We start from the raw sequence: 98,305 nt of genomic DNA, 5'->3' as shown, positions 1-98,305 counted from the left end.
GCCTGAAGCCCGCCGCCCAGTCGACCAAGATCGACTACCCCAAGCCGGACGGCAAGCTGAGCTTCGACAAGCTGTCCTCGGTGTTCCTCTCCAACACCAACCACGAGGAAGACCAGCCCTGCCACCTGAAGCTGGCCGATGCCTCGATCCCGCTGGCGAAGAACCTGCCGCTCTTTGATGAGCCGGCGCAGCGCTACTGCCCGGCCGGGGTGTACGAGATCGTCACCCAGGAAAGCGGCGAGAAGAAGTTCCAGATCAACGCGCAGAACTGCGTGCACTGCAAGACCTGCGACATCAAGGATCCGGCGCAGAACATCACCTGGGTGGCCCCGGAAGGCACCGGCGGGCCGAACTACCCCAACATGTAAGCGCTCACAGAAAAGGCCCTGCGGGGCCTTTTTTGTTGTCCTTATTCGGGCTGCGGCGCGATGGGGAACAGCACGCCGTCGCTCCATACCCCCAGCCAGGCCTCGCCGTTGCGTTCGCAGGGTACCGCCAGCTCCACCAGGCGATAGAACACGTTGCGGTGGATCAGCGCCTCGAGGTTGGCGCGCACGTGCACGTAGGGCGACGGCTCGCCACTTTCCACATCGAGGACGAAGCGCAGCGGATGCTCGGCGCCGGCCGCCACCTCGTCGTCGACGTTGGTGCGAAAGCGCAGGCGCTGCGCCTCACCCTCGCCTTCCACGTCCATCGCCACCGCCACGAAAGGCGCATCGTCGACGCGGATGCCGACCTTCTCCACCGGGGTCACCAGGAAGTAGTCTTCGCCGTCGCGGCGCAGGATGGTGGAGAACAGCCGCACCATCGCCGGCCGGCCGATCGGCGTGCCCAGGTAATGCCAGCTGCCGTCGCGGGCGATGCGCATGTCGATGTCGCCGCAGAACGGCGGATTCCACAGATGCACCGGCGGCAGCCCGCCCTTGCTCGCCGGGATCTGCTGCAGCAGATCCCCCGCCTTGCTTCCCTCCGTCATCGCCATCTCCCCGTGCCTGCTGATGAACCGCCGGGACGACCTGCCGCCCGGACCGCCATGTATCATGCCGCAAACCGCCCATCAGCAGGAGCAGCGACGATGAATCCGTGGCACGACGAATTTCCCCAGGAAGCCGGCCTGCGTTACCTCAACCATGCCGCCGTGGCGCCCTGGCCGCACCGGGCCAGCGCCGCGGTATGCGCCTTCGCCGAGCAGAACCTGCGCGTCGGCGCCCGCGACTACCCGCAGTGGCTGCAACTGGAGCAGCGCCTGCGCCAGCGCCTGGCGCGCCTGCTCAACGCGCCGTCGACGGCGGACGTGGCGCTGGTGAAGAACACCTCGGAGGCGCTGTCGTTCGTCGCCTTCGGCCTCGACTGGCGCCCCGGCGACCAGGTGGTGATCAGCGACCAGGAGTTCCCCTCCAACCGCGTGGTCTGGGAGGCGCTGCGCCCGCAGGGCGTCGAGGTGATCGAGGTGGACATCGCCGGCAGCGACCCGGAAGCCGCCCTGATCGAAGCCTGCACCCCGCGCACCCGCCTGCTGGCGATCAGCGCGGTGCAGTACGCCAGCGGCCTGCGCCTGGACATGCCGCGACTCGGCGCCGGCTGCACCGAGCGCGGCGTACTGCTGTGCATCGACGCCATCCAGCAGCTCGGCGCCCAGCCGTTCGATGTGCAGGCCAGCGGCTGCGCCTTCGCCATGGCCGACGGCCACAAGTGGCTGCTCGGCCCGGAGGGGCTCGGGGTGTTCTACTGCCGCCGCGACCTGCGCGAGCAGCTCAGGCTGCACGAGTACGGCTGGCACATGCTCGAGGACGCCGGCAACTACGACAGGCGCGACTGGCAGCCGGCGAAGACCGCGCGGCGCTTCGAGTGCGGCAGCCCGAACATGCTCGGCGCGGTGGCGCTGGAGGCCAGCCTGGCGCTGCTCGAGGAAGTGGGAATGGCGCAGGTGGCGACGCTGATCGAGCAGCGCATCGCCCGCCTGCACGCGGGGATCGCCGCTCTGCCCGGCGCCCGCCTGCTGAGCCCACAGGAGCCCGGGCGGCGCGCCGGCATCCTCACCTTCGCCCTGGCCGGTCGGGACAATGGCGAGCTGTTCGAGGCACTGAAGAAGGAACAGGTGGTGTGTGCCCAGCGCGGCGGCGGCATCCGTCTGTCGCCGCACTTCTACACGACGGAGACGGTGATCGAGGATACCCTGGCCCTGCTGCATCGGCTGGCCTGAACGGCGCAGCGGCTGCCGCATGGAGCCGCAGGGTCATCATCTGGCCAGCCTGATTCGGCGACGCACTCAGCAAGCGGGGAACTATTTCAAATCCGTTTTAAAACTGGGGGATTCCTGCCGGTAAAGTATCGAAGACTGGTCAATACTCACATTACTGATGTGCGGCACCTCCCCCCAAGTGCCCGTCAGGCGGAACGGCGTGGGAACGCCTGTTCCGGTTTCACTCCTAATGGTCTTGACCCGGATTCCCCCAGAACCCGGGTTTTTTTTGTCCGCCGTTTCAGCAGGACCGCGCCAGCGGGAACAGCCGCTCGAAGTTGGCGGTGGTCTGCGCGGCCAGAACCTCGCAGGAAACCCCGCGCAGGGTGGCGAGGAACTCGGCGACGTCGCGCACGTATTCCGGGAGGTTCGGCTTGCCGCGATGGGGAACCGGCGCCAGGTAGGGTGCGTCGGTTTCCACCAGCAGGCGATCGGCCGGCACCTGGCGGGCCACCTCGCGCAGCGCCTCGGCGTTGCGGAAGGTGACGATGCCGGACAGCGAGATGTAGTAGCCCATGTCCAGCGCTGCCCGGGCCATCGCCCAGTCCTCGGTGAAACAGTGCAGTACGCCGGCCTGCGCCAGGTCGGCCTCGCGCAGCATGGCCAGAGTGTCGGCGCGCGCCTCGCGGGTATGCACAATCACCGGCTTGCCGGTCTGCCGCGCCGCCTCCAGGTGCAGGGCGAAACCCTCGCGCTGCAGCGCCGCAGCCTCCGGCTGGTAGTGGTAGTCGAGGCCGGTCTCGCCGATGGCCACCACTCGCGGATGGGCCAGCTCGTGCAGCAGCCAGTCCAGCGCCGGCTGGCTGCCGGGCTCGAGATCCAGCGGATGCACGCCGATCGAGCAGTACACGTCCGGGTAGGTTTCCGCCAGCTGGCGCACGGCGCTGGCGTTGTCGGCGCTGACGCCGATGCACAGGAAGCGGCCGACGCCACGCGAACGGGCGGCCGCCAGCGCGGCGTCGAGCGAGCCGCCGTGGGCCTTGAGGTCCAGGCGGTCGAGATGACAGTGGGAGTCTACGAGCATGGTCACATGGTCAGGGTCGGGCGCTCGGACTTGAGCGCACCAGCGAGGTAGGTTTCGATCTTGTTGCGGGTGCTGCGGTCGCCGTCGTTGAACTGCACACCGATGCCGGCGGTGCGGTTGCCCTGGGCCCCCTTGGGAGTGATCCAGACCACCTTGCCGGCGACCGGGATCTTCTCCGGCTCGTCCATCAGGGTCAGCAGCACGAACACCTCGTCGCCCAGGCGATAGGTCTTGCTGGTGGAGATGAACAGGCCGCCGTTGCGCACGAAGGGCATGTAGGCCGCGTACAGCTGGGCCTTGTCCTTGAGAGTCAGGGTGAGGATGGCGTTGCGACCGCCGAGGGGTGGCATGCTCATGGGCAGGCTCCGTGGCCGATGCGGACTGCGATTCTAGCCTGCCGACGGCAGGCTTGCCCACCGTACCAGCAGGGCTTCGAGAAGCAGTGCGCGATTGAGATTGGCCTTGCCGAGCACCTTCTGCCGCTCGGCGAGCAGCCAGTCCTGCAGCGCCAGCACGGCGTTCGGCGGCGTGCGCCCGGCCAGCCAGCGCACCACCTTGTCCATCGGCTCCTCGGCCTCGCCCTCGGCGCCGGCCAGCTGGCAGCGCAGCACCTGCAGCAGCCAGGCGCAGAACCAGTCGAGCAGCAGCGCCAGCGGAATGTGCTTCCACGCCTCGGCCAGCTCGGAAGGCGCGGCCTGCTGCTTGAGCAGCTTCCTGATGCCCTCCTCGACCAGCGCACGCTGATCCAGCACCCCATCGCGGTGCAGCTGCAGGGCACGCAGTGGCGAACCGGTCGCCAGCGCGAGCAGGCGCCGATGCAGCGCCGGCTCCAGCTCCGGCAGCTGCGCAGCCAGCCAGGCACCGGCCAGCACCGGCGTCGGCAACGGGCAGGCCTGCTGCAGACAGCGGCTCCGGATGGTCGGCAGCAGGCGACTGGGCTGGTGGCTGACCAGCAGCAGCACGGTGTCGCCGGAGGGCTCCTCCAGGCTTTTCAGCAGGGCGTTGGCGGCGTTGAGGTTCATCGCCTCGGCCGGCTCGAGCAGGACCAGCTTGCGCCCGCCGAGCTGGGCCGTCTGGGCGACGAAATCCACCAGCTCGCGCACCTGGTCGACCTTGATCGGCTTGTCCGGCTCCTCCGGCTGCAGGTCGAAGAAGTCCGGATGGGTGCCGGCGCGCAGCAGCAGGCAGGCCTTGCAGCCACCGCAGGCGCCCTCCGCTGTCGGCGCCGCACACAGCAGCAGCGCCGCCAGGCGCTCGGCCAGGGCGCGCTTGCCGATGCCGGCGGGGCCGTGCAGCAGGTAGGCGTGGGCATGCTGCTGGCGGCGCGCCAGCTGCTGCCACAGCGCCTGCTGCCAGGGATAGGCCTCAGCCACGCGCGCGCTCCAGCAGCTCGGGCAGCAGGGCGTCGAGCTGGGCCTGCACCGCAGCGAGCGGCTGCGCGGCATCCAGCAGGCGGTAGCGCGCCGGCGCCAGGCGCGCACGCGCCAGGTAGGTCTGGCGCACCGCCTCGAAGAAGTCCTGCGCCTCCTGCTCGAAACGATCCAGGCGACCACGGGCGGCGGCGCGGGCCAGGCCGACTTCCACCGGCAGGTCGAACACCAGGGTCAGGTCCGGGCGCAGCTCGCCCTGCACGAAGCTCTCCAGCTGGGCGATGCGCTCCAGCGACAGGCCGCGCCCGCCGCCCTGGTAGGCGTAGGTGGCGTCGGTGAAGCGGTCGCACAGCACGACCTTGCCGGCCGCCAGCGCCGGGCGGATGACCCGGGCCAGGTGCTGGGCGCGCGCGGCGAACACCAGCAGCAGCTCGGTGTCGGCCGCCATCGGCTCGTCGCTGGGCGCCAGCAGCAGCTCGCGGATGCGCTCGGCCAAGGGCGTGCCGCCCGGCTCGCGGGTCAGCAGCACATCGCAGCCTTGGCTGCGCAGGCGCTCGGCCAGGTAGTCGCGATTGGTGCTCTTGCCCGCGCCTTCGGGGCCTTCGAGGGTGATGAACAGACCGCTCACTGACTGTTTCCTTGTGGCGTGGCGGCCGGACTGGAACGGTAGTCCTCGCGCCGCTTGAGCTGGAATTCGCGCACCGCCCGGTTGTGCTCGTCGAGCGAGCGCGAGAAGACATGGGTGCCGTCGCCGCGAGCGACGAAGTACAGACTGTCGCCGCCGGCCGGATTGAGCGCGGCGCGGATCGCCTCGCGGCCGACCATGGCGATCGGTGTCGGCGGCAGCCCGGGATTGGTGTAGGTGTTGTAGGGCGTCGCCTCGCGCAGGTGCGCGCGAGTCAGGTTGCCGGCATAGCGCTCGCCGAGACCGTAGATCACCGTCGGATCGGTCTGCAGCAGCATGCCCTGACGCAGTCGACGGACGAACACCCCGGCGATCTCGGGCCGCTCGTGGGCAGCCCCGGTTTCCTTCTCCACCAGGGACGCCATGATCAGCGCCTGGTAGGCATCCTTGTAGGGCAGGCCCTCGGCGCGCTGGCGCCACTCCTCGTCGAGCACCTGATCCAGCCGCTCGTGAGCCTGGCGCAGCAGATCGATGTCGCGCATGCCGCGCACGTAGCGGTAGGTATCGGGAAAGAAACGCCCCTCGGGATGCTGGCCGGCGAAGCCGAGGCGCTGCATCACGGCGGCATCGTCGAGGCCGGCCAGGCTCTGCTCCAGACGCTCCTGGCTCGCCAGCGCCGCGCGCAACTGGCGGAAGCTCCAGCCCTCGACCAGGGTCAGGCTGTAACTGACCACCTCGCCACGCTGCCACTGGGCCAGCAGGTCGCGCGCGGTCTGTCCGGGGGCGAGGCGATACTCGCCACTGTGCAGGCCCTTGCCGTCGAGATTGAAGCGCCAGTACAGGCGCAGCCACAGCGCGCCGTCGAGCACGCCCTCGTCCTCGAGCCTGGCGAGCAGGCCGCCGGGGGTTGCGCCGGCCGGTACCTCGAGCAGGCGCTCCTCGCTCAGCGCCAGCGGCTGCTCGAGGGCCACATGCTGCTGCCAGCCGGCGAAAACCAGCAGCAGGCCTGCCAGCATCAGCCCGCCTTCCAGCAGGTACAGCAGAAAACGTTTCACGATCAGGCATCCACCAGGTCGGACAGCAGACCCTGCAGTTTACGGGTCAGCCCGCCCAGCGGCCAGCCGTGCCCCTCCAAGCCGTGCCCCTCCAGCGCCACCACCGGCCAGATGCCGTACTGGCTGTTGCAGAGGAACACCTCGTCGGCAGCCAGCAGGGCCGGATAGTCGATATCCTCGATGCGCGTGGCGATGCCCGCCTGCGCGGCACGGGAGAGGATCTCCGCACGCATCACGCCGGCCACGCCGCAGCGTGTCAGCGCGGGCGTCAGCAGCTCGCCGTCGCGCACCATGAGCAGGTTGCTGAACACGCCCTCGACCACCCGGCCGCTGGCGTCGCGCATCAGCCCCTCGGCACAGGCCGGGTCCTGCCATTCGGCGCGGGCGAGGACCTGCTCGAGGCGATTGAGGTGCTTGAGCCCCGCCAGCAGCGGCTGCTCGGCCAGGCGGGTGGCACAGGGAAACAGGCGGATGCCCTGTTCGCGGTGGCGCGCCGGATAGGCGGGCGGCGGACCACCGGAGAGGATGCGCCGGCAGCGGGCGTCGGCCGGCGGCGCGTAGCCGCGCAGACCGTCGCCGCGGGTGACGATCAGCTTGGCCACACCACTGCCGAGCTCGCCGGCGAAGGCCAGCAACTCGGCGCGCACCAGCGCCAGGTCCAGCGGCAGAGCGAGGCGCCGGGCGCCCTCGCCGAGGCGCTGCAGATGGCGCTCGAGCAGGAGCAGGCGGCCGCGGCGCACGGCGATGGTCTCGAACAGGCCATCGCCGTAGGCCAGACCGCGGTCGCTCAGCGGCAGGGCGTCCGCCGGGCGACCGTCGATCCAGGTCAGCCCCATCAGCCGGCGAAGCGGCGGAACACCAGGGTGCCGTTGGTGCCGCCGAAGCCGAAGGAGTTGGACACCGCCACGTCGATCGGCATCGCCTGCGCCTGGTGGGCGACGAAGTTGAGGTCGCAGCCCTCGTCCGGCTCGTCGAGGTTGATGGTCGGCGGCGCCACCTGGTCGCGCAGGGCGAGGATGCTGAAGATCGCTTCCACCGCACCGGCGGCGCCCAGCAGGTGGCCGGTCATCGACTTGGTCGAGCTGACCGCCAGGCGGTGGGCGTGCTCGCCGAACACACGCTTGACCGCCGCGCACTCGGCCAGGTCGCCGGCCGGGGTCGAGGTGCCGTGGGCGTTGATGTACTGCACCTGCTCCGGGTTCAGGCCGGCGTCGCGCAGGGCATTCTGCATGCAGCGCGCGGCGCCGTCGCCGGTCTCCGGCGGCGCGGTCATGTGGTAGGCGTCACCGCTCATGCCGAAGCCGACCAGCTCGGCATAGATGCGCGCGCCGCGGGCCTTGGCGTGCTCCAGCTCTTCCAGCACCAGGGCGCCGGCGCCGTCGGCCAGCACGAAGCCGTCACGGCCGCGGTCCCAGGGGCGGCTGGCACGGGTCGGCTCGTCGTTGCGGGTGGACAGGGCCCGGGCTGCGCCGAAGCCGCCGAGGCCCAGGCCGCAGGTGGCCATCTCGGAGCCGCCGGCGATCATCACGTCGGCCTCGCCGTAGGCGATGTTGCGCGCCGCCATGCCGATGCTGTGGGTGCCGGTGGTGCACGCGGTGGTGATCGCGTAGTTGGGACCCTGTGCGCCCAGATGGATCGACAGGAACCCGGAAATCATGTTGATGATCGAGCCCGGCACGAAGAACGGCGAGATGCGCCGCGGCCCCTGCTCGTGCAGCGACCTGGCGTTGTTCTCGATGTTGGTCAGGCCGCCGATGCCCGAGCCCATGGCCACGCCCACGCGCTCGCGGTTGGCGTCGGTGACCTCCAGGCCGGCGTCGCGCACCGCCTGCAGGCTGGCGGCCATGCCGTACTGGATGAAGAGGTCCATCTTGCGAGCTTCCTTGGCCGGCAGGTAGTCCTCGACATTGAAGCCCTTGACCGAACCACCGAAGCGGGTGGCGAAAGCCGAGACATCCATATGCCCGATCGGACCGATGCCACTCTGCCCGGCCAGCACGCCCTGCCAACTGCTGGCCACATCCGGGCCGAGGGGTGACAGCATGCCAAGACCGGTGACCACGACGCGTCTACGCGACACAGCGCTCTCCTCTTGTTGATCCACTACAGCGACGAAGCGTGGCCAGACCAGCGCCACCACTTCCTTTTACCCAAAGAAAAACCGCACGTCTTTTCAGGGACGTGCGGCTTTTTCCGGTCGGAACCGACGATTACTTACTGCTGGCCGTGAGCATTGATGTAATCGATGGCTTCCTGAACGGTGGTGATCTTCTCAGCCTGCTCGTCCGGGATTTCGGTCTCGAATTCTTCCTCGAGAGCCATGACCAGCTCCACGGTGTCCAGGGAATCAGCGCCCAGGTCTTCCACGAAGGAAGCGCTGTTGGTCACTTCTTCTTCTTTAACGCCAAGCTGCTCGGCAACGATTTTCTTGACGCGTTCTTCGATGGTGCTCATATCTCGTTCTCACTCCTATGGAGAGTTCCATGTAGCTGGTGGCGGCTAGTGTATAGAAAGGGTTTTCAGCTTTTCAAGCAAAACCCTTGCCGGCCTGCCGAAGCGCATTTTTTCGCCCGCCAGGAAAACTGCCTTGCAAAACAACCACATGGCGCTTTTTCGGGGATGCCGCCATTGCCGCCGGCACGGGGCCGGCGGCACTTTTTTACATGTACATGCCACCGTTGACCGGGATGGTCGCGCCGGTGACGTAGGCGCCACCCTCGCCGGCGAGGAAGCCTACCACGCTGGCGATCTCCTCCGCCTGCCCCAGACGCCCCAGCGGAATCTGGGTCAGCAGGTTCTGGCGATGCGCTTCCGGCAGGTCGCGGGTCATGTCGGTATCGATGAAGCCCGGCGCAACCGCATTGACGGTGATGTTGCGCGAGCCGACCTCACGAGCCAGGGCGCGGCTGAAGCCTTCCACGCCGGCCTTGGCCGCCGCGTAGTTGGCCTGACCGGCATTGCCCATCGAGCCGACCACCGAACTGATGTTGATGATCCGGCCCCAGCGCGCCTTGGTCATGCCCTTGAGCACGGCCTTGGACAGGCGGTAGATGCTGGTCAGGTTGGTGTTGATGACGTCGCTCCACTCCTCGTCCTTCATCCGCAGCATCAGGTTGTCGCGGGTGATGCCGGCGTTGTTCACCAGGATGGCCGGCTGGCCGAGGTGCTGCTGGATGTGCTCGAGGGTCTGGGCCACCGACTCGTCACTGGCGACGTCGAGGACCAGGCCGGCACCTTCGATGCCAGCCGCCTTGAGGTACTCGGCGATGCGCTCGGCGCCGGCGGCGCTGGTGGCGGTGCCGATGACGATGGCGCCCTGGTGGCCCAGCTCCAGGGCGATGGCCTGGCCGATGCCGCGGGTAGCGCCGGTGACCAGGGCCACCTTACCTTGCAGACTCATGGGGTGTTTCTCCTGATGTTCAGGCCAGGGCCGCACGGGCGGCGGCGAAGGCCTCGGGGGTATCCAGATTGTGGGTGTTGACGCCCTTGGCGCAGCGCTTGTTGAGGCCGGACAGGACCTTGCCCGGGCCGCACTCGACCAGCTCGGTCACACCGCATTCGGCCAGGGTCACGATGCTCTCCACCCAGCGCACCGGGCTGTACAGCTGCTCGAGCAGGTCGCGCTTGAGCGCGGTGAGATCCGCCGGCACCTGAGCACTGGTGTTCTGCACGATGGCGATCTGCGGGGCCTGCCAGTCGATGGCATCCACTGCTGCCGCGAACTTCTCGGCCGCCGGACGCATCAGCGCGCAGTGCGACGGCACGCTCACCGGCAGGGCCATGGCGCGCTTGGCGCCCCGGGCCTTGCACGCCTCGATGGCGCGCTCGACCGCTGCCGCGGCGCCGGCGATCACCACCTGGCCCGGCGCGTTGAAGTTGACCGCACTGACCACCTCGCCCTGCGCCGCCTCGGCACACGCGGCGCGCACGGCGTCGTCGTCCAGGCCGAGAATCGCCGCCATGCCGCCCTGACCGGCCGGCACCGCCTGCTGCATCAGCTGGCCACGCAGCTCGACCAGCTTGACCGCATCGGCGAAGGGCAGGCAGCCTGCAGCCACCAGCGCCGAGTACTCGCCCAGGCTGTGACCGGCGACGAAGGCCGGCTGCGCGCCGCCCTCGGCCTGCCACAGGCGCCACAGGGCGACGGAGGCGGCGAGAATGGCCGGCTGGGTCTTGTCGGTCTGGTTGAGCTGCTCGGCAGGGCCTTCCTGGATCAGCGCCCAGAGGTCGTAGCCCAGGGCTGCCGAGGCTTCGGCGAAGGTCTCGCCGATCACGGCGTGCTGCGCACCCAGCTCGGCGAGCATGCCGACAGTCTGGGAACCCTGACCGGGGAAAACGAAAGCGAGGGAAGAAGACATGGAGCAAGTCCCTTGTGTACTTGTTCGTCAGGAGGACTGCGCCACCCGAGGCAGCGCAGCGGACTGACAGTTGGATGACAGGCGTTGACCTGCGGTCACACCCGGGCAATTAAAGCAGCAGATGCTCGAGGCGCCCATGCAGGCGCTGCGGCAGGTTCTCGTCGACTTCCGCCAGCGCCCGCCGGATGGCGGCGCGGAAACCTTCCGGCCCGGCGCCGCCGTGGCTTTTTACCACAATGCCCTGCAATCCGAGAAAGCTCGCGCCGTTATGCCGCGCCGGACGCAGCTCGCCCTGCAGCTCGCGCAGCAGCGGCAGCGCCAGCAGGCCGGCCAGGCGGGCGAACGGCCCAGCGCGAAAGCGCGCGGCGATACGCGCAGCGATCATCGCCGCAAGCCCCTCGCTGGCCTTGAGCACGACATTGCCGACGAAGCCATCGCAGACCACCACGTCGGCGTCGCCGCGATACAGGCCGTCGCCCTCGACGAAACCGACATAGTTGAGCGCGCGCGCCTGCTGCAGCAGGCTGGCCGCCAGCTTGACCGTCTGACTGCCCTTGATCTCCTCGGTGCCGACATTGAGCAGCGCCACCCGCGGATTCGCCACACCCTGCGCCTCGGCGGCGACCGCCCCCATGACGGCGAACTGGTAGAGGTTCTCCGCACTGCAGTCGACGTTGGCGCCGAGATCCAGCAGCAGGCAGCTGCCGCGCAGGGTGGGAATGGCGCTGACCATCGCCGGCCGGTCGATACCCGGCAGGGTCTTCAGCACATGCCGCGACAGCGCCATCAGCGCACCGGTATTGCCGGCACTGACGCACGCCTGGGCCGCGCCACTGCGCACCAGTTCGAGGGTCTGACGCATCGAGGAGTCGAGCTTGCCACGCAGCACCTGCGCCGGACGTTCGTCCATCGCAATCACTTGGCTGGCGGGATGCACGAGCAGGCGGGAGCGATCGACAGAGGCGTGCTCTGCAATCAACTGCTCTATGAGGGCGGGTTGGCCGACGAGGATCAACCGCAGGGAGGAGTGCTCGGCCAGGCTGGAAATGCAGGCCGGAACAATGCAGTGGGGACCGAAGTCCCCACCCATTGCATCGATCGCGAGGACCGGAGCGACCAAGATTACTCGGTGGCGCCCTTGTCGATCACCTTGCGACCACGGTAGACACCTTCCGGGCTGACGTGGTGGCGCAGGTGAACTTCACCGGTGCTCTTCTCGACGGACAGTGCGTTGGCCTCGAGCGCATCGTGGGAACGACGCATGTCGCGAGCGGAACGAGACTTTTTGTTCTGTTGAACAGCCATTTGAGTTAACTCCTAAACGTTTGGGTCACGTTTCAACTGCGCCAGTACATCGAACGGGTTGGACCGCGAAACCTCGTTGACGCTCGGTTCTGGTGCTGCTGCAAAGCCTGCTGGATGCTGGCATGCATCGGGTTCGTGGGCCGGGACGATGGGGAGCGCGAGCAGCAGCTCGTCCTCGACCAGTTCGATCAGGTCGAGCGGTTCCTCGCCCACTTCCAGCGCGTCGTAGCTTTTCGGCAGGGAGTCCGCCGAAGCACCTTCCCGCAGCACGGCATAGACGAACTCGCTGTGCACCGGAAGTGTCGCCGGCTCCAGACAACGCTGGCACACCATCTGCACCTCGACCTCCAGTTCGCCGCGCATGACGATCAGCCCCTGCTCGTCACGACCGAACTCGAGACGAACATGGACGCTGCCGGCATCGCTGACCAACTGCTCGCACAACCGCGAAAACTGCTTGATCGGCAACTCACCCTCGAGGGTGGTGCCACGATCGGCCAGCTTTCGCGGATCGACGTGAGGTGGAATCGGCCCTTTCAACATAAGCGCGCCATTCTAGGGATACCCCTTTTAACTGTCAAAGAAATTTCCTTGCGTGCAGCAGGCCACCCGGACGCCTAGAATCGCCGACAAATCCCGTGGAGATCGCCATGCTGCCCCTGGTACTCGCATCCAGCTCGCCCTACCGCCGCACCCTGCTCGAGCGCCTGCACCTGCCGTTCGACTGCCAGTCGCCGGACATCGACGAAAGCGCCCTGCCCGGCGAACATCCCGAGCAACTGGTCCGCCGCCTGGCCGAATGCAAGGCCCGCGCCCTGGTCGACCGATACCCCCGACACCTGATCATCGGCTCCGACCAGGTCGCCGCCTTGCCCGACGGCCGCATCCTCGGCAAGCCGCACGACTTCGCCCGCGCCCGCGAGCAGCTGCACGCCGCCAGCGGTAGCAGCGTGACCTTCCATACCGGCCTGTGCCTGCTCAACTCGCAGAACGGACAGGCCCAGGTCGACTGCATTCCATTCACCGTGCACTTCCGCGAGCTGGACGAGGCGCGCATCGAGCGCTATCTGCACCTCGAGCAGCCCTACGACTGCGCCGACAGCTTCAAGTCCGAGAGCCTCGGCATCAGCCTGTTCCGCGAAACCTGCGGCAGCGATGCCACCAGCCTGGTCGGACTGCCACTGATCCGCCTGGTCGACATGCTGCTCGCCGAAGGCGTGCAGATCCCCTAGCAGATCGACCCCGGCCGCTCAGTGCAGCGCCGGGGCACGCCAGCCCATCCACAGCGAGACCTGCTCGGCGACGCCGGCGCCGAGCTTCTTGGCGAAGCGGTCGATCGGCGACTCCTTCTCGGTGAAGTCGACCAGATTCTTCTCGCCGACCACCTCGCGCGCCACGTAGCCGGCACTGCCCAGACCGTCGATCAGCCCCAGCTCGAGAGCCTGCTCGCCGGACCAGACCAGGCCGGAGAACAGCTCCGGATGCTCCCGATCCTTCAGACGCTCGCCACGCCCCTGCTTGACGCTGGCGATGAACTGCTTGTGGGTGGTATCCAGCACCGTACCCCAGAAACGGGTTTCCTCCTCCTTCTGCGGCACGAACGGATCGAGGAAGGTCTTGTGCTCCCCGGAGGTATAGGTGCGCCGCTCCACGCCCAGCTTCTGCATCGCCTCGACGAAGCCGAAGCCCGAGGCGGTCACCCCGATGGAGCCGACCAGACTGGCCTTGTCGGCATAGATGGCATCGGCCGCACTGGCGATGTAGTAGGCGCCGGAGGCACCGAGATCGGTGATCACCGCATACAGCTTGATGTCCGGATGCTCGCCGCGCAGGCGACGGATCTCGTCGTAGATGTAGCCCGACTGCACCGGGCTGCCGCCCGGACTGTTGATGCGCAGGACCACGGCCCGGGTGTTCTTGTCCTTGAAGGCCGCACGCAGGCTGCCGACGATATTGTCGGCACTGGCCCGCTCCTCGTCGGCGATCACCCCACGCACATCGATCAGCGCCGTGTGCGACTTGAGCGCCGCCGCCCTGTCCAGACTCGCCCAGGGCGAGAACAGGAACAGCGCCCCGAACACGTAGAGAAAGCCGAGACTCTTGAAGAAGATGCCCCAGCGCCGTGCCCGGCGCTGCTCGACCACTCCGGCCAGCACCGCCTTCTCCAGCAGCTTCCAGGTCTTTTCGTCACCCGAAGCCGCCACCGCTTTCCATTCATCCGACTGCATGCTCGCCAACCTCCCTTCTCTCGCGATTGCACTCCTGCCCCAGCCACTGCCCGAGGCCGGCAAAACGCTCGATGGCCAGGTGCGGACGATACTCCTGCAGCACCGTCAACGGCTGCGCACCGTATCCCACCGCCACCGCGGTCATGCCGGCATTGTGCGCCATCAGCAGATCGAAGGGCGAATCGCCGACCATCAGCGCCTGCGCCGGCGCCACCCCGCAGTGCGCGAGGATCTCGTGCAGCATGCGCGGATCGGGCTTGCTCGCCGTCTCGTCGGCGCAGCGGGTGATATCGAAGAAGTCCAGCCAGCCATGCCCGGCCAGCACCCGGTCCAGACCGCGCCGGCTCTTGCCGGTGGCCACCGCCAGGCGATAGCCCTGCGCGCGGAACGCCAGCAACGACTCCAGCACGCCGTCGAACAGCGGCGACGGCGTGCTTTCCAGGCACAGATAATGGTCGCTGTAGACCTGACGGAATACGGCGATGTCCGCCTCGCTCTCCAGCGCGGGATACAAGGCACGGATCGCCTCCGGCAGACCGAGACCGATGATGCCGCGAATGGCCACCTCGTCCAGCTGCGGCAGGCCGCAGGCATCGGCCGCTGCGCGCATCGACTCGACGATCCGCGCCACGGAGTCGACCAGCGTACCGTCCCAGTCGAACACCAGCAGCTGGTAGTCAGGCATCCAGGCGCTCCAGGGTCTGCGCCCACACCTCGTCCACCGGCGCCTCCAGCGCCAGCACCTCGCCGTCGGGCAGGGTCACACGCAGCGCATGGGCATGCAGGAACAGGCGCTTGCCGCCCAGCTCGCGGATCTCGCGGGTGAAGTCGTCGTCGCCGTACTTGCTGTCGCCGGCGATCGAATGACCGGCATGCTTGGCGTGCACGCGGATCTGATGCGTGCGCCCGGTGATCGGGCTGGCCTCGACCAGGGTGGCGAAGTCGCCGAAGCGGCGCATCACGCGGAACTCGGTCAGCGCGTCCTTGCCCTCGGGATCGACCTCGACCATCCGCTCGCCCGAGCGCAGGTTGTTCTTCAGCAGCGGCGCGCTGACCTTTTTCTTCGAGGTCGGCCAACTGCCGCGCACCAGCGCCAGATAGCGCTTGTCGACGCCATCGCCGCGCAGCGCCTCGTGCAGGTGGCGCAGCATGCTGCGCTTCTTGGCGATCATCAAAAGCCCCGAGGTATCGCGATCCAGACGATGCACCAGCTCGATGTCCTTGGCCTCCGGGCGCAGCTGGCGGAACGCCTCGATCACCCCGTAGTTCAGCCCGCTGCCGCCGTGCACGGCGATGCCGGCCGGCTTGTTCAGCACGATCAGCGCCTTGTCCTCGTAGACGATGGCCGCCTCGAGGCGCTGCAGCAGCCCCTGGGCCAGCGGCTCGGGCTCGTCGCGCTCGGCCACGCGCAGCGGCGGCACGCGCACCACATCGCCAGCCTGCAGCTTGTACTCGGGCTTGATCCGCCCCTTGTTCACCCGCACCTCGCCCTTGCGCAGGATGCGGTAGATCAGGGTCTTGGGAACACCTTTCAACTGGGCCCGGAGGAAGTTGTCGATGCGTTGTCCGGCGAGTTCCGGCTGCACTTCGAGCAGCTGGACGCCGGTGGAGATTTGCGAGGGAGTTGTCATGCGCGAATCATAGCAATTTTTCCCTGAATTGAAGCATTTAATGATTGCTGCTATATTCCGGCAGCCGTCAAAAGCGGCACTCCGCGCGAACGCAAGGCAGACTGCCTGCCGCCGGACACACAATCACTGGACGCCAGGCCGTCCGACGGGTCGCCCGCGCAAGCATTCATGGCGACTCGGAAAACCAGGCCTTGAGACACATGAGGTGCGAAACGCCCGGCGTTTCGCGCAAATGCTAACCCGCTACGGATTCAGCGAGCGGCACCCCGATTCTCAGGGAATACGTGCAGGGCGGAGATGCACAAACGACGGACTGCGTAGCACTCGACTTTCCAGACGCCTTGATCGTCCGCAGCGTTGTTTGATTCCTCCTCCTGAATGAGTGCTTCTGTACCCACAGTTAGCAGGAGCCGCCAGTCGCGCGCAGGCCCAATCGCCTGCGAGGCTTGACAAGGGCAACGGCCAGACCGTTCCCGGCGCACCTGACACCGACCACGAGAGTCGTGCGTGCCAACCGCCGTTTCCGGCAGCCCGGAAACCATTGGTACTACATGAAAAGAATGCTGATCAACGCAACTCAGCCCGAAGAGTTGCGTGTTGCCCTGGTCGACGGCCAACGCCTGTTCGACCTCGACATCGAGTCGGGCGCTCGCCAGCAGAAGAAGGCCAACATCTACAAGGGCCGCATTACCCGCGTCGAACCCAGCCTCGAGGCCGCCTTCGTCGATTTCGGCGCCGAGCGCCACGGCTTCCTGCCGCTCAAGGAAATCTCCCGCGAATACTTCATCAAGGCCCCCGAGGGTCGCGTCAACATCAAGGACGTGCTCAAGGAAGGCCAGGAAGTCATCGTCCAGGTCGAGAAGGAAGAGCGCGGCAACAAGGGCGCGGCACTGACCACCTTCATCAGCCTGGCCGGCCGCTACCTGGTGCTGATGCCCAACAACCCGCGCGCCGGCGGCATTTCCCGCCGCATCGAGGGCGAGGAGCGCAACGAACTGCGCGAGGCGCTCAACGGCCTCAACGCCCCGGGCGACATGGGCCTGATCGTGCGCACCGCAGGCCTCGGCCGTTCCAGCGAGGAACTGCAGTGGGACCTCGACTACCTGGTGCAGCTGTGGACCGCGATCAAGGAAGCCTCGCAGGGTCGTGCCGCGCCCTTCCTGATCTATCAGGAAAGCAACGTCATCATCCGCGCCATCCGCGACTACCTGCGCCAGGACATCGGCGAAGTGCTGGTCGACAGCATCGAGGCCCAGGAAGAGGCGCTGAACTTCATCCAGCAGGTGATGCCGCAGTACGCCAGCAAGATCAAGCTGTACCAGGACAGCGTGCCGCTGTTCAACCGCTTCCAGATCGAGAGCCAGATCGAGACCGCCTTCCAGCGTGAAGTGAAGCTGCCGTCGGGCGGCTCCATCGTCATCGACCCGACCGAGGCGCTGGTGTCCATCGACATCAACTCGGCGCGCGCCACCAAGGGCAGCGACATCGAGGAAACCGCGCTGCAGACCAACCTGGAAGCGGCCGAGGAAATCGCCCGCCAGCTGCGCCTGCGCGACATCGGCGGCCTGATCGTCATCGACTTCATCGACATGACCCCGGCGAAGAACCAGCGCGCCGTCGAGGACCGCGTGCGCGAATGCCTCGAGGCCGACCGCGCCCGCGTCCAGGTCGGCCGCATCTCGCGCTTCGGCCTGCTGGAGATGTCCCGTCAGCGCCTGCGCCCGTCGCTCGGCGAGACCAGCGGCGTGGTCTGCCCGCGCTGCAACGGCCAGGGCATCATCCGTGACGTCGAGTCGCTGTCGCTGGCCATCCTGCGCCTGATCGAGGAAGAAGCGCTCAAGGACCGCACCGCCGAGGTCCGCGCCCAGGTGCCGATCCCGGTGGCCGCCTTCCTGCTCAACGAGAAGCGCAACGCCATCACCAAGATCGAGCTGCGCACCCGTGCACGCATCGTCATCCTGCCCAACGACCATCTGGAAACCCCGCATTTCGAAGTGCAGCGCCTGCGCGACGACAGCCCGGAAGCGCTGGTCGGCCAGTCCAGCTACGAGATGACCCCGACCGAGGTCGAGGAAGTCCAGCCGGTCGCCGCCACCCGCACCCTGGTGCGCCAGGAGGCAGCGGTGAAGACCGTCACCCACGAGCGTCCGGCACCGCAGGCGGTGGAAGCGCCTGCCGCCCCGGCACCGACCCCGGCACCGCAGGCGGCCCACCCCACTCCCGAGCCGAGCCTGTTCAAGGGCCTGATCCGCTCGCTGGTCGGTCTGTTCGCCGGCAAGGAAGAGCCCAAGCCGGCGGCCGAAGCTCCTGCCCAGCCGAGCGCCGGCGAGCGCCCGGCGCGTAGCGAGGAGCGCCGTGGCGGCCGCCAGCAGAGCCGTCGCCGCGATGGCGAGCGCGCCGAGCGCCAGCCGCGCGAGGAGCGCAAGCCGCGTGAAGAGCGCCAGCCCCGCGAGGAGCGTCAGCCGCGTGAAGAGCGCAAGCCGCGTGAGGAACGCCAGCCCCGCGAGGAACGTCAGCCGCGTGAAGAGCGCCAGCCCCGCGAGGAGCGTCAGCCGCGTGAAGAGCGCCAGCCCCGCGAGGAGCGTCAGCCGCGTGAGGAGCGCCAGCCCCGCGAGGAACGTCAGCCGCGTGAAGAACGCCAGCCCCGCGAGGAGCGTCAGCCGCGCGAAGAACGCCAGCCGCGTGAAGAGCGTCAGCCGCGTGAGGAGCGCAAACCTCGCGAGGAGCGCGAAGAACGCCCGGTAAGCGAGGAGACCGTTGCCCGCGAGGAGACCGGCGTCGTCGAGGCAGAAACCGCGGAAGCCGGTGCTACCCGCCGCGAGGAGCGCAGGGCGCGTGGCGAGCGTCCGCCGCGTCCGGCCCCCGAAGAGGAAAGCGCCGAGCAGGCGGCCGAGGAACTGGAGGGGCTCGAGGAGGAGCCGGGCCAGGACGAGCAGGAAGGTGAAGGCGAACGCCCGCGCCGCCGCTCGCGTGGCCAGCGTCGCCGCAGCAACCGCCGCGAACGCCAGCGTGAAGCCGGCATCGAGGAACTGACCGTCGAGGAAGTCAGCCCGGCTGCTGCCGCAGGCGAAGCCGTCGCACCGACCGTCGCTACCGCCATCGCCGCGGCGGTGGCCGTGGAGGCCGCTGCCGAGGAAGCCGTCAGCGCAACACCCGCCGCGATGGAGGACGACCAGGCCGCCGTAGCGGTCAGCGAACCCCTGCCGGTCGTCGAGACTGCACAGGCCATCGAGACCGTCGCAGCCGCCCAGCCGCAAGAGGCCGCCGCCGAGGCGATCGACAGCGAAGCACCGGCGACCGAAACTCGCGAGGAAGCTGCTGCGGCGGGCGGGCGTGCACCCAACGATCCGCGCGAGCGTCGCCGCCGCCGCGAGGCCGAGCGTCAGGCCCGCGAGGCCGCCGCCACCCAGGAGGCTGCTGCCCCGGCTCAGGTAGAGCCTGCCCCGCAGGCGGCGATCGAGGCCGAACCGGCCGTGACCGCGCCTGAGGCCGCGACCGAAACTCCGGTCGAGGCTCCGCTGGCCACTGGCAGCGAAGCCGGGAATGCTCCTGTCGAGGCCGAGGCCCAGCCGGGCGAAGCGCAGGCCGCCCCGGCAGCCGACGCGGAAGCCGCCCAACCGGCAGCCGAAGCGGTGAGCGTCGAGACCGCTCCGGTCAGCCAGCCCGAGGAGGAGCGCAAGCCCCAGGCCTGACGGCCCGGGCAGCGCCCAGCAAAAAGGGGGAATGCCTTGGCATTCCCCCTTTTTGTTTGTCTGGCGACTGGAAGACAAGGCCGGCGACAGGCCCCGCAGCCACGCCTCAGCGGACGACCGGCTCGATCTCCAGCTCGACACCGAAACGGCTGCGGATATCCGCCTGGATGCGCTGCGCCAGCGCCAGCAGCTCGCACCCGCTGGCCCGGCCGTAATTGACCAGCACCAGCGCCTGCAGGGCATGCACCCCGGCATCGCCGTCGCGATGCCCCTTCCAGCCGGCCTGCTCGATCAGCCAGCCGGCCGCCAGCTTCACCAGTCCTTCGCCAGCGGGATAGCTGACCAGCCCCGGCCACTGCGCACGCAGCTGCGCCGCCTGGGCCTCGCCCACCAGCGGGTTCTTGAAGAAGCTGCCGGCATTGCCCAGCACTTGCGGATCAGGCAGCTTTTCCGCGCGGATGGCGCAGACTGCCCGACTGACGTCCAGCGCCATCGGCTGGGCAATTCCCTGCACCTGCAGGCGCTGGCGCAGCGGGCCGTAATCCAGATGCAGGGCCGCCGCACGGCTCAGGGCGAAGCGCACGCGCAGGATCAGCCAGCGGCCGCTCTCGCGCTTGAAGCGGCTGTCGCGGTAGGCGAATTCGCACTCCCCGGCCTGGAACTCGCGCAGCTCGCCGCTCAGGCGATCCAGGGCGACCAGGCTGTGCAGCACGTCCTTGAGTTCGACACCGTAGGCGCCAATGTTCTGCATCGGCGCAGCGCCCACGGTGCCGGGAATCAGACTGAGGTTCTCCAGCCCGGCCAGGCCCTGCTCCAGGGTCCAGAGCACGAAGGGATGCCAGGGCTCGCCGGCCTCGGCCTCGACCAGCACCTGACCGCCCGCCTCGCCCAGCAGGCGCCGGCCGCGACTGGCCATGCGCAGCACGAAGGCGTCCAGATCGGCGGTCAGCAGCAGGTTGCTGCCGCCGCCGATCACCAGCAGCTCGGCGTCCTGCGCGGTGGCGGCCGCCAGCGCCTGGCGCACCTCGGCCTCGTCATGCGCCTCGGCGAACCAGCGCGCCGCGACGTCGACGCCGAAGGTGTTGCAGGCCTTCAGCGAGTAATGCTCATGGATGATCAGGCTCACAGGCGCTCCCGGATCTGTTCGATCAGTCGGTCGCAGGCCAGCTCGACCAGGTCAAGCACCTGCTCGAAGCCGTCGGCACCGCCGTAGTAGGGGTCGGGCACCTCGTGCTCGGCCAGGCCGCCGCGGCGCAGGAACAGGTCCAGCTCGGCATCGCCCTGGGGCGGGCGCAGGCGGCACAGCTCGCGCAGGTTGTCGTGATCCATGGCGAGAACCCAGTCGAAACGGGCGAAGTCCTCGGCCTGCACCTGGCGGGCACGCAGCTCGTGCAGGCGGTAGCCGCGCTGCTCGGCGGCGGCGCAGGTGCGCGGGTCGGGCGCCTTGCCGACGTGCCAGGCGCCGGTGCCGGCGGAATCCACCTGCACCCGGTCGGCGAGGCCGGCCAGCTGCAGCTTGTGGCGCATCACCCCCTCGGCGGTCGGCGAGCGGCAGATGTTGCCAAGACAGACGAACAGCAGGCGCACGTCAGGCTCCCAGCAGCTGGCGGACACGCTGCAGGTCTTCCGGGGTGTCGACGCCGGCCGGCGGCGCCTCGAGGGCGTCGGCGACATGGATGCGTACGCCGTGCCAGAGGGCACGCAGCTGCTCCAGGCACTCGGTGTCCTCCAGCCAGCACGGGCCCCAGGCGACGAAGTCGTGGAGGAAGCCGGCGCGGTAGGCGTAGATGCCGATGTGACGACGGAACGGCACGCCCTCAGGCAACTGCCCGCGCTCCGCGGCGAAGGCATCGCGCGCCCAGGGCAGCGGTGCACGGCTGAAGGTCAGCGCCAGGCCGCTGGCGTCGGTGACCAGCTTGACCACGTTGGGATTGAACAGCAGCGCTGCATCATGGATCGGCTCGGCCAGGGTGGCGATGCCGGCCTCGGCATGGGCGGCCAGGTTGGCGGCCACCTGGTCGATGATCGCCGGCGGAATCAGCGGCTCGTCGCCCTGCACGTTGACCACGATGGCCTGGTCGGCCAAACCGAGCTGGCCGGCCACCTCGGCCAGGCGGTCGGTGCCGGAGTTGTGGTCGGCACGCGTCAGCAGCACCTCGGCGCCGAACGCCTGGCAGGCCTCGACGATGCGCGCATCGTCGGTAGCCACCACCACGCGGGTCGCGGCGCTCTTCTTCGCCTGCTCCCAGACGTGCTGGATCATCGGCTTGCCGGCGATGTCCTGCAGCGGCTTGCCAGGCAGGCGGGTGGAGGCGTAGCGGGCAGGAATGACGACGACGAAGTCCACGCTCATTTGTCCAGGCGCTCGTCGACGGTCAGGGTGCGCGCCTCGCTCTCCAGCATCACCGGGATGCCGTCGCGCACCGGGAAGGCCAGGGCGTCGGCCCTGCAGATCAGCTCGGACTTGTCGTCACTGAGCTTGAGGGGGGCCTTGCACAGCGGGCAGGCGAGAATGTCGAGCAGTTTGGGGTCCATGGTCCGCTCCAGGCAGAGGAATCTGGGGGGACCCGCGCGCATCAACGCGGCAACAGGCGCTCGAGCTGACCGTCGAACCAGGCCACGAAGGCCGGCGATGGCTGGCCATCGACCGCCAGATACCACCAGTCTGCGGCGGCGAATCCCCGGCATTTCACCGCATCCTTTTCGGTCATCAGCAGCGGCAGGGCCGGGGCGAAGCGCAGATCCTCGGGGCAGTAGGCCGCGTGGTCGGCGAAGGGATGCGGAACCGGGCGCCAGTGTAGCGCCTCGAGGGTCGCGAAGAAACGCTGCGGGTTGCCGATGCCGGCCACCGCGTGGACCGCCTGCCCTGCCGGCAGATGATCCAGCGGGCGACGCTCGCCGCTGGCCAGGTTGACCAGCGCACTCGGGCGCAGGTTGAAGGCGAAGCCTGCCGCGCCGTCACCGGCAGCACCGTTGACCAGGCAGGCATCCACCGCGGCCAGGCGCTCCAGCGGCTCGCGCAGCGGCCCGGCCGGCAGGCAGCGGCGGTTGCCGAGACCGCGGGCCGCGTCGATCAGCACCAGCTCGAGATCGCGGGCCAGACGGTAGTGCTGCAGGCCGTCGTCGCTGAGGATCAGGTCCAGCGGCTCCTGCTCGAGCAGGGCCCGCACCGCGCGGGGACGGTCGGGGTCGATCACCAGCGGCACGCCGCTGCGCTCGACGATCATCAGCGGCTCGTCACCGGCCTCGGCGGGACTCTGCCCGGCGCGCACCCGCCACGGCAGGCTCGGCGGCGTGGCGCCGTAGCCGCGACTGACCACGCCGACGCGCAGGCCGCGGGCACGGCAGTGCTCGATCAGCCAGAGGATCAGCGGCGTCTTGCCGGTGCCGCCGACGGTGATGTTGCCGACCACGATCACCGGCAGCGGCGCCCGCCAGGCCGGCCTGCGCCCGCTGAGGAAGTCGGCGCGGCGGCGCTCGACCACCCGCCGGTAGAGGACCTCCAGCGGACGCAGCAGGACCAGGGCCGGATGGCCCTGGTACCAGGCGGCAGTGAGGCGCTCGGCCAGGCGCATCAGGGCTTGGCCGGCTGCGCTTCGACGGTGGTGATGCGCAGGTGCGCGAAGCCCAGCTTGCCGGCCGCGTCCATGGCGGTGATCACCGCCTGGTGCGGGGTGCGCGCGTCGGCGCTGATCACCAGCGGCAGGCTGCTGTCGCCGCCGGACTCCTTCTGCAGCGCGCTGCTCAGGGTCGCCAGGTCGCTCTTCACCAGCTGCTGGCCGTTGAGCGCATAGCTGCCGTCGGCGGCGATGGTGATCTCCAGCTGCTTGAGCTGGGTCTCCTGCACCGGCGTGGCGCTGTCGGCCTCGGGCAGGTCGATCTTCAGCTGGGTCTCACGGGTGAAGGTGGTGGTCACCACGAAGAACAGCAGCAGGATGAACACCACGTCGATCAGCGGCGCCAGGCCGATCTCGACGTTCTCCCGCGGTTTGCGTCGGAATTTCACCGCTTGCCGCCCTCGCCCAGATCGACGTCACGGTCGCCCTGCACCACTTCCACCAGACGGATTGCTTCCTGCTCCATGCCGACCACCAGCTCGTCGACGCGACGCTGCAGGTAGCGGTGGAAGAACAGCGCGGGGATGCCGACGAACAGACCGGCGGCGGTGGTGATCAGCGCCTTGGAGATGCCGCCAGCGAGCACCGGCGCGTTGGCCATGCCGCTGCCCATGAAGCCGCTGAAGATCTCGATCATGCCCAGTACGGTGCCGAGCAGACCGAGCAGCGGGGCGATGGCGGCGATGGTGCCGAGCGCGTTGAGGTAGCGCTCCAGGTCATGGATGACCCGCGCAGCGGCTTCCTCGATGCACTCCTTCATGATGTCGCGACCATGCTTGGAGTTGGCGAGACCGGCGGCCAGCACCTCCCCCAGCGGCGAGGAGGCCCGCAGCTCCTTGAGCTTCTGGCTGTCCAGCTGCTTGTCCTGGATCCAGCGCCATACCTGGCCCAGCAGGTTCGGCGGGGTGATCCGCGCCGGACGCAGGGTCCACAGGCGTTCGGCACTGATGCCGATGGCCGCGATCGAACAGAGAATGATCGGCAGCATCATCCAGCCGCCGGCTTTGACCAATTCCCACACAGTAACAACCCCCTGAAAAAAGTGGCGCAACTCTAGCACAGCGCGCTCGCCATGCCGCCCGTCTGGGTTCTCATTTTTCCCGCCAGAAACGCGCCTGCGCGCGCTCGCCGGCGACCGTCCCATGGCGGCCGAGCCACAACTGCAGCGCCCCCTCGGCGGCACTGTCGTGGATGCGCACGCCGGCGGCCCGAAAACGCGCCACCACCTGCGGATGCGGGTGGCCGAAGGCATTGTTCCAGCCCCGCGAGAACAACACGCCGCGCGGCGCCACCGCGGCGATGAACTCCGCCGACGACGAACTGCGACTGCCGTGGTGGGGCGCCAGCAGCCAGTCGGCGCGCAGATCGCGGCCACTGCCCAGCAACGCGCGCTCGCCGCTCGCGGAGATGTCTCCGGTGAGCAGCAGCCGCTCGCCGCGCGCCTCTACCAGCAGCAGGCAGGACGCATCATTGCCGTCGCCGCTCATCTGCCAGGTGGTGAAACGCACGGCGTCCCATTGCCACTGCTCGCCATCGCGACAGGGCTCGACGGCGTATGGCAGACGCTGTCGCGCCGCCTCGCCGGCGAGCAGGCGGGACGCCGGAAGACCGGCCAGCACGCTGCCTGCCCCGCCGGCATGATCCTGGTCGGCATGGCTTAGCAGCAGCGTGTCGAGCCTGCCGACGCCCTGCCTGAGCAGGAGCGGCAGCACCACCTTCTCTCCCGAATCGAACCCGCGCGCGGCCGGGCCGGCGTCGTACAGCAGAGCGTGAGCGCTGGTGCGTACCAGCACCGCCAGCCCCTGCCCGACATCCAGCACGCGCACCTCGGCCTCGCCGCTCGGAATGCCGGCCGCGGCGGGAAACAGCAACGGCAGCGGCATCAGGGCGCCGAACAAGCGCAGCGGCAACCCGGCCGGCAGCAGCGCCAGCAGGACGCCGCCCAGCCCGAGCAGCACCGCCCAGCCAGGCGCAGCGGCGAACTGCCGGGCCGGCGCCAGCTCGGCGAGCCAGGCGAGCAGGTCGAACAGCAGGTCGAGCTGCAGCCCGGCCAGCCACAGCAGGCTGCTGCCCACCCCGGGTAGCGGCAGCAGCAGGGTCCCGAGCAGGGCCAGCGGCACCACGCCGACACCGACCCAGGGCACCGCCAGCAGGTTGGCCAGCGCGCCGGTGAGACTGACCGGCAGGCCGAGCGCCAGCAGCAGCGGCAACAGGCCGAGAGTCATCGCCCACTGCGCGCGCGGCAGCACCCGCCAACCGGCGGCCGGCGCCAGGCGGCCGCTGAAGCACCAGGCCAGCAGCGCCACCGCGCCGAACGACAGCCAGAAACCCGGTTGCAGGCTGGCCAGCGGCTCGACCACCAGCACCAGGGTCAACGCCGCCAGCAGCGGCAGCCAGACGCCCAGGCTGCGGAAGCGCCAGCGCCACAGCAGCACCACCGCCAGCATGACGCAGGCCCGCTGCACTGGCACCTCGAAGCCGGCCAGCAGGCCGTAGGCGAGCGCACCGGCCATCGCCAGGCCACAGGCGCAGGGCAGCCAGGGCCAGCCCCGCGGCCACCAGCCGCGGCGGAACAGGCCGAGCACCAGCGCATACAGCAGACCGGCCAGCAGTGCCACGTGCTGACCGGATATCACCAGCAGATGGGTGGTGCCGGTGGCCTGCAGCACCTGCCAGTCCCCTTCGCCCAGCCCCGAACCGTCGCCCAGCACCAGTGCCGCCAGGGCGCCCTCCCGACCATGTGCCGGCGCCGCCAGCAGCGCACTGCGCAGGCGATCGCGCCAGCCTTGCGGCCCATCCGCGGCGCTCAGCCGCTCGCCGGCCTTGACCGAGCCGGTGGCGCCGACGCGACGTGCCGTCAGCCAGGCCTCGTAGTCGAAACCCTGGGGATTGACCAGGCCGCGCGGGCGCTTGAGTTGCACCGCCAGGCGCCAGACCTCGCCGGCCGCCAGCGGTGGCGCTCCGTACCAGGACAGGCGCAGGCGCTGGGGGAGGCTTGCGCGACGCGAGCGGGCCTGCTCGATATGGAAGCGGGTAACGCCCACCTCCCGCTCCGGCAGACCGACGATCCGCCCCTGCAGCCACAGGGTCCGGCCATCCAGTTCGGCGGCCAGGCGGTCGTCCAGCGCCAGCTGCGCCGAGCCGCAGGCCCAGCCCAGACCGAGCAGGAACAGCGCCAGTGGATAGCCGCGGGTCGGCAGCAGCGCCACCCCCACCACCGCCAGCGCGACGAGAGCCGCCGCCGGCGGCAAGGCCGGCAGGAAACGCAGGCACAGCAGCCCGCCACAGAGCGCGATCAGTCCCGTGCGCATGGATTCATCCCTGAATCGGCCGGCGCTGCGCGCCGCTGAAATTCTGTTACAGATCCCCGGACAGTCCATCCGGATTTTTGTTCCGCCCGGTCCACCACCGGGAGAATCAGTGCATAATACCGGCGCTTAGTCGCCGTCGAGAGCCCCCATGCCGCGCCGAATCTTCAAGCGATACATGCCCGACCCGGAGCGCATCAGGGGCGACAAATCCCTGCGCTTTCTCGGCAAACTGATTCACGATCCCAACCTCTGGCACCTCAATCGCCACTCGGTGGCTCGTGCCATGGCCGTGGGCCTGTTCGCCGCCTTCATCCCGCTGCCGATGCAGATGCTGCTGGCCGCCTCGCTGGCCATCCCGCTGCGCGGCAACCTGCCGATCTCCATCGGTCTGGTCTGGCTGACCAACCCCATCACCATGCCGCCGGTGTTCTACTGCACCTACAAAATGGGCGCCTGGCTGATGCACGTGCCACCGATCACCCTGCCCGAGCACCTGAGCATGGAGTGGATCACCCACGAGCTGAGCACCCTGTGGCAGCCGTTCCTGCTCGGCTCGGTGATCACCGGCCTGATCTGCTCCATCCTCGGCTACTGCCTGACCATGACCTACTGGCGCTGGTGGGTACGCCGCAGCTGGCACAAGCGCCAGCTCCTGCGCCGCCAGCAGGGTCACTCCTGATCCCGGTCGGTGTCAGCCCCGCCTGCGGCCGACACCGCCCCTCCCCTACTCCGCCAGTACCAGCCGCCCGCCCTCCAGGCGCAGCACGCGGTCCATCTGCCGCGCCAGGGCGATGTCGTGGGTCACCACCAGGAAGGCGGTGTGCAGCGACGTGCTCAGCTCCTGCATCAGCTCCTGGATGCCGCGCGCGGTGTGCTGGTCGAGGTTGCCGGTGGGCTCGTCGAGCAGCACCAGCGCCGGCCGGTTGACCAGCGCGCGGGCGATGGCCACGCGCTGGCGCTCGCCGCCGGAAAGCTCGGCCGGCTTGTGGCCCAGACGATGCCCCAGCCCGACCCGCTCCAGCAGCGCCGTGGCCCGCTGGCGCGCCTCGCCGATCGGCATGCGTCCGATCAGCAGCGGCATGCACACGTTCTCCAGCGCATTGAACTCCGGCAGCAGGTGGTGGAACTGGTAGACGAAGCCCATGGCGCGATTGCGCAGCAGGCCGCGGGCCTTCTCGTTGAGCGCCGACAGCTCCTCGCCGGCCAGCCAGACGCTGCCCTCGCTGGGAGTATCGAGGCCGCCGAGCAGGTTGAGCAGGGTGGTCTTGCCCGAGCCGGAGCTGCCGACGATGGCCACCCGCTCGCCGGGCTGCAGCGCCAGCTCGACGCCCTTGAGCACCTCCACCGACTGCGGACCCTCCTCGTAGCACTTGCCGAGGTTGCGGCACAGCAGCACCGCCTTGTCGTTACTCATAGCGCAGGGCCTCCGCCGGCTGGGTGCGCGCCGCGCGCCAGGCCGGGTACAGGGTGGCAAAGAAACTCATCAGCAGCGCGGCCGAGCAGATCAGCACCACATCCTCCACGCGCAGCTGCGACGGCAGGTAGTTGATGAAGTAGACGTCCGAACTGAGGAACTTGCGCCCCAGCAGGTTCTCCAGCGCCGCCACCCACTGGGTGACGTTGAGCGCGGCGATCACGCCGAGCACGCCGCCGATCAGGGTGCCGACCACGCCGATCACAGAGCCCTGGACCATGAACACCAGCATGATCTGCCGCGGGGTCATCCCCAGGGTGCGCAGGATGGCGATGTCGGCCTTCTTGTCGGTCACCACCATCACCAGGGTGGAGATGATGTTGAACGCGGCCACCGCGACGATCAGCAGCAGCAGCAGGGCGATCATGGTCTTCTCCATCTGGATCGCCTGGAACAGGCTGCCGTGGCTGCGCGTCCAGTCGCGGGCGACGTAGTCGCCTTCGCTGAAGCCGGTGGCGATCTCCCAGGCCACCTGCGGCGCCTTGAACAGATCCTTGAGCTTCAGGCGCACACCCTCCACCTGGTTTTCCTGCCAGCGCGACAGGCGCGCGGCATCGCCGATGTGGATCAGCGCCAGCGAGCTGTCCAGCTCGGCGCCGACCTTGAACACGCCGACCACGGTGAAGCGCTTGAGCCGCGGGAACACCCCGGCCGGGGTCACCGAGGCCTCGGGCAGGATGAAGGTCAGCTTGTCGCCGACATTGACGCGGAAACGCCGCGCGGTGATCTCGCCGATGACGATGCCGAACTCGCCGCTCTTCAGCGCCTCCAGGCTGCCCTGCACCATGTGCTGGTCGATGATCGAGACGTTCTTCTCGGCCTCCGGCAGCACGGCGTTGACCAGTACCGGCTGTGTCCCGCCGCTGTGGGTGAGCATGCCCTGCAACTGGCTGAACGGTGCCACCGCCACCACCTCGGGGTGCTTGGCCACCCTGGCGGCCAGCGCCTGCCAGTCGTCGATCGGCTGGTAGCTGCTGATGGTGGCGTGCGGCACCATGCCGAGGATGCGCGTGCGCAGCTCGCGGTCGAAGCCGTTCATCACCGACAGCACCAGGATCATCACCAGCACGCCGAGGGCGAGGCCGACCATCGAGGTCAGGGAAATGAACGAGATGAAGTGGTTGCGGCGCTTGGCACGCGTGTAGCGCATGCCGATGAATACGGGTAAGGGTCTGAACATGCTCGGGTTGCCTTGCGGGCGAAGGGAAGACGTCCGTTTGTCACGCCGGCGGCGGGAACTCGCTACAGACCACACCGGCGGCCGGCAGTTCGCCGGACGGGCGGCAGTCTACCGCAACGCCGGTCGCCACGCACCGACGGCGACCCCGACCTCTCCCCAAAGCGGCGGCGGCATGCTAGAAGGCTGCATCAGCCTGATTGCGCAAGGAGCAGTCGTGACCCTCATCTACGGCCATCGCGGCGCGCGGGGCGAAGCCCCGGAAAACACCCTCGCCAGCTTCCAGCGCTGCCTCGAGCAGGGCGTGACCCGCTGCGAGCTGGACCTGCACCTGTCCGCCGATGGCGAACTGATGGTGATCCATGACCCGACGCTCAGGCGCACCACCGGCCAGCGCGGCAAGGTGGCGGCGCACAGCGCCGCCGAACTGGAGCGCATGGACGCCCGCGTCGGCGGCCCGCCCTGGCCGCAGCCCTGCCCGATCCCGCGCCTGCGCACGCTGTTCACCCATTGCGACTTCGAGCACTGGCAGCTGGAGGTCAAGAGCGCCTCGCGCGAGCGTGCGGCACGCACCGTGGAGGCGATCGCCGCACTGACCCGCGAACTCGGCCTCAGCCACCAGGTCACCGTGACCAGCAGCTCGCGCACCGTGCTGCGCGCCCTGCAGGAACTGGCCCCGCAGCTGGCCCGCGGCCTGGTGGCCGAGTACGCCTGGCTGGACCCGCTGAAGGTGGCGCAGCGCTACCAGTGCCACCTGCTGGCGCTGAACTGGACGCTGTGCAGCCCCGAGCGGTTGCGCAAGGCGCAGCAACAGGGGCTGCACGTGTCGGTGTGGACGGTCAACGAGCCGGCGCTGATGCGCCGGCTCGCCGACTTCGGCGTGGACAGCCTGATCACAGACTTTCCCGGTTTGGCCAGCGCCACCCTCGGGAATCGCTGAGCGGCCAGTCTCCGACCGGCTCAGGCCACCGGTCGGAGCCGCTCAAAAAAGCCGGTTGAGGCCGTCGAACGCCGCCACCCGATAGGCTTCGGCCATGGTCGGGTAGTTGAAGGTGGTGTTGATGAAGTACTTGATGGTGTTCGCCTCGCCCTTCTGGTTCATGATCGCCTGACCGATGTGGACGATCTCCGAGGCCTGGTAGCCGAAGCAGTGCACGCCGAGGATCTGCAGGGTCTCGCGATGGAAGAGGATCTTCAGCATGCCCACGCGCTCGTTGGAGATCTGCGCACGCGCCATCGACTTGAAGAAGGCCTTGCCCACCTCGTAGGGAATCTTCTCCTTGGTCAGCTCCTGCTCGTTCTTGCCGATCGAGCTGATCTCCGGGATGGTGTAGATGCCGGTCGGCACGTCATTGATGAAGTGCCAGCTGTCGTCCTCGACGATGCTGCCGGCCGCCGAACGGCCCTGGTCGTAGGCGGCGCTGGCCAGGCTCGGCCAGCCGATCACGTCGCCGGCGGCGTAGATGTTCGCCACGCTGGTGCGGTAGTGCTGGTCGACGGCGATCTGCCCGCGGCTGTTGGCCTCGATGCCGACGTTTTCCAGGGCCAGCTTGTCGGTATTGCCGGTGCGACCGTTGCACCACAGCAGGGCGTCGGCCTTGATCTTCTTGCCGGACTTCAGATGCAGCACCACGCCGTGGTCGAGGCCCTCGATGCGCTCGTACTCCTCGTTGTGGCGGATCAGCACGTTGTTGTTGCGCAGGTGGTAGCTCAGCGCATCGGAGATCTCGTCGTCGAGGAAGCTGAGCAGCTGGTCGCGGTTGTCGATCAGGTCGACCAGCACGCCCAGGCCGCTGAAGATCGACGCGTACTCGCAGCCGATCACTCCGGCTCCGTAGATGATCATCCGCCGCGGAGTGTGGCTGAGGGTGAGGATGGTGTCGCTGTCGTAGATGCGCGGGTGACTGAAGTCGACGTCGGCCGGACGGTAGGGGCGCGAGCCGGTGGCGACCACCACCTGCTTGGTGACCAGCTTCTCCACCACGCCGTTGTGGGTCACCACGTCGATGGTGTTGGCATCGGCGAAGCTGGCGGTGCCGGTGAACACGTCCACGCGGTTGCGCGCGTAGTAGCCGGTGCGCGAGGCGACCTGCTTGTCGATGACCAGCTCGGCGCTCTTCAGCACGTCGGGGAAGGAGAACCAGCGCGGCTCGCCGATCTGGCGGAACATCGGGTTGGTGTTGAACTGCAGGATCTGCCGCACCGAGTGACGCAGGGCCTTGGAGGGAATGGTGCCGAGGTGGGTGCAGTTGCCACCGACCAGCTTGCGGCTATCCACCACCGCCACCTTGCGTCCGTTCTTGGCGGCGCTCATCGCCGCGCCCTCGCCCGCCGGGCCCGAGCCCAGCACCACCACGTCATAGTTGTAGACAGCCATCGACTACTCCTTCAGGGACAAACTGCAGCCCGCCTCGGGCGGGCCTCACATCCGCCGCCGCGCGAGCCCGGTCCTGAGGCCGGCCCGCTGGCGGGCGGGAAATAAAAAAGGGGCAGTGTCGTCACTGCCCCGTCGGGGTCATCTGCTGCGGGTCGCGTCGTAAGCCTGGGCCGCGCCCGGCTTGCCGTCACCCTCGCTGTTGGCTTCCTCGCATTTCTGGGTATCGCCGCCGCAGATCGGGCACTCGTCCTTCTCGATGCCGAGGTTGGCGATGCCGCCGCAGGAGCCGGCGATGGGCTTGCGGCCCATGATCACGCCGATCGCCATGCCGAACACCACCAGCAGCATGAGCGCAAAAACCAGTAACCAGGTCATGGTCGTTCCCCTTGCGCTGCCGTCAGCGCGTCAAAAGCCTTGGTTGCGTAGGTCACGTAGCCTTCGCCCTCGCGGGTCACGAAGAAGGCCGCGATGCCCTGCCGCTCCGCCCAGCGTACGCCCTCTTCCGGACCGAGCACCATCAGCAGGGTGGACAGGCCGTCGGCCAGCAGGGCCTTGGGATGCAGCACGGTCACCGCCGCCAGGCGGTGGGTGATCGGCGCACCGCTGCGCGGGTCGAGGGTGTGCGAGTAGCGCCGGCCATTTTCCTCGAAGTAGTTGCGATAGTCACCCGAGGTCGACACGCCGTAGCCATCCAGGGCCAGCACCTTCTGTGCCACCCGCTGGTCGTCGCGCGGCGCCTCGATGGCGATGCGCCAGGGCGTGCCGTCCGGCTTGCGCCCGCGCGCCTTGAGCTCGCCGGTGGCCTCCACCAGGTAGCTGGCCACGCCCTGCTGCTCCAGCCAGGCGGCGATGCGGTCCACCGCGTGGCCGGCGGCGACGCTGTTGAAGTCCACCTGGACCTTGGCGTCCTTGCACAGCTGCTCGCCGTCGATGCGCAGGTGCTGGTGGCCGACGCGCTGGCGCGCCTCGGCGATGGCCTCGGCACTGGGCACCTGCTCGCCGCGCGACTGGGGCCCGAAGCCCCACAGGTTGAGCAGCGGCTCGATGGTCAGGTCGAAGGCGCCGTCGCTCTGCAGCGACAGGCCCTCGCCCAGGCGCACCAGCTCCAGCACGTCTGCCGGCATGGCCTGGCAGGTGCCGGCCGGCGCGCGGTTGAACTGCTCGATCAGCGAGTCGTCGCGGTAGGTGGACATCTGCTGGTCGACCTCGGCGAGGATCGCCTCGACCCCGGCCTGCAGGGCCTGCGCATCGGCGACGCCGTCGCCGCGCACGTACTTGACCGAATAGGTGCTGCCCATGGTCGGCCCGCCGAACGACTCCAGCGGATCGGAAAACTGGCAGCCCGCCAGCGCTGCCGCACAGGCGACAGCGATGACGGGCTGCAGGAGACGCACTAGCGACATCGACACTAGCCGCCGAAGTCGTCGAGCAGGATGTTCTCCCGCTCCACGCCCAGGTCGAGCAGCATCTTGATCACCGCGGCGTTCATCATCGGCGGACCGCACATGTAGAACTCGCAGTCCTCGGGCGCCGGATGGTCCTTCAGGTAGTTCTCGTAGAGCACGTTGTGGATGAAGCCGGTCAGGCCGGTCCAGTTGTCCTCGGGCTGCGGGTCGGACAGCGCCAGGTGCCACTGGAAGTTCGGGTTCTCGGCCTGCAGCTGGTCGTACTCCTCGACGTAGAACGCCTCGCGCATCGAGCGAGCGCCGTACCAGAAGCTCATCTTGCGCGTGGACTTCAGGCGCTTGAGCTGGTCGAAGATGTGCGAGCGCATCGGCGCCATGCCGGCGCCGCCACCGATGAACACCATCTCGTTGTCGGTGTCCTTGGCGAAGAACTCGCCGAAGGGTCCGTACACGGTGATCTTGTCGCCCGGCTTGAGGTTGAACACGTAGGAGGACATCTTGCCCGGCGGGATGTCGTCCTTGCCCGGCGGCGGCGAGGCGATGCGGATGTTGAACTTGACGATGCCCTTCTCTTCCGGGTAGTTCGCCATGGAGTAGGCGCGAATGGTCGGCTCGTCCACCTTCGACACGAAACGCCACATGTTGAACTTGTCCCAGTCGCCGCGGTACTCGGGCTGGATGTCGAAGTCCTTGTAGTTGACCACGTGCGGCGGGCACTCCAGCTGTACGTAGCCGCCGGCGCGGAAGTCCACGCTCTCGCCGTCCGGCAGGCGCAGGGTCAGCTCCTTGATGAAGGTGGCCACGTTGGGGTTGGACTCCACCGTGCATTCCCACTTCTTCACGCCGAAGACTTCTTCCGGCACCTCGATGTGCATGTCCTGCTTGACCGGGGTCTGGCAGGACAGGCGCCAGCCGGCCTTGGCCTCGCGCTTGGTGAAGTGCGACTCCTCGGTCGGCAGCATCTCGCCGCCGCCCGACTCGACGATGCACTTGCACTGGGCGCAGGTGCCGCCGCCGCCGCAGGCGGAGGACAGGAAGATGTTGTTGGCGGCCAGGGTCTGCAGCAGCTTGCCGCCGGCCGGTACGGTGATGGTGCGCTCGCCGTTGATGAGAATGTTCACGTCGCCGCTGGACACCAGCTTGGCGCGGGCCATCAGGATGATGACCACCAGCGCCAGCACGATGGCGGTGAACATGCCGATGGCGAGGAAGATTTCATAGTTCATCTGTTCTTCCCTTCCTTAGAGCTGCACGCCGGAGAACGACATGAAGCCCAGCGACATCAGGCCGATGGTGATGAAGGTGATGCCCAGCCCCTGCAGGCCGGCGGGCACGTCGCTGTACTTGAGCTTCTCGCGCACGCCGGCGAGCACGGCGATCGCCAGTGCCCAGGAGAAGCCCGAGCCCAGGCCGTAGACCACGCTTTCCGAGAGGTTGTAGTCACGCTCGACCATGAACAGCGAGCCGGCCATGATCGCGCAGTTCACCGTGATCAGCGGCAGGAACACGCCCAGCGCGTTGTAGAGCGAGGGCACGTACTTGTCCAGCAGCATCTCGAGGATCTGCACGATGGCGGCGATCACGCCGATGTAGCTGAGCAGGCCGAGGAAGCTGAGATCGACGTCCGGCAGGCCGGCCCAGGCCAGCGCCCCTTCCTTGAGCAGGTAGGTGTACAGCAGGTTGTTGGCCGGCACGGTGATGGTCTGCACCACCACCACGGCGATGCCGAGGCCGATCGCCGTCTCCACCTTCTTGGAAATGGCAATGAAGGTACACATGCCGAGGAAGAAGGCCAGCGCCATGTTCTCCACGAACACGGCCTTCACGAACAGGCTGATGTAGTGTTCCATCAGTAGGCCTCCTTGCTAACGTGCGGAGCCATCTTGTAGCTGGGCCTCTCGACCTGGGCGGTCTTCCAGGTGCGCAGGCCCCAGATGATCAGGCCGATCAGGAAGAACGCCGAGGGCGGCAGCAGCAGCAGGCCGTTGGGCTGGTACCAGCCGCCGTCGTTGATCACCGGGATGATCTCGAAGCCGAGCAGCTTGCCGGAGCCGAACAGCTCGCGGACCACGCCGAGGATGATCAGCATGGCGCTGTAGCCCAGGCCGTTGCCGATGCCGTCGAAGAACGACAGCACCGGCGGGTTGGCCATGGCGAAGGCTTCGGCGCGGCCCATCACGATGCAGTTGGTGATGATCAGGCCGACGAACACCGACAACTGCTTGGCCAGGCTGAAGGCATAGGCCTTGAGCACCTGGTCGACCACGATCACCAGCGAGGCGATGATCACCATCTGCACGATCATGCGGATCGAGCTGGGGATCTGGCTGCGCACCAGCGAGATGAACAGGTTGGAGAAGCCGGTCACCAGGGTCAGGGCGATCGACATCACCAGCGCGGTCTTCAGGTTGGAGGTCACCGCCAGCGCCGAACAGATGCCGAGGATCTGCAGACCGATCGGGTTGTTGTGGACGATGGGGTTGAGCAGGACTTCCTTGATTGTGGGTTTGGACATGATCAGGCCTCCCCGGCACGCAGGTTAGCAATGAAGGGACCGAAGCCGTCCCGGCCCAGCCAGAACTGCAGCAGGTTGTGCACGCCCTTGCTGGTCAGGGTCGCGCCTGCCAGGCCGTCCACCTGATGACCGGCCTGCGGACTCTGCGGATCGACACCGCCCTTGATGATGGCGATGTTCGGCTGGCCCTGCTCGTCGAACAGGGTCTTGCCCCGCCACAGCGCCTTCCATTTCGGGTTGTCCACCTCGCCGCCCAGACCCGGGGTCTCGGCGTGCTGGTAGAAGCCGAAGCCGGCCACTGTGTTGAGGTCGCCCTTGACCGCCATGAAGCCGTGCAGGGTCGACCACAGGCCGTAGCCGCGCACCGGCAGGATCAGGGTTTCCAGCTTGCCGTCGGCCTCCACCAGGTAGACGGTGGTGAAGCGCTCGCGGCGCTTGATCGAGGCGATGTCCTGGGCGCCGCTGAGGGCGTCGGACAGCTTCGGATCCTTGGCCGCCTTGAGCGGATCGAAGGTCGCCGCATCCTGGGCGTCGCTGAACTTGCCGGTCTGCAGATCGACCACGCGGGCGCGGATGCGCTCGGCGAACAGCTGCTTGACCTGCTTGCCGGACATCTCGGCCTCACCCAGGCCGGCGATGGCCAGGATGCTGCGCTGCTTGTCCAGCTGGCGGTTCTCGACCTGGGTCGGTTTCAGTGCCACGGCCGCGCCGGCGACGAACACCGAGCACACCAGGCAGACCACCAGCGCCACCATGAGGGTGCGGACGGTGGATTCCTTTTGACTAGACATTGCGTGCCAGCCTCCGCTTGATATTGGCCTGAACGACGAAGTGGTCGATCAGCGGTGCAAACAGGTTGGCGAACAGGATCGCCAGCATCATGCCTTCCGGGAAGGCCGGGTTGACCACGCGGATCAGCACCACCATCAGGCCGATCAGCGCGCCGAACAGCCACTTGCCGGTGTTGGTCATCGACGCCGAGACCGGGTCGGTGGCCATGAACACCATGGCGAAGGCGAAGCCGCCGACCACCAGGTGCCAGTACCAGGGCATGGCGAACAGCGGGTTGGTGTCCGAGCCGATGACGTTGAACAGGGTGCTGGTGGCGATCATGCCGAGCATCACGCCGGCGACGATGCGCCAGGCGGCGATCTTGGTCAGCAGCAGCACCGCGCCGCCGAGCAGGATGGCCAGGGTGCTGGTCTCGCCGATCGAGCCGTGCTCGAAGCCGAGGAAGGCATCCATCCAGGTGATGCCCTGGCTGGCGATCGCCTCGACGCCGCCGGCGGCGGCCAGGCTCAGGCTGGTGGCGCCGGCGAAGCCGTCCACCGCGGTCCACACGCCGTCGCCGGAGATCTGCGCCGGGTAGGCGAAGAACAGGAAGGCGCGGCCGACCAGGGCCGGGTTGAGGAAGTTCTTGCCGGTGCCGCCGAACACTTCCTTGCCGATCACCACGCCGAAGCTGATGCCCAGCGCGACCTGCCACAGCGGGATGGTCGGCGGCAGGATCAGGGCGAACAGCACCGAGGTGACGAAGAAGCCTTCGTTGACCTCGTGGCGACGGATGGAAGCGAACAGCACTTCCCAGAAGCCGCCGACGATGAAGGTCACCAGGTAGATCGGCAGGAACCAGGCCGCGCCCTGGATGAAGCAGTCCCACAGGCTGCCCGGGTCGAAGCCGGCCAGCGCGCCGATCAGGCTGAAGCGCCAGCCATCCTGCGCCGCCAGCAGCTCGGGGCTCTGGGCGAAGACCAGGTTGGCCTGGTGGCCGACGTTCCACATGCCGAAGAACATCGCCGGGAAAGTGCACAGCCAGACGGTGATCATCATGCGCTTGAGGTCGATGCCGTCGCGCACGTGGGCGGTGGTCTTGGTCACGCTGCCGGGGCGATAGAAGAAGGTGTCCACGGCCTCGTAGAGGGCGTACCACTTCTCGTACTTGCCGCCCTTCTCGAAGTTGTGCTCGATCTTGTCGAGGAAATCACGCATTCCCATGGTCAACCCTCCTTCTCGATGCGATTCAGGTTATCCCGCAGGATCGGGCCGTATTCGTACTTGCCGGCGCAGACGTAGCTGCACAGCGCCAGGTCTTCCTCGTCCAGCTCCAGGCAGCCGAGCTTCTGCGCCATCTCGGTGTCACCGACAATCAGGTAGCGCAGCAGCTGGGTGGCGAGGATGTCCAGCGGCATCACTTCCTCGTAGTTGCCCACCGGCACCATGGCGCGCGGGCTGCCGTTGGTGGTGGTGCTGAACGGGAACTTCCTGTCGCCCATCAGCTTGGAGACGAACACGTTGAGCACCGAGTGCTTGTTCACCCCGGCGCGCAGGTAGTGCAGCATCTCGCGGTCGTTGCCCTCGCGCAGGCAGGACACCTGCAGATGGTAGCGACCGAGGTAGGCGCAGGCGCCGCGCGAAGTGCGGCCACCGAACACCGAGCCGGAAATCACCCGGTTGTGGCCGGACTGCAGCTCGCCGGCAGTCAGCTCCTGCAGGCTGGCGCCCAGGCGGGTGCGCACCAGGCGCGGCTTGTCCACCACCGGACCGGCCAGGGCGACCACGCGCTCGACCCACAGCCGGCCGCTGGTGAACAGCTTGCCGACGGCGATGACGTCCTGGTAGTTGATGGTCCACACGCTCTTGGTCGCGCTGACCGGATCGAGGAAGTGGATGTGGGTGCCGGGCAGGCCGGCCGGATGCGGGCCGGCGAAGCTCTCGGTGGTCACTCCGGCGACGCCCTCGCCGGCCAGGCTGACGCCTTCGGCCTTGCACAGGAATACCTTGGCCAGGCGCGCCAGCACCTTGAGGCCGTTTTCGAAGTCCGCCGCATGTTCGCCGATGATCACCGCAGGATCGGCGGCGAGCGGATTGGTATCGATGGCGCTGACGAAGATCGAACTGGGCACGGCGTCGACCGCCGGCACCTTGCTGTACGGGCGGCTGCGCAGGGCGGTCCACAGGCCGGAGGCCTGCAGGTTGTCACGCACCAGGGTCGCGTCGAGGCTGGCCAGTTGGCCGGCCGGGTAGCTGGCGAAAGTAAGCTGCTCGTCGCCATCCACGTCGATGACCACGGACTGCAGCACGCGCTGCTCGCCGCGGTGGATGGCGCTCACCACACCGGCGGCTGGCGCGGTGTAGTTCACCCCGGGGGTCTTCTTGTCGGAGAACAGGACCTGGCCGAGTTTGACTCGATCACCGACCTGCACCTGCATCGTGGGCTTCATCCCGTGATAGTCGAAGCCAACGAGCGCCACGCTGCGCACGGGCCGGGCGGCCTCGATGCGTTGCGCGGGTGCGCCGGTGATGGGCAGGTCCAGACCACGTTTGATTTTTATCATACGTATTGCCCAATCACTGTGTATGAAACGAATAGGGTTACCGGCACGACATGAGCCAGCGACGACTGCCCCCTCTGCCAGCCATCATCGACGTCGAACCGGAAATACCCCGTGCAAAAATCCGAACGATTATAAGGACCCCCTCACCCGCTGGCCACCGAAGCCGCCGTTTAATTGGGGCAAACAGTAACAAGCAGATACAAGAGCCCCTCACAAGTGTCTGTCCGGAAAAGAAAAACGGGAGCCGAGGCTCCCGTTTTTCAGACCGCAGCAGCGCGGATCAGCGCGGGAAGGACGGCGGATTGACCCCGGCCATGTCTTCCAGCACGCGCACCACCTGGCAGCTGTAGCCGAACTCGTTGTCGTACCACACATAGAGCACGACGCGGTTGTCGTTGCAGATGGTGGCTTCGGCGTCGACGATGCCGGCATGGCGGGAGCCGACGAAGTCGGTGGACACCACTTCCGGCGAGTTGGTGAAGTCGATCTGCTTGTGCAGCTCCGAGTGCAGCGCCATGTGGCGCAGGTACTCGTTGATCTCCTCGCGACTGGTGGCCTTCTCCAGGGTCAGATTGAGAATGGCCATGGAGACGTTCGGCGTCGGCACGCGGATGGCGTTGCCGGTCAGCTTGCCCTTCAGCACTGGCAGGGCCTTGGCGGCAGCGGTGGCGGCGCCGGTCTCGGTGATCACCATGTTCAGCGGCGCGCTGCGGCCGCGGCGATCGCCCTTGTGGAAGTTGTCGATCAGGTTCTGGTCGTTGGTGTAGGAGTGCACGGTCTCCACGTGACCATGGGCGATGCCGAACTTGTCGTAGACGGCCTTCAGCACCGGCACGATGGCGTTGGTGGTGCAGGAGGCGGCGGACAGGATCTTGTCGTCGGCGCTGATCAGGCCATGGTTGATGCCATGGACGATGTTCTTGATCTCGCCCTTGCCCGGCGCGGTCAGGATCACGCGGGCGGCGCCCGGGCACTTCAGGTGCTGGCCCAGACCCTCGGCGTCACGCCACTTGCCGGTGTTGTCGACGACGATGGCGTTGTTGATGCCGTAGGCGGTGTAGTCGACGGTGGTCGGGTCGTTGGAGTAGATCACCTGGATCAGGTTGCCATTGGCGAGGATAGTGTTGTTCTCCTCGTCGATGGTGATGGTGCCGTTGAACGGGCCGTGCACCGAGTCGCGACGCAGCAGGCTGGCACGCTTGACCAGGTCGTTGGCGGCGCCCTTGCGCACGACGATGGCACGCAGGCGCAGGCCGTCGCCGCCGCCGGTCTTCTCGATCATGATGCGCGCCAGCAGGCGACCGATGCGACCGAAGCCGTACAGCACCACGTCGGTGCCTTCGCGCTGCTCGCTGCCCTGCTTGCCGACCACTTCGGCCAGCTCCTCGCGCACGAACTGCTCGGCGCTGCGGCCGTTGCCTTCGTGCTTGAACTTGACCGCCAGGCGACCCAGGTCGACGGAGGCGGCGCCCAGCTCCAGCTGGCCCAGGGCCTGCAGGATCGGGAAGGTGTCATGGACCGACAGCTCGGCGTCGTCGATCTGGCGGGCGAAGCGGTGCGCCTTGAGGATGCCGATCACCGAACGGTTGATCAGGCCGCGGCCGTAGATCGAAGTCACCACATTGTTGTTGCGGTAGAGCTGGCCGATCAGCGGAATCATGGCCTCTGCGAGGGCCTCGCGATCAATCCACTCACCAAGGCACTGGTCGGTCTTCTGGGTCACGGGCGGTACCTTCCACATGTAGGGGATAACAAAAAAGGGCTACATTATGACGGCGCCAGCGCTTTCGGGCAACGTGCCGCGCGCGGCACTGACAGTCGGCGCGAGGCCCCGCTACAATCCGGACTTTGTCGCCATCCAGAGCCGCCCGTGACCGTACTGCGTCTTCCGAGCCTGCCGGCCGCCGCCGGCAAACAACACTGGGGCAACCTGCCCGGCGCCGCCCAGAGCCTGGCCATCGCCGAGGCCGCCAGCCGCAGCCAGCGCTTCACCCTGCTGCTGACCGAGGGCAGCCGGAGCGCCGAGCGCCTGCAGGAGGAGCTGCGCTTCTTCGCCCCCGACCTGCCGGTGCTGCACTTCCCCGACTGGGAAACCCTGGCCTACGACGTGTTCTCGCCGCACCAGGACATCATCTCCCAGCGCATCGCCACCCTCTACCGCCTGCCGGAACTGAAGCACGGCGTGCTGGTGGTACCGATCGCCACCGCCCTGCACCGCCTGGCGCCGCCGCGCTTCCTGCTCGGCTCCAGCCTGGTGCTGGACGTCGGCCAGCGCCTCGACGTCGACGACATGCGCGCGCGCCTGGAGGCGGCCGGCTACCGCTGCGTGGACACCGTCTACGAGCACGGCGAGTTCGCCGTGCGCGGCGCGCTGATCGACCTCTACCCGATGGGCAGCGAACTGCCCTACCGCATCGACCTGTTCGACGACGAGATCGAGACCCTGCGCACCTTCGACCCCGAGAGCCAGCGCTCGGTGGACAAGGTCGAGTCGATCCGCCTGCTGCCGGCGCGCGAGTTCCCGCTGGAGAAGAAGGCGGTGGCCGACTTCCGCGCGCGCTTCCGCGAGCGCTTCGACGTCGACTACCGGCGCTGCCCGCTGTACCAGGACCTGTCCAGCGGCCTGGTGCCGGCCGGCATCGAGTACTACCTGCCGCTGTTCTTCGAGGCGACCGCCACCCTGTTCGACTACCTGCCGGCCGACACCCAGGTGTTCTCGCTGCCCGGCATCGAGCACGCCGCCGAACAGTTCTGGAGCGAGGTACGCAGCCGCTACGAGGATCGCCGCGTCGACCCCGAGCGGCCGCTGCTGCCGCCGGCCGAGCTGTTCCTGCCGGTGGAGGACTGCTTCGCCCGTCTCAAGGACTGGCCGCGCATCGTCGCCGACCAGCGCGACCTCGAGCCAGGCGTCGGCCGCGAGCGCTTCAATGCGCGCGCCCTGCCCGACCTGGCGATCCAGGCCAAGGCCGGCGAGCCGCTGGCCGCGCTGCGCCGCTTCATCGAGGAGTACCCGGGACGGGTGCTGTTCTGCGCCGAATCGGCGGGGCGCCGCGAGGCGCTGCTGGAGCTGCTCGCCCGCCTCAAGCTCAAGCCCAGGGAAGTCGACGGCTGGGCTGCCTTCGCCGCCGACAGCGAGCGTCTGGCGATCACCATCGCCCCGCTCGACGAGGGCCTGCTGCTCGACGAGCTGGCGCTGATCCCGGAAAGCCCGCTGTTCGGCCACCGGGTGATGCAGCGCCGCCGCCGCGACCGGGGCCAGGGCGGCGGCGACAACGTGATCAAGCACCTCACCGAGCTGCGCGAAGGCGCGCCGGTGGTGCACATCGACCACGGCGTCGGCCGCTACCGCGGCCTGGTCACCCTCGAGGTGGAGGGCCAGCCGGCCGAGTTCCTCATGCTCGAGTACGCCGAGGAGGCCAAGCTCTATGTGCCGGTGGCCAGCCTCGACCTGATCGCCCGCTACACCGGCAGCGACGACGCCCTGGCGCCGCTGCACCGCCTCGGCTCGGAAACCTGGCAGAGGGCCAAGCGCAAGGCCGCCGAGCAGGTGCGCGACGTCGCCGCCGAGCTGCTCGACGTCTACGCCCGCCGCGCCGCCCGCCAGGGCTTCGCCTTCAGCGACCCGCACGCCGACTACGAGACCTTCAGCGCCGGCTTCCCGTTCGAGGAAACCCCGGACCAGCAGGCCGCCATCGAGGCGGTGCGCGCCGACATGCTCAGCGCCAAGCCGATGGACCGCCTGGTGTGCGGCGACGTCGGCTTCGGCAAGACCGAGGTGGCCATGCGCGCCGCCTTCATCGCTGTCCATAGTGGGAAACAGGTGGCGGTGCTGGTGCCCACCACCCTGCTCGCCCAGCAGCACTACAACAGCTTCCGCGACCGCTTCGCCGACTGGCCGGTCAAGGTCGAGGTGATGAGCCGCTTCAAGTCGGCCAGGGAAGTGCGCGAGGCCGAGCAGCTGCTCGCCGAGGGCAAGGTCGACATCGTCATCGGCACCCACAAGCTGCTGCAGGACGACGTGAAGTTCAAGGATCTCGGCCTGGTCATCATCGACGAGGAACACCGCTTCGGCGTGCGCCAGAAGGAGCAGTTCAAGGCCCTGCGCAGCGAGGTGGACGTCCTCACCCTGACCGCCACGCCGATCCCGCGCACCCTGAACATGGCGGTGTCGGGCATGCGCGACCTGTCGATCATCGCCACCCCGCCGGCGCGCCGCCTGTCGGTGCGCACCTTCGTCATGGAGCAGAACAAGCCGACCATCAAGGAGGCGCTGCTGCGCGAGCTGCTGCGCGGCGGCCAGGTCTACTACCTGCACAACGAGGTGTCGAGCATCGAGAAGTGCGCCGCCGAGCTGGCCGAGCTGGTGCCCGAAGCGCGCATCGGCATCGGCCACGGCCAGATGCGCGAGCGCGAGCTGGAGCAGGTGATGAGCGACTTCTACCACAAGCGCTTCAACGTGCTGGTGGCCTCGACCATCATCGAGACCGGCATCGACGTGCCGAGCGCCAACACCATCATCATCGAGCGCGCCGACAAGTTCGGCCTGGCCCAGCTGCACCAGCTGCGCGGCCGGGTCGGCCGCAGCCACCACCAGGCCTACGCCTACCTGCTCACCCCGTCGCGCCAGCAGATGACCGAGGACGCGCAGAAGCGCCTGGAGGCCATCGCCGGCGCCCAGGACCTCGGCGCCGGCTTCGTCCTCGCCACCCACGACCTGGAGATCCGCGGCGCCGGCGAGCTGCTCGGCGAGGGCCAGAGCGGGCAGATCCAGGCGGTCGGCTTCACCCTGTACATGGAGATGCTCGAGCGCGCGGTCAAGGCGATCCGCAAGGGCGAGCAGCCCAACCTCGAACAGCCGCTGGGCGGCGGCCCCGAGGTCAACCTGCGCCTGCCGGCGCTGATCCCCGAGGACTACCTGCCCGACGTCAACGCCCGCCTGATCCTCTACAAGCGCATCGCCTCGTGCACCGACGAGAATGCGCTGAACGAGCTGCAGGTGGAGATGATCGACCGCTTCGGCCTGCTGCCGGAGCCGACCAAGCACCTGATGCGCCTGACCCTGCTCAAGCTCAGGGCCGAGCAGCTCGGCATCAGGAAGGTCGAGGCCGGCCCGCAGGGCGGGCGCATCGAGTTCGCCGCGCATACCCCGGTCGACCCGCTGACGCTGATCAAGCTGATCCAGGGCCAGCCGACCCGCTACAAGTTCGAGGGCGCCACCCTGTTCAAGTTCGTGGTGCCGATGGAGCGCCCGGAACAACGCTTCAACACCCTGGAGGCGCTGTTCGAGCGCCTGACCCCGTCCGCTGCCTGAAGGAAATGCCCATGCTCCGACTGCTCCGCCCCCTGCTGGTCTCGCTGCTGCTGATCGCCCCCGCGGCCTTCGCCGAAGCGCTGTACCAGGTCGAACTGATCGTCTTCCGCCAGGCGGAAAAGGCGGTGCCGGCCAGCCAGCCGGCGCCGGAAGACTGGGCCGGCAAGGCCGCCGCCCTCCCCGCCACCGCCCAGCGCAGCCCGGCGCTGACCGGCGAGGCCGAGAAGCTCGCCGCCAAGGGCTACCAGGTGCTGCTGCACCAGGCCTGGCAGCAGGACGTCACCGGCAGCCCGGCCGCGGTGCGCTTCAGCACCGGCAAGGAGCGCGACGGCCACTTCCCGGTCGAGGGCGTGCTCGATCTCGCCCAGGGCCGCCAGCTCGAACTGAAGCTGACCACCTGGGTCAACCGGTTCAACGCCGAGGGCTTCCTCGCCGGCAGCGAGCGCCTGCAGATCGCGCGGCGCCTGATCCCCGGCCAGCTGACCTACCTCGACCACCCGAGCCTGGGCGCGCTGATCCGCGTCAGCCCGCTCTGAGCCGGACCCGGACGGCAAAAAGGGCGGCAGATCGCGGATCTGCCGCCCTTTTTCATTGCCGCGACGGGACGATCAGCCGGCCAGCACGCGCTGCAGCACCGCCTTGACCTTGCCCATGCCGTCGGCCAGCGCCTGCTCGATCTCGGCCATGGTGATGATGCCCGTCGACTTGCCGGCCGCCGGGTTGACCACCAGCGCCAGGCAGGCATAGGGCAGCTCAAGCTCGCGGGCCAGCGCCGCCTCGGGCATGCCGGTCATGCCGACGATGTCGCCGCCGTCGCGCTCCAGGCGGGCGATCTCGGCCACCGTCTCCAGGCGCGGCCCCTGGGTACAGGCGTACACGCCACGGCCGCTGAAGTCGCAACCCTCGGCGCGCAGGGCGGCGATCAGCTGCTGGCGCAGGGCCTCGTCGTAGGGATGGCTGAAGTCGATGTGGGTGACGTGCTCCAGCTCGCCCTCGAAGAAGGTCGAGCCGCGGCCCCAAGTGTAGTCGATCAGTTGGTGCGGCACGCAGAAGTGGCCGGTGCCCATGGCCGCGTGGATGCCGCCCACCGCGTTGACCGCGAGGATCGCCTCGGCGCCGGCCTCCTTCAGCGCCCACAGGTTGGCGCGGTAGTTGACCTGGTGCGGCGGGATGCGGTGCGGATGGCCGTGACGGGCGAGGAACAGCACCTCGCGGCCGCCGAACTCGCCGCGCAGCACCTCGGCCGACGGCTTGCCCCAGGGCGTGTCTAGGCTGACGGCCTCGCGGATGGCCAGCCCTTCGAGCTGGGTCAGTCCGGTACCGCCGATGATGGCTACAACGCTCATCCAGTTCTCCTCAAGATCAGATCAGTCCGGCGGCGCGCAGCGCGCCCACCGCTTCGAGCCAGCGCGGCTGGCTCCGGTAATCCTGGCCCGGCCAGGCCTGCGCGCGCATGCGCGCCAGGCGCGCGGCCGGCTGCACACCGCGCCGCTGCAGATAGGTCAGCGCCAGCTCGGCGGCACCACGGTCGTTGCACACCAGCGCCATGTCGCAACCGGCATCCAGCGCCGCCGCCACCCGCGCATCGGCAGCACCAGCCACGTGGGCGCCGGCCATGCTCAGGTCGTCGCTGAAGATCACCCCGCGGTAGCCCAGCTCGCCGCGCAGGATGTCCTGCAGCCAGCGCCGCGAGAAGCCGGCCGGCTGCGCGTCGACCTGCGGGTAGATCACGTGGGCCGGCATGATGCCGTCGAGCTGCGCCGCCAGGGCGACGAAGGGCTTGAGATCGCAGGCGCGGATCTCGTCCAGCGAGCGCTCGTCGCGCGGGATGGCCACGTGCGAATCGGCCTCGGGCCAGCCGTGGCCGGGGAAATGCTTGCCGGTGGCGGCCATGCCGGCCGCGCGCATGCCGGCGATGAAGGCCGCGGCCAGCTCGCTGACCCGCGCAGGGTCGCTGCCGAACGAGCGCGAGCCGATCACCGTGCTGCGCCCGTGGTCGAGATCGAGCACCGGGGCGAAGCTGAAGTCCAGCCCCACCGCCAGCACTTCGGTGGCCATCAGCCAGCCGCACAGCCCGGCCAGGCGCGGCGCATCCGGCGCGGCGGCCAGCGCCTGCATCGACGGCAGGCGCACGAAGCCCTGGCGCAGGCGCTGCACCCGGCCGCCCTCCTGGTCGACCGCCAGCAGCAGATCGGGACGGATGGCGCGGATCGCCGCGCACAGCTCGCGCACCTGCTGCGGGTGCTCGATGTTGCGGGCGAACAGGATCAGGCCGCCCACCTCGGGCTGGCGCAGCAGGTGGCGGTCCTCGGCGCTCAGCCAGGTGCCGGCGATATCCAGCATCAGCGAACCAGACATGGAAACTCCTCAGGCAAGCGCGGCCAGCCGCCACTGCGGCTGCGGTGCCTCGTCGATGATCACGGAACAGTGCAGCGGCACCCGCTCGAACAGCTCGACCAGGTCGGCATTGCGCAGGCGGATGCAGCCGTGCGAGCGCGCCTCGCCCATCGGCTCGCTGTCCGGGGTGCCGTGCAGGTAGATGTAGCGGCGGAAGGTGTCGACGCCGCCGAGGCGGTTGCGCCCCGGTTCGCAGCCGCTCAGCCAGAGAATGCGGGTGAGGATCCAGTCGCGCTGCGGAAACTGCGCCGCCAGCGCGGGCGACCAGATCTCGCCGGTCCAGCGCCGGCCGACCAGCACCGCGCCCTCCGGCAGGCCGGCGCCGATCCTGGCGCGCACCTGATGGCGGCCGCGCGGCGTGCAGCCCGAGCCCTGGCGCTCGCCCGGGCCGTTGAGCGCGGTGGAAACCGGCAGGCGCAGGCGCAGGGCGCCGCCGGCGAAGCCGTACAGGCACTGGTCGGCGATGGAAATGTGCAGCAGATCGAGCATGGCGGTGGCGGCAGTCATGGGGCCGCTAGCTTAGCCGATCCACCCGCCGCCGGCACCCACGGGTTAGTTGCCGTGATTGTTCGTCCTGGGACGCGGACGCCGGCGGGCGGCGATCAGCGCCGGATCGGCCAGCACCGTCTCGGAGCGCATGCCGGCGGCCAGGAACGGCACCATCAGCTCCAGCACCTGCTCGGTCGAGGTGTCCGTGCCGAAGTCGGCCTGGGCGATGCCGCGCAGCGCCTGGATGCCCGCCATGCTGAAGATCGCCGCGCCCAGCATGAACTGCGCGCGCCAGAACAGCTCCAGCGGCGGGATGCCCGGCACCGCCTCCTGCAGCAGCTGCTGGTAGCGGCGGAACACCTTGCCGTACAGGCCGCCGAGATAGGCGTGCAGCTCGCGCTGGTTCTGCCGTATCGCCATGCCCAGCAGGCGCATGAAGGCGGTGAGTTTGGCACTGCTCCCGGCCACTCCCAGCGCCTGCGCCACCAGCAGCTCGAGCAGCTCCTCGAGGCTGGCGGCCTGCCCCTGGCGACGATCCAGCTCGCGCTCGAGACGCAGGCAGAGCGGGCCGAGAAACCGCACGAACACGGCCTGGATCAGCGCCTCCTTGGAGCCGAAGTGATAGTTCACCGCCGCCAGGTTGACCTCGGCCTTGCTGGTGATCAGCCGCAGCGAGGTTTCCGCGAAGCCCCTTTCCGCAAACAACTGCTCAGCCGCATCGAGAATACGCTCGACCGTCTCCGACTGGACCATGACCACTCCCATTGACCGAACAGCCGTTTGAAACCTTGGTTTCAATCTATCACTCTTTCAAGTATGGCCAGCCGCCCGTTCGTCCGCCAGAGAGGCGCGTCAGACGGGGCAAACAGCTTGCCTGCACCGCCGCCCTGTATATACTTCCAGCCACTGGATATAAAGACAGAGCCCGGCCCATGCAGAAACTGACCCCGCGCCAAGGCGAGATCCTGGCCTTCATCAAGAGCTGGCTGGAAGAGCACGGCTATCCGCCGACCCGCGCCGAGATTGCCCAGCAGCTGGGCTTCCGCTCCCCCAACGCCGCCGAGGAACACCTGCGGGCGCTGGCGCGCAAGGGCGCCATCGAGATGATCCCCGGCGCCTCGCGCGGCATCCGCATCCCCGATGCCGAGCCGGCGCTGCGCGAGGGCGAACTGCCGATCATCGGCCGGGTCGCCGCCGGCGCGCCCATCCTCGCCGAACAGCACATCGAGGACAGTTGCCGGATCAGTGCGGAGTTCTTCCACCCGCGCGCCGACTTCCTGCTGCGCGTGCGCGGCATGAGCATGAAGGACGTGGGCATCCTGGACGGCGACCTGCTCGCCGTGCACGCCTGCCGCGAGGCGACGAACGGGCAGATCGTGGTGGCGCGGATCGGCGACGAGGTGACGGTGAAGCGCTTCCAGCGCCGCGGCAAGCGCGTGCAGCTGCTGGCGGAAAACCCCGAGTTCGCCCCGATCGTGATCGACCTGGACAAGCCGGATCAGGAGTTCGCCATCGAAGGTCTGAGTGTCGGCGTGATCCGCCGCTGAAGCCCGGCCGGGGGGAGGCCCCGCAGGATAGCCTGCGGGCTGCGCCGGGAGAGGCAGCGCCTCAGTGCAGCACGCGCGGCTCCTCGCCGTACTCGTGCTCGTAGTCGCCGTCAGCCATGCTGCCGGCCATCTGCACCCCGAGGTTGAACATGGCCTTGGCCACCTCGATGTGCTGCCCCTGCAGAAAGGCCTTGGCCTCCTCGGAAAACTCGAGGGTCACCAGCGCCTCCTCATCGTCGCCGCGACGCAGGACGATACGGCCATCGGGCAATTCCACGATTTCCAGGAAGGATGTCGGCATGGGTGGGTGCTCCGCGAAAAAAGGCCGGCATTGTAGCAGTGCCGGGCGTCACACCCTAGCGCCGCGACAGGCGGCGCGGCGCGCTCACCACTCGCTCATGCCCTCGCGAAAACGCATCGCCAGCTGCTTGATGCGCTGCTGCCAGTCGACCAGCGTGGCCAGATCCAGCTCAGCCTCCTCTTGCGTGCCGACATCGACTGCACTGATCAGCGCCAGGGCCGGATCGACCTTGGCCTTCTTCGCCTCGCGCGGCGGCTCGAACAGGGCGCGCCAGGCTGCCAGCAACTGCCCCAGCCAGCTCTGCCGCTCCTGCGCCAGCTCGACCAGCTCGGCCAGTTCCGGACTCGGCGCCGCCTCCAGCACCTCGCGACTGAGCAGCAGCTCGACCCGGGCGGCTCCCGCCTGCGGCAGGCGGTAGTAGCCGGCGATCTCGTGGCACAGCCCCAGCACCGCGCCGTAGAGGTGGAACAGCGCGCTCTCGCGGGCGGCCTGCACCTGGGTGGTGAGGTTCAGCGGCCGGGCCGCCTCGGCGGCGCGCCAGGCGTCCAGCGCCAGGCTGGCGAAGTAGATCTTCTGGTTGGTGCGGGTATACAGCTCGTTGGCCATGGGTGGACTCCTCGACAGAATCCCCAGTATACGCCGCGCCAAACGAAACCGGCCGGGGCGTCTGCACGCACCGGCCGGCTCCGCATCAGCGCGACGGGGTCAGCGCTTGTCTTCCACCTGCCACTTGCCGTCGGCGTAGAAGGCACGCCAGCCGCTGGGCTTGCCGTCCACCTCGCTCTGCACGTACTGCTCCTTGGTCTTGCGGCTGAAGCGGATCACCGCCGGGCGGCCGTCCGGGTCCTGCTGCGGCGCCGAGAGCAGGTAGTGGTACTTGGCATCCAGTTCCTCCCTGTGCGGGATCAGCTCGCTGACCAGCGGCGCGCGGGTCTCGCGGTTCTTGGGGAACTGACTGGCGGCGAGGAACAGCCCCGAGGCGCCGTCGCGCAGCACGTAGACGTCGTCGACCTTGGCGCAGCGCAGTTCCGGCATCTTGATCGGGTCGATCTTCGGCGGCGCCGCCTCGCCGCTCTTGAGCAGCTTGCGGGTGTTCTTGCAGCTGGCGTTGGTACAGCCGAAGAACTTGCCGAAGCGGCCGGTCTTGAGCTGCATCTCGCTGCCGCACTTGTCGCACTCGAGGCTCGGCCCCTCGTAGCCCTTGATGCGGTACTGGCCTTCCTCGATCTCGTAGCCCGAGCAGTCCGGGTTGTTGCCGCAGATATGCAGCTTGTGCTTCTCGTCGAGCAGGTAGGCGTCCATCGCGGTGCCGCACTTGGCGCAGCGGTGCTTGCCACGCAGCACGCGGGACTCGGACTCGCCCTCGTCGTCGGCGGCGATCTCGTCGCCCGGCACCAGGTTGACGGTGGCCTTGCAGCGCTCCTTGGGCGGCAGCGCGTAGCCGGAGCAGCCGAGGAACACGCCGGTGGAGGCGGTGCGGATCATCATCGGCCGGCCACACTCCTTGCACGGAATGTCGGTGAGGGTCGGCAGGTTGGCGCGCATGCCGCCCTCGCTGGCCTCGGCGGACTCGAGCTTCTTCCTGAAGTCGCCGTAGAACTCGTCGAGCAGGTGCTTCCACTCGCGCTCGCCCTGGGCGACGTCGTCGAGGTGCTCCTCCATGTCGGCGGTGAAGCCGTAGTCCATCAGGTTGGCGAAGCTCTCCGCCAGGCGCTCGGTGACGATCTCGCCCATCTTCTCGGCGTAGAAGCGGCGGTTGTGCAGGGTCACGTAGCCGCGGTCCTGGATGGTGGAGATGATCGCCGCATAGGTCGACGGCCGGCCGATGCCGCGCTTCTCCATCTCCTTGACCAGGCTGGCTTCCGAGTAGCGCGCCGGCGGCTTGGTGAAGTGCTGGGTCGGGTCGAGCTTGAGCAGCTCGAGACTGTCGCCCTGGGCCATCTCCGGCAGCACGTCGTCCTCGCCCGGCTTGCTCTGCGCCGGCAGCACGCGGGTGAAACCGTCGAACTTGAGGATGCGGCCCTTGGCGCGCAGCTCGTAGTCGCCGGCCTTGACGGTGACGCTGGTGGACAGGTATTCGGCCGGCGGCATCTGGCAGGCGACGAACTGGCGCCAGATCAGCTCGTAGAGGCGCTCGGCGTCGCGCTCCATGCCGGTCAGCTGGGTCGGCCGCAGGTTGACGTCGGACGGGCGGATCGCCTCGTGCGCTTCCTGAGCGCCTTCCTTGCTGCTGTAGAGGTTCGGCTTGGCCGGCAGGTACTGCTGGCCGAACTCGCCCTCGATGAAGCCGCGCGCCATGTCGATGGCGTCCTGCGACAGGTTGGTCGAGTCGGTACGCATGTAGGTGATGTAGCCGGCCTCGTACAGGCGCTGGGCCATCATCATGGTCTTCTTCACCCCGAAGCCCAGGCGGGTGCTGGCCGCCTGCTGCAGGGTGGAGGTGATGAACGGGGCGCCCGGGCGGGACGAGGTCGGCTTGTCCTCGCGCTTGACCACCTGATAGGCGGAAGCCTTGAGCGCGGCCACGGCGGCCATGGCCTGGGCCTCGTTGAGCGGCTTGAAGGCCTCACCCTTGTGGCGGGCCACCTCGAAGCGCACCGCGGCCTGCTGCGCAGTGGCCAGGTCGGCATGCAGCTCCCAGTACTCTTCCGGAACGAAGGCACGGATCTCCTTCTCGCGCTCGACCACCAGCTTGACCGCTACCGACTGCACGCGGCCGGCGGACAGGCCGCGGGCGATCTTGGCCCACAGCAGCGGCGAGACCATGTAGCCGACCACACGGTCGAGGAAGCGCCGGGCCTGCTGGGCGTTGACCCGGTTGATGTCCAGTTCGCCGGGCTGGGAGAAGGCTTCCTGGATCGCCTTCTTGGTGATCTCGTTGAACACCACGCGCTTGTAGCGGCCCTCGTCGCCGCCGATGGACTCGCGCAGGTGCCAGGCGATCGCCTCCCCTTCCCTGTCCAAGTCGGTGGCGAGGTAGATGGTGTCGGCATCCTTGGCCAGGCGGCGCAGCTCCTCGATCACCTTCTCCTTGCCGGGCAGGATCTCGTACTGGGCCTTCCAGCCATGCTCGGGATCGACGCCCATGCGCGCGAACAGCTGGCGCTTGGCCTTTTCCTTGGGTGACAACGCCGGGGCCTCGGCCGCTGCAGCCTTGCCGCGCTTGGCCGGCTCCTTGCTGGCCGAGCCGCTGGTGGGCAGGTCGCGGATATGGCCGATGCTCGACTTCACCACGTACTGGTTGCCCAGATACTTGTTGATCGTCTTGGCCTTGGCCGGCGATTCCACGATGACCAGAGATTTGCCCATGAATCGGAAGGTTCCTGAAAAGAAGTCGAGATGAACGGCGGGGGCCTCAGGCGCAGAATATGCAAATAAATGTAGCCGCGCCCTGATAAGGCCACGCTATATATAGTGGCCCGCACAACGAGGTCAAGCGCGCGGCGGGACCCGGTCGTCCTCAGCGTAGCGAAATTCCACGCTTTCACCGCGCTCCAGGGCAAAACGCGGCCGGCACTCGCCGTCCACCTCCACGCTCTCGACGAACATCGCCAGCGGCCTGACCCACAGGCCGAAATCGCCGTACAGCGCCTGGTAGATCACCAGCTCCTCCTCGGTCTCCGAGTGGCGGGCCACCCCCAGCACACGGTACGGGTTGCCCTTGTAGTGACGGTAGAGTCCGGTTTGCAGCGTCATGTTCGCCTCGTCGATGGCACGGCCGAAAAAACCGAAGGCCGAAGCATGATGGCCCCGGCCTTCCTTCCCATGGGGATCAGACGCGCTCGAAGACGGTCGAGATACCCTGGCCGAGGCCGATGCACATGGTGGCCAGCCCCAGGGTGCCGCCGCGCTGCTTCATCACGTTGAGCAGGGTGCCGCAGATCCGCGCCCCGGAGCAGCCGAACGGGTGGCCGAGGGCGATGGCGCCGCCGTGCAGGTTGACCTTGTCGTCCATCCTGCTCAGCAGCTTGAGATCCTTGAGCACCGGCAGCGCCTGGGCGGCGAAGGCCTCGTTGAGCTCGACGAAGTCGATGTCGTCGATACTCAGACCGGCGCGCTTGAGCGCCTTGCGCGTGGCCGGCACCGGACCGTAGCCCATGATCGACGGATCGACGCCGGCCACCGCCATGGCGCGCACCCGCGCCAGCGGCTGCACCCCCAGCTCGCGGGCGCGCTGACCGCTCATCACGATCATGCACGAGGCGCCGTCGGTGATCTGCGACGAGGTCCCGGCGGTCACCGTGCCGTTCTTCGGGTCGAATACCGGCTTCAGTTCGGCCAGCGCTTCCAGGGTGGTTTCCGGACGGATGGTCTCGTCGTAGTCGAACACCCGGAGGAAGCCCCGCTCGTCGTGGCCTTCCATGGGAATCAGCTCGTCCCTGAAGCGGCCCTCGACGGTGGCCTGGTGCGCCCGCTGCTGCGAGCGGTAGCCGAAGGCATCCTGCGCCTCGCGGGTTATGCCGTGCATCTTGCCGAGCAGCTCGGCGGTCAGCCCCATCATCCCGGCGGCCTTGGCCACGTGCAGGGACAGCTGCGGGTTGACGTCGACGCCGTGGGTCATCGGCAGGTGGCCCATGTGCTCGACGCCGCCGACCACGAAGACCTCGCCGTTGCCGCTCTGGATGGCCTGGGCCGCGCTGTGCAGGGCGCTCATCGACGAGCCGCACAGGCGGCTGACGGTCTGCGCGCCGCTGGTGTGCGGGATCGGCGTCATCAGCGCGGCCATCCGCGCGATGTTCCAGCCCTGCTCGAGGGTCTGGTTGACGCAGCCCCAGATCACGTCCTCGACCTCGGCCGGATCGACCTGCGGGTTGCGCGCCAGCAGCCGGGTGATCAGTTGCGCGGAGAGGCTCTCGGCGCGGGTGTGGCGGTGCATGCCGCCCTTGGAGCGGCCCATCGGCGTGCGGCCGAAGTCGACGATCACCACGTCTCTCGGATTCAGACTCATGAATTCACTCTCCAGTGGTGACAGGCTCAGGCGAAGAACCGGCGGCCTTCGCTGGCCATGGCGCGCAATCCGGCGGTCGGCAGGTACAGCGGGCCGAGGTCGGCGTGGCGCTCGGCGCGGGCGACGAACTCGGCCGCGCCCAGGCTGTCGATGTAGCGCAGCGCGCCGCCGCGGAACGGCGGGAAGCCGATGCCGTAGACCAGGCCCATGTCCACCTCGGCAGGGCTGGCGACTATGCCGTCCTCCAGGCAGCGCACCGCCTCCAGGCACAGCGGCAGCATCATGATGTCGACGATGTCCTCGTCGGTCAGCTCGCGCGGCGTGCCTGCCAGCGGCGCCAGCACGGCGGCCACGCTCGGGTCGGCGACCTTCCTCGGCTTGCCGCCCTTGTCGGTCTCGTAGGCGTAGAAGCCGCGACCGCTCTTCTGGCCGAGGCGGCCGGCCTCGAACAGTGCGTCGATGGCGCTGCGCCAGTCGTCCTTCATCCGTTCGGGGAAGCCGGCGGCCATCACCGCGCGGGCGTGGTGGGCGGTGTCGATGCCGACCACGTCGAGCAGGTAGGCCGGCCCCATCGGCCAGCCGAACCTTTCCATCACCCTGTCGATGCGCGGGAAGTCGATGCCGGCCGCCAGCAGGCGGACGAAGCCGCCGAAATAGGGGAACAGCACGCGGTTGACCAGGAAGCCGGGGCAGTCGTTGACCACGATCGGCGTCTTGCCCATCCGGCGCGCATAGGCCACGGTGGTGGCGATGGCCGCCTCGCTGGTCTTCGCGCCGCGGATCACCTCGACCAGCGGCATCATGTGCACCGGGTTGAAGAAGTGCATGCCGCAGAAGTTCTCCGGACGCTGCAGCGCCTGCGCCAGCAGGTCGACCGAGATGGTCGAGGTGTTGGTGGCGAGGATGGCGTCGGCGCGCACCTGTCCCTCCACCTCGGCCAGCACTGCCTGCTTGACCCTGGGATTTTCCACCACCGCCTCGACCACCAGGTCGACGGCGGCGAAATCGCCGTAGGACAGGGTCGGACGGATGGCGTTGAGCGCCGTGGCCATCTTCTCCGCACTCAGGCGACCCTGCTCGACGCGCTTGCCGAGCAGCTTGGCGGCCTCGCCGAGGCCGAGCTGCAGCGCCTCCTCGCGGATGTCCTTGAGCAGGATAGGCGTGCCCTTGACCGCCGACTGGTAGGCGATGCCGCCACCCATGATGCCGGCGCCGAGCACCGCGGCCAGGCGCACCGCGCGGGCGTCCCCGTCGAGGGCCTTGGCTTTGCGCTTGAGCTCCTGGTCGTTGAGGAACAACCCGACCAGGCTGCGCGCCACCTCGCTCTTCGCCAGCTTGACCAGACCCTGCGACTCGATCTCCAGCGCCTTGTCGCGGCCATGGCTGGCCGCCTTCTGCATGCTGCGGATCGCCTCCACCGGCGCCGGGTAGTGCGGCCCGGCCTGGCCGGCCACGTAGCCCTTGGCGCTCTCGAACACCAGCATCTGCTCGATCTGCGCCAGCCTGAGCTTCTCCAGCTTGGGCCGGCGGCGCGCCAGGTGGTCGAGCTCGCCGTCGGCGGCCCGCCGGCACAGGTCCAGCGCCGCCTCGCGCAGCCGCTCCGGAGCGACCACGGCATCCACCACGCCGACCTTCAGCGCGGTCGCCGCGTCGTGCTCCTTGCCGCCGCAGATCCATTCGATGGCGTTGTCGGCGCCGACCAGCCGCGGCAGGCGCACGGTGCCGCCCCAGCCGGGATGGATGCCCAGCTTCACTTCCGGCAGGCCGATCGTGGCGCCCTCGGCCATCACCCGGAAGTCCGCCGCCAGGCACATCTCCAGGCCGCCGCCGAGGGCGACGCCGTTGATCGCCACCACCGTGGGCACCGGCAGGTCCTCGAAGGCGCTGAAGATGCGGTTGGTGTCGAGGTTGGCGGCCAGCAGCTCGTCCTCGGGCAAGGCGAACAGGCCGAGGAACTCGCCGACGTCGGCGCCGACGATGAAGCCGTCCTTCGCGCTGCTGACCAGCACCGCGCGCAAACCCGCCTCGCCGCGCAGGGCGTCCACCGCCTCGCGCAGCTCGCCGAGGGTCAGGCGGTTGAACTTGTTGACCGACTCGCCGGCGAGGTCGAAACGCAGTTCGGCGATGCCGTCGCCGAGCGCCTCGACTCCGATGGCCTTGCCCTGATAAATCATCGTCCGATCTCCATGCGATGGAAGCTTGAGCCAGCGCCGCGTTCCGGCCGGCAGCCCGGCGGCCTCCAGCAAGGATAGCCGCCGGCCCCGCGCCGGCGTTCATACAGGCGTTCGATCCCTGACCACACCCTCGAAGAATTCGCCAGTCTTGTCAATCGGCCTTGGGCAGGCCCGGGCGGAACGTGAAACGGGCGGAACTGACGGATGTCATGACCGCAGCGCGGAGTTGCTGCATGATGGGCGTGCAGGCTGGCCGCAAGCGGCGCCTGAGCCATACTGGATGCATTCCCTGCACGGAGAACCGAAATGAATTATCAACACCTGCTGGTTGCTGTCGACATGACCGACGATTGCCATACCGTGATCGAGCGCGCCGTCGAACTGGCCAAGTGCTGCAATTCGCGCCTGTCGCTGGTCCACGTGGTCGAGCCCATGTCCATGGCCTTCGGCGGCGACGTGCCGATGGATCTCTCGGCGCTGCAGGAGCAGCAGATCGATCAGGCGCGCAAGCAGCTGGAATCCTTCTCCGCCAGCCACCCGGAACTGACCAAGGACAACAGCCACCTGGCCTTCGGCCAGCCGCGCCAGGAGATCCACCGCCTGGCCAGCGAGCAGGGCTGCGACCTGATCGTGGTCGGCAGCCACGGCCGCCACGGCCTGGCCCTGCTGCTCGGCTCCACCTCCAACGACGTGCTGCACGGCGCGCCCTGCGACGTGCTGGCGGTGCACCTGAAGAAGGCGTGAGCAGGACGATCAGCGTCGCGCCGGGCCTTGCACCCGGCGCGAGCCGGTCGATCAGAACAGCCCCAGGTCGGCGCCGCCGTTCATCACCAGCGGACGGATCTTGCTGAGCTGGGCTTCCAGCGAATAGGACACGCTGGAGGACATGGAGAAGAAGCTGAGGAAGGCCTTGAGGTTGGAGTCGCCCTCGCAGGTGTCGTGGATGCGCTGCCAGAAGGCCTGATTGACCAGCTGCAGTTGCTGGTAATGGCGGATCAACCCCTTGAGCTCCCAGTCGGCATGCCGCCCTTCGCGCATGTTGTAGTACTGGCGCATCAGGTACAGCGACACGGTGCGCAGGATGAATTCCTGGTTGCTGGCGAACGGCAGATGCTGCTGGGCCATGGGCTTGAGGCGGCAGAGCATCGGGCAGGCGCTGGTGGCCATCAGCACGCCGAGCAGCGAACGCAGCGCCCCTTCCAGGCTGACTTCCTTGCAGTACTCCCGCTCGGTGGTGATCACCCGCACCTGGGCCTTCTTGAACGCCGGCAGGCCACGGAAGTCCTCGATCACGCGATGCAGGTCGACCGCCGCCGGACAGTAGGTGTGGAGCACCTCGTTGAGCGGGCAGTTGCTGCACTTCTCGTGATCCAGCCGTGTCCAGCGCGGCGCCTCGGCCACCTGCGCCGGGTCGTAGCTGCGATCGAGCTCAACCCGGTAGTTGAACTCGTGATTGTCGTCCAGGGTAATCCTGTACTCGATGGTCATTCCCTACTCCGTGTCCGTTGCCAGGTACATCAACCTTCCAGCTCGGCCCAGCGCTCCAGCAGGCGATCCAGCTCGTGCTGGAGATGCTCCAGCCGGGCCAGGGCCGCATGGGTCTGCTCCTGGGGCCGCAAATAGAAATCGGGATTGGCGGTCTCTTCCTGCAGGGCGGCCTGCTCGCTCTCCAATGCCTCGATCTGTGCCGGCAGCGCGTCCAGCTCGCGCTGCTCCTTGTAGCTCAGCTTCCTGCGGGCGGCGGCCACCGGGGGCGCCGCCTTCTCGACCGGCGCCGGCTTGCTCTCCGCCTGCGGCTTGCCCTCCGCCTCCTTGCCGACGCCGAGCAGGCGCGGCGAACCGCCCTGGCGCAGCCAGTCCTGATAACCACCGACGTACTCGCGCACCCGGCCCTCGCCCTCGAACACCAGCGTGCTGGTCACCACGTTGTCGAGGAAGGCACGGTCGTGACTGACCATCAGCACGGTGCCGGGGAAGCCGAGCAGCACTTCCTCGAGCAGCTCGAGGGTTTCCACGTCCAGGTCGTTGGTCGGCTCGTCCAGCACCAGCAGGTTGGCCGGCTTGCTGAACAGCTTGGCCAGCAAGAGTCGTGCCCGCTCGCCGCCGGACAGCGCCTTGACCGGCGAGCGCGCGCGCTGCGGGCTGAACAGGAAGTCGCCGAGGTAGCTGAGCACATGGCGGTTCTGGCCGTCGATGGTAATGAACTCGCGGCCCTCGGCAATGTTGTCGATCACTGTTTTCTCAGGTTCGAGCTGATGACGCAGCTGGTCGAAGTAGGCCACCTCCAGCTTGGTGCCGATCTTGATGCTGCCGGCGGTCGGCTGCAGTTCGCCGAGCAGCAGCTTGAGCAGGGTGGTCTTGCCGGTGCCGTTGGCGCCGAGCAGGCCGATGCGGTCGCCGCGCTGCAGGACCATGGAGAAGTCGCGGATCAGCGGCTCGCCGCCGGGATGGGCGAAGTCGACGTGCTCGGCGACTATCACCTGCTTGCCGGACTTGTCCGCGGTCTCCAGCTGGATGCTGGCCTTGCCCTGGCGCTCGCGACGCTCGGCGCGCTCGTTGCGCATCTCCTTGAGCGCGCGCACGCGGCCCTCGTTGCGGGTCCGCCGCGCCTTGATGCCCTGGCGGATCCACACCTCTTCCTGGGCCAGGCGCTTGTCGAACAGCGCGTTGGCCGCCTCCTCGGCCGCCAGCTGCTGCTCCTTGTGCACCAGGAAGCTGGCATAGTCGCCGTTCCAGTCGATCAGGTGGCCGCGGTCCAGCTCGAGGATGCGGGTGGCCAGGCTCTGCAGGAAGGCGCGATCGTGGGTGATGAACAGCACCGCGCCGTTGAAACCGAGCAGCGCCTCCTCCAGCCAGGCGATGGCGCCGATGTCCAGGTGGTTGGTCGGCTCGTCGAGCAGCAGCAGGTCCGGCTCGGCGACCAGCGCCTGGGCCAGCAGCACGCGGCGGCGCCAGCCGCCCGACAGCTCGGCCAGGGTCTTGTCGGCCGGCAGCTGCAGGCGGCTCAGGGTGTTCTCCACCAGCTGCTGCAGGCGCCAGCCGTCACGGGCCTCCAGCGCCTGCTGGACGCGCGACAGCTCGGCGAGATCGTCGTCGCCGTGGATGTGCTGGGACAGGTGGTGGTAGCGGGCGAGCAGCTCGCCGACCTCGGCCAGGCCCTCGGCGACCACGTCGTAGACGCTGCGCTCGTCGGCCGCCGGCAGCTCCTGGGGCAACTCGCCGATGCGCAGGGTCGGCGCACGCCAGATCTCGCCGTCGTCCGGACGCTGCTCGCCCTTGACCAGCTTGAGCAGGCTGGACTTGCCGGTGCCGTTGCGACCGATGATGCATACCCGTTCGCCCCGTGCGATCTGCCACGACACCCCGTCCAGCAACGGTGTGGCACCGTAGGCAAGGGACACGTCGGTGAACTTGAGCAGGGTCATGGGCACAGCCTCCACAGGAATGGCCGCGCATTCTACTCCTACTCGCCCTTTGCCCACACGGGGCATGGTGTTTTTCCTACACGGCCCGGGGAATTCCCTCCCCACGGCGTGTTTCCGCCCGGCCGGCGCTAGGAGTGCCGGCCGGGCCGCGCTAAGCTTGTCCCCATCGCCCCATCCTGCCCGAAGTACCGGATTTGCCATGCGCGCCCGCCCGTTCGTCCTGCTCGTCTGCCTGCTGGCCAGTCTCGGCCTGCCCCCCTCCTTCGCCCACGCCGCGTCCCTCGCGCAGCAGCGCGCCATGTACGACGAGGCCAAGCGCGCGCTGGACAAGAACGATCCGGGCCCCTACCTGCGCTACCGCCAGGCCCTGCGGGACTACCCGCTGGAACCGCACCTGGCCTACGACGAGCTGACCCTGCGCCTGAAGAGCGCCAGCAACCGCGAGATCGAGACCTTCCTCGCCGAGCACGGCGATCTGCCGCAGATCGGCTGGATGAAGCTGCGCTGGCTGCGCTGGCTGGCCGAGCGTGGCGAATGGCAGACCTTCATCAAGCATTACTCGCCGGCGCTGGAGTTCGCCGAACTGGACTGCCTGATGGGCGAGTACCTGTTCCGCCACGGCAAGGCCGCCGATGGCGCCATCGTCGCCAGGCGCCTGTGGCTGGTCGGCAAGTCGCAGCCCAACACCTGCGACCGCCTGTTCGACCTGTGGCGCGCCCAGGGGGGACTGACCGAGGAACTGCGCTGGCAGCGCCTGAAGCTGGCCGCCCAGGAACGCAACTACGGCCTGGCCGGCCACCTGCAGAAGACCCTCGGCAGCCTCGCCGCCCAGGGCCAGCTGCTGATCGACGTGGCGCAGAAGCCCGAGCTGCTGGCGCAGCGCCAGCGCTTCGCCGGCAACGACCGCCATACCGCCGACGCGGTCGGCCTCGGCCTGCGCCGGCTGGCGCGGCAGAACCCGGAGCAGGCGCTGGCCCTGCTCGAGGACTACAGCCGCCAGCTGCCGTTCTCCAGCGAGGAGAAGGTGGCCATCGCCCGCGAGATCGGCCTGACTCTGGCGCGGCGCTTCGATTCGCGCGCGTTGCGGGTGATGAGCCAGTACGACCCCGAACTGCGCGACGACACCGTCAGCGAATGGCGCGCCCGCCTGCTGCTGCGCCTCGGCCGCTGGGCCGACGCCCACCAGCTGACCCGGCAGATGCCCGGCGATCTGGCCGGCACCAGCCGCTGGCGCTACTGGCAGGCGCGCAGCCTGCAACTGGCCCAGCCCAACAGCAAGGACCCGATCCGCCTGTACCTGCCGGTGGCCGGCGAGCGCGACTTCTACGGCTTCCTCTCCGCCGACCGGATCAACGCGCCCTACCAGCTCAACCACAAGCCGATGGCCATCGACCCCAGGGTGATGCAGAAGGTGCGCAACACCGCCGGCATCCGTCGCGCCCTCGAGTTCCATGCCCGCGGGCAGATCGGCGACGGTCGCCGCGAGTGGTACCACGTCGCCCGCCTGTTCAGCCGCGAGGAGCTGGTGGCGCAGGCGCGCCTCGGCTACGAGATGGAGTGGTACTTCCCGGCGATCCGCTCGATCAGCATGGCGCAGTACTGGGACGACCTCGACGTGCGCTTCCCCATGGCCCACCAGGGCACCCTGACCCGCGAGGCGCGCAGCCGCGGCCTGCATTCGAGCTGGGTGTTCGCCATCACCCGCCAGGAAAGCGGCTTCATGGCCGACGCCCGCTCCCACGTGGGCGCCATGGGCCTGATGCAGCTGATGCCGGCCACCGCCAAGGAAACCGCGCGACGCTTCGGCATCCCGCTGCGCTCGCCGCAGCAGGCGCTCAACCCCGACGTCAACATCCAGCTCGGCGCCGCCTACCTCAGCCAGGTCTACGGCCAGTTCGGCGGCAACCGCATCCTCGCCTCGGCCGCCTACAACGCCGGCCCGGGCCGGGTGCGCCAGTGGCTGAGCGGCAACGAGAGGATGCCGTTCGACATCTGGATCGAGACCATCCCCTTCGACGAGACCCGCCAGTACGTGCAGAACGTGCTGTCCTACTCGGTGATCTACGGCGAGAAGCTCGGCGCTCCGCAGAAGCTGGTGGAATGGCACGAGCGCGAGCTGGGGCCGCAGTGAGGCGAACCCGGCGCACAAATGCAGGGGGGATTAGCCGCACCGCGGCGTAACCCGCCAAGGATGCCAGCAGGCATCCCTTCACAGCATGGCGACCGCTGGGACCGCGCCAGGGGGCATGCCTCGCGTAGGGTGCGTCATGCGCACCAACAGCAGCGATCGGGGGATGGTGCGCGCGGCGCACCCTGCGAACGCCGTCAGTCCAGCAGGGTCACCGGCATGCCCACCTCCAGCACGCCGGTGCCGCGCTGGATCAGGTTCTGGCCGAAGTACACGCCGTCGGCGTCGCGCCGGTAGCTGGCCAGGGTGCGCAGCGGCTCGCCGTCGCCCGAGCGCTCGCCGCTGTGCGGATCGAGGGTGGGGATGGCGCAGCGCGAACACGGCTTGACCCGCTCGAACTCCACGGTGCCGATGCGCAGGCGCCCCCAGCCGTCCTCGGCGTAGGGCGCGGCGCCCTCGATCACCAGGTTGGGGCGGAAGCGCAGCATCTCCAGCGGCCGGCCGACCCGCGCCGACAGGTCGTCCAGCGAGCCCTGACTGATCAGCAGCAGCGGGAAACCGTCGGCGAAGCCCACCTTGTCGCCCGGTTGCGCATAGGCGGTGTCCACCTGGCGGGCGCGGCTGGCCGGCACGTGCACCAGCCGGCAATCGCGAGCGAGGCAGGCGCTCAGCCAGGTGGCGGCCGCGTCGCCGGCATCCGGCGCCTCGAGGCTGTCGCGCCACACCGTCACCTCGCGCAGCGCCAGGTCGGCCGGCGGCACCGTCACCCGCAGCGGCGCCCGCTCCGGGGCGCTCAGCTCCAGGGTCTCGCCATCCCGCCAGCGCGCGCCGATCCGCGCCATGCCGGGGAGCTGGCGCTGGGTCAGGAAGCGGCCGCTCGCGCTGTCCACCACCATCCAGCGGCGGTCGCCGGCCAGGCCGAGATCGTCGACCTCGGCACGCTGCAGCAGCTCGCCGCCGAGGGATTTGACCGGGAAACGGTAGAGCGCGGAGAGTCGCAGCATGATCGCCATCCATTCGGGGAAAGGCGCTTTATAAGGCGCCGGCGCCGCCCCCACAAGGCGCCACCCGGTAATGGATCAGGTTGTGGAACATTACTACGCAGGGCAAAGGCGTCTAGATCGCAGGTTTCAGGCACACCAAGCCACAAGACCCACAACTTCTATCCCTTTTTTATCCTGATCGCCGAAAAATGCCCCCGCCGGAAAGGGGGCTTCGTCCTTCGCCCCACCTCGAAACCCCGTTGACCTTTCCACAGCATGTCGACCGCCAGCACCACCAGTGCGCGCCAGCCACCTGTGCCAGCGCCAGGCGCAGCCAGCCGGCATGACCAGCAGCCAGCAGCCGCGGGAACTGGCCAGCGCAGAAAGTCGACCGGGGCGGGGGTGGGCGTCCCCTCGCGGCCGTCACTCTGTACGTATACAGGGTCTGAAACCCCAGCCCTTAATTTTCAAAACTCAGTACGTGACATTCCACTCCCCGCCGCAAACCCGCGAGCTAGAGCGGTTCCACGCTAAAACCTGTGCACATAAAACTAAAACCGCACCCCATAAAAATAAAACCTGTGCACATAGCCCCATAAAAATCCCCCATAAAAATTTCAGCAAGCCCACTGCGTGACACAAAATTTTTTATCATTTCACACAGTGTAACGCCTGTGTTTACCGTTCGTCGGGAACACATAGCCAACCCCTATTGCACCGGGTCGCTCGATAGTATTCTGGCATCAGCACAGAACCAGCGGAGGCCCGCCGCCATGCACCCCGACCACGTCACCGCCGCACAGCTCGCCGAGCTGGCCCGCCTCGACACCAGCGTCCTCTACCGCCGCCGCCAGAACCTGCCGCTCGGCTCTGTGCTTCACGACCACCGCAATGGCCGCCCGCCCCTGTGCTGGTCGCTCGACGATCTGGCCGACTTTCTGGCCGACCGCACCGGGCATCTGTCCGACATCGAATGCCGGCTTCGCGTCGCGCTCACCGGAGACCGCCACCATGTATAGGTTGACGTTCACCACCGACGACCAGGGCGGCATCGTCCCGACTATCCAGATCCGCACCACCTGCCGCCGGCCCGTGGCGGTCGACAGCCAGGGCTGGGAACTTGCCGACGCCCCAGGCCCGCATGCTGTGCATGCCGTCCGATTCGACCGAGTCCACTACCGCGCCCAGCGCGAGGAGCTGCAGCCATGACCCCGTTCGCCGATCTTGCCGCCGCCGTCGAGAAGCGCAGCGCCGCCGTCCAGCGCCTGCTGTTCGCCCTTGTCGAGCCCGAGCTGTACGCCCAGGCCACCGCCCGCCGCATGATGCTGCGCGCCGCGACGGCCCGGCTGAACGCGCTCGGCGTCACCGTTCATTGAGGAGTTCGCCATGGCCTTCGCCGACCTTTTCCGCAACTTGAGCCAGCGGCTCCCGACCGCCATGAACGACCCGATGCTGCAGCTGGGCCTGCAACTCATGCAGGCCGGCGGCCCGCAGGCACAGCAGATGTCCACCGGCCAGCGACTGGCAGCCGCCGCTCAAGGCTTCCAAGCCCAGCAAGCGCAGCAGCAACAGCTCGACCACGCGGCTGTGCTGAACCGCCTGCGCGAAATCCAAGCCAGCCAATCCGAGCGCGAAATCAAGAGCGCCGAGCAGCTGCAGCAGCGCATGGCCGACCCGGCATTCCTGGCGTCGCTTCCCGAGTTCAGCCGCAAGATGGCCGAGGCCGGTGCGACCCCCGCACAGCTGTGGCAAGTCTTCGAGGGCGAGCAGCGGCTGGCCCAGGCCCGCGAGCAGGGCGAGGCGTTGCAGGCGTACAGGCAGCAGCAGCTAGGCATCCAGCAGCAGCGAGCCGACGCTTATGTGGGCAGGCAGCACCAGCTCGCCGCCGGCGGTGGCACCGGGCCGGCTGTGCATGGTCCGAAAGTCCCGACGCCACGCCAGACCGTGGATATGCCGCTCGACGGCAACATGGTGCAGCGGATGATGTTCAACCCGCAGACCGGCCAGTACGAACCGTTCGGCGCCCCCTTCAAGCGCGGCGCGCAGGGCAACAACCTGCTCGGCGCCCTCGGGATCGGCGAAGACGGGCAGCCGGTGCCGGACGCTGGCCAGCAGGCGGGCGAACAGCCCAAGCCGTGGTCTGACCTTCCCACCGGCTCCCGCGCCGCACCGCAGGCTCCCGCCGTGCAGCAGGTGCCTGTCGATGTCGAGTTCAACGCCAACGGCGTTCCGGTCCCGACCGGCCACCGTCCTGTGCAACAGCCCGCCCCGATTGCCGCGGGTGGTGGTGGCATGGCCAGAGCCCAGGACGACAAGGCAGCAGCCTTCGCCGCCGATCTTGCCCAGGCACAGCGACTGCTGCAGGCCAACCCGCAACTCCGCGAGGAGATTGATCGGCGCCTGCGCGTCAAATACGGACGGGGGCTGTGATGGACGGGCTATTCGACGATCTGGAGCAGGCCGCGCCGCAGCAGGCACCGGCTGGCGGGCTGTTCGATGATCTGGAAGCAGAGGTGGCAAATCCGCAACGCGTTGCGGGTTCGCCCCATGCCGGCATCAACGCTGCCCTGCCGGATGGCCTGCGCCAGCTGGCGGACAAGGCCGACGACTTCGGCGTGTCCCTGTCGAAAGGCATGGTCGGCGCGGCCGAATCGGTGGTGGGCCTCGGCAACATCGCCAGCGGTGGCGCCCTCGGCAACTGGCTGCAGGCGCAGTTCGGCTTCGACCCGGCCAAGCGCCGCGCCAAGCTGGAAGCCGAGGCCACGCCCGAATACCAGCAAGCACAACAAGCTGTGCGGCAGGCTCAGGGCTTCGGCGACACGCTTCGGCAGATCGTGCGGAATCCGTCGACCATCCCCCATGCCGTCGTGGAGTCGCTGCCCAGCATGGCGCTGGGTGGCGTAGTCGGTCGAGGTGTCGGCGCCGGTGCGCAACTACTCGGGCGCTCGGCTGGGGTGCTGGCGCCTGCCATCGGCGAGGGTGTGGTCTCTGCTGGACAGGCCGCGGAGAACATCCGCCAGCAGACCGGCGACCTGTCGGCCGGGGGGGCAGCAGCCGCTGTCGGGACCGGCGCCCTGACTGGCCTGCTGGGAGCCGCTGGCGCAGCTGCTGGCCGCGCGCTTGGCGTGGCCGATGTGGATGCCCTGCTGTCCGGTCAGAACGGCGCCAGCGTCGCCAGCGGCCTCGTCAACCGTGTGCTGAAAGGTGCCGGTCTGGAGTCGCTGGAAGAAATGAGCCAGTCCAGCCAAGAGCAGGTTCTGCAGAACCTGGCGACGGGCAAGCCGCTGATGCAGGGTGTCGGCCAGTCCGCCGCCCTCGGTGGTGTGGTGGGCGCGGCTACTGGCGGCGCCGCTGGTGTGCGACAGCCCCGCGTGGGCGAGCTGATCGACCAGCGCGCCACCGAAGCCGCGAAGATGTCCGGGCCGTTCGCCGAGGTGCATCGGCAGGTCAAGGCGAACGAGGCCGCCCTGCAGGGCGCGCAGCCGGGTGCACAAGGGCCGCAAGCGCCGGGCGCTACTGTGCCCCCTGCGCCAGCCACACCCGCACAGCCTGTGCCGTTCGCTGGCAGCGCCGACATTGCCCCGCTGCTTGACCGGCTCCGCGTCGAAGGCGACCAGCGCCAACAGACACTCGACCTGCTGACGCCTGCCGAGCAGGAAATTCAGGCCCGACGCCGCGGGACCGTCAGCCTTGAAGAACAGCGCCGACTCGCCAACATGATTGGTCTAGACGGCGCGGAACAGCTCGCCTTTACCCGCAAGCTAGGGCAGACCTGGAACGCAGAGGAAACCCACGCAGCCATCGACCTTGTGCACAAGGAAATCGAGTCGGTGATGCTGCGGCAGGAAGCCATCATTTCCGGCCGCGCGGGGGACGCCGACAAGGCCGCATTCGTGGACCATGTGCGCCAGCTGCAGACGCTGTTCGGTGAACTGGCGGGCGCACGCGCCGAGTCAGGCCGCGCACTGGCAGCCTACCGCAGCCGCATGAACACGATGGCCAACGCACAGGCTGTGCTCGACCAGATCGGTGGCGCGCAGTCCGCCGAGGCTCTGGCGCTGGCGCTGCAGAAAGCGCAGCAGGCAGGCGGATGGGCCAATGTCGGGAAGGTGCTTCGCAAGGGCGAAGGCTTCTGGCAGAAGCTGTTCGGCGACTACCTGCGCGCCGCCTGGCTCAGTCGCCCGAGCACGCACGTCGTCAACATGGTGGGCAACACCGCTGTGCTGGCGAATGAAATCATCGAGCGCAGCATTGCGGCCGGCATCGCCGCCGGCAAACGCGCGGTTGGCGCCCGCGGGCAGACGGTATTCGCCGAGCCGCTGGCCATGTTGATCGGTGCACTCAAGGCGCAGAAGCCAGCCATCGAAGCCGCCGGCAAGGCGTTCATCACGGGTGAATCCCCGCTGCTGGGCGGCAGTGCCAAGCGCGAAGCCGGGCACACCTTGCGCAACCTGCAGGACTTGACGGCCTTCGATCCCAGGTATCAGGACAAGGCAGCCGTAGCTGGACGCATCGCCGACACCGCCGCGCTCTTGCCTTTCAGGTTTCTGACCGCCGCGGACGCCTTCTTTGCGGCTGCGAACTACGGCGCGGAGCTTCGCGCCCTCGCTGCGCGTCAGGCCCGCGCGGAGAAGGCCGCCGGCACACTGCCCCAGGGCACAAGGCTTTCCGCCAGAGTCGAGGAGCTGGCAGCCAACCCGACCCCGGAAATGATCGAGCAGGCCGGCGATGCCAGCCGTGTGCGGACGTTCAACAGCAAGGCGGGGCCGATTGCACAGGCGGTGATGATCGCCAAGCAGGGCGCACCGTGGCTCAACGTGGTCGCGCCATTCGTGAGGACGCCCAGCCTGATCATCAAGTACGCACTGGCCCGCACTCCGGTGGCGCCCGTGCTGTCGGATGTGCGCGAAGACTTCAAGGCAGGCGGCGCCCGAGCAGAGTCTGCCGCCGCTCGCATCGCTTGGGGAACGACCGTCATGGCCGCCGCCGGCATGCTCGCACAGGCGGGCTACCTCACAGGTGCCGGGCCGGAAAACGAACGCGAGAAAAAGGCGCTCATGGCGACCGGCTGGCGCCCGTACAGCGTGAAGCTGCCGGACGGCTCCCATGTGTCGTACAGCCGGGCCGACCCATTCGCATCGTTGATCGGCTTCGGCGCGGACCTCGCAACCGGCAAGCTCGGCCGGGAAGGCACAACCGCGACGGACGCTGTCGGCGAGGTGCTGGCCAGCGCGGCGAACAACATCACCTCGAAAACGTGGTTGACCGGCATCGCCGACCTGCTGGGCTTCCTCGAAAACCCGCGCCAGAACGCACAGTGGTACGTCTCCAAGACGCTGGGATCGCTTGTGCAGCCATACGCCATCCTCGCGGGCGCCGCCGGCGCCGATGACGGAGTGATGCGCCAGCCGTCCGGTGTGCTGGAGGGGATCGCCAACCGCACCCCCGGCCTGCGTGACGACCTGCTACCCCGCCTGGACGGTTGGGGCCGCGAGGTGCCCAACCCGTCGACCGGCCTCGGCGCCCTGTTCAATCCGGCACCGGCAAGCCAACCGACCGACGACCCCGTGGTGGCCGAAGCCAGCGCGCTCGGCTGGGCGCCCCCGACCCTCGGGAAATCGCTCACTGTGCGCGGCCAGAAAATCGACCTCACCCCCGAGCAGCACCACGAATACCGCCGCCTGGCCGGACGCCTGATGCACCTCGCCGCGCGCAAGGCGATGGCACAGCGAGGGTGGCACCGACTGGGCGCAGAGCAGCGCGTCGACGCCTTGAACGCGCTGCAACGCAAGGCACAGCAGGCAGCGCGCATGGCTGTGCTGCCGTGGCTTACGACCGGCAACCGCACCGCGCTGGACAAGCTCCACGCGCGCATCGACCAGCAGGAGGGCAACACCCGATGAACACAATCGACGAGCTGCACGCCGAGGCGGCGCAGCTGCAGCAGAGCATCCGCGAGTTGGAGCAGGCCGAGGCGCTGATCCGCCGCGAACTGCCCAAGGCGCGGCAGTCACTGGCCGCCGTGCAGGGCAGGCTGCAGCAGCTGCACATGCGCGACCACGCACAGCGCCGTGCTGCGCGGCAGGCGGAAATCGACCAGCTCAACCAGCAACTGTCGGAGGCGAAATCATGATCGACGAACTTGAACAGGCGCGCCGCGAAGTCGCGCTGTGCAACATCGACACCACACGCGGCCGGATCGAGCCAGCAGGCGCCGGCTACATCGTGGTACTCGACGCCCCGGTGGTCGACATCGCTGCGCACATCGAGGGCGACATCCCGCGGCGCATCACCTGCCGCACAGCGTGGCAGGCCGAGGTGCAGATGCTGACCTGGCTCAAGCGGATACAGCAGGCCGAGCGCAAGCAGGTGCGTATGGGCCGTTGGCACGATGGCGTCACCGAGCTGGTGAAACGCCCGCTCGACCAGAGCGAGGTCGCCGACTACCTCGCCGAGCTGGCGCATCGAAAGCAGGTCGACAAGCTGCGCGATGAGCTGGCCGAGGCACTTGCTCGCCGAGCCGACCGCCGCGCTCAAGAGCAAGCCGAGCAGGCGCTGATCGAACGCTACGGCAGGCCCGCTGTGCATGACCAGCAGAAGCGCGCCGGCCGCCCGCGCAAGACCGAACAGCCGTTGACCGGCGTAGCCACCGAGGAGTGACCCATGAGCGCCATCGACAACACCGCCGAACTCGAAAGCCTCGCCGCGGAGCTGACCACGCCTGTGCATGAGCGGGCGGTCGAGGAGGATCAGGACGACCTGAGCCGGTACGAGGAGTACCGCGCGCGGACTTCCCCCGAGGCACCGCCTGTGCAGCACGCCGAAGCCGAGGAAGACGCCGATGATGACGTACAGCCGGACATGACAGGCGAGAAGCGCGTTCCCCTCGCCGCGCTCCACAAGGAACGCCAGCGCCGCCAACAACTGCAGGCTCAGCTGCAGGCGCAGGCAGCCCAACAGCAGCAGCTGCAGCAGCAGTGGGCCGCGCTGGTCGCCCAGGTACAGGCCGCACAGGCGCAGGCACAGCAGCCCCCGCAGCAGCCGGTGCAGGCACAACAGCTACCGGACTTCGCCGAAGATCCCGAGGGTCACGTCAAGGCGCTGCAACAGCAGCTGCAGGCCGTGCAACAGCAGCAGCAGGCCAGCCAGCAGATGCAGGAAGTCGCCGCCCGCGAGAACCATGTGCGACAGGTGATCGCCGCCAACGCCCAGCAGATCGCCAGCGAGGTCGAGCCCGTCGAGGCCGCCTACCAGCAGGAAAACCCGGACTGGCCCGAAGCCTTCGACTTCATGCAGCGCCACGCCGACGAAGCGATCATGCAGCGATACCCCGGCATGCCTCGGCAGCAGGTCGAGCTTATCAAGACGCTCGCCATCGCGAAGCTGCATGAGGACTGCCGCCGCAACGGAACAAACCCGTGCGCGCTGGTACACGCCGAGGCCAGACGTCTCGGGTTCCAGGCACAGGCACGCGCAGTCGCACAGCCTGCAGGTGCGCCGCGGCTCGACAACCTGAGCCTGGCCGACGTGGCCAGCATGGACGACGCGGCGTTCGACGCGCTTTGGAAGGACATGCAGTGGTCCGGCTACGTCCAGCCGAAGGTGGGGTGAGCCATGCCGACCGCGACTTTCACCCTCGACGGCACCACCTTGCACGTCGAGGACGTGCACAGCGCCCGCACCGCCCGCGAGCGTTACGAACACCGCAACCGACCGGCGCGGCCCGGCGACATCGAGGCAATCCTGCGCTCGTTGCAGGCCGACATCGAGCTAGGCGGCAGCGAGGAGGTGCGCCGCTATCGTCGGGCAGTCCTGCGGGGATTTCGCGCCGCGCTGTGGGCGGTGCTCGACAAGCCGGGCGTTGCCGAACTGGCCGCGGCATTGCGGGCAGAAATCTTTCGGAGGTCGGCATGAGCGAACTTATCCCGCGGCGACTGCCGGACGAGGTCGATCCCGCCGTCGCTGCTGCACGTAGGGCACGGCGCGACTCGGCGGAAGCGAAGGCCGCACGCGAGCGCGAGAAGCTGGAGAACCAGCGCGCCAGGCTTGCCAAGGCCGATGAAATCCTGAACGAGCTGGCGCGGGTGGCGTTGAGTATGAACGTCGACCTCGATTCCCGGTTGAAGGCCGCGAACATTTTCTTGGATCGCGTGGTGCCGCGGCAAAAGGCGATCGAGTTCGCGGGCGAGGTCGGTGTGCAGGTCGAGCACCGCGCTTACATCGCGCCGGCCGAACGGATCATGTCGCTCAGCTTCGACGAAGTGTTGAGCGAGACCCGAAGAAGGCTCGAACACTACGATGCCCAACAGGCACAGGTGGTGCCCGGCGAGCGGGTACTGATCGAACAGGGGAATGATGATGGCGAATGATGACGAGGTTCGCGCCCTGCGCGCGATGGTGGAAGATGCGGCGATCCCGGTCGAGTACCGCCAGCAGGCCGCCGCCAGGCTCGCCGAGCTATGCCCATCACCCGAGGATGGCATCGTGCAGTTCCTCAGTGTGATCGGCCCGGAGGCGGTGGCCGCCATCGCCTCGTTCTGGCGACCGGACGAGGACGAGGACGAGTAGGGGCACGTCCTTGTGCACGGGGCGCGGCTTCTGCGCGTGCCGCGGTTGGGCGTCATGCGTCGGTTTTTGTGCGGGCCTCATAATCGCACCAGTTGATGGCGACGCCGGCCGCTGTGCTTTTTGTTTTTGACATGCACTGCTGGAATGCCACCCGGTAAGACTCGACCGCATCCCGCGCCACAACGTGCCGGTAGTTCTCGACGCTGGTCTGGATAGCGAACCCCACCAGCGCCACCAGGGCGAGCGAGGCGGCGCACATGGACAGGCTGCGTGCTGCGTTCATTGGTCGAACTCCATGCCGTCGATGGTGCGGCGCCCGAAAAGCTCGGTGCCATTGGGGTGGTGTGCCCAAAACGTGAGCGTCTGGTGCGGCACCAGCAGGATGGCATCCCCGGCGAATTGGAAATCCAGTTTCTCCGCGCCGAACGGGGCGCCACCGTGGACATCGAAGGTGTGCCGCAAGGCCCTGCTCCATGCCTCCTTGGCGCCAGGGGTCCGGCGGTTCCACACATCGACGGCGTGGCCGAAGTTGCCAACACGGAAGCACTGCGCTGGCGCTACGCTGCACACGATCTGTTCCTCGCCCAGCATGGCGAAGTATTTGGACAGGCCGCGCAGGTGCGTCAGTGTGCGGTCCGATGGCACAGCGGCCCTAACCACGTCGGATCGCCGGTGCTGCACAGTGCCGCGGTTGCCGGTCAGTATGAATTGCATGTCAGTTACCCCCGGTCAGGATGTGGAGTTCGCCCGCGCGCTCGGCGGAACGCATGATTCGATCGGCGTATATCAGGAACCTGTCGGACATCGGATCGTCGCCGGCTGACAGGCAGTCATCGGTGGCCAGTGCCAGCAACGTCAGCAGGTGGCGCGGCGGCATCCTCGAAAGGATGTCGCTGATCCAGTCGAGGTCGAGGATCGCCACGCCAGGATCGTTGCGCAGCTGTGCCAGCACCGCGCTGCCGGCTGGGAGCATGACGGTCTCCCCGGAGGCACAGCGGGCCTTCGCTCTGGCCGTTGCGGCGGCCGTGAAGTCGTGGACGCTCATGCTGCACCCCCTGCCAGTTTGGCGGCGGCAGGAACCAGGAAAGGCCGGTCGCGCTCGCCCTTTGCATATTTCTGGCAACTGGTGAACCCCGCCTTGTCCGTGGCGATGAATTCCAGCCACATGTCCTGATGCCGCCAGCACCACCCGGCAGTCGTATTCCCCGAGCTGATTTTCACGGCCCCCAAGTCCTGCAGCACCTTCGGAAGTGTCTTGTGATTCGGTTTGAGCGTGCCGAAGTTGGCCGGGTACAGCGTGGCCAGCTGCTCCACCAACGCTTCGACCCGGCCCATGTCCCTGTCGAATGGCGCGCGGCCCTGCTCGACCAGTTCGGAGATGAAGGCGAACAATGCGCCCTTGGCGTCCCGCTGGGTCATCCTGCAGGCTGCGGTTTGCGGCACCGGGGCGCTGGCGTCCCAGTCGGCCGGGAAGACCCACTGCGCAAACGCGCCAGCAACCAGCGCCGGGCCAGGCCCTTCGATCCATTGCGCCAGCTGCCGGTAGTAGGCCGGCTCCCGCGGGTGCGACTCGCAGCGCAACACCAGAATGCGGCCATCGTTCTCCATCAACGGCAAGGCGTCTGCGTTGTTGGTGGTCAGGATGAAATGCAGGTGGTTCTCGACTTCCTTGGCAGCCTTGCCCTTGCCCTCGAAGTCCATCCGCCGTTCGGACACCAGCGACTTGAACCGCTCGTAGCCGTCCATCTTGTCGGACCTGGCCAGCTCGTTGAGAACAGCGATGCGCTTGTGCTCGAAACTGTCCATGAATTTGTCGTGCAGGCGCAGGCCATCCACCGACTTGACCAGCGACGGGCCGAACACCCGCGCCAGCAGCTCGGCGATCATGGACTTACCGACCCGGCCAAACCGGCTGTACATCATGATCGCCGACGGGATCTTGTAGCCCGGCTCGCGCCACAGCCAGGCCATCCAGTTGAGGGTGAACATGACGCCTTCCTTGTCGTTGTCGGAGACGAACATCAAGTGGTCGATCAGCGGGCGAATGCTGTCAAGCGTCGCCGACATGTCCGGCTGTGCCATTTCCAGTTTTCGCACATGCCACAGGTTGAACACGTCCCGGTCGTCGTCCCCCTCGTCGGCCTTGGTCGGGTGCATCACCACCCGCCGAACTGCTCGCTTGCTGGCATCGCTCCACAACCACCAGCAGGCCCCGCTGCTCATGCGCCGCTGGCCACCCTCGGCGTCGACCAGCGCCACCTCGCCGTACTTGCCGGTGCAGAATTGGATGAACATTTCCTTGCCCATCACATCGCCGGACGCGATGTGGTACGCACAGGTGCCACCACCAGAGGCTGGCGCCAGAATGAACTCACTGGAAATTTTCAGCAGCGTTGGAATCGAAGTCGGAAGGATGTTCATTGCGACGCCCTCCCTGCGGTGCGGAGAATCGAGGCGATCCCCTGTGCACAGGCGTGGCGACGGGCGGCCACGGTTTGCCGGTTACTGCTGGTCGAGGGTGTGTTACAGTGTTTCATAGCGTGTACCCGCATGTTGGTGGTTGAGTGGCCGTCACCCTCGTTACCCCACTTGCTGCGTACTTCAGGCCGCCTGATCGGGTGGCCTTTTCTTTGGCTGGTCGGTTTGCCCTATCAGCCGCCCGCCTCCATGTCTCCGCGCCCGGTCATGGGTCTGGTCAACGTGGCTGAGCATGGTCAGGCCCCCAGGTCTGCGGCTTGTCCAGAGACGAAACGTCGTTCCCACGCCACGATGGGTGCTCGCCGGTACTCGCGCACAGCAGGCGCTCGACCTCCTCCCCGTCCACGACCCCTCGATCCTGCAGCACGCTGGCGAGTACCTGCACGACGGGCCAGTAGTGGCGCATCAGCTCCCGGCAGCGGGCGATGGCCAGGCGCTCGGCTTCGGGCCGGTCATCATCCGGCAGCAGCGCCAACAGCTCGCTAGCGTGCTGCCAGTCGCTACGACCGCCGGCGTACAGTACCCATTCCAGGTCGACGCCGCGATGAAGGGCTTCGGCTACCGGACCACTGAAGGCGTGGAGCAGGTCACGGGCGACCATCTCCTGCAGCCCGTCGTACATGCCGTGGAGGCGGCACTCCCGGATCAGCGACGGCGAGCCGATGAAGTCGGTAGCCTCCACGATGCCGCCGGGGTTGCTTTCGCGGCCTCTCCGGTCGACCCACGGGCCGGCGATGATTTCCGCCTTGGTGCGTACCGCGACGCTGTGGATGCCTTGCCCGTTCCACCAGTAGGCAAGCGCATGGCCGGCTTCGTGCACAGCGACCCAGCGGTGCCGCGCGTTGTGACATTGGTTTTTCATGGTCAGGCCCCCAGGTCTGCGGCTTCGGTTCTCCGCGCCTTGCGCGGTGCCCAGGTCACGCGATGGTTCTCGATGCGGTCACGCACCCAGGCTTCCACTTCTTCGCGCAGCCAGCGGATATGCAGACCGCCGAGCTTCACCGGGGCCGGGTACTTGCCGGCGGCGACGTATTCGCGGCGGGTAGCCCGCGACAGCTGGTCGATTGCGGTCAGCTCGTCGCCCTCGCCGATCCAACGCGAAACCGGCTGGCTGGTGCACAGGGTGTTGCTTGCGTTCTTGGGTTTGCGGTTTGTGGCCATGTTTGCGTCCCCCGTCTTGCGGTGTATGAAGGCGTCTGCCCGTGGAACCAACATACTTGGGCATTTTTCAGCCGTCAGGAGGAAAACAGGGGGCGGTGGCGACTTCCCTTGTGCATAAAGCTGTGAACAAACTCGCACAGGGCACAGCGTGCCAACGTCTCGACCACTCGTCGGCGGCAGGTATCGGCCACCCGGCGCCAGGGGGCAGGGCCTATGGCCGCAGGGGGCCGGGATGGTGCTGGGCCGGGTGGCCTCGGGGCACAAGGCCTACGGCGCTGTGGCAGCGACGGCAGTGGATCAACAGGGGGCTGATTCGGGGGCCGGAAGGCCGTCCGCGGGCAGGTCTGCGGTTTGTACCAGACGGCGCGAAATCCCATGAAAAGTACAATTCGAGCCCGTGGGGATGTACCCAACAGAACCCCACAGAACCCCACAGGCGGGCACCCTGCAGGCCGTTTTAAGGTTTTTAACGCGTTTTAAGCCAGTTTTAACCTGTTTTAACGCCTGCGAACGGTAAATTTAACGGCGGATTGATAAATTTAGCCTGCGATTTTGGAATAAAGAATGCGGTTTTTGTGCTTGGTTCTGAGGTCTGAGGTCTCTGCTGTGTGGGTGAACCGCACAGGTGTGGGGTTCCCACCAACGAACTGCACAGGGCTGAAAGCCGCATGGCACAAGGGGTTTGGGGTAGTTACTGTGTAGTTGTGTAGTTTATATATATAAAAGGGGGTATAGATAGGTAAGAATATCCCCCAGCTGTGCAACATAGCCGGGCGAGTGGGAGAAACTACACAACACCACAGTGACCCCCGGCCGTGCCCATGAAAAGTACACCCACGCCTTCGGCCGCTGTGCGCTCGTCCCGTCACCACCCCACCGACCGCAGCCACTCAGCCCACTGTGCTATGGCGGCGTCCTTCTCGTCCTGCAGGCCGGTCTGATCGTAGGCCCGCCCGTGCGCCGCCTTCGTACGGTGGCCAAGGCAGCGTTCCAGCACTTCGCCGTCGATCCCCAGCTTCTCCCGCGCCAATGACCTGAAGGTCGAGCGCAAACCGTGTATGTGCACGCCCTCGATGTCCATGCGGCCCAGCGCCACAAGCAAGGTGGTCCCGCCGATGTGCTTCGTCGAGTTCCGCGGCGCCTTGAACACCCACCCCGAGCTGCCCAGCTCGCGTAGCTCGGCGACGACCGCCGCCGGTATGGTCAAGGTCTGCTGGTCGCCGGTCTTGGGCTGGATGAAGCGCCAGACGGCTGAGCCGTTCGGTTTCAGCTCCAGATCATCCCACCGCATGCTCACCAGCTCACCAGAACGCACAGGAAGCACCATCAGGGCGCGCAGGGCCGTGGCCACTGTGCGAGTACCCCTGTAGTGCTTGATCGCCTTCAGGAAGTCCCGCAGGGCCTCCACAGCGCCTTCCAGCGACCCGAAGGTGGTTGGCGTGAAGCCAGCCCGGTGCGTGGCCTTGCCAGCTGAGAACGCAGGCTTGCGGCCGGCGAGCGGCGACGTGAAGTCGTCATGCTCATGCTCGAACAGCGCCAGCGCCCGCACCAGTGCATTCCAGACCCGATGTGCAGTGGTCGGCCGGTTGCGCAGCTTGTTGACCAGTTGAGACGCCAGCGCGCGGGTGAATTCTCGCACCGGCAGATCGGGACACTCGTCCAGAACGTGCTTTTCGAGCGCCTTCGTCATGTATTTGCGTGTCGCATCCGTCCAGCCTTCCAGCACCATGTGGTCGATCCACCGACCCACCACGATGGACAGGGTGTCATCCTGTGCGACCCTGGCTGCGGCCCTGGCGGCCTTCTTCGCCCTGGCAGGGTCTATGCCGCTATCCAGCAAATCGCGCGCCTCCCTGGCCTTCCTGCGGGCATCCTCGGGGCTCAAATCAGGGTATCGACCCAGCGACATGCGTTTTTCGGCGCCGTCGAAGTAGAACTTCAACCTCCAAGCGCCCTGCCCCTTCGCCACCGACGTGGCGGTCAGCTCAAGGAACAGCCCGTCGCCGTCGAACACGCGCCTTGTGCCCGCGCCCTGCTCCTTCATCGCCTTGCTGATCGCCGTCTTGCTGAGCTTGCCCATTGCCGATTTATCCCCGCGCGCTGTTCAATTCCATCCCCAGTCTATCCCCGACAAGCCAGACACCGCTACACACCACCGGACACAATCGGACAACCGGACGCGCATGGGCTACGCTGCAGGCCGCGCAGATCAAGGGCATCAGCCAGAAGCCACGCCACCCACAGCGACGCTACTTTCCTCTGTAGGTTATCAGGTTGTGGAACAGCAGCGGTGCGCTGCCGCCGTTGCGATAGGCATGCGGCCGGTCGGCGGCGAAGCGCAGGCCCTCGCCGCAGGCGACGCTCTGCCAGATGCCGTCGACGCAGATCTCCAGCGTGCCATTGAGCGGGATCACATGCTCGGTGACTCCGGCGGCATGCGGCACCGACTGGTGGCAGGCGCCCGGCTGCAGCTCGACGACCAGAAACTCGCTGCCCAGCGCCGGATCGAAGGGAAACAGCGTGCGCACCTGGATGCTGCCGTCATCCGTCGGCCAGTCGCCACCGACGCTGCTGCGCAGCAGCGCCCCGTCGTCGGCCGGCGTCTCCTCGAGCAGGCCGGAAAACGAGACGTGGAAGCCGGCGGCGATCTTCCACAGCGTGGCCACCGTCGGGCTCGACTCGCCGCGCTCGATCTGGCCGAGCATCGCCTTGCTCACCCCGGTGGCCTGTGCCGCCCGGTCCAGACTCCAGCCCTGCGCCTGGCGCAGCGCGCGCAGCCGCGCGGCGATCCGCTGGTTGATATCCGTCATCACGCTCCTCCGCCTTGTGCGCTATAGCGCACAAGGGGTAACTTGTCCGCATCGTGCGCAATAACGCACAAAGTCGCCCATCCCTCAAGTCCGAGGATCGCCCATGTCCCATTTACCGGCCCCCAGCCATGTCAGCGCCGGCCTGATCGCCGTGCTGGTCGGCTTCACCAGTTCGGCGGTGATCATCTTCCAGGCCGCCGCCGCGGCCGGCGCCGACGCCGCCCAGGTCAGCTCCTGGCTGTGGGCGCTGTGCCTGGGCTGCGGCCTGACCAGCATCGGCCTGTCGCTGCGCTACCGCGCGCCGGTGCTCACTGCCTGGTCGACCCCCGGCGCCGCCCTGCTGGCCGGCAGCCTGGGCGGCTTGGGCATGGGCGAGGCGGTCGGCGCCTTCCTGTTCAGCGCCGCGCTGATCACCCTGAGCGGCGTCACCGGGCTGTTCGCCCGGCTGATGCAGCGCATCCCCCAGGCGCTGGCGGCCGCCATGCTGGCCGGCGTGCTGCTGCGTTTCGGTCTCGAGCTGTTCGGCGCCTTCGAGCAGCAGGCGCTGCTGGTCGGCAGCCTGTTCCTCGCCTACCTCGCCGGCAAGCGCCTGCTGCCGCGCTACACGATCCTGCTGGTGCTGCTGCTCGGCATCGGCCTGGCCTGGCGGCTCGGCCTGCTGCACTGGCAGGCGGTCGAGCTGGCCGTGGCGGTGCCGCAGTTCGTCCGCCCCGAGTTCTCCTGGGCGGCGCTGGTCGGCGTCGGCATCCCGCTGTTCGTGGTGACCATGGCCTCGCAGAACCTGCCCGGCGTGGCGGTGCTGCGCACCGCGGGCTACGAACGGGTGCCGGTATCGCCGCTGATCGCCTGGACCGGGCTGGCCAGCCTGCTGCTCGCCCCCTTCGGCGGCTTCGCCATCAATCTGGCGGCGATCACCGCGGCGATCTGCGCCGGCCCCGAGGCCGGCCAGGAACCGCAGCGGCGCTACTGGGCGGCGCTCTGCGCCGGCAGTTTCTACCTGTTGATCGGCCTGTTCGGCGCCACCGTGGCCAGCCTGTTCGCCGCCTTCCCGCAGGCCTTGATCCTCGCCATCGCCGGCCTGGCGCTGCTGGTCACCCTGAGCAACAGCCTGGCCGGCGCGCTGCAGGACGTGCGCCAGCGCGAGCCGGCGTTGATCACCTTCCTGGTCACCGCCTCGGGACTCAGCCTGTTCGGCGTCGGTGCGGCGTTCTGGGGGCTGGTCGCCGGCGGGCTGGCCAGCGTGGTGCTCAATGGCCGCCTGAGTCGCCCTGCTCGGGGCACCGAACCGTAGGGTGCGCCATGCGCACCACTGCCTGAATGGTGCGCACGGCGCACCCTACCGAACACTGCGGCGGCTCACCCTACAGCGCCAGCAACCGCTCGCGCAGTTTCTGGATCTCGTCGCGCAACTGCGCGGCGGCCTCGAACTCGAGGTCGCGGGCCAGCTCGTACATCTTCTCCTCCAGCTGGCGGATGCGCTTGGTGATCTCGCTCGGCGAGTTGAGCTGCGCCTCGTAGCGGGCGCTCTCCTCCGCCGCCTTGGCCGCCGCGCCGCGCTTGCGGCTGCGCGCACCGGGCACCACGGCGCCCTCGAGGATGTCCTGCACGTCCTTCTTGACGCCCTGCGGCACGATGCCGTGTTTCTCGTTGAAGGCGATCTGCCTGGCCCGGCGCCGTTCGGTCTCATCGATGGCGCGCTGCATCGAACCGGTCACCTGGTCGGCGTAGAGGATCGCCCGACCGTTGAGGTTGCGCGCGGCGCGGCCGATGGTCTGGATCAACGAGCGCTCGCTGCGCAGAAAGCCTTCCTTGTCGGCGTCGAGGATCGCCACCAGCGCCACCTCGGGCATGTCCAGGCCCTCGCGCAGCAGGTTGATGCCGACCAGCACGTCGAAGGCGCCGGTGCGCAGGTCGCGGATGATCTCCACGCGCTCGACGGTGTCGATGTCCGAGTGCAGGTAGCGCACCCTGACGTCGTGGTCGCTGAGGTAGTCGGTGAGGTCCTCGGCCATACGCTTGGTCAGGGTGGTGACCAGCACGCGCTCGCCGGCGGCCACGCACTTGCGGATCTCCGAGAGCAGGTCGTCGACCTGGGTGGTCGCCGGGCGCACCTCGAGCTGCGGGTCGACCAGCCCGGTGGGGCGCACCACCTGCTCGATCACCCGTCCGGCGTGCTCGGCCTCGTAGGGGCCGGGAGTGGCGGAGACGAAGATGGTCTGCGGGCTGGCAGCCTCCCACTCCTCGAACTTCATCGGCCGGTTGTCCAGCGCCGAGGGCAGGCGGAAGCCGTATTCCACCAGGGTCTCCTTGCGCGAACGATCGCCCTTGTACATCGCGCCGACCTGCGGCACGGTGACGTGCGACTCGTCGATCACCAGCAGCGCATCGTCCGGCAGGTAGTCGTAGAGGGTCGGCGGCGGCGCGCCGGGATCGCGCCCGGACAGGTAGCGCGAGTAGTTTTCGATGCCGTTGCAGTAGCCCAGCTCGAGGATCATCTCCAGGTCGAAGCGGGTGCGCTGCTCCAGGCGCTGCGCCTCGACCAGCTTGTCATGCGCGCGCAGGTACTCCAGGCGCTGCCTGAGTTCGACCTTGATCTGCTCCACCGCCTCCAGCAGCGTCTCGCGCGGGGTGACGTAGTGGCTCTTGGGGTAGAAGGTGAAGCGCGGCAGCTTGCGGATCACCTCGCCGGTCAGCGGGTCGAAGGCCGCCAGGCTTTCCACCTCGTCGTCGAACAGCTCGATGCGGATCGCCTCCAGCTCCGATTCGGCCGGGTAGATGTCGATCACGTCGCCGCGCACGCGGAAGGTGGCGCGGGCGAAGTCCATGTCGTTGCGGGTGTACTGCAGCTCGGCGAGGCGGCGCAGCAGTTCGCGCTGGTCGAGCCGGTCGCCGCGGTCGACGTGCAGGACCATCTTCAGGTACGACTCGGGATCGCCGAGGCCGTAGATCGACGACACGGTGGCGACGATGATCGCGTCCGGCCGCTCCAGCAGCGCCTTGGTCGCCGACAGGCGCATCTGCTCGATGTGGTCGTTGATCGAGGCGTCCTTCTCGATGTAGGTATCCGAGGACGGCACGTAGGCTTCGGGCTGGTAGTAGTCGTAGTAGGAGACGAAGTACTCCACCGCGTTGCCGGGGAAGAAGCTCCTGAACTCGCCGTACAGCTGCGCGGCCAGGGTCTTGTTGGGGGCGAGGACCAGCGTCGGCCGCTGCACCCTGGCGATCACGTTGGCGATGCTGAAGGTCTTGCCCGAGCCGGTCACGCCGAGCAGGGTCTGGTGCGACAGCCCGGCCTCGAGGCCCTCGACCATCTGGCGGATCGCCTCCGGCTGGTCGCCGGCGGGTTTGAAGCGGGTGACAAGCTTGAACCTGGACATGTGCGTACCCTGAAAGGACAAACTCCCGCGGCAACGACCACGGCTGACAGTGCTCCGCCAGCAGCGACCATATGTCGCACCAACGGCCGTTTTCGCCGCACCTGCGTATCGCCGCACCGGGATGGTGCTGTCTATAATATCGCCCCGTCTGCGCAACCCCCTAGCCCAGTGATGGCTGGGCGTTGCATCCGCCCGTCACCCTCATACTCACAGAGCTGCCGCACATGAGTCTGTTCTCTGCCGTCGAAATGGCGCCCCGCGACCCCATCCTGGGCCTCAACGAAGCCTTCAACGCCGACACCCGCCCGGGCAAGATCAACCTGGGCGTAGGCGTGTACTTCACCGAAGAAGGTCGCATTCCGCTGCTGCGCGCCGTGATCGAGGCCGAGAAGGCCCGCCTGGAAGCCCGCGCGCCGCGCGGCTACCTGCCGATCGAGGGCATCGCCGCCTACGACAGCGCCGTGCAGAAGCTGCTGTTCGGCGAGGACTCGCCGCTGCTGGCCGAAGGCCGCGTGGTCACCACCCAGTCCCTCGGCGGCACCGGCGCGCTGAAGACCGGCGCCGACTTCCTCAAGCGCCTGCTGCCGGACGCCGTGGTGGCGATCAGCAACCCGAGCTGGGAGAACCACCGCGCGCTGTTCGAATCCGCCGGCTTCCCGGTGCAGAACTACAGCTACTACGACGCCGCTACCCAGGGCGTGAACCTGGCCGGCATGCTCGCCGACCTGCGCGCCCTGCCGGCGCAGTCGATCGTCGTGCTGCACGCCTGCTGCCACAACCCGACCGGCGTCGACCTGTCTTCCGCCGACTGGAAGCAGGTGCTGGAAGTGGTCCGCGAGCGCAACCACGTGCCGTTCCTCGACATCGCCTACCAGGGCTTCGGCGACGGCATCGCCGAGGACGCCGAGGCGGTGCGCCTGTTCGCCGACTCCGGCCTGCAGTTCTTCGTCTCCAGCTCGTTCTCCAAGTCGTTCTCGCTGTACGGCGAGCGCGTCGGCGCGCTGTCCATCGTCACCGCGTCGAAGGAAGAAGCCGGCCGCGTGCTGTCGCAGGTCAAGCGCGTGATCCGCACCAACTATTCCAACCCGCCGACCCACGGCGCCAGCGTGGTCGCCGCGGTGCTCAACAGCCCCGAACTGCGCGCCATGTGGGAAGAGGAACTGGGCGAGATGCGCAGCCGCATCAAGCAGCTGCGCAACGGCATGGTCGAGCAGCTGGCCGCCCTCGGCGCCAAGCGCGACTTCGGCTTCGTCGCCCGCCAGCGCGGCATGTTCTCCTACTCCGGCCTGACCGGCGAGCAGGTCGAGCGCCTGAAGAACGAGTTCGGCATCTACGCCGTCGGCACCGGCCGCATCTGCGTCGCCGCGCTGAACAGCAAGAACCTCGAAGTGGTCACCCGCGCCATCGTCGAGGTGCTCTGATCCGCAAGGCGAAGTCGACACCGCAAGGGTGTTGACTTCGCCTTAGAAATCAGTAAGATACGCCTCGTTGTTCCGCGATAGCTCAGTCGGTAGAGCAAATGACTGTTAATCATTGGGTCCCTGGTTCGAGTCCAGGTCGCGGAGCCAGATTCGAAAGCCCTTGGTGAAAGCCAAGGGCTTTTTTTATCGCCCGGCGACTCACTCTTCCAGGCCAAGGGTCCGTCGCCAGTCGCGCGCGAAGCGCGCCTGCAGTCCCAGGCGGTCGATCCGCCAGCGGGCCGGCCAGGGCTCCAGGGGCTCCACCCGCACCAGCAGGACGCGCGCCGCCGCGCCGAACGGCGGCTGCAGCTCGGCCGGCATCGGTACGGCATCGTGCGCCTCGCCGCGTACCCGCGCCGCCCGCGTCGAACCGTCGGGAAGGTACAGGGTCAGCGCCTGCCCGGCCCGGCCGTAGCCGGCCTGCCGCGCCGGCAGGTACACCCACACCTGCACGTCCTGCCGGCGCTCCAGGCTCAGCAGCAGCAGCCCCGGAGCGACCCCCTCTCCCGCCGCCACCGCCACGTCGAGCACCCGCCCGGCTTCGGGCGCGCGCACCTCGAGGGCCGCCAGGCGCCGTTCGAGCCACTGCCGCTCCAGCCGGCGCTGGACCGCCTCCGCCGGCTCGACGCGCAGCTGGCGCTGCTCGAACTGCAGCAGCTCATGGCGGCGTGTCGCCAGGACGCTCTCGGCCTGCAGCAGCTCGCCGCGGGTCGCGGCATCGAGGGCGAACAGGCGACGCAGCTCGGCCAGACGCCGTTCGGCCGCCCCCTGCGCTTCCTGCAATACCTGCCGCTCGCGCTGCGGCAAGCCATGGGCATCCGACGGCGCCTGGTCCGGCTCGGCCAGCAGCGCCAGGCGCTCGCGCCACTGCGGATTGTCCAGCCGCAGCAGCGGCGCGCCGGCTTCCACCGTCTGCCCCGGGACGACCAGCACCTCGCGGACCTGTGCGCTGTCGAAGGCGCGCAGTTGCAGGATCGGCACCAGCAGGCGCGCCGGCGCCTCCACGCGCAGCGTCGACCACAGCCAGCGCCCGCCCAGCCACAGCAGCGGACTGGCCACCAGCAGCAGGATCAGGTACCAGCGCAGGCGGAAGGCCAGGCGCCTGCCCGGCGCATAGAGCACCCGCAGCCCCTGGTCCTCGGTCGGCCGGCTTTCCTTGGGGCTGTCGAAACGGATCTTCATCGGCGGCGCCTCAACGGGGATAGTGTGGCCAGGCCTGCCAGTCGACGCCGCCCAGCGCCGTGCCCTGCAGCCGCGTCTGCCAGCGGCGGACCTGCTCCTGCAGCTCGCCGCGGCTGCGCCCGGCCAGGCTTTCGCTCGCCGGCAGCTGCGGCTCGACGCTCTGCGCCAGACGAAAGCGCAGCGCCGGCCAGCGCCGGGCGATATCTTCCGCCAGGGCGGCGCTGCGCCCGGTGTCGGCGGTGTAGATCATCAGGCTGACCTGGCGGACGCCCAGCCCCGGCAGCGCACAGGGCACGCAAGGCGTGCCGGGGTCGGCGGCGAACCAGCGGTGGTGGCTGGACAGCTCCACCGGCCAGGGACTGCTGCGCACCGCCAGCGCCAGGGTATCCAGCCAGTCCTGCAGGCGCTGGCCGGGCACCGGCCAGCCGAGCTGCTCCACCTCCAGATCCAGATGCAGACCGGCGAAGGGCAGCCCGGCCAGGCGCGCCAGCAGCAGCCCCAGTTCGCTGCGCTGCCCGCTGCGCAGCCAGTCCGGTTCGCCGAGCAGCAGCAGCGGCTCCAGGCCGGCGGCGCGCGCCTCTGCCAGCAGCGCCCGCAGCTCGCCTTCGAGCGCGTCCAGGCGTGCGACCTGCGCCGCGCTCAACCCCAGGTACAGGCGCTGCATGCCGGCCTCGCGCAGGGCGCGCAGCTCGGCGGGCCGGCGCTGGCGATCGAGCAGCGCGCGGCTGTCCCAGACGTACACGCCCTGGCGCCAGTCGGCGCCCTCCTCCACGGCCTGCGCCCAGTGCTCGCGGGCAGTGCCGAGCAGCGGCGCGGCGGCGGCATCGTCGGCGAACAGACGCAACTCCGCCTCGGCCAGCCACAGCCCGTGCCAGGCCGCGACCTGTTGCAGGCTGGCCTCGTGCAGCTCCAGCTCGGCTTCCTGGCGGCGCGCCATGCCGGCCTCGCCCTCCAGAGCGTCGCGCAAGCGCCGCTCGACCGTACGGCGGCGGGCGACCTCCCGTTGCTCGCCCTGCCACTGCAGCGCCTCCAGCGCCAGCCGATGGCTGCGCAGGGCCTGCGCCAGGCTGCGGCGCAAGTCATGGCGCTCGGCCTCCAGCGCCGCCTCGGCGGCCCGGTAGCGCGCCTCGCCCTCGCGCTGCCGGGCATTGCCGTAGCCGAGCAGGTCCAGGGGCGCGGACACGTCCAGGCTGGCGACCCAGTCGCCGCCGGACTGCCGGGTGCCGCTGCGCCGCTCGAAATCGCGGCTCAGGCTGACGCTCGACTCCAGCAGCGCATACCAGGGCAGCTCGCGCTGGCGTCCCGCTTCGGCCAGCCGGCTGTGCCGCTCGGCCAGCTGCGGATGGCGCTCGAGCCCCTCGAGCCAGGCCGCCAGGGGCTGCGGCCGGCTGGCCAGCGACTCGGCCTGCGCCGTGCTCGCCGGCGCGAGCGCGCGCCCGTCCAGCACGCCCAGCCAGTCGAGCGCCTGCATCCGGGCGGCGTCCGCCGCGGCGCAGCGCCGTTGCAGGACGCGCCAGCGGCTGCGCAGCGCGTCGGCTTCGGCCGGCAGCATCCAGCCGGCCTGGCGGCGCGCCTGCAGGGCGTCCTGCGCCGCCGTCGCGGCGTCCGCCAGCGCATGGCACAGACGCTGCTCCTCCTGCGCCCGCCACCAGTCGGCATAGGCGCTGCGCACCTGCAGGCGCTGCCCGGCGCGCAGCAGGGCCAGGCGCAGACGCTGGCGCTCCTGCTCGTCCAGGCCGGACTGCACCTGCGCCAGCCGGCGGTGCAGGCTGCCGAGCAGCGGATGACGCACGCCGATGGCCAGGTTGCGCCCGTGATAGTCGTCGCGCCGCTCGCTGTCGTTCAGTTCATGGTAGCGGCCGGCGCTGGCCGCGCCGAACAGCTGCCAGCCGGCCTCGGCCCGGCGCTGCTCGACGACGGCCGCCTGCGCCGCCAGCTCGGCGACGAGCTGGCGCTCGGCGGGCGCAGGCGGCAAGCCGTTCAGCAGCTCGTCCAGCGCCAGCGGCGCGGCCTGCAGCGAAGCGGACAGGCACAGCGCCAGCGGCAGCAGCGGTATTCGTGCCATTCAGAACCTCTTGCCCCTCTTCAGCACCCACCAGGGCGCCATGCCGCTCTCCTCGTGACCGCGGCGCAGCATCTCGTTGAGTATGGCCACCGCGCTCCAGCAACGCATGAACAGCATGCACGGCGGGAACAGCAGGACCAGCGGGGCCAGCCGGAGGTCCTCGCGCAGCCGTTCGGAGACCGCCAGCAGCAGGACGGCGTAGAGCAGCAGGGTGACGCCCAGATAGACCAGGTAGATCAGCGCCCCGAGCAGCAGCAGGCGCGGCCAGGGCAGCAGCAGCGGACCGATCAGGCAGTAGCCGAGGATGATGAAGGGCAGCACCAGCTGGAAGAACAGGCCGGTGAACAGGGTGACCAGGAAGTTCGGCCAGCCGAGCTGGTGCGGCGCCAGGCTGTGGCGGTGCTTGCGGATGTACAGGAAGTACAGGTCGCCGTCCCAGCGCAGGCGCTGGCGCAGCAGCTGGCCGAGGCCGACCGGCACGTCGGTGTGGCCGATCGCGGCCGGCTCGAAGGGAATGCGCAGCGGCGCGCGGCCGAAATAGCTCTTGATGCGCAGGGTGATGTCCAGATCCTCGGCGGTGTGGGTATCCCAGCCGCCGATCTTGTCGAGGAAGCTGCGGCGGAAGGCGCCGAACGCGCCGGAGATGTTGTTCACCAGGTTCCATTCGCCGAGGCCGATCTTGGCCAGGTGGATGGACAGCAGGTACTCCAGCGCCTGCAGCGCCGTCACCCAGGAGGCGAACGGATTGCGCACCCGCAGGCTGCCGGCCACCGCCGGCACCCGGGGGTCGACGAAGTGGCGCACCATGGCCGCCACCATGTCGTTGTCGAAGGAAGTGTCGCCGTCCAGCGCCATGACGATCTCGCCGTGGCAGTAGGCCAGCCCGGCATTCAGCGAGGAGACCCGGCCGCCGCGCTGCCACTTGGCGATCGGCCGCAGGTGGCGGCGCGGATAGCGCCCGGGATCGACGCGGAAACTGCGGATCGCCTGCAGCGTGTCGCGGTTGACCGCGGCGCCGTCGACCACCGGGATCAGCTCGATCTCCCCCGGATAGACCTGCTCGCAGAGGCTCTGCAGGGTCCTGGCCACGTCCGCCCCCTCGCTGTAGCAGGTGACGATGCACGACACCACGGGCCGGTAGGGCGTGACCAGGGGCTGCCGCTCGCCCCGGCGGACGAACCAGCGCAGCACGCCGAGCACCACCAGCAGGTTCAGCGGCACCTCGAACAGCAGGAAGGCCGGCAGCAGGGCGAACAGCCCTCCCTCGCGACCCAGCTCGGCCAGCAGGCTCGCCAGCGCCTCCATCGCTCACTCCAGCTCGCCGGCCAGGCGCGCCAGCAGCAGGGGGCCGTCCTCCTGCTCGAGCAGGTCCTGCGGCGCGCTGAAACCCACCGTGCTCAGCGCGATGCCGTGGGCCGCGGCGTCGCCGAGCAGGCCGCTGGGGCGGGTCAGCCGCTGGCGCAGGCTGGCCAGCCCGGCGGCATCGGTGTGCGGCAGCAGCATCCAGAACAGCTCCTCGCTGGCGCGCGTACAGCGGTCGGTCTCGCGCACCATCTCCAGCAGGCGCTCGAGCAGACCGTCGATCAGCGCATGGGCGCGCAACTCGCCCAGCGTGCGCAGGTTGTGCAGGCGCATGCCCAGCACCGAGAACGGCGGCCCGCCGTAGCGCCGCACCAGCTCGATCTGCCAGCTCAGCAGCTCGGCGAACTCGCGGCCGCCGCGCAGGTTGAGGCGCAGCAGGGTCAGCTCCGTCCGCCCGGCCTCGCCCAGGCCCTGGCGGCAGTGCAGCCGGCCGGCGTCGGTCAGCCGGTAGTGGCGCACCTCGCGCACCCGCAGGCGCTCCGGCGCCTGCACCTGGCCGCAATCCAGGCAGCGCGCCTCGATCCGCGCATCGACGAAGAACGCCTGGCAGTGGCGACAGCCGTAGTTCTCCAGCGGCCGGTCGTAGTCGCTGCCGATGTGGCGCAGGCGGGTCAGGCAGTTCGGGCACAGCAGCAGCCCCTCCCTGACGAACAGCTCCTGCGGACCCACGTGCCCGCAGGTGAAGCAGTGCAGCGACGGCTGGCGGGCGATGTCGAGATCGCCGCACTCGGGACAGACGTCGACGTAGTTGAGACGCCCCGAACCGCAGCGGTTGCACAGTCGCAGCCGGTCGACCAGCTCGCCGGCCTGCAGCCAGCCCTGCTGGGCCATCAGCTGCAGCCAGACGAAGTCGTTGACCGTCTCCTCCTCGGCCAGCACCTCCAGCAGCGGGTAGCGGTAGTGCCGGGCCACCGCGGTGTCGCGCAGGGCGCGGACCTCGCCGGCCGCGCGCAGCCACAGCCAGGCCAGCACCCGGCTGTCGAAGCGCTCGGGCGCCACGCCACGGTTGAACAGCGCGAAACGGCCGCGCCACAGCCGCCACTGGGCGACCAGGGCGTCGGCCTGCGCCGGTGGCGTGCCGTCGCCCAGCGCCAGGCACCAGTCGTCCTGGTCGCGGCAGCAGTAGATCGGCAGGAAGCGGCAGCCCTCGGCGCGGCGCAGCTGCTGCAGCGCCTGCCCGGCCTGCGCGCCGGGCTGGTCGAGCAGCAGGACGTCCCACGGACCGGCGGCCAGCAGCGCGCCGAGATCATGGAAGACGTGAAGCTGCGGATAGGGCTGCTCCCGGGCACCGGGCGCCGCCAGCACCGCGATGCGGGGAGTGGTCGCCGACATGCCGGGCTCCGCGGTGGCCGCGTGCGGGTGTTGTCAGCGTAGACCAGCTGTCAGGCGGAGGGATGCCGGCCCGCAGCGTGGCCAATCTGGCCTAAGGTTGTAGCTACGCCGATGCACCGCCCGAGGAGGAAGCAGGACCATGACTATCCGTACGCTCAAGCAGGCCCGGAGTCACACCGGCGAGGCGCAGGACGAATGGGAGCAGATCACCGATGGCCGCATCGTGGTCAGCTACAACACCGTGCGTGCCAACGCCGACGTCAGCTGGCGCCCCTATGCCAAGGAGGACGACTGGCAGGATCTGCCCTATGTGTCGGCCGACCTGCCCGCCGGCGACGAGAAGATCATCGCGTTCGTGCTGGACTATCTCGACCTCAACGAGGAGGACTGAGCGCCGGGCCGTCCGACGGCGGCGTCGCGAAGGCCTGCGCCAGCAGCCGGGGCAGCAGCTCGCCCGCCGCCGCGCGCAGGCAGAGGGGCGGTCGCTCCCCGACAGGGACGGATGTCGCCACCCGTCCCCGCGCAGCTCAGCCGAACAGCCGGGCGAAGAAGCTCTTCGGCCGCGGCTTGAGCGACGCCGCCAGGGCGACCTTGACGGTCTCGGCGTAGTCGGCGTCGTCGCGCTTGATGTGGTTGATCAGCCAGGCGCGCAGGGTGGTGAGCAGGTGGCGGGAGACATCCTCGCCCAGTTCGAAGCGGTACTGGAAGTCCTCGATTTTGCGGCAGAACAGCTCGTGGACCTTCTTGTGGGCATGATGGAAGGGATAGCCGGCCTGCTCCTGCAGGTCCTCCTCGAAGGCGAAGTGCGACATGGTGTACTCGACCAGCTGCTCCAGCACCTCGCCGACCTCCGCGCGGCTCTGCCTGTCGATGGCCTGGTGCAGGTCGTTGATGTACTCGACGATGCGCCACACACACAAAGAGCCTGATTTTGCTGGAGTTATGGGAGATTAGAGGGGTCGGCAGCAGGATGCTTGTACGCTGGTTTGTACACGAATCGCAATGTACCCGGTTCCAGCGCCCCTCCTACCCTTGATTCTACCCTTAGCGGCAGACTTCCGCGAATAGACCCACATACCCCTAAACCCCTATTTACTTACCCGAATCAACCGCTTAGCATTGCCACATCAGAAGCAGTAGCAAAATGGAACCACACCGAATGAGCGCCAACCTGTTCAACGGCCTGGGCAATCCTGTCCGCCTCCAGATCATCAACACTCTCCACTCCGCCGGCCGCCTCAGCGTCAACGAGGTCACCGAGCGCATCGGAATCTCGCAGTCGAACACCTCCCGCCACCTGCTGATCCTCAAGGAGGCCGGCGCCGTGGAGGTCGAGTGCAAAGAGAACAAGCGCCTGTACAGCCTTCGACCGGGCGTCATCCGGCTGTTGACAGTGGCCTCGGAGGTGTGCGGAGAAGCTTGACCATTGGCGACAGTTATCGCAGTCTGATCTCCGGACAAAAAGAAGCCCCGCGATTGCGGGGCGAACACAGAAGGATTTAGCCCGACCACTGTACAAGTCGGGCTTTTTCTATGCAAGGAGATCCTATGCGATACCACATGGTCGCCCTATCCCTGCCTCGGGAGGGCTACTACCTCTGCCTGCACAAGCACGGCCGCCGTGAGCTGTGCCAGTGGACCGAGCAGGACAGAGAAACCCTGTCCCGCGTCAGAAAGCAGATCGAGGCCTTGTACACCGCCGGCCCGGTTGGCACCCCATTCAGCAGGCCGGAGGTGGAGCTGCTCTACATCGACGGCATCACCCCTGACCAAGCTGTCAGTCGGGTACTCCCCTACTTCCTGGAGGCGACGCCTCCGAACCAGAAGCGCGTCTATTACCTAAACGCGAAGGAGTCGGACGTCGAGGTGATCGGCCCAGCCGGAGTAGACGGCGACAAGCCGGGAGTCCGCATCATCACCGTGGCCAAGAACGCCGGCAAATTCTCCCCCTCCCCCTCGCTCTTGCAGGCTATCGACGGCGCCGACCTCGACACCCTGGAGGGCCGCTCGAGCCGGCTACTAGCAGAGGCCGCAGCATGGTCGAAAGCCGCCCCTGTTACCGAGGGAAGCACCAAGAACCTGGTAGTCCCGGTGGAGCGCCGGGTGAAGCTGTCAAGAATGGGCCGCGACGAGGTTGTAACCGAAATACCCGAAGTGTGGGCTTAGTCCCACACTTGAGTAAATAAATAACTGCATATTGACGGTTGTTGTACTACATGACTACCATCTGAATACTTCCACCACTGATGGGGTATCGAAATGGTAGCTCTGACCGCGTCGAACCATGCTGTATCCGTCCGAGCTGCTGAGCTCCTCTCTACCCAGAAGAAGAAGTTCAGCATCGACCTTCCCGCCGGAGTGCACCAGCAGCTGAAGATGATCGCAGCTGCTCACAACACCACCGTGCGGGACCTTCTCCTTGACGGAATCATCAACTACACCTTCCCGAAGTACATGACCCCTGTGCCCGGGAGCAAGGAGTCCTGATGGAAGAACTGCTGCCACGCCTGCGCATCATGTCGCAGGCAGCCGGCGATAGTGGAACACCTGAGCAGCGCGAGACAACCCTCCGCCGGTTCATCGAAGACCTCGGACTTTCTGTCCACCCCCGGCTGCTCAAGGCGCAACCTGAGCACGTAGTCCGCGTCCTCTACATCCAGTGGTGCAAGCACATCACTGCCGGCGTTGACCGCGAAAATCTCCTCGACTGGATGGCCGTGGCCATCGTCAACCCGCTCGGAACGCCGATGCGGAAAGCGCCTGAACAACAGCCTACCAACGTGGTATCGCTATTCGGATAGGAGGCCACCGTGCTCGACATCGACGACAAGGTTTACCGGTACACGATGGACTTCAGCGTCCAGGCCGGCATCGAAACCGACCCGCCGGCCTTGCGAGAAGGCATCCGCCGGCACATGGCCTCTGCCCGCACTGTCGTCACCACCGAAACTCTCGAAAGAATCGGGCATGTACACCTGTCCGTGATGATCAACACCGCTGCCAGGTTCGGGCTGTCCCTGGGCGAGGTGATGATGGAGGCTATCCGCAATGGAAGCCAACCGGTAGCATCTCTCTGTGCCGCCGTCTCCTCCCGCAAGAACGGCGCCCGCCGCAAACAGCAAAAACCCGACCTGCGTCTCGTCTGACCGGCCTGCGTTGACTATCAGGCCGGTCGGCCTTAGCATCGCAACCCACATTTATATAAACCAATAACATCACACGCCACAGAAGGGCATTCCATGAAACTCAATAGCGATCAGCAGTTCGCCGTCGACTCTGTAGTTGACGGCTTCCTCGAGAAGAACCTCCCCGGACTCACCATCCTCGGCGAGGGTGGAACGGGCAAGACCACCAGCGTCATGGCTGCCGTGCAGCGTCTGCTCGACGCCGGCCTGAAGGTGCTGATGACGGCGCCGACCAACAAGGCGGTCAAGCAGCTCGAGAAGTCGGCCCGATCCTTCGGCCTGAGCATGAACGACGTGGCCTTCCAGACCCTGCACAGTGCGCTGGGCCTGGCCATGCTGCCCAACGAGGAGAACAAGATCGCGGTCAAGTCCGGCAAGGGCGTCCTGATGCTGTTCGACGTCATCGTGGTCGACGAGGCCTCGATGCTCAGCCAGCGCGCCCTGTTCGACCACCTGCTCCCGCAGTCCGAGGAGCACGAGGTCAAGATCCTGTTCATGGGCGACGACATGCAGCTGCCGCCGGTGAAGGAACAGAAGTCCCGCGCCTTCGAGGTGTTCGACAAGGTCCGCCTGACCAAGGTCGAACGCCAGGCCGGCGACAGCGGCATCCTCACCCTCAACGCCCCGCTCCGCGAAGCCATCAGGAACGGCACCCGATTCATGGCGCCCGACGAGTACGGACAGGGCGTAGAGGTGGTGCTCGCCGCCAACTTCCTGAAGTACGTCGTCAGCCAGTTTGACGCTGACACCGACCTGGACCAGCAGCGTGTACTGGCCTGGCGCAACAGCCGGGTGGACGAGATCAACAATGCCATCCGCCGCAAGATTTTCGGGAAGGACGCAGCCCGGTTCGAGGTCGGCGAGCGTGTCGTGACGGGTGGGCCGATCCGCAGTGGTGACGTCGCACTGCTCAGCACCGACGAGGAGTGCATCGTCAAGCAGGTCAGCGAGGGCACCGTCGAGGACGAGGAGACTGGCGAGCTGTACAAGACCCACATGCTGGTCTTGAACCCGATCCACGCCGAGATCAGGCAGGTGATCACCCACGTCATCCACGACCAGGAGCTTGACCGCTACTGGGGCCGCCTCAACGAACTTGCCGGCCTGGCCAAGAAGTTCCCGGCCGAGGCCCGCGGCTACTGGGCCATGTACCACCGCTTCAAGGACCTGTTCTCCAACATCCGCTACTGCTACTGCCTGACCGTACACCGTAGTCAGGGGAGCACCTACCGCCGTGCGTTCGTCGACCTCAACGACATCCTGGCCAACAACATCCGCACCGAGCGGCAGAGCCTGATTTACGTGGCCTTCAGCCGCCCCAGCGAGGAGCTGGTGATCAACAAGCGGAGGTTCGTGGCGTGAGGACACTCGCTGAGATCGTGGAGGACGTCCAGGGCGGCGGCACCCCAGACGAGGAGGAGCTGCGCTACGCAGTGTCCGTCCTGGGCTCCCTTGTCCACGCAGGGGGCTCCGCCCTCCTGCGGGTGGCGGAGCTCAATCCTACTGATCCAGTCCAGGAGTTCTCCGACCACGTAGCCCGTATCGGAGCCGCCTGGAGATCCCAGCCGAAGCAATGGCTCGGCTGGGACAGCGACCCTGCCAACCCCGAATACCAAGAACGCCGCCGCGCCGCGACAGAACACGCCAGGCGCACGCTGCACTGAAAGGAGAACGAAGAATGTCCGCCGTCGAAATTGTGGAAGGCACCGCGCCGGCCCCTCATAACCGGATCGACTACGCCGAGATTGTGGACGTCTTTAACAAGACCTACGTCGGCGGAAAGTTCCGCATCCCCAAGGTCTACAACGTAACCCTGTTCCGCAACAACCTGCTGCGCCGAGGCCTGACCGCTGACGACATTTCCGTCTATCAGCGAGGGGACCACTGCTACATCCAGAGGCTGTCCGACGCCGTGATGAACTGAGGAGGAAGCCATGTACCACTTCCTGCAGTTCAACCCGAACAAGAAGGAGGCATGGAAGCTCTATGCAGAGTCCCAGCTGCACGAGCTGCCCCAGGCGCCGGCGTTCATCACCGTCCTGTCCGTCGACAAGGACCCGGAGGACGTGGCCGAGCAAGGGGAAGACCCGCTCGAACACGTCAAGTACTTCGGGCCGATGTACTTCGACTTCGACGGCACTGACCTCGACGAGGTACTCGACGATGTCAGGTCGACGCTGGATCGCCTGACCAAGCACCTGGAGATCCCGAAAACATTCATCCACTGCTGGCTGTCCGGCCAGAAGGGCGTGCACATCACCGTGCCGCCGCAGGTGTTCGGCATCAAGACGCCGACCAAGCTCCTGCCGTGGATCTGGCAGGGTGTTGCAGAGAACTTCGAGGCGGCCACCCTTGACCGCAGCGTCTACTCCTGCGGCCGAGGCCGCATGTGGCGCTGCGAGGGTGTTGCCCGCCCGAACACCGGCACGTTCAAGGTCGGTGTGACCTTCGACGAGCTGATGGAGATGGACTCGGACCTGTACGCCACCTTGGTGGCCGACCCGCGCCCTCCCCTGTCACAGCAGGCCCCTGCCAAGAGCCTGGTTTTCCCGAAGGCCGAGTCGGCAATGAAGGTCGCCAGGCAGAACGCATCGAAAAAGCTCCGGGCTATGAAAAGCGCCGCCACCATCCCGGCGGAGAAACTGCGCGCTCTTGAGGAAACTCCTGGCTGCATCGAGATCCTGATCAACGAAGGCGACTGCGCCGAGTCGAACTGGAACCAGGCAGCCATGCAGCTCGCCTCGTTCATCGCCGCTCGTTACAACCGCGACGAGTCGGCCGAGTACGAGAGCGAGCTGGTCACCCCGTTCGTGGTCAACGTCGACAGCAGTAGTCGGCCGACCGAGAAGGAGCGCCGCAAGCACGTCCACGACCAGCTAAACCGCGCCTTCGGCGGCCGGATGAAGTTCGCTCCCGGCGCACTGATCGCAACGATCGGCAAGCCGTGCGGCAACTGCATCATCTGCCGCGGTGACGTAGCCGACAAGCCGGTCGAGGACTCTGTAGCTGTCGAAGGGCTACCGATCGTGGTCCGGGCCAACAACTACTTCCAGGAGACTGATAACGGAGCAAGGCAGCTCAGTTCCGGCTACATCGACCCGCAGTCGATCGTCTACATCCTGGAGAAGGAGGAGGACTACCTCCGCCTCGGCCAAGAGGAAGCCATGCTCTGCACGGTCGTCACGCCGACCGGCAGCCACACCAACATCCGCGTCCCGAATGACGTCTGGCAGTCCACCAAGGGCATGCAGTCCCTGATGAACGGCTACGGCGGCAGCTTCCGTGGCAGCGACAAGGACCTGCAGGTGCTCAAGGAGTACATGACGGCCCTTGTCCTGAAAAAAGGAGTCAACAAAGTGATCCGTACCGAACAGTGCGGGCTGATGTTCTACCGGGAGCAGTCTGGGGCAGTCTCCCCGCACTACGTCGAGTACCGAGGCTCCTACGCCAGGTACGGCGTGGAGAGTCCGTTCAAGTACTTCGGCGACCCCAGCATCTCCACCAACCTGATCGCCGGCGACTACCCGGACGAAGGGGACACCGAGGTCGAGGAAGCCATCTACCACCTGTGCCGGATCAACGAGCCGCACTGGGCAGGAGCCATGGTCGGCTGGATGGTGGCCTGCCACTTCCGGGAGCACCTGCACCAAGAGTTCACCCAGTTCCCGCTGCTCAACATCAGCGGCAACGCCGGTTCCGGCAAGTCGTCCACAGCGTTCCTGCTCTGCAACCTCAACGGGATCGACTACACCACGGCCGACTTTATGAACGTCGAGGTGGCCACCATTTACCCGCTGATCAAGTTCATCAGCAGCTCTACCACGGTCCCGCGCCTGATCGAGGAAGTGAACCCGTCGATCATGTCGAACCAGGTGGCTCAGAAGGTGCTGGGCATCTTCAAGGCGGCCTGGAACCGCTCGCCGGTGCCTCGTGGCCACATCGCCAGCGGCAAGGGTGTGGCCGTCAGCCAGGACCGAGTCAGCAGCCCGGTGGTGTACACCAGCGAGCAGACCTCGATCGTCCCTTCCCTGCGCAACCGTACCGTCGAGGTGAAGCTCAGCTCGAAGGCGCTGATCAACAGCAGCATGAAGGACCACTTCAGGGCTGCCTACGAACGCCGGCCGGCGCTGCAGCGGTTGGCCAAGTCACTGGTGACCACTGCCCTGTCGACCAGCCCCAAGGACGTAGCAGCCGGCGTGCGAGCCTTGGCCGCAGAGGTTCCAGAGGCCATCGGTGAGCGCCCTCGCTACAGCTTCCAGGTCGTCCTGTACGGCCTGGAAATGCTGGCCAAGACGCTGGACGACAGCGGTCTCAAAGGCGCCGACGACGTGGCCATGATCTCCAAGGCGCTGAAGGAGTTCCTGCAGGACCACTCGGTCGACATGGAGCGCGAGAAGTCGATCTCCGAGGTGGACCGGGTACTCGCCAGCATGGATGAGATGGCCGGCGAAGACTCCGACCGCTCCGACTGCCTGCGCCCCGGCGACCACTACTGGAGGGCCGGCAAGTTCCTGTCGATCGTCCTCCAGAGCTGCATGCCGCGTTACTGCCGGTATGCCCGCAACATCGGCGACACCCCGGTCATTCGGGATGCCCGCCAGATGGCCAGCCTACTCCAGGGGGAGGTGTACTTCGACCGCAAGGAAGTGCACCCGCACCGCCCCGGCGTCGACGTGTTCGTCCTCGACCTGAGCAAGATGGCCAAGAAATCTTTCGCACTCACCAACTTCCAAGACGGCACGGAACCGGCCGAGGTTTAAGAAAATGCTCCAGCAAAACGCAGATGTACTCGACAACGCCACCGAGAACGAACTGAAAGCAACCGAGGCCGCCATCCAGGCGACCCTGGCCAAGTCCCAGCGAGCCCTGCCGGCGGTTGGCAGCTGTCACAACTGCTTCGAGCCGGTCGGTGCCGGCGAACGGTTCTGCGACGAGTTCTGCCGTGACGACTACGACCACCGCGCCCAGCGGAGACAGGCGAATGCACGCTAACCTGAGCGACCTGATGCTGGCCAATGGGGTTGTCAACTACCCAGCCTGGTTCCAGCAGATCGGCCTGCCGAACTGGCCGATGCCTCACCAGGCCGGAACGCTGAAGACCTACGCCAGGAAGATGCGCTACCTGGATGCCAGCGACCCCGGAACCGGAAAGACCTTCCCGGCGCAGACCCACGCCGTCCTGATGGCGGCGCTGGGCAACAAGGTCGTGTTCACCATGCCTCCGAAGCTGATCGGCCAGTTCCAGCAGGAGCTGCTCGATTTCTTCATAGGCATCGAGCACCACCTGAAGATCGACAACCTGGACGTGCCGGCGGCCAAGAAGGTCAAGATGATGGCCCAGTGGGACGCCGAGGGCTGGCCGGACATCTTGATCCTGTCCTACGACGTGTACCGGATGCTCAACGACAACTCGCCGATGAAGAAGGTAGGCGAGAACCTGTGGTTCAGGCAGGACGGATCGCCGTACTTCAAGGCCAAGGGCGAACCCTACGACCCGAAGGCACAGCCGTTCACCAAGGACGGCAGACCGATCAACCGCCGCGGCAACGCGACCAACAAGCACCGGTTCCGCTTGAAGAAGGCCGGCTACAACGTGCTGTTCTTCGACGAGGCCCATGCCCTGTGTGGCACCGAGTCGATCCTGTCGCAGTCCGTGGCCAACATGAGCAGCGAGCTGGGTGACGACGTGGCCATCTACCTGATGACAGGCACGCCGATCCCGACGCACCTGCACGACGTCTACGGCATCATCCGGCTGACCAACCCGGAGGCGTACTCCAACAAGGCAGCGTTCTACCGGCAGCATTGCCTGACCAGCCAGTTCACGATCAACAACGGCAAGAAAGAGGTCAAGGTCACCCAGATCACCGGGTACAAGAACGTCGAGAAGGTCCACAAGGCGTTGTACCAGAACGCTGTCCGGGTGCAGAAGCGCGACGTGCTGACCCTGCCTGACCCAGTGGTGTCGCAGGTGCGGGTGCGGCTGGCCGGCGCCCACCTGTCGCTCTACAAGAAGATCATCAACGACCGCTTCGCTGTGCTCGGCGACAGGGTTCTGGCCCCGGACAACCAGAGCGCGCTGCGCCACCTGGCCCTGCAGCTCATCAGCTGCCCGGACGAGTTCGACGACACCGGCAAGATCGGGCAGGACAACGAGCTGTCGGCCGCTGCCGACGCCATCATGGACTCGATCAACCCGGCGAACCACAAGGTGATCATCTTCGCCTACTACAAACGCACCATCGACTTCCTGGCCAAGCGGTACGCCCACTGGCAGCCGGCGGTCGTCTACGGCGAGTCGTCGTCGGGCCGCGGAGAGGTAGAGCGGTTCAAGAACGACCCGACCTGCCGGGTGGCGATCATCAACTGGAAGTCCGGCGGCGCCGGGCTCAACCTGCAGGTCGCCAGCCACATCATGTTCTACGAGTGCCCGACGTCGCCGGGGGACGCCAAGCAGGCGATTGCCCGCGCTGACCGCAAGGGCCAGCAGAACATCGTGAACGTCTACTTCATGCGAGTCCTGGGCACTCTGCTCGACCGCAACTTCAAGAACCTGCTCAAGAACGAGCAAGAGAACAACCTGGTGATTCGTGACCGGAAAGACCTTCTGCACGAGTACCTGCGTTGAGCTTGACACGGGCCTTTCTGACCCGTATAAAAGCAACCCTAAACCCACATTTATGGGTTTAGCGATATCCACACTGATAATGATGCTGTTCCCTAACTGATACCCAAGAGGAAAATCACCATGGCACTGGCCAAACCGCAAGTCGTTGAAACCGCCGCCGACACCATCACCGCCGAAGGTGTTGCCGAGACTCAAACCGCCCAGGTCGATGTAGTCGTCGATGAACCCGCCGCCGATCAGGCCGTTGCAGTA

100 protein-coding genes and 1 tRNA gene (1 of these 101 running past the window's edge) are annotated in these 98,305 nt (G+C 67.7%); 37 read left to right on the top strand and 64 right to left on the bottom strand.

The window, feature by feature from the left end; genetic code table 11:
* Window positions 1-368, top strand: a 368-nt coding sequence (locus RA210_RS10100; RefSeq protein WP_201486343.1) for a 4Fe-4S dicluster domain-containing protein, incomplete at its 5' end; no start/stop codon positions are given.
* Between the two features lie 41 nt (window positions 369-409).
* On the opposite strand, the gene RA210_RS10095 is transcribed toward RA210_RS10100, so the two are convergent.
* Complete coding sequence (locus RA210_RS10095) at window positions 410-976, bottom strand: DUF1285 domain-containing protein (RefSeq protein ID WP_136488837.1); 567 nt, start codon at window positions 974-976, stop codon at window positions 410-412.
* 99 nt (window positions 977-1,075) lie between these two features.
* Here RA210_RS10095 and RA210_RS10090 point away from each other — a divergent pair, with 99 nt between their 5' ends.
* Window positions 1,076-2,203 carry an aminotransferase class V-fold PLP-dependent enzyme gene (locus RA210_RS10090; RefSeq protein WP_136488838.1) on the top strand — a complete coding sequence of 376 codons (1,128 nt, stop codon included), beginning with the start codon at window positions 1,076-1,078 and terminating at the stop codon, window positions 2,201-2,203.
* Between the two features lie 280 nt (window positions 2,204-2,483).
* On the opposite strand, the gene RA210_RS10085 is transcribed toward RA210_RS10090, so the two are convergent.
* The 13 genes from RA210_RS10085 to RA210_RS10025 form a co-directional block, all read right to left on the bottom strand.
* Window positions 2,484-3,266, bottom strand: a complete 783-nt coding sequence (locus RA210_RS10085) for a TatD family hydrolase (RefSeq protein WP_201486342.1) — start codon at window positions 3,264-3,266, stop codon at window positions 2,484-2,486.
* Window positions 3,267-3,268: 2 nt separating this feature from the next.
* Window positions 3,269-3,622, bottom strand: a complete 354-nt coding sequence (locus tag RA210_RS10080) for a PilZ domain-containing protein (protein ID WP_136488840.1) — start codon at window positions 3,620-3,622, stop codon at window positions 3,269-3,271.
* A 33-nt stretch (window positions 3,623-3,655) separates the two neighbouring features.
* Window positions 3,656-4,639, bottom strand: coding sequence for a DNA polymerase III subunit delta' (locus tag RA210_RS10075; protein ID WP_136488841.1), 984 nt, complete (start codon window positions 4,637-4,639; stop codon window positions 3,656-3,658).
* On the bottom strand, window positions 4,632-5,264 hold the full coding sequence (tmk, locus tag RA210_RS10070) for a dTMP kinase (RefSeq protein WP_136488842.1): 633 nt from the start codon (window positions 5,262-5,264) through the stop codon (window positions 4,632-4,634). Before tmk ends, RA210_RS10075 begins: the two co-directional genes overlap by 8 nt.
* Window positions 5,261-6,319, bottom strand: a complete 1,059-nt coding sequence (gene mltG / locus RA210_RS10065; RefSeq protein WP_372239865.1) for an endolytic transglycosylase MltG — start codon at window positions 6,317-6,319, stop codon at window positions 5,261-5,263. Before mltG ends, tmk begins: the two co-directional genes overlap by 4 nt.
* Complete coding sequence (pabC, locus tag RA210_RS10060; RefSeq protein WP_201486341.1) at window positions 6,319-7,152, bottom strand: aminodeoxychorismate lyase; 834 nt, start codon at window positions 7,150-7,152, stop codon at window positions 6,319-6,321. Before pabC ends, mltG begins: the two co-directional genes overlap by 1 nt.
* On the bottom strand, window positions 7,152-8,396 hold the full coding sequence (gene fabF, locus RA210_RS10055) for a beta-ketoacyl-ACP synthase II (RefSeq protein ID WP_201486340.1): 1,245 nt from the start codon (window positions 8,394-8,396) through the stop codon (window positions 7,152-7,154). The genes pabC and fabF overlap by 1 nt, the downstream gene beginning before the upstream one ends.
* A 134-nt stretch (window positions 8,397-8,530) precedes the next feature.
* Complete coding sequence (gene acpP / locus RA210_RS10050) at window positions 8,531-8,770, bottom strand: acyl carrier protein (RefSeq protein ID WP_090348699.1); 240 nt, start codon at window positions 8,768-8,770, stop codon at window positions 8,531-8,533.
* A 205-nt stretch (window positions 8,771-8,975) separates the two neighbouring features.
* Window positions 8,976-9,716 (bottom strand): 3-oxoacyl-ACP reductase FabG, encoded by a 741-nt coding sequence (fabG, locus tag RA210_RS10045; RefSeq protein ID WP_201486339.1) that lies wholly within the window; start codon window positions 9,714-9,716, stop codon window positions 8,976-8,978.
* Window positions 9,717-9,735: 19 nt separating this feature from the next.
* A complete protein-coding gene (gene fabD / locus RA210_RS10040; RefSeq protein ID WP_201486338.1) occupies window positions 9,736-10,674 on the bottom strand; it encodes an ACP S-malonyltransferase in 939 nt (312 codons plus the stop codon).
* A 109-nt stretch (window positions 10,675-10,783) separates the two neighbouring features.
* Complete coding sequence (gene plsX / locus RA210_RS10035; RefSeq protein WP_136488848.1) at window positions 10,784-11,794, bottom strand: phosphate acyltransferase PlsX; 1,011 nt, start codon at window positions 11,792-11,794, stop codon at window positions 10,784-10,786.
* 2 nt (window positions 11,795-11,796) lie between these two features.
* Window positions 11,797-11,979, bottom strand: coding sequence for a 50S ribosomal protein L32 (gene rpmF, locus RA210_RS10030; RefSeq protein WP_136488849.1), 183 nt, complete (start codon window positions 11,977-11,979; stop codon window positions 11,797-11,799).
* A 12-nt stretch (window positions 11,980-11,991) separates the two neighbouring features.
* Window positions 11,992-12,522 (bottom strand): YceD family protein, encoded by a 531-nt coding sequence (locus RA210_RS10025; protein ID WP_201486337.1) that lies wholly within the window; start codon window positions 12,520-12,522, stop codon window positions 11,992-11,994.
* A gap of 107 nt (window positions 12,523-12,629) precedes the next feature.
* Between RA210_RS10025 and RA210_RS10020 the strand changes: the two genes are divergently transcribed.
* Window positions 12,630-13,211, top strand: coding sequence for a Maf family protein (locus tag RA210_RS10020; protein WP_201486336.1), 582 nt, complete (start codon window positions 12,630-12,632; stop codon window positions 13,209-13,211).
* Window positions 13,212-13,229: 18 nt separating this feature from the next.
* Here the strand turns inward: RA210_RS10020 and RA210_RS10015 are convergent, their stop codons facing one another.
* From RA210_RS10015 to rluC, 3 genes are read right to left on the bottom strand one after another with little or no spacing between them, the layout of a single operon-like run.
* Window positions 13,230-14,207, bottom strand: coding sequence for a S49 family peptidase (locus tag RA210_RS10015; RefSeq protein ID WP_201486335.1), 978 nt, complete (start codon window positions 14,205-14,207; stop codon window positions 13,230-13,232).
* Window positions 14,194-14,892, bottom strand: coding sequence for an HAD-IA family hydrolase (locus RA210_RS10010; RefSeq protein WP_136488853.1), 699 nt, complete (start codon window positions 14,890-14,892; stop codon window positions 14,194-14,196). Before RA210_RS10010 ends, RA210_RS10015 begins: the two co-directional genes overlap by 14 nt.
* Window positions 14,885-15,838, bottom strand: a complete 954-nt coding sequence (gene rluC, locus RA210_RS10005) for a 23S rRNA pseudouridine(955/2504/2580) synthase RluC (RefSeq protein ID WP_201486334.1) — start codon at window positions 15,836-15,838, stop codon at window positions 14,885-14,887. Before rluC ends, RA210_RS10010 begins: the two co-directional genes overlap by 8 nt.
* A 551-nt stretch (window positions 15,839-16,389) precedes the next feature.
* Between rluC and rne the strand changes: the two genes are divergently transcribed.
* Window positions 16,390-19,530: a ribonuclease E gene (gene rne / locus RA210_RS10000; protein ID WP_201486333.1), complete on the top strand. Its 3,141-nt coding sequence runs from the start codon at window positions 16,390-16,392 to the stop codon at window positions 19,528-19,530.
* Window positions 19,531-19,636: 106 nt separating this feature from the next.
* On the opposite strand, the gene murB is transcribed toward rne, so the two are convergent.
* From murB to RA210_RS09960, 8 genes are all read right to left on the bottom strand, one after another.
* Window positions 19,637-20,656, bottom strand: a complete 1,020-nt coding sequence (gene murB / locus RA210_RS09995; RefSeq protein ID WP_201486332.1) for a UDP-N-acetylmuramate dehydrogenase — start codon at window positions 20,654-20,656, stop codon at window positions 19,637-19,639.
* Complete coding sequence (locus RA210_RS09990; RefSeq protein ID WP_201486354.1) at window positions 20,653-21,117, bottom strand: low molecular weight protein-tyrosine-phosphatase; 465 nt, start codon at window positions 21,115-21,117, stop codon at window positions 20,653-20,655. The genes murB and RA210_RS09990 overlap by 4 nt, the downstream gene beginning before the upstream one ends.
* Window position 21,118: 1 nt before the next feature.
* On the bottom strand, window positions 21,119-21,883 hold the full coding sequence (gene kdsB / locus RA210_RS09985; RefSeq protein ID WP_136488857.1) for a 3-deoxy-manno-octulosonate cytidylyltransferase: 765 nt from the start codon (window positions 21,881-21,883) through the stop codon (window positions 21,119-21,121).
* Window positions 21,880-22,065: a Trm112 family protein gene (locus tag RA210_RS09980; RefSeq protein ID WP_201486331.1), complete on the bottom strand. Its 186-nt coding sequence runs from the start codon at window positions 22,063-22,065 to the stop codon at window positions 21,880-21,882. Before RA210_RS09980 ends, kdsB begins: the two co-directional genes overlap by 4 nt.
* Window positions 22,066-22,106: 41 nt before the next feature.
* Entirely contained in the window at window positions 22,107-23,105 is a 999-nt protein-coding gene (gene lpxK, locus RA210_RS09975; protein ID WP_136488859.1) for a tetraacyldisaccharide 4'-kinase, read from the bottom strand.
* Window positions 23,105-23,536, bottom strand: coding sequence for an ExbD/TolR family protein (locus RA210_RS09970; RefSeq protein ID WP_136488860.1), 432 nt, complete (start codon window positions 23,534-23,536; stop codon window positions 23,105-23,107). Before RA210_RS09970 ends, lpxK begins: the two co-directional genes overlap by 1 nt.
* Complete coding sequence (locus RA210_RS09965) at window positions 23,533-24,168, bottom strand: MotA/TolQ/ExbB proton channel family protein (RefSeq protein WP_136488861.1); 636 nt, start codon at window positions 24,166-24,168, stop codon at window positions 23,533-23,535. The genes RA210_RS09970 and RA210_RS09965 overlap by 4 nt, the downstream gene beginning before the upstream one ends.
* 70 nt (window positions 24,169-24,238) lie before the next feature.
* Window positions 24,239-26,458 carry a DNA internalization-related competence protein ComEC/Rec2 gene (locus tag RA210_RS09960; protein WP_136488862.1) on the bottom strand — a complete coding sequence of 740 codons (2,220 nt, stop codon included), beginning with the start codon at window positions 26,456-26,458 and terminating at the stop codon, window positions 24,239-24,241.
* Window positions 26,459-26,606: 148 nt separating this feature from the next.
* Between RA210_RS09960 and RA210_RS09955 the strand changes: the two genes are divergently transcribed.
* The gene (locus tag RA210_RS09955) at window positions 26,607-27,137 is read left to right on the top strand and encodes a DUF2062 domain-containing protein (protein WP_136488863.1); all 531 of its coding nucleotides are present in this window, start codon (window positions 26,607-26,609) and stop codon (window positions 27,135-27,137) included.
* A gap of 45 nt (window positions 27,138-27,182) precedes the next feature.
* On the opposite strand, the gene lolD is transcribed toward RA210_RS09955, so the two are convergent.
* Window positions 27,183-27,872: a lipoprotein-releasing ABC transporter ATP-binding protein LolD gene (gene lolD / locus RA210_RS09950; protein ID WP_136488864.1), complete on the bottom strand. Its 690-nt coding sequence runs from the start codon at window positions 27,870-27,872 to the stop codon at window positions 27,183-27,185.
* On the bottom strand, window positions 27,865-29,112 hold the full coding sequence (locus RA210_RS09945; RefSeq protein WP_136488865.1) for a lipoprotein-releasing ABC transporter permease subunit: 1,248 nt from the start codon (window positions 29,110-29,112) through the stop codon (window positions 27,865-27,867). Before RA210_RS09945 ends, lolD begins: the two co-directional genes overlap by 8 nt.
* 214 nt (window positions 29,113-29,326) lie before the next feature.
* On the opposite strand from RA210_RS09945, the gene RA210_RS09940 reads away from it, so the two are divergent.
* Window positions 29,327-30,049 carry a glycerophosphodiester phosphodiesterase gene (locus RA210_RS09940; protein WP_201486330.1) on the top strand — a complete coding sequence of 241 codons (723 nt, stop codon included), beginning with the start codon at window positions 29,327-29,329 and terminating at the stop codon, window positions 30,047-30,049.
* 42 nt (window positions 30,050-30,091) lie between these two features.
* On the opposite strand, the gene sthA is transcribed toward RA210_RS09940, so the two are convergent.
* The 10 genes from sthA to RA210_RS09890 all read right to left on the bottom strand — a co-directional run bounded on the left by sthA (window position 30,092) and on the right by RA210_RS09890 (window position 40,483).
* On the bottom strand, window positions 30,092-31,486 hold the full coding sequence (gene sthA, locus RA210_RS09935) for a Si-specific NAD(P)(+) transhydrogenase (protein ID WP_136488867.1): 1,395 nt from the start codon (window positions 31,484-31,486) through the stop codon (window positions 30,092-30,094).
* 138 nt (window positions 31,487-31,624) lie between these two features.
* On the bottom strand, window positions 31,625-31,861 hold the full coding sequence (gene nqrM, locus RA210_RS09930; RefSeq protein ID WP_136488868.1) for a (Na+)-NQR maturation NqrM: 237 nt from the start codon (window positions 31,859-31,861) through the stop codon (window positions 31,625-31,627).
* On the bottom strand, window positions 31,858-32,889 hold the full coding sequence (locus RA210_RS09925; RefSeq protein WP_201486329.1) for an FAD:protein FMN transferase: 1,032 nt from the start codon (window positions 32,887-32,889) through the stop codon (window positions 31,858-31,860). Before RA210_RS09925 ends, nqrM begins: the two co-directional genes overlap by 4 nt.
* A 5-nt stretch (window positions 32,890-32,894) precedes the next feature.
* Window positions 32,895-34,118: an NADH:ubiquinone reductase (Na(+)-transporting) subunit F gene (gene nqrF, locus RA210_RS09920; RefSeq protein WP_136488870.1), complete on the bottom strand. Its 1,224-nt coding sequence runs from the start codon at window positions 34,116-34,118 to the stop codon at window positions 32,895-32,897.
* A gap of 15 nt (window positions 34,119-34,133) precedes the next feature.
* Entirely contained in the window at window positions 34,134-34,742 is a 609-nt protein-coding gene (nqrE, locus tag RA210_RS09915) for an NADH:ubiquinone reductase (Na(+)-transporting) subunit E (RefSeq protein ID WP_136488871.1), read from the bottom strand.
* Complete coding sequence (locus tag RA210_RS09910; protein ID WP_414153866.1) at window positions 34,742-35,407, bottom strand: NADH:ubiquinone reductase (Na(+)-transporting) subunit D; 666 nt, start codon at window positions 35,405-35,407, stop codon at window positions 34,742-34,744. The genes nqrE and RA210_RS09910 overlap by 1 nt, the downstream gene beginning before the upstream one ends.
* 2 nt (window positions 35,408-35,409) lie before the next feature.
* Complete coding sequence (locus tag RA210_RS09905) at window positions 35,410-36,198, bottom strand: Na(+)-translocating NADH-quinone reductase subunit C (protein ID WP_201486328.1); 789 nt, start codon at window positions 36,196-36,198, stop codon at window positions 35,410-35,412.
* Window positions 36,191-37,402 (bottom strand): NADH:ubiquinone reductase (Na(+)-transporting) subunit B, encoded by a 1,212-nt coding sequence (locus RA210_RS09900; protein ID WP_136488874.1) that lies wholly within the window; start codon window positions 37,400-37,402, stop codon window positions 36,191-36,193. Before RA210_RS09900 ends, RA210_RS09905 begins: the two co-directional genes overlap by 8 nt.
* Before the next feature lie 2 nt (window positions 37,403-37,404).
* A complete protein-coding gene (locus RA210_RS09895; RefSeq protein WP_201486327.1) occupies window positions 37,405-38,742 on the bottom strand; it encodes a Na(+)-translocating NADH-quinone reductase subunit A in 1,338 nt (445 codons plus the stop codon).
* A 280-nt stretch (window positions 38,743-39,022) separates the two neighbouring features.
* Complete coding sequence (locus tag RA210_RS09890; RefSeq protein WP_201486326.1) at window positions 39,023-40,483, bottom strand: glyceraldehyde-3-phosphate dehydrogenase; 1,461 nt, start codon at window positions 40,481-40,483, stop codon at window positions 39,023-39,025.
* Window positions 40,484-40,612: 129 nt separating this feature from the next.
* Between RA210_RS09890 and mfd the strand changes: the two genes are divergently transcribed.
* Together mfd and RA210_RS09880 are read left to right on the top strand one after the other, a co-directional pair.
* Entirely contained in the window at window positions 40,613-44,053 is a 3,441-nt protein-coding gene (gene mfd / locus RA210_RS09885) for a transcription-repair coupling factor (protein WP_201486325.1), read from the top strand.
* A gap of 11 nt (window positions 44,054-44,064) precedes the next feature.
* On the top strand, window positions 44,065-44,589 hold the full coding sequence (locus RA210_RS09880) for a CsiV family protein (RefSeq protein ID WP_201486324.1): 525 nt from the start codon (window positions 44,065-44,067) through the stop codon (window positions 44,587-44,589).
* 72 nt (window positions 44,590-44,661) lie between these two features.
* Here the strand turns inward: RA210_RS09880 and RA210_RS09875 are convergent, their stop codons facing one another.
* From RA210_RS09875 to RA210_RS09860, 4 genes are all read right to left on the bottom strand, one after another.
* Window positions 44,662-45,399, bottom strand: a complete 738-nt coding sequence (locus RA210_RS09875) for an S-methyl-5'-thioinosine phosphorylase (RefSeq protein WP_201486323.1) — start codon at window positions 45,397-45,399, stop codon at window positions 44,662-44,664.
* A gap of 16 nt (window positions 45,400-45,415) precedes the next feature.
* Complete coding sequence (gene nagZ / locus RA210_RS09870; RefSeq protein WP_201486322.1) at window positions 45,416-46,411, bottom strand: beta-N-acetylhexosaminidase; 996 nt, start codon at window positions 46,409-46,411, stop codon at window positions 45,416-45,418.
* 9 nt (window positions 46,412-46,420) lie between these two features.
* A complete protein-coding gene (locus RA210_RS09865) occupies window positions 46,421-46,939 on the bottom strand; it encodes a L,D-transpeptidase (RefSeq protein WP_201486352.1) in 519 nt (172 codons plus the stop codon).
* A 63-nt stretch (window positions 46,940-47,002) separates the two neighbouring features.
* Window positions 47,003-47,692 (bottom strand): TetR/AcrR family transcriptional regulator, encoded by a 690-nt coding sequence (locus tag RA210_RS09860; protein WP_201486321.1) that lies wholly within the window; start codon window positions 47,690-47,692, stop codon window positions 47,003-47,005.
* A gap of 179 nt (window positions 47,693-47,871) precedes the next feature.
* Here RA210_RS09860 and lexA point away from each other — a divergent pair, with 179 nt between their 5' ends.
* Window positions 47,872-48,486, top strand: coding sequence for a transcriptional repressor LexA (lexA, locus tag RA210_RS09855; RefSeq protein ID WP_136488882.1), 615 nt, complete (start codon window positions 47,872-47,874; stop codon window positions 48,484-48,486).
* 61 nt (window positions 48,487-48,547) lie between these two features.
* Here lexA and RA210_RS09850 read toward each other — a convergent pair whose 3' ends face one another.
* From RA210_RS09850 to fadB, 6 genes are all read right to left on the bottom strand, one after another.
* On the bottom strand, window positions 48,548-48,787 hold the full coding sequence (locus RA210_RS09850) for a hypothetical protein (RefSeq protein WP_136488883.1): 240 nt from the start codon (window positions 48,785-48,787) through the stop codon (window positions 48,548-48,550).
* A gap of 84 nt (window positions 48,788-48,871) precedes the next feature.
* Window positions 48,872-49,393 carry a DUF6586 family protein gene (locus RA210_RS09845; protein WP_201486320.1) on the bottom strand — a complete coding sequence of 174 codons (522 nt, stop codon included), beginning with the start codon at window positions 49,391-49,393 and terminating at the stop codon, window positions 48,872-48,874.
* Window positions 49,394-49,492: 99 nt separating this feature from the next.
* On the bottom strand, window positions 49,493-52,096 hold the full coding sequence (gene topA / locus RA210_RS09840) for a type I DNA topoisomerase (RefSeq protein ID WP_201486319.1): 2,604 nt from the start codon (window positions 52,094-52,096) through the stop codon (window positions 49,493-49,495).
* 123 nt (window positions 52,097-52,219) lie between these two features.
* Window positions 52,220-52,483: a DUF1653 domain-containing protein gene (locus tag RA210_RS09835; RefSeq protein ID WP_136488886.1), complete on the bottom strand. Its 264-nt coding sequence runs from the start codon at window positions 52,481-52,483 to the stop codon at window positions 52,220-52,222.
* 76 nt (window positions 52,484-52,559) lie between these two features.
* Complete coding sequence (gene fadA / locus RA210_RS09830) at window positions 52,560-53,735, bottom strand: acetyl-CoA C-acyltransferase FadA (RefSeq protein WP_201486318.1); 1,176 nt, start codon at window positions 53,733-53,735, stop codon at window positions 52,560-52,562.
* Window positions 53,736-53,761: 26 nt separating this feature from the next.
* The gene (gene fadB / locus RA210_RS09825; RefSeq protein ID WP_201486317.1) at window positions 53,762-55,909 is read right to left on the bottom strand and encodes a fatty acid oxidation complex subunit alpha FadB; all 2,148 of its coding nucleotides are present in this window, start codon (window positions 55,907-55,909) and stop codon (window positions 53,762-53,764) included.
* 306 nt (window positions 55,910-56,215) lie between these two features.
* On the opposite strand from fadB, the gene RA210_RS09820 reads away from it, so the two are divergent.
* The gene (locus RA210_RS09820) at window positions 56,216-56,653 is read left to right on the top strand and encodes a universal stress protein (protein ID WP_136488889.1); all 438 of its coding nucleotides are present in this window, start codon (window positions 56,216-56,218) and stop codon (window positions 56,651-56,653) included.
* Window positions 56,654-56,704: 51 nt separating this feature from the next.
* Here the strand turns inward: RA210_RS09820 and RA210_RS09815 are convergent, their stop codons facing one another.
* Entirely contained in the window at window positions 56,705-57,397 is a 693-nt protein-coding gene (locus RA210_RS09815) for a DUF6901 family protein (RefSeq protein WP_136488890.1), read from the bottom strand.
* Between the two features lie 29 nt (window positions 57,398-57,426).
* Entirely contained in the window at window positions 57,427-59,334 is a 1,908-nt protein-coding gene (locus tag RA210_RS09810) for an ATP-binding cassette domain-containing protein (protein WP_201486316.1), read from the bottom strand.
* A 199-nt stretch (window positions 59,335-59,533) separates the two neighbouring features.
* Here RA210_RS09810 and RA210_RS09805 point away from each other — a divergent pair, with 199 nt between their 5' ends.
* A complete protein-coding gene (locus RA210_RS09805) occupies window positions 59,534-61,465 on the top strand; it encodes a transglycosylase SLT domain-containing protein (protein WP_201486315.1) in 1,932 nt (643 codons plus the stop codon).
* A 194-nt stretch (window positions 61,466-61,659) separates the two neighbouring features.
* On the opposite strand, the gene RA210_RS09800 is transcribed toward RA210_RS09805, so the two are convergent.
* On the bottom strand, window positions 61,660-62,466 hold the full coding sequence (locus tag RA210_RS09800; RefSeq protein ID WP_201486314.1) for an MOSC domain-containing protein: 807 nt from the start codon (window positions 62,464-62,466) through the stop codon (window positions 61,660-61,662).
* Window positions 62,467-63,218: 752 nt separating this feature from the next.
* On the opposite strand from RA210_RS09800, the gene RA210_RS09795 reads away from it, so the two are divergent.
* From RA210_RS09795 to RA210_RS09745, 11 genes are read left to right on the top strand one after another with little or no spacing between them, the layout of a single operon-like run.
* The gene (locus RA210_RS09795) at window positions 63,219-63,464 is read left to right on the top strand and encodes a hypothetical protein (RefSeq protein ID WP_201486313.1); all 246 of its coding nucleotides are present in this window, start codon (window positions 63,219-63,221) and stop codon (window positions 63,462-63,464) included.
* Window positions 63,457-63,654 carry a hypothetical protein gene (locus RA210_RS09790; protein ID WP_201486312.1) on the top strand — a complete coding sequence of 66 codons (198 nt, stop codon included), beginning with the start codon at window positions 63,457-63,459 and terminating at the stop codon, window positions 63,652-63,654. The genes RA210_RS09795 and RA210_RS09790 overlap by 8 nt, the downstream gene beginning before the upstream one ends.
* The gene (locus tag RA210_RS09785) at window positions 63,651-63,821 is read left to right on the top strand and encodes a hypothetical protein (protein WP_201486311.1); all 171 of its coding nucleotides are present in this window, start codon (window positions 63,651-63,653) and stop codon (window positions 63,819-63,821) included. The genes RA210_RS09790 and RA210_RS09785 overlap by 4 nt, the downstream gene beginning before the upstream one ends.
* A gap of 10 nt (window positions 63,822-63,831) precedes the next feature.
* Window positions 63,832-64,875 (top strand): hypothetical protein, encoded by a 1,044-nt coding sequence (locus RA210_RS09780; RefSeq protein ID WP_201486310.1) that lies wholly within the window; start codon window positions 63,832-63,834, stop codon window positions 64,873-64,875.
* Window positions 64,875-68,348, top strand: coding sequence for a hypothetical protein (locus RA210_RS09775; RefSeq protein WP_201486309.1), 3,474 nt, complete (start codon window positions 64,875-64,877; stop codon window positions 68,346-68,348). Before RA210_RS09780 ends, RA210_RS09775 begins: the two co-directional genes overlap by 1 nt.
* On the top strand, window positions 68,345-68,578 hold the full coding sequence (locus RA210_RS09770; protein ID WP_201486308.1) for a hypothetical protein: 234 nt from the start codon (window positions 68,345-68,347) through the stop codon (window positions 68,576-68,578). Before RA210_RS09775 ends, RA210_RS09770 begins: the two co-directional genes overlap by 4 nt.
* Entirely contained in the window at window positions 68,575-69,105 is a 531-nt protein-coding gene (locus tag RA210_RS09765; RefSeq protein WP_201486307.1) for a hypothetical protein, read from the top strand. The genes RA210_RS09770 and RA210_RS09765 overlap by 4 nt, the downstream gene beginning before the upstream one ends.
* A gap of 3 nt (window positions 69,106-69,108) precedes the next feature.
* Window positions 69,109-70,056, top strand: a complete 948-nt coding sequence (locus tag RA210_RS09760) for a hypothetical protein (protein ID WP_201486306.1) — start codon at window positions 69,109-69,111, stop codon at window positions 70,054-70,056.
* Between the two features lie 3 nt (window positions 70,057-70,059).
* Window positions 70,060-70,359, top strand: coding sequence for a hypothetical protein (locus tag RA210_RS09755; protein ID WP_201486305.1), 300 nt, complete (start codon window positions 70,060-70,062; stop codon window positions 70,357-70,359).
* Window positions 70,356-70,814: a hypothetical protein gene (locus RA210_RS09750; protein WP_201486304.1), complete on the top strand. Its 459-nt coding sequence runs from the start codon at window positions 70,356-70,358 to the stop codon at window positions 70,812-70,814. Before RA210_RS09755 ends, RA210_RS09750 begins: the two co-directional genes overlap by 4 nt.
* On the top strand, window positions 70,798-71,013 hold the full coding sequence (locus RA210_RS09745; RefSeq protein ID WP_201486303.1) for a hypothetical protein: 216 nt from the start codon (window positions 70,798-70,800) through the stop codon (window positions 71,011-71,013). Before RA210_RS09750 ends, RA210_RS09745 begins: the two co-directional genes overlap by 17 nt.
* A gap of 52 nt (window positions 71,014-71,065) precedes the next feature.
* On the opposite strand, the gene RA210_RS09740 is transcribed toward RA210_RS09745, so the two are convergent.
* From RA210_RS09740 to RA210_RS09705, 8 genes are all read right to left on the bottom strand, one after another.
* Window positions 71,066-71,296: a hypothetical protein gene (locus RA210_RS09740; RefSeq protein WP_201486302.1), complete on the bottom strand. Its 231-nt coding sequence runs from the start codon at window positions 71,294-71,296 to the stop codon at window positions 71,066-71,068.
* Entirely contained in the window at window positions 71,293-71,727 is a 435-nt protein-coding gene (locus tag RA210_RS09735) for a hypothetical protein (RefSeq protein ID WP_201486301.1), read from the bottom strand. Before RA210_RS09735 ends, RA210_RS09740 begins: the two co-directional genes overlap by 4 nt.
* A 1-nt stretch (window position 71,728) precedes the next feature.
* Window positions 71,729-72,058, bottom strand: a complete 330-nt coding sequence (locus tag RA210_RS09730) for a hypothetical protein (protein WP_201486300.1) — start codon at window positions 72,056-72,058, stop codon at window positions 71,729-71,731.
* Window positions 72,055-73,434, bottom strand: a complete 1,380-nt coding sequence (locus RA210_RS09725; protein ID WP_201486299.1) for a primase-helicase family protein — start codon at window positions 73,432-73,434, stop codon at window positions 72,055-72,057. Before RA210_RS09725 ends, RA210_RS09730 begins: the two co-directional genes overlap by 4 nt.
* 274 nt (window positions 73,435-73,708) lie before the next feature.
* Complete coding sequence (locus RA210_RS09720) at window positions 73,709-74,353, bottom strand: hypothetical protein (RefSeq protein ID WP_201486298.1); 645 nt, start codon at window positions 74,351-74,353, stop codon at window positions 73,709-73,711.
* Between the two features lie 2 nt (window positions 74,354-74,355).
* A complete protein-coding gene (locus RA210_RS09715; RefSeq protein ID WP_201486297.1) occupies window positions 74,356-74,652 on the bottom strand; it encodes a helix-turn-helix transcriptional regulator in 297 nt (98 codons plus the stop codon).
* Window positions 74,653-75,517: 865 nt separating this feature from the next.
* A complete protein-coding gene (locus RA210_RS09710) occupies window positions 75,518-76,732 on the bottom strand; it encodes a tyrosine-type recombinase/integrase (protein WP_201486296.1) in 1,215 nt (404 codons plus the stop codon).
* Between the two features lie 169 nt (window positions 76,733-76,901).
* Window positions 76,902-77,462 (bottom strand): helix-turn-helix domain-containing protein, encoded by a 561-nt coding sequence (locus RA210_RS09705; RefSeq protein WP_201486295.1) that lies wholly within the window; start codon window positions 77,460-77,462, stop codon window positions 76,902-76,904.
* 103 nt (window positions 77,463-77,565) lie between these two features.
* On the opposite strand from RA210_RS09705, the gene RA210_RS09700 reads away from it, so the two are divergent.
* Window positions 77,566-78,753, top strand: a complete 1,188-nt coding sequence (locus RA210_RS09700; RefSeq protein ID WP_201486294.1) for a benzoate/H(+) symporter BenE family transporter — start codon at window positions 77,566-77,568, stop codon at window positions 78,751-78,753.
* A 70-nt stretch (window positions 78,754-78,823) separates the two neighbouring features.
* Here RA210_RS09700 and uvrB read toward each other — a convergent pair whose 3' ends face one another.
* Window positions 78,824-80,839, bottom strand: coding sequence for an excinuclease ABC subunit UvrB (gene uvrB, locus RA210_RS09695; RefSeq protein ID WP_201486293.1), 2,016 nt, complete (start codon window positions 80,837-80,839; stop codon window positions 78,824-78,826).
* Window positions 80,840-81,063: 224 nt separating this feature from the next.
* Here uvrB and RA210_RS09690 point away from each other — a divergent pair, with 224 nt between their 5' ends.
* Window positions 81,064-82,260 (top strand): amino acid aminotransferase, encoded by a 1,197-nt coding sequence (locus RA210_RS09690; protein ID WP_136488897.1) that lies wholly within the window; start codon window positions 81,064-81,066, stop codon window positions 82,258-82,260.
* Window positions 82,261-82,331: 71 nt separating this feature from the next.
* Window positions 82,332-82,407 (top strand) — tRNA-Asn (locus tag RA210_RS09685).
* Between the two features lie 51 nt (window positions 82,408-82,458).
* Here the strand turns inward: RA210_RS09685 and RA210_RS09680 are convergent.
* From RA210_RS09680 to RA210_RS09665, 4 genes are read right to left on the bottom strand one after another with little or no spacing between them, the layout of a single operon-like run.
* Window positions 82,459-83,481 carry an HlyD family secretion protein gene (locus RA210_RS09680; protein ID WP_136488898.1) on the bottom strand — a complete coding sequence of 341 codons (1,023 nt, stop codon included), beginning with the start codon at window positions 83,479-83,481 and terminating at the stop codon, window positions 82,459-82,461.
* Window positions 83,482-83,491: 10 nt separating this feature from the next.
* Window positions 83,492-85,546, bottom strand: a complete 2,055-nt coding sequence (locus RA210_RS09675) for a TolC family protein (RefSeq protein WP_201486292.1) — start codon at window positions 85,544-85,546, stop codon at window positions 83,492-83,494.
* The gene (locus tag RA210_RS09670; protein WP_201486291.1) at window positions 85,547-86,851 is read right to left on the bottom strand and encodes a glycosyltransferase family 2 protein; all 1,305 of its coding nucleotides are present in this window, start codon (window positions 86,849-86,851) and stop codon (window positions 85,547-85,549) included.
* Between the two features lie 3 nt (window positions 86,852-86,854).
* Complete coding sequence (locus RA210_RS09665) at window positions 86,855-88,240, bottom strand: diguanylate cyclase (protein WP_201486290.1); 1,386 nt, start codon at window positions 88,238-88,240, stop codon at window positions 86,855-86,857.
* Between the two features lie 139 nt (window positions 88,241-88,379).
* Here RA210_RS09665 and RA210_RS09660 point away from each other — a divergent pair, with 139 nt between their 5' ends.
* Entirely contained in the window at window positions 88,380-88,631 is a 252-nt protein-coding gene (locus RA210_RS09660) for a hypothetical protein (RefSeq protein ID WP_201486289.1), read from the top strand.
* A 136-nt stretch (window positions 88,632-88,767) separates the two neighbouring features.
* On the opposite strand, the gene RA210_RS09655 is transcribed toward RA210_RS09660, so the two are convergent.
* A complete protein-coding gene (locus RA210_RS09655; RefSeq protein WP_201486288.1) occupies window positions 88,768-89,154 on the bottom strand; it encodes a bacteriohemerythrin in 387 nt (128 codons plus the stop codon).
* 245 nt (window positions 89,155-89,399) lie between these two features.
* On the opposite strand from RA210_RS09655, the gene RA210_RS09650 reads away from it, so the two are divergent.
* The 11 genes from RA210_RS09650 to RA210_RS09600 all read left to right on the top strand — a co-directional run.
* Window positions 89,400-89,663 carry an ArsR/SmtB family transcription factor gene (locus tag RA210_RS09650; RefSeq protein ID WP_201486287.1) on the top strand — a complete coding sequence of 88 codons (264 nt, stop codon included), beginning with the start codon at window positions 89,400-89,402 and terminating at the stop codon, window positions 89,661-89,663.
* 125 nt (window positions 89,664-89,788) lie between these two features.
* Window positions 89,789-90,406, top strand: a complete 618-nt coding sequence (locus RA210_RS09645) for a hypothetical protein (protein WP_201486286.1) — start codon at window positions 89,789-89,791, stop codon at window positions 90,404-90,406.
* Between the two features lie 93 nt (window positions 90,407-90,499).
* Window positions 90,500-90,727 carry a hypothetical protein gene (locus RA210_RS09640; RefSeq protein ID WP_201486285.1) on the top strand — a complete coding sequence of 76 codons (228 nt, stop codon included), beginning with the start codon at window positions 90,500-90,502 and terminating at the stop codon, window positions 90,725-90,727.
* Complete coding sequence (locus RA210_RS09635; protein ID WP_201486284.1) at window positions 90,727-91,041, top strand: hypothetical protein; 315 nt, start codon at window positions 90,727-90,729, stop codon at window positions 91,039-91,041. The genes RA210_RS09640 and RA210_RS09635 overlap by 1 nt, the downstream gene beginning before the upstream one ends.
* Window positions 91,042-91,050: 9 nt before the next feature.
* The gene (locus RA210_RS09630; RefSeq protein WP_201486283.1) at window positions 91,051-91,386 is read left to right on the top strand and encodes a hypothetical protein; all 336 of its coding nucleotides are present in this window, start codon (window positions 91,051-91,053) and stop codon (window positions 91,384-91,386) included.
* Between the two features lie 93 nt (window positions 91,387-91,479).
* On the top strand, window positions 91,480-92,787 hold the full coding sequence (locus RA210_RS09625) for an ATP-dependent DNA helicase (protein ID WP_201486282.1): 1,308 nt from the start codon (window positions 91,480-91,482) through the stop codon (window positions 92,785-92,787).
* Between the two features lie 316 nt (window positions 92,788-93,103).
* A complete protein-coding gene (locus RA210_RS09620; RefSeq protein ID WP_201486281.1) occupies window positions 93,104-93,349 on the top strand; it encodes a hypothetical protein in 246 nt (81 codons plus the stop codon).
* A 10-nt stretch (window positions 93,350-93,359) separates the two neighbouring features.
* Entirely contained in the window at window positions 93,360-96,185 is a 2,826-nt protein-coding gene (locus RA210_RS09615; RefSeq protein WP_201486280.1) for a hypothetical protein, read from the top strand.
* A gap of 4 nt (window positions 96,186-96,189) precedes the next feature.
* Window positions 96,190-96,417 (top strand): DUF2116 family Zn-ribbon domain-containing protein, encoded by a 228-nt coding sequence (locus RA210_RS09610; RefSeq protein ID WP_201486279.1) that lies wholly within the window; start codon window positions 96,190-96,192, stop codon window positions 96,415-96,417.
* Window positions 96,407-98,053, top strand: a complete 1,647-nt coding sequence (locus RA210_RS09605; protein ID WP_201486278.1) for an SNF2-related protein — start codon at window positions 96,407-96,409, stop codon at window positions 98,051-98,053. Before RA210_RS09610 ends, RA210_RS09605 begins: the two co-directional genes overlap by 11 nt.
* Before the next feature lie 120 nt (window positions 98,054-98,173).
* On the top strand, window positions 98,174-98,305 hold the 5' portion of the coding sequence (locus RA210_RS09600) for a hypothetical protein (RefSeq protein WP_201486277.1). It continues 621 nt past the right edge of the window; the window shows 132 of its 753 coding nt (coding positions 1-132); it begins with the start codon at window positions 98,174-98,176; its stop codon lies beyond the right edge, outside the window.

This window comes from Pseudomonas sp. OF001 (assembly GCF_904426495.1).
In the GTDB taxonomy this organism is placed as follows: Bacteria; Pseudomonadota; Gammaproteobacteria; order Pseudomonadales; family Pseudomonadaceae; genus Geopseudomonas.
Note: the sequence above shows the minus strand (reverse complement) of the source record. Positions and strands in the feature narration are given on the sequence as shown.

Excerpts from the sequence above, each read along its gene's own strand:
- RA210_RS09620 (WP_201486281.1), top strand. The coding sequence starts at position 93,104 with ATGTCCGCCGTCGAAATTGTGGAAGGCACCGCGCCGGCCCCTCATAAC.
- RA210_RS09810 (WP_201486316.1), bottom strand. The coding sequence starts at position 59,334 with ATGACCCTGCTCAAGTTCACCGACGTGTCCCTTGCCTACGGTGCCACA.
- RA210_RS09900 (WP_136488874.1), bottom strand. The coding sequence starts at position 37,402 with ATGGGAATGCGTGATTTCCTCGACAAGATCGAGCACAACTTCGAGAAG.
- RA210_RS09770 (WP_201486308.1), top strand. The coding sequence starts at position 68,345 with ATGAACACAATCGACGAGCTGCACGCCGAGGCGGCGCAGCTGCAGCAG.
- RA210_RS09905 (WP_201486328.1), bottom strand. The coding sequence starts at position 36,198 with ATGTCTAGTCAAAAGGAATCCACCGTCCGCACCCTCATGGTGGCGCTG.
- topA (WP_201486319.1), bottom strand. The coding sequence starts at position 52,096 with ATGGGCAAATCTCTGGTCATCGTGGAATCGCCGGCCAAGGCCAAGACG.
- RA210_RS10080 (WP_136488840.1), bottom strand. The coding sequence starts at position 3,622 with ATGAGCATGCCACCCCTCGGCGGTCGCAACGCCATCCTCACCCTGACT.
- RA210_RS09700 (WP_201486294.1), top strand. The coding sequence starts at position 77,566 with ATGTCCCATTTACCGGCCCCCAGCCATGTCAGCGCCGGCCTGATCGCC.
- nqrE (WP_136488871.1), bottom strand. The coding sequence starts at position 34,742 with ATGGAACACTACATCAGCCTGTTCGTGAAGGCCGTGTTCGTGGAGAAC.
- RA210_RS10020 (WP_201486336.1), top strand. The coding sequence starts at position 12,630 with ATGCTGCCCCTGGTACTCGCATCCAGCTCGCCCTACCGCCGCACCCTG.
- RA210_RS09615 (WP_201486280.1), top strand. The coding sequence starts at position 93,360 with ATGTACCACTTCCTGCAGTTCAACCCGAACAAGAAGGAGGCATGGAAG.
- RA210_RS09650 (WP_201486287.1), top strand. The coding sequence starts at position 89,400 with ATGAGCGCCAACCTGTTCAACGGCCTGGGCAATCCTGTCCGCCTCCAG.
- RA210_RS09660 (WP_201486289.1), top strand. The coding sequence starts at position 88,380 with ATGACTATCCGTACGCTCAAGCAGGCCCGGAGTCACACCGGCGAGGCG.
- RA210_RS09735 (WP_201486301.1), bottom strand. The coding sequence starts at position 71,727 with ATGCAATTCATACTGACCGGCAACCGCGGCACTGTGCAGCACCGGCGA.
- uvrB (WP_201486293.1), bottom strand. The coding sequence starts at position 80,839 with ATGTCCAGGTTCAAGCTTGTCACCCGCTTCAAACCCGCCGGCGACCAG.
- nagZ (WP_201486322.1), bottom strand. The coding sequence starts at position 46,411 with ATGTCTGGTTCGCTGATGCTGGATATCGCCGGCACCTGGCTGAGCGCC.
- RA210_RS09790 (WP_201486312.1), top strand. The coding sequence starts at position 63,457 with ATGTATAGGTTGACGTTCACCACCGACGACCAGGGCGGCATCGTCCCG.
- RA210_RS09880 (WP_201486324.1), top strand. The coding sequence starts at position 44,065 with ATGCTCCGACTGCTCCGCCCCCTGCTGGTCTCGCTGCTGCTGATCGCC.
- nqrM (WP_136488868.1), bottom strand. The coding sequence starts at position 31,861 with ATGACCTGGTTACTGGTTTTTGCGCTCATGCTGCTGGTGGTGTTCGGC.
- RA210_RS09705 (WP_201486295.1), bottom strand. The coding sequence starts at position 77,462 with ATGACGGATATCAACCAGCGGATCGCCGCGCGGCTGCGCGCGCTGCGC.
- pabC (WP_201486341.1), bottom strand. The coding sequence starts at position 7,152 with ATGGGGCTGACCTGGATCGACGGTCGCCCGGCGGACGCCCTGCCGCTG.
- fabG (WP_201486339.1), bottom strand. The coding sequence starts at position 9,716 with ATGAGTCTGCAAGGTAAGGTGGCCCTGGTCACCGGCGCTACCCGCGGC.
- RA210_RS09910 (WP_414153866.1), bottom strand. The coding sequence starts at position 35,407 with ATGTCCAAACCCACAATCAAGGAAGTCCTGCTCAACCCCATCGTCCAC.
- RA210_RS10085 (WP_201486342.1), bottom strand. The coding sequence starts at position 3,266 with ATGCTCGTAGACTCCCACTGTCATCTCGACCGCCTGGACCTCAAGGCC.
- RA210_RS09750 (WP_201486304.1), top strand. The coding sequence starts at position 70,356 with ATGAGCGAACTTATCCCGCGGCGACTGCCGGACGAGGTCGATCCCGCC.
- RA210_RS09820 (WP_136488889.1), top strand. The coding sequence starts at position 56,216 with ATGAATTATCAACACCTGCTGGTTGCTGTCGACATGACCGACGATTGC.
- RA210_RS09860 (WP_201486321.1), bottom strand. The coding sequence starts at position 47,692 with ATGGTCCAGTCGGAGACGGTCGAGCGTATTCTCGATGCGGCTGAGCAG.
- fabD (WP_201486338.1), bottom strand. The coding sequence starts at position 10,674 with ATGTCTTCTTCCCTCGCTTTCGTTTTCCCCGGTCAGGGTTCCCAGACT.
- RA210_RS09765 (WP_201486307.1), top strand. The coding sequence starts at position 68,575 with ATGATCGACGAACTTGAACAGGCGCGCCGCGAAGTCGCGCTGTGCAAC.
- RA210_RS09635 (WP_201486284.1), top strand. The coding sequence starts at position 90,727 with ATGGAAGAACTGCTGCCACGCCTGCGCATCATGTCGCAGGCAGCCGGC.
- RA210_RS09740 (WP_201486302.1), bottom strand. The coding sequence starts at position 71,296 with ATGAACGCAGCACGCAGCCTGTCCATGTGCGCCGCCTCGCTCGCCCTG.
- fadB (WP_201486317.1), bottom strand. The coding sequence starts at position 55,909 with ATGATTTATCAGGGCAAGGCCATCGGAGTCGAGGCGCTCGGCGACGGC.
- lolD (WP_136488864.1), bottom strand. The coding sequence starts at position 27,872 with ATGAGTAACGACAAGGCGGTGCTGCTGTGCCGCAACCTCGGCAAGTGC.
- RA210_RS10090 (WP_136488838.1), top strand. The coding sequence starts at position 1,076 with ATGAATCCGTGGCACGACGAATTTCCCCAGGAAGCCGGCCTGCGTTAC.
- RA210_RS09805 (WP_201486315.1), top strand. The coding sequence starts at position 59,534 with ATGCGCGCCCGCCCGTTCGTCCTGCTCGTCTGCCTGCTGGCCAGTCTC.
- RA210_RS09835 (WP_136488886.1), bottom strand. The coding sequence starts at position 52,483 with ATGACGCTGCAAACCGGACTCTACCGTCACTACAAGGGCAACCCGTAC.
- RA210_RS09640 (WP_201486285.1), top strand. The coding sequence starts at position 90,500 with ATGGTAGCTCTGACCGCGTCGAACCATGCTGTATCCGTCCGAGCTGCT.
- RA210_RS09875 (WP_201486323.1), bottom strand. The coding sequence starts at position 45,399 with ATGAGCGTTGTAGCCATCATCGGCGGTACCGGACTGACCCAGCTCGAA.
- RA210_RS09925 (WP_201486329.1), bottom strand. The coding sequence starts at position 32,889 with ATGTCGCTAGTGCGTCTCCTGCAGCCCGTCATCGCTGTCGCCTGTGCG.
- RA210_RS09760 (WP_201486306.1), top strand. The coding sequence starts at position 69,109 with ATGAGCGCCATCGACAACACCGCCGAACTCGAAAGCCTCGCCGCGGAG.
- RA210_RS09780 (WP_201486310.1), top strand. The coding sequence starts at position 63,832 with ATGGCCTTCGCCGACCTTTTCCGCAACTTGAGCCAGCGGCTCCCGACC.
- RA210_RS09720 (WP_201486298.1), bottom strand. The coding sequence starts at position 74,353 with ATGAAAAACCAATGTCACAACGCGCGGCACCGCTGGGTCGCTGTGCAC.
- RA210_RS09755 (WP_201486305.1), top strand. The coding sequence starts at position 70,060 with ATGCCGACCGCGACTTTCACCCTCGACGGCACCACCTTGCACGTCGAG.
- RA210_RS10015 (WP_201486335.1), bottom strand. The coding sequence starts at position 14,207 with ATGCAGTCGGATGAATGGAAAGCGGTGGCGGCTTCGGGTGACGAAAAG.
- rluC (WP_201486334.1), bottom strand. The coding sequence starts at position 15,838 with ATGACAACTCCCTCGCAAATCTCCACCGGCGTCCAGCTGCTCGAAGTG.
- RA210_RS09785 (WP_201486311.1), top strand. The coding sequence starts at position 63,651 with ATGACCCCGTTCGCCGATCTTGCCGCCGCCGTCGAGAAGCGCAGCGCC.
- RA210_RS09890 (WP_201486326.1), bottom strand. The coding sequence starts at position 40,483 with ATGTGGAAGGTACCGCCCGTGACCCAGAAGACCGACCAGTGCCTTGGT.
- RA210_RS09670 (WP_201486291.1), bottom strand. The coding sequence starts at position 86,851 with ATGGAGGCGCTGGCGAGCCTGCTGGCCGAGCTGGGTCGCGAGGGAGGG.
- lpxK (WP_136488859.1), bottom strand. The coding sequence starts at position 23,105 with ATGCGCCTGGCCGAGCGCCTCACTGCCGCCTGGTACCAGGGCCATCCG.
- lexA (WP_136488882.1), top strand. The coding sequence starts at position 47,872 with ATGCAGAAACTGACCCCGCGCCAAGGCGAGATCCTGGCCTTCATCAAG.
- RA210_RS09645 (WP_201486286.1), top strand. The coding sequence starts at position 89,789 with ATGCGATACCACATGGTCGCCCTATCCCTGCCTCGGGAGGGCTACTAC.
- RA210_RS09675 (WP_201486292.1), bottom strand. The coding sequence starts at position 85,546 with ATGGCACGAATACCGCTGCTGCCGCTGGCGCTGTGCCTGTCCGCTTCG.
- RA210_RS10095 (WP_136488837.1), bottom strand. The coding sequence starts at position 976 with ATGACGGAGGGAAGCAAGGCGGGGGATCTGCTGCAGCAGATCCCGGCG.
- RA210_RS09795 (WP_201486313.1), top strand. The coding sequence starts at position 63,219 with ATGCACCCCGACCACGTCACCGCCGCACAGCTCGCCGAGCTGGCCCGC.
- nqrF (WP_136488870.1), bottom strand. The coding sequence starts at position 34,118 with ATGAACTATGAAATCTTCCTCGCCATCGGCATGTTCACCGCCATCGTG.
- RA210_RS09605 (WP_201486278.1), top strand. The coding sequence starts at position 96,407 with ATGCACGCTAACCTGAGCGACCTGATGCTGGCCAATGGGGTTGTCAAC.
- RA210_RS09850 (WP_136488883.1), bottom strand. The coding sequence starts at position 48,787 with ATGCCGACATCCTTCCTGGAAATCGTGGAATTGCCCGATGGCCGTATC.
- RA210_RS09680 (WP_136488898.1), bottom strand. The coding sequence starts at position 83,481 with ATGAAGATCCGTTTCGACAGCCCCAAGGAAAGCCGGCCGACCGAGGAC.
- RA210_RS10025 (WP_201486337.1), bottom strand. The coding sequence starts at position 12,522 with ATGTTGAAAGGGCCGATTCCACCTCACGTCGATCCGCGAAAGCTGGCC.
- fadA (WP_201486318.1), bottom strand. The coding sequence starts at position 53,735 with ATGAGTCTGAATCCGAGAGACGTGGTGATCGTCGACTTCGGCCGCACG.
- RA210_RS09800 (WP_201486314.1), bottom strand. The coding sequence starts at position 62,466 with ATGCTGCGACTCTCCGCGCTCTACCGTTTCCCGGTCAAATCCCTCGGC.
- RA210_RS09610 (WP_201486279.1), top strand. The coding sequence starts at position 96,190 with ATGCTCCAGCAAAACGCAGATGTACTCGACAACGCCACCGAGAACGAA.
- RA210_RS09955 (WP_136488863.1), top strand. The coding sequence starts at position 26,607 with ATGCCGCGCCGAATCTTCAAGCGATACATGCCCGACCCGGAGCGCATC.
- RA210_RS09845 (WP_201486320.1), bottom strand. The coding sequence starts at position 49,393 with ATGGCCAACGAGCTGTATACCCGCACCAACCAGAAGATCTACTTCGCC.
- RA210_RS09895 (WP_201486327.1), bottom strand. The coding sequence starts at position 38,742 with ATGATAAAAATCAAACGTGGTCTGGACCTGCCCATCACCGGCGCACCC.
- RA210_RS09865 (WP_201486352.1), bottom strand. The coding sequence starts at position 46,939 with ATGCTCGATCTGCTGCACATTTCCATCGCCGACCAGTGCCTGTACGGC.
- RA210_RS09725 (WP_201486299.1), bottom strand. The coding sequence starts at position 73,434 with ATGAACATCCTTCCGACTTCGATTCCAACGCTGCTGAAAATTTCCAGT.
- RA210_RS09960 (WP_136488862.1), bottom strand. The coding sequence starts at position 26,458 with ATGCGCACGGGACTGATCGCGCTCTGTGGCGGGCTGCTGTGCCTGCGT.
- rne (WP_201486333.1), top strand. The coding sequence starts at position 16,390 with ATGAAAAGAATGCTGATCAACGCAACTCAGCCCGAAGAGTTGCGTGTT.
- RA210_RS09690 (WP_136488897.1), top strand. The coding sequence starts at position 81,064 with ATGAGTCTGTTCTCTGCCGTCGAAATGGCGCCCCGCGACCCCATCCTG.
- acpP (WP_090348699.1), bottom strand. The coding sequence starts at position 8,770 with ATGAGCACCATCGAAGAACGCGTCAAGAAAATCGTTGCCGAGCAGCTT.
- rpmF (WP_136488849.1), bottom strand. The coding sequence starts at position 11,979 with ATGGCTGTTCAACAGAACAAAAAGTCTCGTTCCGCTCGCGACATGCGT.
- RA210_RS10010 (WP_136488853.1), bottom strand. The coding sequence starts at position 14,892 with ATGCCTGACTACCAGCTGCTGGTGTTCGACTGGGACGGTACGCTGGTC.
- RA210_RS09815 (WP_136488890.1), bottom strand. The coding sequence starts at position 57,397 with ATGACCATCGAGTACAGGATTACCCTGGACGACAATCACGAGTTCAAC.
- RA210_RS09625 (WP_201486282.1), top strand. The coding sequence starts at position 91,480 with ATGAAACTCAATAGCGATCAGCAGTTCGCCGTCGACTCTGTAGTTGAC.
- RA210_RS09710 (WP_201486296.1), bottom strand. The coding sequence starts at position 76,732 with ATGGGCAAGCTCAGCAAGACGGCGATCAGCAAGGCGATGAAGGAGCAG.
- RA210_RS09730 (WP_201486300.1), bottom strand. The coding sequence starts at position 72,058 with ATGAGCGTCCACGACTTCACGGCCGCCGCAACGGCCAGAGCGAAGGCC.
- RA210_RS09945 (WP_136488865.1), bottom strand. The coding sequence starts at position 29,112 with ATGTTCAGACCCTTACCCGTATTCATCGGCATGCGCTACACGCGTGCC.
- sthA (WP_136488867.1), bottom strand. The coding sequence starts at position 31,486 with ATGGCTGTCTACAACTATGACGTGGTGGTGCTGGGCTCGGGCCCGGCG.
- RA210_RS09980 (WP_201486331.1), bottom strand. The coding sequence starts at position 22,065 with ATGGACCCCAAACTGCTCGACATTCTCGCCTGCCCGCTGTGCAAGGCC.
- RA210_RS09665 (WP_201486290.1), bottom strand. The coding sequence starts at position 88,240 with ATGTCGGCGACCACTCCCCGCATCGCGGTGCTGGCGGCGCCCGGTGCC.
- RA210_RS09775 (WP_201486309.1), top strand. The coding sequence starts at position 64,875 with ATGGACGGGCTATTCGACGATCTGGAGCAGGCCGCGCCGCAGCAGGCA.
- RA210_RS09715 (WP_201486297.1), bottom strand. The coding sequence starts at position 74,652 with ATGGCCACAAACCGCAAACCCAAGAACGCAAGCAACACCCTGTGCACC.
- kdsB (WP_136488857.1), bottom strand. The coding sequence starts at position 21,883 with ATGAGCGTGGACTTCGTCGTCGTCATTCCTGCCCGCTACGCCTCCACC.
- RA210_RS09745 (WP_201486303.1), top strand. The coding sequence starts at position 70,798 with ATGATGATGGCGAATGATGACGAGGTTCGCGCCCTGCGCGCGATGGTG.